The sequence below is a fragment of the Microbispora sp. H10885 genome, assembly GCF_014161415.1.
Lineage (GTDB): Bacteria > Actinomycetota > Actinomycetes > Streptosporangiales > Streptosporangiaceae > Microbispora > Microbispora triticiradicis.
The window spans coordinates 229,955-344,309 of the sequence record NZ_JABBWY010000004.1 but is presented as its reverse complement, the minus strand read 5'-3'; the positions used below and the strand labels follow the sequence as shown (position 1 = coordinate 344,309).

Sequence of the window (114,355 nt, the reverse complement as noted above, 5' to 3'; positions counted from 1 at the left end):
CCGCCGCCACCCCGCACAGGATCATCAGCCCGGTGACCTGGTTGGGGGTGATGGGGGTCTTCGCCAGCAGCCACGTGGCGTAGATGGACAGCCGCCGCATGTACAGCAGGCCTGCCCAGTGCTCGCCGCTGCGGCGGTCCATGGTGGTCTGCGGCTGGGCGACCGCGCGAAGCTCAGCTACCGACGGCGCGGACATAGTCCTCAACTCTCGCCCGGACCTCGGGCTCCGACAGCCGGAGGTGCTCAAGGATGGTGTAGCGGCCGGGCCGGGTGCTGGGGGCCAGCATCACCGCGGCCGTGAACTGGTCGGTCGTCAGGCCGACGTCGCCGGGCACGACCGGCAGGTCGTGCCGTCTGAGGCAGCCGGTCACCTGGCCGAGCCGGTGCGCGTCCTCCCGGAGGAAGTAGCAGAACGCCGCGCCGATGCCGGCCAGCTCACCGTGGTTGGAGGTGCCGGGGAAAAGCTGGTCCACGGCATGAAGGATCTCATGATCGCCGCCACTCGCCGGACGACTTGACCCGGCGATGACCATCGACATGCCCGAGAGGATCAGCGCCTCCGCGAGCACGGTCAGGAACGCGTCCGACTCGATCGAGTCCTGCCTGCCCAGGACCGCCTCGGCCGACGTGCGCGACATCGAGATCGCGAGGCCGTCGATGGGCTCGCCGCGTTCGACGTTGCCGAGCTGCCAGTCGTCGATGGCCGACAGGTTGCTGAGCACGTCGCCGATCCCGGACCGGACGAGCGAGGGCGGGGCGTCGTGGACGAACTCCAGGTCCACCATGATCGCCAGTGGCATGGGCACCCCGAACGAGCCCTTGCCGCCCTCGTGCACGAGCGAGGCGACCGGGGAGCAGATCCCGTCGTGGGAGAGGTTGGTGGCCACCGCGACCATCGGGATGCCCGCCAGGGACGCGGCGTACTTGGTGGCGTCGATGGTCCTGCCGCCGCCGACGCCGATCACCGCCTCGTAGTTGCCCTTGCGCAGGTCGGCGCCGAGCGACACGGCCGCGTCGACCGTGCCGTCCGCCACCCGCAGCACCTTGGCCTCACCGAGCGAGGGCGCGATGACCTCGGCGATCCGGTCGCCCTGCCCCACGCCGACCGCGACCGCGACCCGGCCGGAGGTGGCCACCCTGCTGTCGGCCAGCAGGGTGCCGAGCTGCGCGATCGCGCCCCGCCGCACCTCCATCGTGAGGGGGGCGGGGAGCATCCTTGCCAGAATCGGCATGCGAACTCCTCAGAAGGCCGCGCGTCTCAGTAACGGCACGCGATCTCGCGGGCCTTCGCCAGGTCGTCGTGGTTGTCCACCTCGACCCAGTCGACCTTCCCGATCGGCGCGACGGCGATGTTCTCGCCGCGCCGGACCATCTCCTGGTAACCGTCCTCGTAGTAGAGCTGGGGGTCCCGCTCGAAGGTGGCCTGCAACGCGTCGGCCAGCCGCTCGGCCGCGCCGGGCCGGATCAGCGTGGCGCCGATGTACTCGCCGTACGCCTCGGCGGGGTCCATCAGCTTGGTGATCCGCTTCAGCCGGCCGTCGTCCAGTGTGACCTTCATCTCCTCGTCGGCCAGGGACTTCACGTCGTCCACGGCGAGCAGGATGTCGGAGGTGTCCTCGGCGGCCAGCAGGGTCCGCTCCACCGACACCGGGTGGACGGTGTCGCCGTTGACCAGCAGCGCGCCCTGCGAGAAGTGGTCACGCGCGCACCACAGCGAGTACGCGTTGTTCCACTCCTCGGCCTTGTCGTTGTGCACCAGCGTCAGCGACACCCCGTGACGGCGCTCCAGGTCGGCCTGGCGCTCCCGTACGGCCTGGGCCTGGTAGCCGACGATGACCACGACCTCGCGCAGGTCCACGGCCGCCAGGTTGCGCAGGGCGATGTCGAGGATCGTGGTCTCACCGTCGACCGGCACCAGCGCCTTGGGCAGCGTGTCGGTGTACGGCCGCAGACGACGTCCGGCTCCGGCGGCCAGCACCATTCCGAGCAATTTCCCGCACTCCTTGAGGTCGAGCGTCAGACAGTAACCCCAAAGGTTAGTTGGCCCGGGGCCGCACTTGGGTAATCCGCCGTTGGTCTGACGTTAATCCTGGGGAGCCGGTTCCACCGCCTGGTCGGGCGTACGGGGGGCGGCCAGCCAGCAGGTCAGGCTCTCCCAGCCGAACAGTCCCCACAGGTAGAGCGCGAGCAGGACGAACGCGGGAGCCACCATGTCGAGCAGGCCGGCCAGGGCGACGACCAGCATCCGGCCGTCCCAGCCGAGCCCGGCCGTGGCCAGCCACGGTGGCGGATACACGTGCTGACGCACCCGGTAGACGATGTCGTAGTGGTGGAAGGCCATCGCGCCGAGCAGCGCGAAGGTGATCACGGGCGGCACGGAGCGGGCGAACCCGGCGGAGGCGACGAAGCCGTACTCCGTCAGGCGCAGGATCGGGGGCGCCAGCCAGTCGAGCCGCCCGTCGTGCCGGTGCGCGCTGCCCGCCCCGGCGAGCAGCAGGGCGACCGCGGGCGCGAAGACCGCGAAGTCGTCGGCCCCCGCGATGCCGAGGACCAGCAGCACGGCGGTCACGAACGCCCCCGCGAGCGCGGGCGGGAGGGGCGGCAGCTGCCCGGCGACGAGCAGCCCCATCGCCCGCGACAGCGGGCCGTCGTCACGCTGGGCGACCACGACGCTGCGCGGCACCGGGGTCATGTGTACGGAGATCACGTCGGAGCCCTCCCGAGCGGCGTCGTGGGTGGGGCCGCTCATGCCACCTCCTCGCCTTCGGCTCGGAGCGGCATGCGCCAGGCGCTGTGTTCACTGATTCGCTCGCTACGCTCGCTCATGCGAACGACCTGGCCATCCGCCCGGCGGCCGTGTAGGCGAGCGCCACCCCGCCCCAGCCGAGCAGCGCGAGGAACGTCACCCGCGCGTCGAACAGCGCCGCCGTGACGCAGATCAGGGCGGTCCGTTCCCCGATCGGCAGCACGATCATCTTCTTCAGCCAGTAGGCCACGCCCCGGTCGAGCCGCCGCGACAGTGCCAGCACCGACCCGGTGCCCGAGGCCGCGGCCGCCGCCGGGGCCTCGTCCCAGGGCACCGCCATCGAACGCGGGGCCGCCGCCCGCAGGCCCGCCGCCCGCGCCCGGTCGGCCAGCGCCCCGGCGTACGCGAAGTCGACCATGTGCCGGATCGTCTGCAGGACCAGCGCGGCCACGGCCAGGGCCCAGATCCGCCAGGACTCCCCGGGGCCGGACGTGTACCCGAGCACCAGCCCGACGTAGACCACGTACTCCTTGATCCGGTCGCAGATGGCGTCGAGCCAGCCGCCGAGCGGGGAGAACCGGCGCGTGTACCGCGCGACCTGGCCGTCCAGGCAGTCGAGCACGAACGACAGGTAGAGCGCGACCGCCCCCACGACGAGCCCTGCCCGGTGCCCGTCGGAGAACCAGACGGCGGCGATGAGCGCGAACGCGACCGAGATGCCGGTCACCGAGTTGGGCGTCAGGCCGAGCCGGACGGCCGGCCGGATCAGGTGGCGGGACCACGAGCTGACGCAGTAGGTCGTGAAGAAGCCGTCTCCGCTCTTCACGGCGGCCTCCAGCCGGGCCCGTGCCTCGTCGACGTCGGCGAGCTCGCGCACCGCCCGCTCGGCGGCCGGGCGGGTCGCGACCCGCCCGCAGTGCAGCGCGCCGGGCGCGACGGCGTGCACCGGGACGCCCGCCCGGGCGAGCCCGGTGAGCAGCAGCTCGGGCACCTCGGTGTCGCCCACCCGCCCGAGGTGGCGGCGCTGGGCGAGGTCGGCCAGCTCCTCGGCCAGGTCGGCGAGACCGGCCAGGTGCGCCTCCCCGACCTGCAGGACGCCGCGGAAGGTGCCGTTGGCCCACTCGACCTCGTGGAAGGAGGTGCCCGCCGACACGACGCGGCCCCACTCCGTACGCACGGGCGGCCGAAGCGGGGCGGGATCGCCGCCGGCGACGATGGCGCCGGTCGGGCGGGCGGGATGTTCGAGCAGCAGGGCCAGCGCGTCGGTGTGCGCCACGACGTCGGCGGCCAGCACGGCGACCGGGGAGGTCGAGGCGCGGGCGGTCTTGGCCACGATCCGCAGGTCCTCGGCGAGGCCGTCGCTCACGCAGATCTGGTGCCGCGGGCCGCTGTCGACCTCCCGCTCCCGCCCGCGCGCCGGATCGGGCGGCCGCCCGCCCGCCGTCTCCGGCCCGGGGCCGCGCGCCGCGATCTGTCTTCGCTCGCCGTCCCAGCCGTCCTGGCTCCGCACCACGATCAGCACCTCGCGGATCGGCAGGGTGAGAAGCTGGGCGACGAGCCGCTCCAGGAGGCTGCCCTCCGACCGGGCGCCGTCGGAGCAGGGCAGCCCGGCGGCCGGCGAGGTCGCGAGGACGACCGCCACCGTCTGTGTGTCCCGTACCGTACCGGGCTTGCTCGGATCCGCCCCCATATGGAAACCCGTCTCACGTCGGCCGCACGTGCTCACCTCGCAAAGTAACCGAGTGATCACTAGGTGGCAATCACCTTCTCCGGCTTCCGGCACGGGTATGGTCTGCTGTCGGGGAGGACATCATGATCGCGGAATCGCGTCTGCGCAGGGTGGGGGTCGTGCTGGCCGGCGGCGTCGGCCAGCGCGTGGGGCTGAACACCCCGAAACAGCTTCTGAAGATCGCCGGGAAGACGATCCTGGAGCACACCCTCGACGTGTTCGACGGCCATCCGGAGATCGACGAGGTGATCGTCCTGATGACCCCCGGCTTCGTCACGGACGCCGAGGAGCTCATCAGGCGGAACGGCTACACGAAGGTCTCCCGGGTGCTCGAAGGAGGCGCGAGCCGTACCGAGACGACCTGGCGGGCCCTGTCCGCGCTGGGCGAGCGGGAGTGCGACGTGCTGCTGCACGACGCGGTCCGGCCGCTGATCGAGCCGCGCGTCATCAGCGAGTGCGTGGCCGCCCTCGACCGCTACGAGGCGGTGGAGGTGGCGATCCCGTCCTCCGACACGATCGTCGTGGCCGCGCCCGGCCCGCGCGGCGAGATCATCCGCGACATCCCCGACCGCTCGCGGCTGCGCCGCGGGCAGACCCCGCAGTGCTTCCGGCTGTCGGTGATCCGGGCGGCGTACGAGCGCGCCCTGGCCGACCCCGAGTTCCCCTCCCTGCCCACGACCGACGACTGCGGCGTCGTGCTGCGCTACCTGCCCGACGTGCCGATCTACATCGTGCCCGGCAGCGAGCGCAACATGAAGGTCACCCACCCGGTCGACGTCTACCTGGCCGACAAGCTCTTCCAGCTCGCCGAGAACACCGCGCCCGCGCTCACCGACGAGCAGTACCGCGCCGGGCTGGAGGGCCGCACCGTCGTGGTCTTCGGCGGCAGCTACGGCATCGGCGCGGACGTCGTCGCGCTCGCCCGGGGCTACGGCGCGAGCGTCCACTCCTTCTCCCGCAGCGAGAACGGCGTGCGCGTCGAGGACGCCGCCGCCGTGGAGGACGCCCTCGCCCGCGTGTACGCCGCGACCGGCCGGATCGACCACGTCGTCAACACGGCGGGCGTGCTCCACATGGGCAGGCTCGGCGAGGCCGGCCAGCACACGATCGAGGAGACCATCGGCGTCAACTACCTCGGCCCGGTCAACATCGCCCGCGCGGCGGTGAAGTACCTGATGGAGACCAACGGCCACCTGCTGCTCTACACGTCCTCGTCCCACACCCGCGGCCGGGCCGACTACAGCCTGTACTCCTCCACCAAGGCCGCCGTCGTCAACCTCACCCAGGCGCTCGCCGACGAGTGGGCCTGCCAGGGTGTCCGCGTCAACTGCGTCAACCCCGAGCGCACCGCCACCCCCATGCGGCTGCGCGCGTTCGGCGACGAACCCGCCGGAACGCTTCTCTCCCCCGCCGCCGTCGCCCGCACCAGCCTCGACGTGCTGCTGTCCCGCCTCACGGGACAGGTCGTGGACGTGCGGCTCACCCGATGACCGCAACCACGTACGGAGGGACGGGCGCTCGCCCATGGGGGGAAACATCACGGGGCGCACGGCCCCCGAGGCGCTGCTCACGCTGCTCGCACGGCGCCTGACCCTGATCGCGGGGAACGGCCGGGGCCTGCGGAGGCTGGCCGGGGGACGCCGAGGGGCGCTCGCCGCGCTGACGCTCGCGTCGTACCCGGCCCTGCTCCTGGCGGCCGTCTGGCCGCTGCCCGCGACCTTCGCGGTGCTCGCGCCGCTGTCGTACGCCGCGGAGACGGCGCTGCCCGGCCGGGCGGCGGCGGCGCTGAGCCGGGCCCATCTGGGCGCGACGGTCCGCTTCCTCGCGCGGGAGACCGCCGCCGTGGTGCTGCTGGCACGGGTGGCGCCGGGGCGGCCGTGGTGGTACGCCGCGCTGGCGGCCGGGCTGTTCCTGTTCCACGGCGTGCGGGCCGCGCAGACCTGGCTCGCCTGCCGGCTCGACCGCGTCCACCACCAGACGCCGGTGGTGACCCGCAACATCCACCTGGCGGAGCCGCCGATCCCGCCCCCACCGCCCCGCGCGCTGCTCGCCTGGCGCGGCACCCGCCTGCTCTACCTCGACGCGCTGGCGATCGTGCCGGCGGCGGCCCTGACGCCGTCCGGTCTCGGCTGGACGGGGGCCGCGGGCGCCGCCGCCGCCGTGCTGCTGGAGGTCGCCGCGGCCGCCGCGCTGCTGGTCCACACCCGGCGGGCCGTCCACCTGGGCGACCGGCGGCGCGTCCTGTCGGCCGTGGACGAGTGGGTCGCCGCCTACCGGCCCGAGGTCGTCATGTACTTCTCCGGCCCGGCCACGGCCGCCTACCAGGCCACGATGTGGCTCGGCACGCTGGAGCGGATCACGCCGAGGACGCTGGTGGTGCTGCGCGAGCGGTCGCTCGCCACGGCCCTCGGCCCGACGACGCTGCCGGTGGTGTGCATCCCCTCGTCGGTGGACCTCATGAACTTCCGCGCGCTGGACGGCGCCCGGGTCGCGCTGTTCCCCGCCAACGTCGGCAACAACATCCACATGCTGCGGGTGCCGGGCGTCCGCAGCGTGTTCATCGGCCACGGCGACAGCGACAAGGAGGCGTCGTTCAATCCGTACACGAAGGTGTACGACGAGGTCTGGGTGGCCGGGCCCGCCGGGCGCGACCGCTACCAGCGCGCCCAGGTGGGCGTCCGGGACGAGGCCGTCGAGGAGGTGGGCCGCCCCCAGCTCGCCGGGATCCGGCGCACCAGCCCGTACGCCGAGGGCGTGGCGCCGTACCGGACCATCCTGTACGCGCCGACGTGGGAGGGGTGGAGCGACGACGTGTTCCACAGCTCGCTCGTCGCGATGGGGCCCGCGATCGTGCGCGCCCTGCTGGAGCAGCCGGTGCGGCTGATCTACAAGCCCCACCCACTGACCGGCCACCGATCCCCGGCCGCCCGGGCGGCCCACCGGCGGATCATGGCGCTCCTGGACGAGCGGACCGGCATCCCGCACCTGGCCGTGACCGACCGGGAGCCGTCCCTGTACGACTGCTTCAACGAGGCCGACGTGCTGATCTCCGACATCTCCAGCGTGGTGTCGGACTTCGTCGCCAGCGGCAAGCCGTACGTCGTGACGAACGTGACCGCCCTGCCAGGGGACCGCTTCCGCGAGCGCTACCCGGCCGCCGGGGCGGCCTACCTGCTCGGCCCGGACCTGGCGGAGCTGCCGGACGTCCTGCGCCGTCTGGACGCCCCGGGAGAGGACGAGATGGCCGGCGCCCGCCGCGCCCTGCGGGGCTACCTGCTCGGCCCCGACCACCGGGACCCGCTGGCCCGCTTCGAGGAGGCCGTACGGCGGGCCGCCGCCCGCGCCGAGGAACGCGCCCGCCTCCTCGGCCTCGAAGCCCTCGCCCCCTCCGTGCGCGACTGAACACCGCCCACGAAGTGCTTGCGGATCGCTACCTTCAGTCACATGGATGTAACCATCACCGACCCCTGTGCCCCCGCTTTGGCACCGGTACCCGACCGGCCTCTACCCAGGACACCTCGGGAGCTGTTCGACGCGCTGCCCCCGCTGCCCGGCCTGCTGGTCGAAGTCATCGACGGACGGCTGGTCGCGCGCCGGCGGGACGCTCTCGAACACGCGTCGGCCGCGATGCTGCTGTTCGAGGCGTTCCTGCCGCTGCTGGACGAACGCCGATGGCAAGCGTGCACCGGGAACGTCGGCGTGTGCCTAGACGGGACGCACGAACCGGTCGTACCCGACCTCGTGCTCGCGCCGCTGGGCTGCCCGCGGTGGGAAGAGCGTGAGCTGCTGTCCTCGGGGCTGGTGCTGGTGGCCGAGGTGGTGTCGAAGGGGAGCGCGGAGGACGACCGCCTCAAGAAGCCGGCGATCTATGCCGGGGGTGGTGTCCCGGTGTTCCTGCTCGTGGATCCGCTGACCCGGCCCGCGTCGGTCACGGTCCACAGCGACCCGAAGGAGGGGCGGTACCAGGTGACCTCGACGGTGCCGTTCGGGCGGGAGATCCTCATCCCCCACCCGATCGGCTGCACGCTGGACACCTCAGTCTTCGAAGAGGTCGTCTAGGCTCGCCCGCTCGGCACGCGGCTGGGGCTTGCTGAGCTTCGGGGGGCTGGTCAGGAAGCCCGTCCCCCAGGAGACGTGCATGGTGGCGTACACCACTGGAAGGCGTACGAGCGCGGCGCCGGGCAGCCCTCGGCCGGTGAGGACCGAGCCCGCGACGATCGCCGCGAGGTAGCCCCCGGGGATGAGCAGGCCGGGCCAGAACACGGGCGAGACCACCAGGCCCAGCGCCATCGCCGCGACGGCGGCGGGCGGGGCGAGGTAACGCAGGTTGATCGTGCCCTGGTGGGTGCGGGAGACGACCCGCCGCCAGCGGCCGTAGTGGAAGTACTGCTTGGCCAGGGCGCGCACGTTGGGCCGGGGACGGTAGGTGACACGCATCCTCGGCTGGAACCACACCAGCCCGCCGGTCTCCCGGATGCGGTGGTTCATCTCCCAGTCCTGCGCGCGCAGGAAGTGCTCGTCGTAGCCGCCGACCCGGTCGAGCGCGCTGCGGCGGAAGACGCCCAGGTAGACGGTGTCGGCCGGGCCGGCCTCCCCGCCCGTATGGAACCGGGCGTTGCCCACGCCGATCTTCGAGGTCATGGCGCAGGCCACCGCCTGCTCGAACGGCGTGATCCCCTCGGCGGCCATGATGCCGCCGACGTTGTCGGCGCCGGTCTGCTCCAGCGTCTCAACCGCCGTACGGAGGTAGTCGCGGGGCAGGATCGCGTGCCCGTCCACCCGCGCGATGATCGGGTTGCGGGACGCGGCGATCGCGGCGTTCAGCGCGTTGGGCGTGCGGCCGGTGGGGTTCGGCACGACGACGACGCGGCGGTCCTCGGCCGCGATGGCGTCGGCCACCTCCTGGGTGCGGTCGTGGGACGGGCCCACGCTGATGACGACCTCGAGAGGGCCCTCGTAGTCCTGTTCGAGGACCTGCCGGACGGCGTCGCGCAGGTGCCGCTCCTCGTTCAGCACCGGCATGATCACCGATACCGGCGGCCAGTTCCGCGCGGGATTCTGGCTCGACTGTCGCGAGTCGGGAAAGGGCTTCATGGCGGCGCTCACGCTACTGTACGGAGGGGTGGAGACGGCAACCGGAGGACGGGAATGCCCGGCGACGATCAGGAGGACTCCGGCGTCCGTATAGGCGGCGACGGGTACGGCGGAGTGCGGCTGACGGCACAGCGCGCCCGCCGCCGCGGGAGCAACCTCCGATCCCTGGTCATCTCGGGCGCGCTCTCCGGGATCGTGCTGGTCGGCTCGGGTGTGCTGTGGGCGGTGCCCAACTTCGCCTCCGACCGCATCCAGTCGGTGGACGCGGGCACGAGCGAGTCCTCGTCACGGGGCGCGATGAACATCCTGCTCGTCGGCGTGGACAGGCGCGACAACCTGAGCAGGCGCCAGCAGGTCCAACTCCACCTCGGCCGCGACGTCGGCGAGCGCACCGACACGATGATGGTGCTCCACCTGTCGGAGGACCACAGCAGAGTGACCGTCGTCAGCCTGCCGAGGGACACCTGGACGACGATCCCCGGCAAGGGCGACCACAAGATCAACTCCGCGTACCAGTTCGGCGGGCCGAAGCTGACCGTCAAGACGGTGGAGCAGGTGACCGGCCTGCGCATCAACCACTACGTCGAGGTGAACGTCCTCGGGTTCATCGGCGTGGTGGAGTCACTCGGCGGCGTCACCGTCTGCACGCCGGTGGCCATCGACGACTCCAAGACGAAGCTCAACCTGCGGCCGGGGACGTACACCCTGGACGGGGTCAACGCGCTCGCGTACGCCCGCACGAGGGCCACGGCCCGGTCCGACCTCGACCGCATCGACCGGCAGCAGCAGGTCGTCTCGGCGCTGCTCGACAAGGCGCTGAGCGGCGGCACGCTGGCCAACCCGGCCAAGCTCGCCGGGTTCCTCGACTCCACGTTCAAGACGCTCACGGTGGACCCGGCCCTGCAGAAGGACCTGCTCGGCATGGTCAGCCAGTTCAGGGACGTCTCGACCGACGACGTGTCGTTCGCGACCGTGCCGCTGGCCGACGTGAACTACCGCTCGCCCACGGGCGAGTCGGCGGTGCTGTGGGACAAGCCGGCCGCCCGTGAGCTGTTCCGGCGGATCGACGCCGACCAGCCCCTCGTGGAGCCGCCGGCGAAGGCGTCCGCGTCCGCGAAGCCGTCGGCCTCCCCCACGGCCCCGGCGAGTCCCGCGGCCTCGCCGGGGGCGCTCACCATCCCGCCCGCGCGGATCTCGGTCAAGGTGCTCAACGGCACGCTCGTCACCGGCCTCGGCGCGGCCACGAAGGCCAAGCTCGTCGAGGCGGGGTTCATGGTGCCGTCGCCCCCCGGCGACACGGCCCGGCGCGACTTCGCGAACACGGTCGTGCGCTACCCGCCCGGCCGCGAGGACTCGGCCCGTACGGTGGCCGCCGCCATCCCGGGAGCGGAACTGCGCGAGCAGCCGGACGTGACCGGCATCGAGGTGGTCGTGGGCCAGAAGAACCACGACGTGAAGAAGGTGACCGTGACGGCGGCCCCCACCGCGTCCTCCACCGGGGCCCCTGCCTCGACGCCCGTGGCGACCCCCTCGGCCCGCACCGCGACCCAGAACATCTGCAAAAAGTGACCCTCGCCGGCCCCGGTGAAAGGCACATCGGAATTCCGGTTCGTGGATAACTCGTACACCAGACGGCACTGAACGCACCTCCGGGAATTCTCGGAACCCGCATAACGCTCCGCACGTTGAACCAGGCGACCGAACCATGAAGACGACGGAATCGGGGCCGATCGTCCGCGTCGAAGGTGACGACCGACGAGTGCGCGGACAACAGATGTCGAACGGCGACGTGACCACGGAGCACTCCCATGTCAGACCCCCTGCGGCTGGCGGTGCGCGTCATCGCGGTACTGATGATCCTCGCGGCCCCCGCCGCCTGCACGGACGAGACCACTGAGATCACTTTTCAACCGACCGTCCTGCCCGTGAAACTGAAATGGTCGGACGGGGACGTCGGCGTGGAGGGCGACGTCGGCCTCGTCACACCGGTCGGCAAAATCGAACTGAACGCCGGCCTTCCCCTGCCCGACACCGGCGGCAGGTCCATCTATGTCATCTTCCGGGACAAGCGGGCCTCGGTCGACGACGTCTACCGGGTCAAGAGTGGCGCCGGAACGTTCCACGCAGTGGTCGACGGCACCACCGACTTCTCGGTCGACGACCAGCGCGTGGTCATCGAAGTCCTCCGGGGGACCGCCAAGACGATCGAATTCAAGAAAGCGGAACGGGTGCCCGTCCAGAAGGGCACCGGTGTCATCCACAAGTGGACCGAGTACTGGCAGACGACCTTCCACCGCCCGTTCTCGTGGTCACGATGGGCGTACGACGACTCCACCATGCACGACTGGCCTCCGCTGGGATTCGTGTGGTTCCTGGTCCGCCTCGTCGTCGCGATCGTCCTCGGCGTGATCGACCTGCTTCTGTTCGTCGTGCAGGTCCTGGCCGCGATCGCCTTCGCCCTCGCGGGGACCGTCGCGATGAACGTCGTGTACGGCGTGGCGGCCCTGGTCTTCCTCCTGGTCCTGCTCGGTTTCGTCTCACTGCTGTCCACATCCTTACCCTGAGATCACTGACAGCCGACGTGATCTCCACTGACCCGACGCCCTCAACGTCATGGAGAGCCCGACCTCGCGGAGGTGAGCCGTGCCCTGGGCGGCGCGGGCGCGGGGGTCCGGCGGGGCCGCGCGGGGCCGCGGAGCACGGACAGGGCGAACCGGACCAGCAGGGGCGCGAGCAGCGCCATGAGGAAGAGCCTGAAGCTCTGCACACCGGAGATCAGTGAGACGTCGGCGTCGGTGACGACGGCGGTGGTCAGCACGGCGTTGATCCCGCCGGGCGTGGTGGCCAGGTAGGCGTCGGAGAACGGGATGTCCAGGATCCGCGCCAGGCCGGCCGCCAGCACGGCGCATCCCCCACTCACCACCGCCGTCAGGGCGAGGAGCACCGGCAGCAGCGAGCGCACCCTGCGCAGCGTGTGCCGGGTGAAACGCAGGCCCACGTCGAGGCCGACCAGGGTGAACAGGGCCGTTCTCAGCGCGCCCGCCGGGGCGTACGCCGGCGGCGCGTCCATCGGGACGATCTCCGTCAGCGTGCCGGTCAACGTGACCAGCGCCGTGCCCACGGCGGTGAGGAGCATCGGGCCGAGCAGCGCCGGACACGGCAGCCGCGTCTTCCTGCCCAGGAACACGCCGAGGGCCGCGACGGCCGCCAGGAGCAGGAGCCCCACCCCCTGATGGTCGCCCGCGACGAACCGCCCCCACTCATGGGTGGCGACCGGCGCCTCGCGCGCGCTCTTTCCGCCGGCGACCCAGTCGATGATCACCGGAGCGGTGGCCGCGACCAGGCCGACCCGTAAGTACTGCATGAACGCGACGAGCCGGGTGTCCGCGCCGAGCTCCTCGGCGGAGGCGACCACGGCGGTGGAACCCCCCGCCACCATGCCCAGGGTCGCGCTCGCCCGGTCGACCCCGGCGCGGCGGGCGAGGATCGCCGCCGCGCCGACGCCCATGACGACTGCGGCTCCTGTGACGGTGGTGAGCGGGACGACCGCACCGGCGGTGTCACTCAGGGCTTGCGGGTTCAGGTGCGTGCCCAGCAGGACCCCGAGGAGCGCCTGGGCCACCCGGTTCGCCCACCGCGGCGCCTTGTCGGGCATCACGCCGGTGAGGGCCAGGCAGAGGCCCAGCGCCATCGGCACGAGCAGGTGCGGCGCGGGGATCCGCTGTCCCATCGCCTCGGCCGCGAGACCCCCCGCCGCGAGCGCGGCCGGCCAGCGGAGCGCCCGTACGAGACGCGGGCAGGGCCGGACCGTACGGCTCGCGCTCGGGGAGGTCCTGGAGGACGCCCCGGTGGCCGGACAGGCCTGATCACGAGAGCCGTCTGTCCGAATTGGCATGGATTGAGAACCGCTGAGCACTCTCAACGATGCGGCATCGCGGGTAAAGCCACCGCATGACCCGGCAATGCCACGGTGAGGATTGCCCGTTCTTATCGTCATCAGCGGGAGCGGAGAAACCCCGGGGACGCGTGGGACCACCGATGGCCCGGACCCGCGAGGACATGGTCCGGTGCCGGCCGTCAGGTGGGGAGGACGTAGCCTCCCACGGAGGACGGGATCACGAAGGAGTCGATCCGCGTCAACCGGTGCGTCGTGCGGTTCAACCGGTACCAGGTGTGGAGCCTGCGCTCCTCGCCGCCGACCCGGCGGTCGGAGCGGGTCAGGACGTCGATGTGACCGGCCTTGTCCCAGCGCGCCCGCAGAGCGTCCTCCCCCGTACGGAGCCGGATGGTGATCGTGCTCTTCTTGCCGGTGGCGAGGTTGCGGGTGACGACCATGTTCCGGACGGACTTGCCGGTCTTCGTCCACTTGGTGGCGGCCACGGTGACGCCGTCGGGGCCGAGGTCGCCCCGCATGTAGACGGAGCGCCGCAGCTTCACCGACCACGTGCCGGTCGAGTAGAGCACCGCCGTACGGTTGTTCCCCGCCATCATCCGTCTGCCGTCGGGGCCGAAGTCCCAGGTCTGGTATCCCCTGGGCAGGGTGAAGACCTTCCCGGTGGTCGTGTCGGCGACCCGGTCGACCTCCCATTCGGAGGCGTCGACGCCGCGCATGCTGACGTACCGCCCGCCCGGAGAGAGAGTCAGCGCGTTCATCTGGAGGTCGTCCGGCCAGGTCACCCGGGGGATCTCGCGCGCCCTGCCGGTGGCGGCCGTCCAGATCGTGAGCACGCCGTCCTTCCCGCCGAAGTACGCCGCCTGGGCGCCGTCCTGGGAGACCGCGACGACGGCGGCGGCGACGTACTCGTCGTCGCCCACCGTCCTGCGCGCGCCCGGGAGCGCGACGACGCGTCCGTTGCTCAGCCACAGCTTCAACGGCCCGCACGCGTGCCGGCCGCCGTCGCTCTGCAGGCAGGAACCGAGCCCGGCGTAGCGGATCACCGGCTTGGCCGCTGCGGCCTCGGCATGGGGAGTGATCGTGAGTGGGGCGGCGGTCACGACCGCGGCCAGGAGTACCCGGTACGGCATTCCGGCATCTTCGCACACCGTCACGGACGTTCGGATGCAGAAAGCAAGAGATGGTTCAGCCGGGGAGAACCCGCACCTCTGCGGCGGGCAGGTCGGCCCACCAGCGGTCGTAGGCGCGGTAGAGCCGGGTGTCCCGGCCGGTCAGCAGCGCCACCAGCGCCCGGGCCTCCTCGGCGAGCCCCTCCCACGCCTCGGCCGGCAACGGGTGGAAGGCGGTCGCCTCGATTCCGCCCTCGACCTGGCGCCACACCCCCGCGACGTACCCGTCGACCAGCAGCGTCGGCAGCACGTCACCGTTCGTCCGGATCACGAGCCTGCGGTACTCCGGCGGGAGGACGCGGCTCCGGTCGGCGTACGCCAGCAGGACGCTGTCCCACATGGCCATCAGCCGGGGAGGGGCGGGGGTGTCCGCGGCGGGCCGCGGCGCGCCCGGCACGTCGTACAACTCCGCGCCGCCGGGCCCCTCCACCCGCTCCAGTACGGCGGAGAGGGCACCCAGCGCGCCGCGCACCCTGGACCGCTGCACCAGGGCGAACTGCGCCACATCCGCCACCGACGCGGGACCGAAGCCCTCCAGGTAGCGGGTGACCAGCGTCTGCAGGTACTTGTCGGACAGGTCCCTGTCGTACGGCGCCGGCGGCGTCCCCGACGCGATGTACGACGGCCGTGGGCCGAACGACCACGGCCCGCCCATCGGAACGTGCAGCAGCGGCGCGAACGACCGCACCGCCCACCACACCCCTTGCGGCGGGACGGCGAGCCGTTCGGCGAGCCAGGCCTGGACCTCGGCGTTGGTGCGGGGGCGATCCGCGAACTCCAGCAGATCCGGGAGGAGCGCGTCGGCCTCGGCGGCCCCGAGACCGCTCTCCGTGAAGCGGCGGTCGCCGAGCCTCGCGCCGCGCAGCGTCGGCTGCATGGCCGTGTGCATGGTCGGGTGGTCGTCGGCGTGCACCACGTGCAGCGTGATCCGCATCAGCGTCGCCTTGACCAGCGCCCGCCCGGCGAACGCCACGTCGAGGTCGGCCGGGTCGAAGGCGGCGAGCCGGTTCCACAACGCGATGTACGGTGAGGCGGGCTGCTGCGCCTGTAGCGCGACCACGCGCCGGACCGCGTCGACGACGCCGACCGGCTCCCGCCGCAGCAGCAGTTGCCGGGCGAGCGTGGCGCGGTTGAGGTCCTGTGCCGTGATTGTCATGGTGCACAAGGACTGTAACGGACCCCGAACCCTTCATCCGCCCGGAGTGGGGCGGCCGGTCAGGCGATGGTGGCCTGCCACCGCCCGCGCTCCAGCCGGATCGCGCCGTCAGGGCTGATGGTGACCCATGCCCCGTACAGGGGCAGGCTGCCGTCGACGAGCCACTGATGGCGGATCTGGTCGAGAATGTCCCAAAGACGCCGCGGCCCGCCCTGGTGGACGAGCGGGGCCTCGTCGCGCACGCCCTCGGCACGCGCCCAGGAGCCGTCCGCGTGGACCATCCACGCCGTCCGCCGGCCGTCGTCACCCGCCTCGAACCAGTGCGAGACGCCCGGAGCGGTCACCTCCAGCATCGACCGGAGCTCCCACGCCTCGATCACCTCGACCATCGGGTACCGGCCGCGTCCGACGTCCTCGCCGTCCTGGTCGCGGATCTCCTCGAACCTGGCGCTGAGCCCGGGCGGATAGTCCTCGCCGTGCCGGGTCGTCATGAACCCCGCCCGATCCCACTGCACCCGCCCGAAGGCGCCGCCGTCGCCGGTCCTGTCCGCGACGATGATGATCATCGTGTTCGCGATCGTCGTGACGAGGCGCCCACCGGGACGCAGCGCCGCCAGCCAGCTCGCCGGGACCGGCCGTACGGACACCATGGCCGCGATGCGGTCGAACGTCCCCGGCAGGGGCCCGGTGGCGTCACAGGTGACGACCCGCGGGTGCAGGCCGATCCTGTCGAGCCGCTCGGTCGCGGCCTCGGTCAGGTAGGCGTCCAGGTCCACGCTCGTCACGTGCCGATCGCCGAGCCGCCGGGTGAGCAACGCGGCGCCGTACCCGGAGCCGACACCGACGTCGAGCACGTCGACGCCGTCCTGGATGTCGGCGTGCTGGTACATGCGCACGGCCAGGCCGGGCAGAGTCGAGGACGACGTCGGCAGTCCGGCCGGGTGATCCTCGCCCGTGGCATGGTCGGCGTGTGACGACCCGACCCGGGTCACGAGCGACACGTCGGAGAAGGCCGCCTTCAGCCATTCCCGCTCGTCGGCCGGCCCGTCCCGCAGCGTCCAGAGTCCGCCGCGGTGTTCCCACCATCTCGGGACGAACAACTGGCGCGGCGTGGTGGCCACCGGACCGCGCCAGCGCGAGGCGGGCCGGGTGACGTCGGCGGCGAGCCGTGCGGCGTGCTGTTCCCAGGTCATCGTTCCCTCGTCGTGTCCGGGTCGCGGAAGCGCGGGTCACAAGCGGGCCGGTCCGGCGTCGTCCCCGCCCTCCTTCACCGGTCCGGCGCCCTCATTGTCCCTGGCTTGGAGGAGAACCGTGCGTGAACCGCACGGTGATGGACAGGCCTCCTTCGGGGCGTGCGCGGGCGGCCAGGGTGGCGTGGTGAGCCTGGGTGACGGCGCTGACGATGGCGAGGCCGAGGCCGTACCCGTCGCGGCCGTGCCGTTCGGGCGCCAGTTTCTGGAAGGGTTGGAAAAGTCGCTGGATCTGGTCCTCGGGGACGACCGGCCCGCTGTTGACGACCGTGAGGGCCACCTGCGTGCCGGAGGTCCGCGTCGTGACCTTCACGTGCCCGCCTGCGTGGTTGTGGCGGATGGCGTTGTCGACGAGGTTGGCGACGAGGCTTTCGAGCAGTCCCGGGTCTCCGGCCGTCACCGCGGGCGTCAGGTGGCTGGTGAGGTCGACGCCTCTCCGCGTCGCCTGGTCACGACGGGAGGCGAGCACTCCTCCGGCGACGTCGGCGAGGTCGAGGGTGTCCCAACGGGTGACGCCGCGCTCGCTGGTGGCCAGGGCGAGCAGCGCTTCGACGAGCCGCTCCTGGTATCCGCCCAGAGCGAGGGCCTCCTGGCAGGCCGAGCGCAGGGTGCCGGCGTCGGCGTCGGGGTCGGCGAGGGCGACTTCGAGGAGGGTGCGCAGGCCGGCGAGAGGGGTGCGCAACTCGTGGGAGGCGTTGGCGACGAAGTGGCGCTGGGCGTCGAAGGAGGCTTCGAGCCGGGCGAACAGGTCGTCCAGGGTGTGACCGAGTTCGGTCAGCTCGTCCGTGGGCTCGCCGAGGTCCAGGCGCCGGTGGAGGTTCCCTGCGGAGATGACTTGAGCCGTGGCGGTGATGGCGCGCAGCGGGTCCAGGAACCGGCCGGCGACGTACCAGCCGAGGGCCAGGGCGACGGGAACCAGGACGACCAGGGCGACGGCGGACCCGGTGAGGAGTTGGGGCAGGCCGATCCCGGACTCCGTCTCGGTGACGGTGCTCGGTTCGGGCAGGCCCGCTGGCCTGGTCTCCTGGATGCCGGCGAGCGGGAGGTCGACGAAGACGAGCACCAGGACTCCCGCGGCGTAGACGCCCGCCGCGTAGACGAGTGCGAGCCTCTTCCGCAGGGACCTTCTGGCGAGTTTCCGGGAGGTCATGCCGGCCCGATGCGGTAGCCGCCTTCGCGGATGGTCTCGATCACAGGCGGGTCGCCGAGTTTGACCCTCAACCGGTGCATGGTGTGCTTGACGGCGCTGCTGAAGGGGTCGGCGGCCTCGTCCCACACGCGTTCGAGCAGTTCCTCGGCGGAGATGACCAGGCCGGGTACGGCGAGCAGGCATTCGAGCAGGGCGAACTCCCTGGGGCTCAGGTCGAGGCGCCGGCCCGCCCGGGACGCGACACGGCGGGCGGGATCGAGGGTGATGTCGCCGCACGCCAGGGTGGGCGGCAGCGGCGGGGTGGCGCGGCGGGCCAGGGCGCGGACGCGGGCGACCAGTTCCGCGAACGCGAACGGCTTGGGCAGGTAGTCGTCGGCGCCGAGGCCGAGCCCGTCGACGCGGTCCTCGATCGTGCCGGAGGCGGTGAGCATCAGTACGCGGGTCTCGCAGCGACTGTTGGCGAGTCGCCGGCAGATCTCGTCCCCGTGGACACCGGGCAGGTCGCGGTCGAGGATCACCACGTCGTAGCGGGTGACGGCCAGGCGGTCGATGGCGGCGGTTCCGTCCAGGACGACGTCGACGGCCATGCCCTCGCGGCGCAGTCCGGTTCCGATGGAGCGGGCGAGGACCTCGAAGTCTTCGACGACGAGGACCCTCACCGCCGCTCACCGCCGGCCGTCGGGCGGGCGGGGCGGCCGGGTCGAGGTGCCATGTCTCCACGATGCCAGTTCCCCGGTCGCAGCCGGGTCGCGGCGGCCGCGACCCGGCTGGAACCGGGTGCCCCGTACAACCGTCGCCATGAATCCACTGAAGCCTCGCCGGCTCGGCCGGCAGGACGGTTTTCCCGGGGCGCTGCACGCGGAGTGGAGCAGGTTCCGCACCAGGCGCGGCTGGGTGCTCGCCATGGCGGCCTCCGTGCTGGTCACCGTGTCGCTCGGACTGCTGATCGCCGGGGGCGTCCGCAGCACGTGCGTGACCGGGAAGGGCGAGGGCCCCTGCCCCGCGCCTCTGGTGGGCCCCGACGGCACGGCGGTCAGCGACAAGTACTACTTCGTGCACCAGCCGCTCAAGGGGAACGGCGCCCTCACCGCCCGGGTGTCGGACCTGACCGGGCAGATGCGGATGCCGGACGCCGTCCCCGGGGTGCGCAACGTCAAGGAGGGGGCCGTGCCGTGGGCGAAGGCCGGGCTCCTGGTCAGGCAGAGCCTCACGCAGGGCACACCATACGCCGCCGTGATGCTCACCGGAGAGCACGGCGTACGGATGCAGTACGACTACACCCACGACGTGGCCGGTGATCCTCACGACGGCCCGCGGTGGCTGCGACTGACCAGGTCGGGCGAGACCGTCACCGGCTACGAGTCGGACGACGGCAGGACGTGGACCGAGGTCGGCACGGTCACGCTGACCGGACTGCCCGAGACGGTCGAGATCGGGCTGTTCGCGACCTCGCCAGGGGTGCTGTGGAAGACGGCAGAGGCCTTCGCCCAGGCCACCGCCACCTTCGACCAGATCACATTGCAGGGCGCCGACGGTCCGTGGCGCCGCGACGACGTCGGCGCCATCATGGAGGCCGACGGCAGGACGCCGCACCACCCGGGCGGGGCCGTCGAGTCGGGCGGCACGTTCGTCGTGACCGGGGGCGGCGACATCGGGCCCGCCACGATGGAGGGCGGCGTACGCGCCGACCTCATGCTGACCGGCGGGGCCCTGGGACTGATCCCGGTGCTCGTGGCGGCGGTCACGTTCCTCACGGCGGAGCACCGGCGCGCTCAGGTCAGGACCCTGCCGCAGCCGGCGCGGCCGCTGGCGGCCAAAGCCGTCGTGGTCGGCGCGGTCGCGTTCGCGGCGGGGCTGGTGGCCTCGGGGGTCGTGGTCCCCGTCGGCCTGGCGATACTGCGTGCCCACCAGAACCCGGTCCAGCCGATCCCCCTGAGCACCGAACTCCGGGTGATCGTCGGCTACGCGGCGCTGACCGCGGCCGCCGCCGTACTGGCTCTGGGCCTCGCCGCGCTGGTCAGACGGACCGTCGTCGCCGTCGGGCTGGCCGTCGCGCTGATCGTCGTGCCCTACCTGCTGGCCACCGTGGGCCTGCCGTCATGGCTGCTGACGATCACCCCGGCCGCCGGGTTCGCGATCACGCAGAGCGTCCCCACCTTCGCCCACGTGGACGTGATCCCTTCACTGCTCGGAGGCTACTACCCGCTCCCGCCATGGGCGGGCTTGGCCGTCACCTGCGGATACGCCGCCCTCGCCCTCGTGGCGGCGACAGCCGTACGCCGCGGACAAGTGCCACCTCCGGGTCCGCTCACCTGAAGGCGCGAGAGCACCGGACCGGACGGCGGAGCCGGAGCGGTCAGCCCGGAGAAGTCAGCCCAGCGAGGCCGCCTTGCGCAGCAGCACCGAGCGTTCGCGCTGGTTGGCGCACAGCCGGGCGGCCAGCTCCAGTTCGGCGCGCGCTTCCGGTCGCCGTCCGAGCCGGGCCAGCAGCTCACCGCGTACGGTCGGGACCAGATGCGAACCGGGGAGCCGGTCCGAGGCGATCAGCTCGTCCACGATGGCCAGAGCCTGCGCCGGGCCCGAGGCCATGGCGACGGCGACAGCCCGGTTGAGCTCGACCACCGGCGAGGGTGCGACCCGGCCGAGTGCCTCGTAGAGCACCACGATCCGGTCCCAGTCGGTCGCCTCCACCGAGGGCGCCGACGCGTGGACGGCGGCGATCGCGGCCTGCAGTCCGTAGGGGCCGAGGCCGCGAGCCGACGCCTTGGCCAGCGCGGCCAGCCCACGGCGGATCGCCGAGAAGTCCCACCGCCGCCGGTCCTGCTCGTCGAGCAGGACCGGCGAACCGTCCGGGCCGGTCCGGGCCGGGAAACGCGCGGCCGTCAGCTCGCACAACGCCAGCAGTCCGTGCACCTCCGGCTCGTCCGGCTGCAGCGCGGCCAGGGTGCGGGCGAGCCGGATCGCCTCGTACGCGACGTCGGGGCGCAGCAGCCGGTCGCCCGACGTGGCCGTCGACCCCTCGGTGAAGATCACGTAGAGGACGCTGAGCACGCCGCCCAGCCGCTCCCGGCGCTCGGCGGCCGGCGGCAGCTCGAACGGCACCCCGGCCGCCGCGATCGTCTTCTTGCCCCGGGTGATGCGGGCCTGCACGGTTGGCACGGGTACGAGGAACGCGCGGGCGATCTCCTCGCTGGACAGGCCGCCGACCACGCGCAGGGTCAGCGCCACCCGGGCCTCCGGGGAGAGCACCGGGTGGCAGCTGACGAACATCAGCGCCAGCACGTCGTCATCGATCCTGTCGGGATCGATCTCCTCGTCAACCGCTGATTCAGCCGCCGAGTCGGCCGCCAGCAGGGCGTATCGGTCCTGGAGGGCGGTCCGGCGGCGGATCGCGTCGATCGCCCGCCGCCGGGCCGTGGCCATGAGCCAGCCGGCCGGATTCGCCGGAGCGGCGAGCGGCCACGACACCAGCGCCTCGGCCACCGCCTCCTGGGCCGCGTCCTCGGCCAGCCCGAAATCGCCGGTGAACCGGGTCAGCGCGGCGACGATCCGCGCCGACTCGATCCGCCAGACGGCCTCGACATCGGCCGTACCCATCAGATCCGGCCCCTGCTCTCGTTGATCACTCGTCGACCTGCGGGACCTCGTCGCTCCCGGGCACCCGCCGGACCTCGATCTTCGACCCGGGGGCCGCTGGGACCCGCTTGGCCCACTCGACCGCCTCCTCTTTCGAGGCGACGTCGAGCAGGAAGAAACCCCCGAACAGTTCCTTGGTCTCGCCGTACGGCCTGTCCGTGACCACCGGGGTCTCGCCGCTGAAGTCGACCACGACGCCCTGGGCCGGATCGTCCAGCCCTTCCGCCGCGAGGAGAACGCCGGCCTTGACCGTCTCCTCGATGAAGCGGTGGGTCCTGGCCATCAACTCCTCGATGTCGGCCATCATGGCCGCGTTCGACTCGTCGGTGCCCCGCATGATCAACAGGTACTTCGACATCGCGTTCTCCTCGTCCGGCGGGGCCGCCTCTCGGCCCTCGCACCCCTACGTCGAACGAGCGGCCCGCGGATCGACACGGCCCCGGAGAAATCTTCCACCACCGCCCGGAGGAGGAAGGCGGAGCCGTCACGAATCAGGGGTTACTTGAGGAGCTGGCGGGCCATGACCATGCGCTGGATCTGGTTGGTGCCCTCGTAGATCTGGGTGATCTTCGCGTCGCGCATCATGCGCTCGACGGGGAAGTCGCGGGTGTAGCCGTACCCGCCGAGGAGCTGGACGGCGTCGGTGGTGATCTCCATGGCGGCGTCGGAGGCGGCGCACTTGGCGGCGCTGGAGAAGAACGTGAGGTCCTTGACCGGCGTGCCGTTCATGGCCAGTTCCGACTTGGCCGCGGCGGCGTAGGTGAGCTGGCGGGCGGCCTCCAGCTTCATCGCCATGTCGGCGACCATGAACTGCAGGCCCTGGAAGTCGGCGATCCGCTTGCCGAACTGCTTGCGCTCCTTGACGTACCCGATCGCGTGGTCCAGCGCGCCCTGGGCGATGCCGAGCGCCTGCGCGGCGATGGTGATGCGGGTGTGGTCCAGGGTGGCGAGGGCGGTCTTGAAGCCGGTGCCCGGCTCGCCGATCATCCGGGACTCGGGGATCCGCACGTTCTCCAGGATGACCTGGCGCGTGGGCGAGCCCTTGATACCCAGCTTCTTCTCCTTCGGCCCGAACGAGACGCCCTCGTCGTCCTTCTCGACCACGAACGCGGAGATGCCGCGGGCGCCGGCCGACGGGTGGGTCACGGCCATGACCGTGTAGTACTCCGACACGCCCGCATTGGTGATCCACATCTTGGTGCCGTTGAGCACGTAGTGGTCGCCGTCGCGCTCGGCCCTGGTCTTCATCGCGGCGGCGTCGGAGCCGGCCTCCGGCTCCGACAGGGCGTAGGAGAACATCGCCTCCCCGGCCGCGACCGGCCGCAGGTAGCGCTGCTTGAGGTCCTCGGACGCAGACAGCAGCAGCGGCACGGTGCCCAGCTTGTTGACGGCAGGGATCAGGGAGGACGAGGCGCAGGCGCGGGCGACCTCCTCGATCACGATCACGGTGGCCAGGGCGTCGGCCCCCGCGCCGCCGTACGCCTCGGGGATGTGCACGGCCTGGAGGTCGGCCGCGACGAGGTCCTTGTAGACCTCCCAGGGGAACTCCTCGTTCTCGTCCGCCGCCGCGGCTCGCGGGGCGATCTTCTCGTCGGCGAGGGCCCGGACGGTCTCCCGGAGCATCTCGTGCTCCTCGGCGGGGGCATAGAGAGGGAAGCTCATGACGCCGATACTAGGACGTCCGACTGGAAAGTTACCAGTCGGTACAACAGCCTTCCTGACAGTGTGCCCTGACAGGGGCCGTAATGCCCGAAGCGCCCGGGACGCATCGACCACCTGGGCATTTGGCCGTACCGTTGGGGCCAAGGCCGCGGTTTGCCCAGGTGGCTGCTCGGGCAGATGACAGGGCCGGTACCATGCCAGATCACGAAGAGTCGGCAAGAGGGGAGCCTGCCGTGCCGTACCGCCTCACCGTGCTGGGGACCGGCTACCTGGGTGCCACGCACGCGGCCTGCATGGCGGAGCTGGGCTTCGAGGTGCTCGGTCTGGACGTGGACGAGAGCAAGATCGAACGACTGCGGCGCGGCGAGCTGCCGATCCACGAGCCCGGGCTCGAGGAGGTCCTGCGCCGCAACCTCGACTCGGGCAGGCTGCGCTTCACCACCTCCTATGAGGAGGTCGCGAAGTTCGGCGACGTCCACTTCGTCTGCGTGGGCACGCCGCAGAAGAAGGGCGAGCGCGCCGCCGACGTCTCCTATCTCGACGCGGTCGTCGAGTCGCTGGCCCCCCACCTGGACCGCGAGTGCCTGGTCGTGGGCAAGTCGACGGTCCCCGTCGGCACCGCCGAGCGCCTGGCCGAGAAGCTCGTACGGCTCGCGCCCGCCGGCACACAGGCCGAGCTGGCCTGGAACCCCGAGTTCCTGCGCGAGGGCTTCGCCGTGCAGGACACCCTCAAGCCGGACCGGATCGTGCTCGGAGTGACCTCCGAACGGGCCGAGAAGATCCTGCGGGACGTCTACGCCCCGCTCGGCGAGGTGCCGATCGTGGTGACCGACTTCCCCACGGCCGAACTGGTCAAGTCGGCCGCGAACGCGTTCCTGGCCACCAAGATCTCGTTCATCAACGCGATGGCGGAGGTCTGCGAGGCCGCCGGCGGCGACGTCACGCAGTTGTCGGCGGCCTTGTCGTACGACGACCGGATCGGCGGCAGGTACCTCAACCCCGGCCTCGGCTTCGGCGGCGGATGCCTGCCCAAGGACATCAGGGCGTTCACCGCCCGGGCGGACGAACTGGGCGCCGGCCACGCGCTCGCCTTCCTGCGGGAGGTCGACGAGATCAACCTGCGGCGCCGCGCCCGGATGGTCGGCCTCGCCGCTGAGGCCCTCGGCGGCTCGTTCGACGGCCGGAGGGTGGCGGTGCTGGGCGCGGCCTTCAAGCCCGACTCCGACGACATCCGCGACTCGCCCGCCCTGTACGTCGCGGTGAAGATCGCCGAGCAGGGCGGGCTGGTGACGCTCTACGACCCCGCGGCCCTGGCCAACGCGCGGGCCGCCCATCCCCACCTCGGGTACGCCGGGTCGGCCCTGGAGGCCGCGAGCGGAGCCGAGGCCGTGCTGCTGCTCACCGAGTGGCGGGAGTTCGTCGCGCTCGACCCCGAGGACCTGGGGGCGGTCGTCGCCGCCCGGGTCATCGTCGACGGCCGCAACGCCCTCGACGCGGAGACGTGGCGGGGCGCGGGCTGGGACTACCGGGCGCTCGGCCGCCCCTGATCACGCTCCCCGTACAGCGTCACGCTCCCCGTACAGCGTCAGGCTCCCCGCACAGGGTCAGACTCCCTGTGTGGGGTCAGGCTTTCCGTGTGAGGTCGGACTCTCCGTGAAGGGCGGCGGCCTCGGCGCGGAGGCGCTCGCCCTTGGCGTGCGCCTGGTCGCGCAGGGCGGCCTGGAACTCCTCCATCCGCCGCCGCAGTCCCTCGTCGGCCGCGGCCAGGATCCGTACGGCGAGCAGTCCCGCGTTCCGGGCGCCGCCGACGGCGACGGTCGCCACGGGCACCCCGGCCGGCATCTGGACGATCGACAGCAGCGAGTCCATCCCGTCGAGATACTTGAGCGGCACCGGGACGCCGATCACCGGCAGCGGGGTGACGGAGGCCAGCATCCCCGGCAGGTGGGCGGCGCCGCCCGCCCCGGCGATGATCACCTTCAGTCCGCGCCCGGCCGCGCGGGAGCCGTACTCGATCATCTCGGCCGGCATCCGGTGCGCGGAGACCACGTCGGCCTCGAAGGACACGCCGAACTCGGCGACCGCCTCGGCGGCCAGGCGCATCACCGGCCAGTCCGAGTCGCTCCCCATGACGATCCCGACGTCAGGCATCCACGGGTCCTCTCAGACAGGTGACGGCGTGGTGGGCACGGGCCCGCACCTCGTCGAGGTCGGTGCCGAGGGCCGTGACGTGCCCGATCTTGCGGCCGGGCCGCACGTCCTTGCCATAGAAATGGATCTTGATACCCGGGTCGTTGGCCAGCACGTGCTCGTACCGGGAGTACACGTCCGGGTCGGGCCCGCCGAGCAGGTTGGCCATGACGACGACCGGCGCGGTCATCGACGGCGACCCGAGCGGCAGGTTCAGCACGGCCCGCAGGTGCTGCTCGAACTGGGACGTACGCGCGCCCTCGATCGTCCAGTGGCCGCTGTTGTGCGGGCGCATGGCCAGCTCGTTGACCACGAGGCCGGTCTTCGTGACGAACATCTCGACCGCGAGGAGCCCGGTCACGCCGAGGTCGCGCGCGATGGTGAGCGCGACGCGCTGGGCGTACGCCGCCTCCTCCTCGCCGAGGCCCGGCGCGGGGGCGATGACCTCGACGCAGATCCCGTCCTGCTGGACCGTCTCCACGACGGGGTAGCTGACGCCCTGGCCGTGCGGCGACCGGGCGACCAGCACGGCGATCTCCCGCTCGAACGGGACGAACGCCTCGGCCATCAGGTCCACGCCGGTGCCGAGCGCCGCTCGCGCCTCTTCCGGAGACGAGCAGACCCACACGCCCCGGCCGTCGTACCCGCCGCGGACCGCCTTCAGCACCACCGGCCAGCCGTGCTCCGCGGCGAACGCCTCGACGCCGGCCAGGTCGTCGACGCGGGCCCAGGCGGGACAGGGCGCGCCGATCGCGGTGAGCCGCTCGCGCATCACCGCCTTGTCCTGCGCGTGGACGAGCGCGTCGGCGCCGGGGTGTACGGCGTGCCCGTCGGCGGCCAGGGCCCGGATGTGCCCGGTCGGCACGTGCTCGTGGTCGAAGGTGACGGCGTCGCACCCCTTGGCGAACTCCCGCAGGTCGGCGAGGTCGCGGTAGTCGCCCAGATGGGTGTCCACGATGACCTTGGCGGCGCTCTCGTCGCGGGCGTTCGCCAGCACGCGCAACTCGATGCCGAGCGCGATCGCGGCCTGCTGGGTCATCCGGGCGAGCTGACCCGCGCCGACCATGCCTACGACGGGGCTCGCAACAGGGTCTGCCACGGGCCGGGAAGGGGAATCCTTCGGGCTGTTCACGACAGGTCAGCCTACCTATTGCCCGCGCGTAAGCCCGCCACGGCCCAGGCGTCAGCCCGCCCGATCAGTCCGCGCCGCCGGCCCGCTCCGTCAGCCGGAGCCCTCGGTGATGTCGGCCAGGACCCGGCGCATGCCCACGGTCCTCATCCTGTTGTCCCCGGCCACCCTGGTGGCGAGCAGCACGATCTCCGCACCCGTCACGGTCTTCGGCGCGCCGCCGGTGAAGGCGCGCACGTCGGACGCGCCGTACCGCCGATGGGTGAGGGAGGAGCGCCCCGGGCCGGGCTTCTGGGTGAAGACGAGGCGCAGCGCGTGGAACACCAGGGCCCCGCCGTCCGGCAGGGCCAGCGCGCGGGCCGGCCCCTCGATGCGTACGTCGGTGGACAGGCGGTCGGGACGGACCCTGCCGGGAGCCCGGACCAGTTCGCCGAGCAGGTCGCGCATGGGGTCGCCGGAGACGAAGCGGACCCCGCTCACCCCCGCGGGATCGGTCAGGAAGGCGACGTGCCGGGTGGACACGAGCCGAGCCCCGACCCAGGCGGCGTCCACGATCTCGCCCGCCGCCTCGGGCGCGTCGCCCGCGAGCGGGATCGGCCCGGCGCCGAGCCGCCACGCGCCGTCCGTGCGTACGAAGACGAAGTAGGCCGGGGTGGGCTTGCGGGCCAGGACGGCGAACCAGGGGTCGTCCTCGCCGTCCTCATGCGCGGGGATCAGGAACTCCGGATCCCCGTACGTGCCGAGGCCGGGCGCGGAGCGATCCTTTCGGCCCGCCGCGCAGACACGGCTCCCGATCGTCTTCTCCGCCCACGTCGTGAACCGCTCGATCCCGGCGCAGTCGCCGTCCTTCCAGGCCGCGGCGAGGTCGCCGAGCCCGCCGAAGGCCGCCTCGGCGTCGGCCCGGGCGATCTCGACCGTCGCCGGGGAGGACTCCCCGGGATCGGCCGGGGTCTGCCGGGCGCCCTCGGTTCCGCACCCCGCGAGCAGGGCCGCGAGCAGGACCGCAGGCAGGAGGCGGCGGAGGACGCGGCTCGGCAGCCGAGCCCCGAAGGTACGACGAACCACGTTGAAGGCCCCCTCTCCACAACGGCACGCCCCGCGTGAAGTGATCCAGTGGGGCGAGAGCGTAGTGCGAAGAGTGCCGTCAAATACCAGATGACGGGATTTTCCATGAAATGTTCTTCGGCGACCTGCGGCGGAGCGGGGAGAGGTTGTGCTACTACCCTTGTTTGTGCCACCGGCGGGTAGCCTGAGAGGACCTCGCCGCCGACCAGGCCGCAGATCAGGAAGGACCGAGCGGGACGTGCAGTTTCTACGACGCGCCTACGAGCGGTTCGCCACGCTCATCCATGAGTTGATCAAGTTCGGAGCGGTGGGCGCGATCGCGTTCGTCATCGACTTCTTCGGCGCCAACCTGCTGACCTTCGGCCTCGACGTCGGCCCGATGAAATCCAAGGTCATCTCCACGGTCGTCGCCACCACCTTCGCCTACGCGGGCAACCGCTTCTGGACCTACCGGCATCGCCAGCAGAGCGGCCTGAGGCGGGAGTACATCCTCTTCTTCCTGCTCAACGGCATCGCGCTGATCCCCCCGATGATCACCATCGGATTCCGGACCTACACGCTCGGCATGCACGACCTGCTGAGCTACAACGTCGCCCAGATCATCGGCGTGGTCATCGGCACGTTGTTCCGCTTCTGGTCGTACAAGAAGTGGGTGTTCCTCGCGGTCCCGGAGCCGGTCGAGAGCGAAGGACCCGCCGTGGGCGTCGGGGCGGCACTGGTCGCATCCGGCACGAAGGCCGACTCTCAGAAGACCGGCCCCCAGAAGACCGCAGCCGAGAAGACCGGCCCGCAGAAGTCCGGAGCGAAGACCGGCAGGAAGGCCCGGGCGAAGGCGGGAGCGAGAGCGGCCGTCAAGGCGGACGTCCCGGCGCAGCCCGACCCGATCACCGCCCGCTGACCGGTCTCCCCTTCTCCAGCTCGACCCGCCGCACCTCGGCCTGCCGCAGGCCGGCCGGGTCCGCCGTCCTCGGCTTCACACCGCTCCGGCTCAGAGCGCGGCCCGGAGCCGCCCCGCGCTCCAGGCGTACGGACGCGGTCAGGCCGGGCCGGAGACCACGCGGCGACGGTCGTTGTCGCGGTCGTGACGCAGGAAGATGGCGAAGGTCGCCGGGCGGCGCTTGACGAGTTCGAGCCGGCCGCCGTCCGCGGCGACGAGAGCCCGGGCGAGGGTCAGCCCCAGGCCGGTGCCACCACTGCCGCTCACGTTCCGCTCGAAGACGCGCTGGCCGAGGGCCTCGGGGATACCCGGACCCTCGTCGCCCACCTCGATCACCACGGACTTGCCCGTACTCGACGTGTTGATCGTCAGCACGCCGCCGCCGTGCTTCAGGGAGTTCTCCAGCAGGGTGGCCAGCACCTGGCTGAGCCCGCCCGTCGTGCCGAGTGCGTGCAGGCCGCGGTCCCCCGCCAGCACCAGCGACCGATGTGCCCGGCGGAACGCGGGCTCCCACTCGACGATCTGCTGGCCCACCACGTCGTCCACGTCGAGCGGTCCGGCCTGGGCGTGGCGCTGCCTGCGGGCCGCGGCCAGCAACTCGTCGATGACCGCCGTCAGCCGCTCGACCTGCACAATGGCGGCCTCGCCCTCCTCGCGGACCACCTCGGGCTGCCCGGCCGCGGCGACGATCTCCTCCAGGCGCATGGTCAGCCCGGTCAGCGGCGTACGCAGCTGGTGGGAGGCGTCGGTGGCGAACTCGCGCTCGCGGGCGAGCAGGTCGGAGATCCGCAGCGCGCTGCGGTCCAGCACCTCCGCCACGAGGTCGAGCTCCGGAACACCGTAGCGGTGCCTGCTGGGCCTCGCGTCGCCCGAGCCGAGCCGCTCCGCGATCCTGGTGAGATCTTGGAGCGGCAGGCTCAGGCGGCGCGAGGTCACGGTGGCCAGGGCGATCGCGGCGCCGAGCGCCGCGATCGCGAGCGCGATGATCAGCACCAGCCGCGCCCGGGTCTCCCGCTGGACCTGGGCCGAGTCGCGGCTGACACGCACGTAACCGTTCTCGGAGCGAGCCTCCTCGGTCAGGTCACGGGCCTCCGGCGGAGGCGTGCCGACGATGATCGGCGGGTTCCCGCGGACGTACACCTGGAGGTATCTGTCCGGGTAGTTCCGTGCGAGTTGCTCCGGACTGATCGGCTGCTGCTGGCTGACGGAATACTCCACCCCGATCAGCAGCCGGTTCGCCTCCGCATGCAGCTCCTGGGCGGCCTCGTCGTTGATCAGCCGTACGACGACCACGCCCAGGGGCACGCCTAACAGCAGGACCGCGATCACCGCGACGAGCAGCATGGAGGCAAGCAGGCGCCGGCGCATGCGGCTAGCTCCTCCCCCGAAACCGCCCCACGGCCGCTACTCGCGCTCGAAGCGGAAGCCGACCCCACGAACGGTGGTGATGTAGCGCGGCTTGGCCGCGTCGTCGCCCAGCTTCCGGCGCAGCCAGGAGATGTGCATGTCCAGTGTCTTGGTCGAACCCCACCAGTTGGTGTCCCACACCTCGCGCATGATCTGCTCGCGGGTGACGACCTTGCCGGCGTCCCGTACGAGCACGCGCAGCAGGTCGAACTCCTTGGTGGTGAGATGCAGCTCCTTGTCCCCCATCCAGGCCCGGCGGGAATCGGCGTCGATGCGGACGCCCTGCACCACCGGGGTCTCGGACGTTCCGCGCCGGAGCAGCGCCCGCACGCGGGCGAGCAACTCCGCCAGCCGGAACGGCTTGGTCACGTAGTCGTCGGCCCCCGCGTCGAGGCCGACGACGGTGTCGACTTCGTCGACACGTGCGGTGAGGATCAGGACCGGAGTCCCGTGTCCCTCCGCGCGAATGCGGCGCGCGACCTCCAGCCCGTCCATTTCCGGCAGGCCGAGGTCGAGAACAATCAGGTCGACGCCCCCCGACAAGGCCCTCTCCAGGGCCTGCGGGCCATCCGGGCTCACCTCCACCTGATAGCCCTCCCGGCGCAGTGCGCGCGCCAGTGGCTCGGATATCGAGGTGTCATCCTCGGCGAGAAGTACGCAGGTCATGGTGCGATCGTAGGACCTTAAGCGATCGTTTCCCGGCTACAGCTCGCAGTTTGACTTGTCGTTGACTCATCAATTGACCTGGGCAAACACTGATAAATCCGGGATAGTCAGTACGGAAGGGCCGTGATCTTTCATGGCATTCTCCGCCAATTCGAACAGCCTCGGATCAAGGCGGATAACGACATGAAAAACGCCCGCCGAACCGATGTCGACGGGCGTTGTCCATCTGAATTCGCGAGTTTCGGCCGAGTCGCCGGCCGGGCTTCGGGCGGCCTCAGGCGGGCGACGGCGGCTCCGCGTACCGCTGGAGGTAGAGCTGCTCGCCCAGACTCTCCAGGAGGCCGAGCTCGGTCTCCAGGTAGTCGATGTGGTGCTCCTCGTCGGCGAGGATCCGCTCGAACAACGTGGCGGAGGTGATGTCCCCCCGCTCCCGCATGAGGGCGATCCCCGGCCGCAGCCGCTTGACCACCTCCACCTCAAGCTCCAGGTCGGCCTGGAGCTGCTCCCTCACGGTCTGGCCGATGTGGAGGGTGTTGAGCTTCTGGTAGTTCGGCAGGCCCTCTAAGAAGAGGATCCGGTCGGTGAGCTCCTCCGCGTGCCGCATCTCGTCTATCGACTCCGCCCTCGTCAGGGCGGCGAGCTTGGTGTATCCCCAGTTCTCCTGCAGCTTGGCGTGCAGGAAGTATTGGTTGATGGCGGTGAGCTCGGAGGTGAGCTGCTCGTTGAGCAGCGCGATGATCTCCTTGTCGCCCTGCATCGCGTACCTCGATCTATGCGCTGGTGACCAGGTCGTCTGACCGTTTCAGGATGGCACAGATCTTCCGGACGCATGACGCGCAGTCCCCCCCTGCGCCGGTGGCGTCCCGCACCTGACGCGCCGTCCGCGCCCCCGCGGCGATGCAGTCGTGCACCTCGTTCTCGGTGACCGCGCGGCAGATGCACACGTACATGGGTCGCCCTCTCCGGGATCATCAGCAAGGTAAGGCATACCTAACATAACCCACTTTGGTAAGGCTTGCCTACTTGGCTTCATCCCCGCCTAAGAACGGGGGACTCCCACCCTCACAGGCCGGGCTTCCTGCTTCACAGCCGACCGCATCCGGGAGGACCCGGAGTGGCTTACGTCAGCTCCACAGGCAGACACCGCTCGACCAGCGGCCAGAATGTTCTTGGCGGCGTTGACGTCCCGGTCGTGCCGGGTGCCGCAGCCCGGACACGTCCAGTGCCGGGTGGATAGGGACAGCGCGGTGAGCAGGTGCCCGCACACGCTGCACGTCTTCGAGCTCGGATACCAGCGGTCGATCACGATCAGCTGGCGGCCGTACCGGACGGACTTGTATTCAAGTTGACGGCGGAACTCGCCCCATCCGGCATCGGAGATCGCCCGCGCCAGGGATCGGTTCCGCACCATGCCCCTGACATTGAGATCCTCAATCACGATCAGTTCGTGCTCGCGAACCAGACGGGTGCTGGTCTTGTGCAGGAAGTCGGTGCGGGCGTCACGCACCTTGGCATGGGCGCGGGCGACCTTCGCCCTGGCCTTGGCCCGGTTGGCCGATCCGCGCTGTTTCCGGGCCATGCGCCTCTGGTAGCGGGCCAGGTTTTCAACTTTCCGTTCCAGGTGACGCGGGTTGGGAATCTTCTCGCCGGTGGACAGGACGGCGAAGTCTGTTACACCCAAGTCGATCCCGGCATGGCTACCGGTGGCGGGCAGCGGCCCTGCTCCGGTCTCTGCCGTGGTTTCCACGGCCAGCGAGGCGTACCAGCGTCCGTCGGGGTCGCGGGAGACGGTCACCGTGGCCGAGTCGATCGTGGCCGGGTCGATGCCGGGCCAGGACCACAAGAACTCCAGCGGGCCGTCCATCTTCGCCAGGTGGAGCCGCCCGTCACGCCAGCGGAAGGCCGAGCGGGTGTAAGTGGCGGACTGGCGGCCGTGGCGGGACTTGAATCGCGGGTGCTTGGCGTGTCCGGCGAAGTAGTTCACGAACGCCGTGTACTGGTGGCGCAGCACCTGCTGCAGCGGAACGCTGGACACCTCGTACAGGAAGTCGTGGACGCCGTCGCGCTTCAGCTCAGTCAGATACCGGTCGGTCTGCGCGTACGAGGTCTTCACGCCCTCGGCGTAGCGGGCCTTCCGCCAGGCCAGGACCGTGTTCCAAACCAGGCGTGCGCAGCCGAAAGTACGGTCCAGCACCGCTGCCTGTTCGGTGGTGGGGTAGACCCGCACCTTGTAAGCCGTACGCACGTTCGCATCGTGCCAGCTCCTTGCCCGACAGGTGGGCGAAAGGAGAAAGCGGTGAGCGCTTGGCGCTCTGGGGCACGCCGGCTTCGCCGGGCCGACCCTCGTGGCGTTTTCCGAGACTTCGGTGATCCAGCGCACAGAAAGGGGCGGCGACCGGCGAACCCGCGAACCCGGGGGCCGGAACGCCGCCCCTGTCGCCGAGGCGGGCGTCGTCCGAAGAGGTCAGAGCACCACGACGGAGCGCAGCACCTCCCCGCGGTGCATCTTGCCGAACGCCTCCTCGACCTGGTCGAGGGCGATGGTCTCGGAGACGAACCCGTCGAGGTCGAGCCGTCCCTGCAGGTAGAGGTCGATCAGCATCGGGAAGTCGCGGCTGGGCAGGCAGTCGCCGTACCAGGAGGACTTGAGCGCGCCGCCGCGGCCGAACACGTCGAGCAGGGGGAGTTCGAGGGTCATCTCGGGCGTCGGCACGCCGACGAGCACGACGGTCCCGGCCAGGTCGCGGGCGTAGAAGGCCTGCTTGTAGGTCTCCGGGCGGCCCACCGCCTCGATCACCACGTCGGCGCCGAAACCACCGGTCAGGTCGCGGATCGCCGCCACGGCGTCGGCCTCCCGCGAGTTCACCGTGTGGGTGGCGCCGAAGCGGCGGGCCCAGTCGAGCTTGCGGTCGTCGACGTCCACCGCGATGATCGTGCGCGCCCCGGCGAGGTTCGACCCGAGGATCGCCGCGTTGCCCACGCCGCCGCAGCCGATCACCGCCACCGAGTCGCCGCGCGTGACGCCCCCGGTGTTGATCGCGGCGCCGAGGCCCGCCATCACGCCGCAGCCGAGGAGACCGGCGACGGCCGGGGCGGCCGCCTGGTCGACCTTCGTGCACTGGCCCGCGGCCACCAGGGTCTTCTCCGCGAACGCCCCGATGCCGAGCGCCGGGCTGAGCACGGTGCCGTCGGCCAGGCTCATCTTCTGGACGGCGTTGTGGGTGTTGAAGCAGTACCACGGCCGGCCCCGCAGGCACGCCCGGCACTGCCCGCAGACCGCCCGCCAGTTGAGGATGACGTAGTCGCCGGGCGCGACCTCGGTCACGCCCTCGCCGACCGCCTCGACGACGCCCGCGGCCTCGTGGCCCAGCAGGAACGGGAACTCGTCGTTGATGCCGCCCTCGCGGTAGTGGAGATCGGTGTGGCAGACGCCGCAGGCCTGCACGTTCACGACCGCCTCGCCGGGCCCCGGGTCCGGGACGACGACCGTCTCCAGTGTCACCGCCTCTCCCTTGCCCCGTGCCACCACGCCCTGGACTTCGTACGGCATGCCCCGCACCTCAACTCTCTCTGCTGGATCTCCTCAGAACATACGGCTCCACGACGCCGAGCCCGCGTGCGGGGCGGCGGCGCAGTTTCACGAGATCGACACCGGCCGCGCCGGTGAGCGCGGCCGCCATCTCGCTGTCGGCGAGGATCGTGCCCGGCCGGGCGATGGCGGTGAGCCGCGCCGCCAGGTTCACCGTCGTGCCGAAGACGTCGCCCATCGCGGGCAGCACCGGACCGTACGCCACCCCGACCCGCACGTCCGGCCCCTCGGCGTCCCGCTTGAGCTCGTCGAGCAGGTCGAGCGCGATCAGGGCCGCGGTGCGCGGGCCCGGGGCCGTGAAGAGCACCTCGTCGCCGAGCGTCTTCACCAGCCGCCCGTCGTGGGCGGCGATCACGTCGGAGGCCCGCGACTCGAACCCCTCGACCAGGTCGGCCAGCGCCAGCTCGTCCAGCTCCCGGGACACCCGGGTGAAGGCGACGAGGTCGGCGAACCCGACCGCGAGCCTCGGGCGGGTCGGGGAGGCGTCCCCGCCCGGCTCGCCGGGCTCGGCGAGACTGACCAGCCGGCTCGCGGTCGCGGCCAGCTGCGAGCGCCAGACGTGCACCAGCGTCCGCTCGAAGTCGGGCAGCAGGCGGCTGACCGTGTCCATCACCTGCCGGAGCCGCTCCTCGCCCGCCCGCGCACCGGGCTCGATCAGTGCGTCCACCATGATCTCGGCCTGCCACTGCGCGAGCCGCGCGGTGTTGCGGCCGAGCGCGCGGGCCATCCGGATCACGGACCGCTCGTCGAGCATCTCCGCGTCCAGCAGGTCGCGGATGCGGTACAGGGCCTCCAGGTCGGCGTCCGTGAACGCCACCGCGTCGTCGGCGAACGTCGCGAAGCCCAGAGCCCGCCAGATCCGGGCGGCGAGGTCCTGCGGGATCCCCGCCGCTTCGGCGACCTGCCGCCGCGTGTACACCGGCGGCGGCCCCAGGAACAGCCGCCGCATGTCGTCGGCGCCGGGCCGCCCGCTTGTCTCCACGTCTCCCTCCCCCGTACGGCACGTGGTCCGCACCGTGCTAGTCCCCGTCGATGTTCCCGTCGGCGGCGTCCTCCACCAGCCGGAACAGCTCGTGCCGTACGCGCTGGATCTGGGGGATGTCGCGGTAGTCGATGTCGCCCTTCTCCGAGGCCGACTCGACCCGGAGCGTGCCACAGCCCAGGATGCGCTCCACGAACCGCTGGTCGGAGCTCACGCTGCTGACCTTGGCCAGCGGGATGTCGTCCTCCGACTTGTTCAGCACTCCGGTGCTGATGGCGAAGCGGTGCGAGGTCAGCGTGTAGGAGGTCGTCACCCAGCGCAGGTAGGGGACGAGCGTCCACAGGACCAGCGCCACGAAGGCGACCACGGCCACCGCGCCGCGGGCGAGCCCCGCGTACTCGTAGTCGCCGGGAATGAAGATGAAGGCCGCGACGGCGGCGGCGAGGACGACGACGAAGGCGAGAACCGGCAGGATGAGCCGCTTCCAGTGCGGATGGAACGATAGAACGACCCGCTCGCCTTCGGCCAGATAGTGATCCGGGAGACCCATGGCGCAAATCGTGACACGATCCCGGGTCGTTCGCATGCGTTCGCATGGCTAGTGCCGCGACTCCCGAGAATTGCCCGGGCGGCGGGGGCGAAGATCGGCGGGAGGGGCACTAGGAGGATCCGGGCCTGACGTGGACGACGTCGCCGGCGCTGAGGGAGTGCTCCCCGTCCTCGCCGCGGACGAGCAGGTGGCCCGCGGGGTCGATGCCGGCGGCCCGGCCCGTGATCACCCGCTCGCCCGGCAGTTCGACCCGCACGTCCTGGCCCACCGTCGCCGACCAGGCGAGATAGGCCGCGCGCAGGCCCGAGGCGTCCGGGTCGCCGTCCGCCGCCACCCAGTCGCGGTAGTGCGACTCGACCTCCCGCAGGATCGCGCGCAGCAGCGGATCGCGGTCGGTGCAGGCGGCGTTCTCCACCGCGAGGGACGTGGCCCGTTCGACGGGCAGCTCCTCCCGGCGCAGCGAGACGTTGAGGCCCATGCCGATGACGATCACCTGGTCCACCCGCTCGGCCAGGATGCCGGCCAGCTTGCGCTCCCCGATCATGAGGTCGTTGGGCCACTTCAGCCGTACGTCGACCTCCGCGATCCGCCGTACGGCCGAGGCGGCGGCGAGGCCCACCAGCAGGGCCAGCCAGCCCTGCCGGGCGAGCGGCACCTCCGGCCGCAGCAGCATCGAGAACGTCAGCCCCGAACGCGGCGGCGCGCTCCAGGGGCGGCCGAGCCGTCCACGGCCCGCGAACTGCGCCTCCGCGACCAGCACGGCGCCCTCGCCGGGGGTGTCCCGCACGGTCTTGGCGAGGTCGGCGTTGGTGGAACCGGTCCGCTCGACCACGCGTACGGACGACCAGAGCGAGCCGGGGCGCACCAGCGCCCTGGTCAGCGCGGCCTCGGACAGCGGGGGCCGATCGAGGTCGGCGTACGGCGAGTCGGGCACGCGTCCAGGCTATCGGCCGGGGGGCCGCCTCCGCCCCCGGGAAGCCACATCGGCGGTCCACGGCCCCGATCGGCCTCACCGCGGGGCGCCGGGCGGCTTCACAACACCCCCAGGCGGCCTTGGAGCGGGTTCGGGCGAGACTTTCCCCGCGGGTCCCCAATCCACTCCAGCGGGGCCATGGGTGGCTGCGGGGGATGCCGCCGCACCCGTACGGCGGATCCGGCACCCGGCCGTGACCTGCGTGGATGGGGGTTTGCCGGGGAGAGGCGCCGGGCACCGTGACGGCACGCGCCGCCCGGGGAGGTGAGCATGGCGAGGGGGATCCGCGTGGCCGTGGTCCACGGTCCCGGGCCCGCGCACCGCGACGGCGTCGGCGACTACGTCGAGCGCCTCGTCGGCGCGCTGGGCGGGGCCGGAGTCGACGCGGTGGGGGTGCCGGTGGGCACGCCGGACGCCCGCTCCCCCCGGCAGTGGCTGCCGGCGACGCTGGCGGCGGCCCGGCGGGTGCGGCGGCTGCGCCCCGACGTGGTCCACGTGCAGTTCGCCCCCTCGGCCTACCGGTTCTCCGGGCTGCCGGGACTGCTCCCGCCCCTGCTGCCGGCCGGGACGCCGCTGGTGACGACCCTGCACGAGTACGGCTGGTGGGCGACCCCCGCATGGGTGCCGGACGCCGTCTGGTGGCCGCTGGAGCGGGCCCGCCTGTGGGACCGGGAGACCGGGCGGCTCGTGCCCGCCAGCGCTCTCGTGGTCGTGACGAACGCCGCCCACGCCCGGCAGGTCCACGGCCGCCTCGGGACACCGGCGGTGGAGGTGCCGCTGGCGCCCAACGTGGTCGACCACGGCGGCGGCGCGCGGGCCCGCGCGCGGGTGCGGGGCGAACTCGGCGTGCGGCCCGGCGACCCGCTGCTCGCGTTCTTCGGGTTCGTCCACCCGGTGAAGGGCGTGCGTCAGCTGGTCGAGGCCCTGCCCGCGCTCCGCACCGGCCGTCCCGGGCTCCGCCTGCTGGTCGTGGGCGGCTTCACGTCCCAGGCGCTGCCCGAGGCGGAGGCGCGGGCCTTCCGCGCGGAACTGGAGGCGCTGGCCGCGCGGCACGGGGTGGCGGACACGGTGACGTTCACCGGGCACCTGCCCGCCTCCCGGGTGTCGGAGCTCCTGCACGCGGCCGACGCGGGCGTGCTGCCCTTCACCGCCGGGGTCACGACCAAGAGCGGCGCGCTGCTGACGATGCTGGCGCACGGCCTGCCGGTCGCGGTCACCGTGCCGGACGAACTCGACCCGGCGCTTCCCCTCGGGGAGGCCGTCGCCGTGATCCGGGCCCGCCGCGACGCCGCCGCCGTCGCGCGTGCCGTCGGCGCGCTGCTGGACGATCCGGACCTGCGGCGGCGGATGGGCGGGGCCGCCCGGCGGCTCGCCGCCCGCCACTCCTGGCCGGAGGTCGCCACCGCTCACCGCGCCCTCTACGAGACCCTGACGGGCCCGCGTCCAGACCTCCCCCACCGCCTCCGGACCCTGTGCGAAGCCCTGATCGGCCCGCGCGGAGATCTCTCCCACCGCCTCCGGTCCTCGTACGCCGGCCCGCGCCGACATCTCCCCGGCCGCGATGGGTGAGCCGTACCGGGAGATCCTGGTCGTCGACCTCCTCGGCGGCATCGGCGACCTGATCATGGTGCTGCCCGCCGTGCACGCCCTGGCCCGCCGCAACCCCGGGGCGTCGCTGCGGGTGCTCACCCACGAGCCCGGCGCCGCCCTGCTGCGCGAGGACCCCGCCGTCACCCGGGTGCTCACCCCGCGCCACAGCGAAGCGGGCGCCGAGCGGGAGGCCGTGGCCGAGGCCCTCGCGGATCGCCACCCGGACCTGGCCGTCACGACCACCCGCTACGACGGCATACCCGATCTCCTCGCCGCCTCGGGCGCCCGGTGCGTCACCGACCTGTGGCGTCGCCCGCCCGCCGATGAGCCGGTCGGCGAGCGGTACCTGCGGATCCTGCTCGCCGAAGGGCTGGTGCGGCCGGACGACCTCCGTACGCGGCCGGTCGTGCGGCTGACGGCGGACGAGATCGCGGACGGCGAGAGCACGGTCGGGCGGTGTCTCCCGCCCGCCGCGGCCCGCCCGCCGGTCGTGCTGGTCACCGACGCGGGCATGGACGTGAAGCGCTGGCCCGCCGCGCACTGGCGGGCACTCGCCGCGCTGCTGGCCCGCCGGGGCCATCCCCTGCTCGCGCTCCACGCGCCGCGTGAGCACCCGCCCACGGCCCGCGGTCCGGCGCTCGATCCTCCGCGCCGGGAGGTGGCGGTGCTGCCGCCATGCGACCTGCGGGGCCTCGCCGCGTGCTTCGCCGCGGCGGCGCGAAGGGGCGCCGTGGTCGTGGGCGGCGACACCGGCCCGCTGCGCCTCGCCGCCGCGTCCGGCGCCGCCACGGTCGGACTGTTCGGCCCGACCTGGGCCGAGAGGTACGGCATCGCCGGAACCCGCGCGGCGGACCTTCAGGGGCTGCCGGGGTGCCCGCACCGGAGGCCGGTCGTGATCACGGAACAGCCGTGCTGGTGGACCGCCGCGTGCCCGTTGTCCCCGGCGGGCCCCGCCTGCATGGCCGACGTCTCCGTGGCGTCCGTCGCCCGCGCCGTGACCCGCCTGTGCGGCGGCCCGCCCGCGCGCCACCCGGCGGGCGACGCCTGAGACGAGGCGTGGCAGGCTGCGTACGGGAAAGAGCGGCAGCCATGCCGGCAAGGAGGAAGCAGATGCGACGGGACGGCGGGGAGGGGCTGTCTGCCCGTCCGGGGCCGGTCACGCGGTTCCGCGTCCGGAGGGTGTCGGGATCGGCCGTACGCGACCGGCGGGACGATCTCGCCACCGAGGAACCGCTGGAGATCCGGCTGCTGGCCGCGGGCGGCGACGCCCGTACGGTGGCGATCACGATGCGGACGCCGGGCGCGGACTTCGAACTCTCGGCGGGGTTCCTGCACGGCGAGGGGATCGTCGGCCCCGGCGGCATCGCCGCCATCGGCTACTGCACGGACGAGGACCTGGACCCCGAGGCGCGCTACAACACCGTGACCGTGCGGCTCACCGCGCCCGAACTGCCCGACATGACCGCTGTCCAGCGGAACTTCCTGACGTCGAGCGCGTGCGGCGTCTGCGGCACGGCCAGCCTGGACGCCCTGCGCGACCGCTGCCCGGCGCCGGCCGTCCGCCCGCCGGTCGGCGTGTCCGCCGCGACCCTGTACGCCCTGCCGGACCGGCTGCGCGAGGCCCAGGGGGTGTTCGGCAGGACGGGCGGGCTGCACGCCGCCGGGCTGTTCACGCCTGAGGGCGCCCCCGTGGCCGTACGGGAGGACGTGGGGCGGCACAACGCGGTCGACAAGCTGGTCGGCTGGGCTCTGATGGGCGGCACGCTGCCCCTCGACCGGCACGTCCTGCTGGTCAGCGGCCGCGTCAGCTACGAGATCATGCAGAAGGCCGCGAGCGCCGGGATCCAGATCGTCTGCGCCGTCTCCGCGCCCTCCTCGCTCGCCGTCGACCTCGCCCGCGAGTTCGGCGTCACGCTCGTGGGGTTCCTGCGCGACGAGCGCTTCAACGTCTACGCCTGCCCGGAGCGGATCGACGTCGAGCGGGAGCCGGCGGTTCCGGTCCCTCCCCCGCCCTGACACGCCGTGACACCCCGCGGCCGCGGCCGAAGCCGCGGCAGGCCGACCGGCGCGCGGGCGTCCGTTCCACCCACGCCCGCACGCCGGACCGGCCGGTCAGCCGGTGTTCTGGAGGCCGGCGGCGACGCCGTTCACGCTCAGCAACAGCAGCGTGGACAGGCGCTCGCGCTCCTCCTCCGACAGGTCGCCGGACGCCCGCAGCGCCGACAGCGCGCGCAGTTGCAGGTGGCTGAGCGCGTCCACGTACGGATCGCGGAGCTGCACGGCCCGCGAGAGGACCCGCCGGTTCTCCAGCAGGCGGTCGTGGCCGGTCACCTCCAGCACCAGCCGCCTCGTCAGGTCGTACTCCTCCAGGACCTGCTCGGCGAAGTCGCTCCGCCCGCCCAGCCCCAGGTAGCGCGACGCGATGGCCCGGTCGGTCTTGGCCAGCGACATCTCCGCGTTGTCCAGCATCGCGGCGAACAGCGGCCACTCCTGGTACGCCGCGCGCAGTTCGGCCATCCCGCCGTCGGTGACCACGGCGGCCAGGCCGCTGCCCAGGCCGTACCAGCCGGGGAGGTTGACCCGGGTCTGGGCCCACGAGAAGACCCAGGGGATGGCCCGCAGGTCGTCCAGCGAGCGGGGGGCGCCGAGACCGCGCCGTGCGGGCCGGGAGCCGAGCCGCAGCGAGCCCAGCTCCTCCAGCGGACTGACCAGCGCGAACCATTCGGGGAAGCCCGGGGCCTCGGTCAGCGCGCGGTACGCGCGTTCGGAGGCCGAGGCGACGAGGTCGGCGAGCCGGCGGAACTTGGCCGCCGCCTCGGCCGTGCTCGACTCCACCGCCGAGGTGGACGCCAGCAGCACGGCGTTGGTGACCTGCTCGATGTGGCGCTTGGCGATGGCCGAGTGGCCGTACCGGGCGAAGATGACCTCGCCCTGCTCGGTGACCTTGAACCGTCCGGCCACCGACCCCGGGGCCTGGGCGAGCACGGCGCGGTTGGCCGGGCCGCCGCCGCGGCCGAGCGCGCCGCCGCGGCCGTGGAAGAGCGTGAGCCGGACGTCGTTGGCCGCCGCCCACGCGGTCAGCGCCGCCTGCGCGTCGTAGAGGCGCAGGGTGGCCGCCGCCGGGCCGAGTTCCTTGGCCGAGTCGGAGTAGCCGAGCATGACCTCCATGCGCCGCCCGTTGGCGGCGAGCCGCTTACGCACCGGCTCCAGCGCGGCCATGCCCTCCAGGACCCTGGTGGAGTTGTCGAGGTCCTCGCCCGACTCGAACAGCGGAACCACGTCGAGCACCGGGGCGCGGTCGCCCAGGGCGTGCCGGGCGAGCTCGTACACGGCGGCGATGTCGTCGGCCGAGCGGGTGAACGAGACGACGTACCGGGAGCAGGCGGTCACGCCGAAGCGCTCCTGGATCCAGCCGATCACCCGGATCGTGGCCAGGACCTCCTCGGTGCGCTCGGACAGCGTGCCGGAGGCGATCTCCTGCAGCGCCGCCGCGTGGACCGCCGAGTGCTGGCGCACCTCCAGCTCCGCCAGGTGGAACCCGAACGTCTCCACCTGCCAGACGAGGTGCTGCAACTCGCCGTACGCCTGCCGTACGGCGCCCGCGCCGCGCAGGGAGTCCTGCGCGAGCCGCAGGTCGGCGAGCAGCTCCGCCGGCGCGCGGTAGGCGAGATCGAGGTCGCGGCGGCGGGTCGCGGCGATCCTGGCCGCCACGAACATCAGCCACTGGCGGTGCGGCTCCATCGGCGAGCGGGTGGCCATCTCCGACACCAGGTCGGGGTGGTCGTCCTCGGCCTGGGCGAGCGCGGCGCGCAGGTCGGCGGACGGCGGCGTGTAGGCGGCGGCCAGGGTCAGCGACCTGCCGATCCTGGTGGTTGCGTTCTCCAGCGCGATGAGCACGTGCTCGGCCTGGATCTGCATGGCCTCCCTGGTCACCTTGGCGGTGACGTTGGGGTTGCCGTCGCGGTCGCCGCCGATCCAGCTGCCGTAGCGGATGTACGCCTTGGCCTGCGGCTCCCGCGTCCCGGTGCCCGGGCCGAGCGCCGCGTCGAGCGACCGGTAGATCAGCGGCACCGTGCGGAAGAGCGTCTCGTCGAACGCCGCCATCGCGGTGCGGACCTCGTCCAGAGGGTCGAGCTTGGTGTGCCGGAGCTGGGCGGTCCGCCAGAGGAGGTCGATCTCCTCCAGCAGCCGCCGGTGGGCCTCCTCGCGCTCGGCGGCGCCCCGCCCCGGCAGGTTGTACGCGTCGAGCTGCGCGCTGATCCGCTGGATGGCGGTGACGATCGCGCGCCGCCGCGCCTCGGTCGGGTGCGCGGTCAGCACCGGCCGGAACTCCAGCCCGTCGATCAGTCCCTGGAGGCGGTCGTCCCCGCGCAGCCGCTGGACGGCCTCGGCGAGCGACTCGCGCAGCGGCACGTCGTCCTTGTCGCGCTGCCGGAGCGTACGGACCCGGTAGTGCTCCTCGGCGAGGTTGGCGAGGTGGAAGTAGCAGGTGAAGGCGCGGGCGATCTGCACGGCGCGGTCGACGGGCCATTCGGCGACCAGGGCCGCGACCTCGTCGGCCGTCGTCTCCTGACGGCGCGCCGCGATCACCGCCTTCCGGAGCCGTTCCACGTCGGCGAGGAGGTCGGGGCCGCCGTGTTCGGCGATCACCTGACCCAGCAGTCCACCCAGGAGGCGCACGTCGGCGCGGAGTTCATCCGGCATCTCCGCTACGGCGTTGTGTCGTTCGGCAGGAGCGATGGCGGCCATGGTTGGAAGGCTAGCGAATGACTTATCGCGCCCCGAGGGCGGTCTCACTTATTGGACTAGACCACTGAAAAGGGACAGATCAGATTGTCCCGAGCGCCTCGGCGGGGGTGCTGTCGCCCGCCGGGAGCCGCCTGAAGCGGAGCGTGAGGTGCTGGGCGAGCAGGCCGTGCGCCACCACGGCGGCGGCGAAGGCGACGATCAGGACGGCGATCGTCGTCAACCGGCTCTCGTCGGCCAGAAGGATCGTCTTCGCATCGCTGAGCCCCGTCCCCGCGGCCATCATCCCGGTGACCACGGTGGTCACCCACCGGCCGGCGTGCCTGACCACCGGGCGCGCGGTCGCGGTCACCGCCGCGGGCACGGCCAGCACGACGAAGACGACGATGATCGCCAAAGTGCTCACCAGGGAGAAACCGGTCAGTCCGCCGATGGCCAGCGTGATACCCCGCATCAGGAGGCGCGCCACCGCCCCGATGACCAGTCCGCTCAGCGCCGCCGCGGCCAGCGGCGCCCAGATCACGCGGCCCAGCCGCCTGCGGTCGTGCATCATTCATCCCCTTAGAACGGTCCAGACCGTTATAGGGACAGCCCATAACGCCCGCAACACCGCAAGGACTTCGCGACCGCTCTGTTACGTGACAGACAGGGCAGAAGACGCAGTCAGGTGGGGCGGGAGACGGCGGCGAGGAGTTCGGGGAGCCGGGCGAAGCCGATGCCGGACGCGAGCCGGCGGCCCGCCCAGGCGACCGCCACGCCGTACGGCACCGCGAGCACGGCGACCCAGGTCGTGCCGAGCAGGACCGGCAGCGCGACGGGCAGCGCGAGCGCGGCGACGGCGAGCATCGTGGCGAAGGACGAGACGAACGCCTGCCCGCCCTGCCCGGGTGCGGCGCCGCTGAAGGCGTTGAGCCGGTCGGGATAGGTGTACGGGACGGTCACGCTGGTGAGCGCGCCGACTCCCATGCCGACGCCGAGCACGCCCCACGCGGTGAGCGCGGCGGCGGGGGCCCAGGTGGCGTCGCCCGCCACCAGGGCGGCGGCCAGCGACGCCAGCGCCAGCAGCGGCACCGCGATGACCGCCATGGCGAGGTGCCGCCCGGCCAGGTCGGTGCGCAGGTCGCGCGGGGTGCCGAAGGCCACCGCGTTCATCCACAGCGACCTGCCGTCGATGCCGAAGGAGTTGGCCGACTGCAGCCCGATCACCAGGGCGGCCAGGCAGGCGGGGCCGATCGCGGACGTGGGGCCCGCCGAGAGGCCGGGCCCGTGCAGGGAGAACATGACGACCGCGCTCACGAAGATCGCGATGATCCAGTTCACCCGGCCGCGCGGCTCCCTCCGGGCGTACTTCAGCTCCTTGGCGACGACGGCGCCGATCATGCCGCCCGGCAGGAGTCCGCCCGCCCAGGACCGGCGCACCGACCCGCCGCCCTGGTTGGAGGAGTCGGGCCGCACCAGCGCGTGCCGCAGCGCGGTGATCCACAGCCATCCCAGCACGACCACCGTCACCGCGACGACGACCAGGCCGGCCACGCCGGCGAGCCCGCCGTCGGCGATCGCGTGCGCGGCCAGGCCGGGCGGCGTCCAGCGCAGGACGTCCGCCGCCGACGCCAGCATCCCCGCGGGGTCGGCCGCGAGCCTCTGGTTGAGCAGCAGGTCAGGCAACTGGGCGAGCAGCACGCCGAAGACGGCGGCGACCGCGAGCACGTCGCGTCCCCGCCGGGTGCGCAGCGCGCCGGACAACGCGGTGGTCACCAGGCGGGAGACCACGATGCAGAAGGCGAACTGGAGGACCACCGCGGGCACCCCGAGCAGCACGCCGCCCGGCCCATGGGCGAGCGCGACCACGCCGCCGGAGAGCGCGACCAGCGAGGCGATCGGCCACGGCCCGGCGACGGACGCGGCGAACAGTCCGGTCGCGAGCTGCCGGGTGGTCAGCGGGAACAGGGCCAGCCGGGCCGGGTCGAGCGTCTCGTCCAGGCCGAAGGCCATCAGCGGCACGACGATCCACCCGGCGGCGAACATCGCGAACGCCACCGGCACGACGTCGAGGGCGACGTCGTGCGGCGCGAGCCGTACGAGTGCGAACAACCCGAACCCCGCGACCGCCATGACGACGGCGGCGAGCAGCGAGAAGACGAACCCGAGCTGCCTGGCCAGCTCGCCGCGCAGGCCCCCGCGGACGAGGCTGAGCTTCATCCGGACGAACAGCCACGTCATGACGCGCTCCCCCGTCCGACGGGCCGCGCGGTCAGGAGGCCCGCGTGCTGGGCGGTCAGGACGCCGGTGGGCCGCGCGGTCAGGATGCCGGTGGGCCGCTTGGTCAGGAGGCCGAGGTGCCCAGCCACGACAGGCCCTCCTCCCCGTTTCCGCGTGCGCCGACGAGGTCGAGGAACGCCTCGTTGAGGGTGCGGCCCCGCCGTACGTCGTCGAGCGGGCCCTGCGCGACGACGAGCCCACCGTTCATCACCGACACCCAGTCGCACAGCCGCTCGACCAGGTCCATCACGTGGCTGGAGAAGACGACGGTGGAGCCCGAGGCGGTGTATCTGCGCAGCACCTCGGCCAGGGTGTTGGCCGAGACCGGGTCGACGCCCTCGAACGGCTCGTCGAGGAACAGCACGCGCGGGTTGTGCAGCAGCGCCGCGGCGAGGCCGATCTTCTTGCGCATGCCGGTCGAGTAGTCGACCACCAGCTTGTCCTGGGCCTCGACCAGGTCCATGACCCTGAGCAGCTCGTCGGCGCGCCTGCCGGCCTCGTCCAGGGGGATGCCGCGCAGCTGGCCGCCGTACAGCAGCAACTCGCGGCCGGACAGCCGTTCGAACAGCCGCAGGCCCTCGGGCAGCACGCCGATCCGCGCCTTGGCGGCGACCGGATCGGCCCACACGTCGTGGCCGTCGATCTCGATCCGCCCGCCGTCGGGGCGCAGCAACCCGGTGATCATGCTCAGCGTCGTCGTCTTGCCCGCGCCGTTCGGGCCGACCAGGCCGGCGAAACCGCCTTCCGGCACCACCAGGTCGACCCCGCCGACCGCCACCTGCCGCCCGAAGCGCTTGTACAGGCCCTGCGTGCGTACGGCGTCACCCATTGCGCCCCCTCCTCCGCCGATGGTCGTGCGGCCTTGTCGTGAAGGCCCGGTTCCGAAGGCCCGGTCGTATGGCCGAACGAACGACACGCGGCCTCCGTTCCTCCTGGGACTCCGCCCAGGACTCTCCCAGGACTCCTCCCCGGCTCTTTCCGGCCGCGCCCCGGCGCGACCTCGCGGTGCGAGTCTCGTTAACCTGTCGGCCATGGATTCGACGCGGCCCGGACCGGATCGCGGGACCCGCTGAGCATGCGAGGAACGGCGAGGTGACGATGAGCGCGGAACGCGCCCACGAGATCGATATCCACACCACCGCGGGCAAGATCGCCGACCTGGAGCGGCGCCTCGGCGAGGCGGCCCACGCAGGCTCCGCGCGGGCGGTGGAGAAACAGCACGCCAAGGGAAAGATGACGGCCCGCGAGCGGGTCGCGGCCTTCCTCGACGAGGGCTCGTTCGTGGAGTTCGACGAACTGGCCAGGCACCGGGCGACCGCCTTCGGCCTGGACCGCGAACGCCCGTACGGCGACGGGGTCGTGACCGGGTACGGCACGGTGGACGGCCGCCCGGTCGCGGTGTTCGCGCAGGACTTCACCGTGTTCGGCGGCTCGCTGGGCGAGGTCTTCGGCGAGAAGATCGTCAAGGTGATGGACCACGCGCTCAAGACCGGCTGCCCGGTGATCGGGATCAACGACTCGGGCGGCGCGCGCATCCAGGAGGGCGTGGTCTCCCTCGGCCTGTACGCGGAGATCTTCAAGCGCAACGTGCACTCCTCCGGGGTGATCCCGCAGATCTCGCTGATCATGGGCCCGTGCGCCGGTGGCGCGGTCTACTCCCCCGCGCTGACCGACTTCGTGCTGATGGTCCGGGAGAAGTCGCACATGTTCATCACCGGCCCGGACGTGATCAAGACCGTCACCGGCGAGGAGGTGACGTTCGAGGAGCTGGGCGGGGCCCACACGCACAACTCCCGGAGCGGCGTCGCCCACTACGAGGCGTCCGACGAGCAGGACTGCCTCGACTTCGCCAGGGCGCTGCTGTCGTTCCTGCCGTCCAACAACATGGACGACCCGCCGGCCTTCGAGGCGGAGGCGGTCCTGGAGACGACCGAGGACGACCGCGTGCTCGACACGCTGATCCCCGACTCGGCCAACCAGCCGTACGACATGCACGCGGTGATCGAGCACGTCCTCGACGACGGGGAGTTCCTGGAGATCCACGCGGGCTTCGCGCCGAACATCCTGGTCGGCTTCGGCCGGGTCGAGGGGCGTTCGGTGGGCGTCGTCGCCAACCAGCCGATGAGCTACGCCGGGACGCTCGACATCGCCGCCTCCGAGAAGGCCGCCCGGTTCGTCCGCACCTGCGATGCCTTCAACATCCCGGTGCTGACCTTCGTCGACGTGCCGGGCTTCCTCCCGGGCACCGACCAGGAGTGGAACGGCATCATCCGGCGCGGCGCCAAGCTCCTCTACGCCTACGCCGAGGCGACCGTGCCGCTGGTCACCGTCATCACCCGCAAGGCGTACGGCGGGGCGTACGACGTCATGGGTTCCAAGCACCTCGGCGCGGACGTCAACCTGGCCTGGCCCACCGCCCAGATCGCGGTGATGGGGGCGCAGGGCGCCGTCAACATCCTCTACCGGCGTGAACTGGCCGCCGCCGACGACCCGGACACGGCGCGGGCGAACTTCGTCGCCGAGTACGAGGACGCGCTGGCGAACCCGTACCTGGCCGCCGAGCGCGGCTACGTGGACGCGGTGATCCGGCCCTCGGACACCCGGGTCCAGATCGTCCGCGCGCTGCGGGCACTGCGCAACAAGCGGGCCGCCCTGCCGCCGAAGAAGCATGGGAACATCCCGCTGTGAGCACTCGCGAGCCGTACCTGGAGATCATCCGGGGGGACGCCACCCCCGAGGAGACCGCCGCCCTGCTCGCCGCGCTGCTGGCCCGCGCGTCGGCGCACGCCCCACGGGAGGCCCCGCCCGCCACCAGCGGAAACTGGAGGTACGCGGGGCGCGGCATGCGCCCGGCGCTGCGGCACGGCCTGGGGGCGTGGCGCTCCGCCTTCCTCCCCGGCGCCCGGTGACCGGCAGCCGGGATCAGCCGAGGATCTGCCGGGGACCACAGCCTGATTACATCGACGGAACCGGGTGTCAACTGGCCCAAGAGTTGGGACTATCTAGAAAGCGGGGGAATATAGTCGCCTGATCATCTAGTGACGAGTCCTGGAGGACACCATGGCCATCCCGGACTTCAGCGCACATGGGATCGCCGCAAAGTATGCCGTTCTGGTGGACGTCGGTTACCTTTACGCCGCTGCCGGTGAAGTTCTCTTAGGCGCCAAGGAGCGTAAGGAGTACCGTGTCGCCGCGGACGAGTTGATCCAGTCGCTGCAGAAGCATGCTGTGGACCGCATCTCGGGTGAACTGCTGCGGGTGTACTGGTACGACGCCGCACGCGACCGGGTGCCCACCGTGGACCAGCGGGTGATCGCCCAGCTGCCCTGGGTCAAGGTGCGGCTCGGCAACCTGAACGCCCGTGGCCAGCAGAAGGGTGTGGACGCGCAGATCCGCAGCGACCTGGAGGCGCTCGCCCGGCACCACGCCGTGAACGACACCGTGCTGATCGCCGGTGACGAGGACATGGTGCCCGCCGTGGAGGCCGCCCAGGCGTACGGCGTTCGCGTCCACCTGTGGGGCGTCGAGCCGCCGTTCGGGACGAACCAGGCCGAACGGCTCGTCTGGGAGTCGGACACCGTCGAGATCCTGAGCGCCGACTTCCTGCGTCCGTTCTTCACCCGCGCTCCCGTGCCGGTGCCCGTCACGCCCGCGCCGTCGCCCGCCCAGGTCTTCGCGGGCCGCGCCAAGCCGATGCCGCCGAAGACGCCGGTCGGCCAGACCTCCAAGCTGGGCCCGGGCCGGCCCCACGTGGAGGAGGTCGGCGAGCACGTCGCGCAGAAATGGATACTGACCCGCGGCCGGGACAACATCCGCGACCTGCTGCCCGGCCCGATCCTGCCCACGGTGATCGACACCGAACTGCTCATCGAGGCCGAGAAGGAACTCGGCCATTCCCTGCGGCCCTATCCCGAGGCGCGCGTGTGGCTGCGCGACGGCTTCTGGGCCCGGGTGTACCGCGAGTTCGACCTCGGGGTCGGCATCTCCAGCAAGTGACGCCGACCTCCCGTCCCGCGCGAGAGCATGGCCCGGCGCCGCACCGCCCGGCCTCGCGCGAGCGCGACCACTCCTGGGCGTTCGGCCTTGATGATTCGGTGTGACGTCCACGTCCGATTTCCGCGAGCCCGCATCGGTGGCCTGGGCATAACGTCGTGTGCGTGACCACCACACGACAGCTCGACTTCGACGCGTGCTACCTGGCCGTGTCCGCCCGGGACTCCCGTTTTGACGGGCGTTTCTACACGGCTGTCACGACCACCGGCATCTACTGCCGCCCGATCTGCCCGGCGCGCACGCCCGGACGGGGAAACGTCCGCTTCTACCGGCACGCCGCCGCGGCCGAGGCCGCCGGATTCCGGCCCTGCCGCCGCTGCCGCCCGGAGCTCAGCCCGGGTGACCCCGGCTGGGACGTACGCGCCGACCTGGTGGGACGCGCGCTGCGGCTGATCGACGACGGCGTCGCCGACGACTCCGGCGTCGCCGGGCTGGCCCGGCGCCTGCACGTGACCGAGCGCCATCTCCATCGCCTGTTCGCCGCCGAACTCGGCGCCGGACCCCTCGCCGTCGCCCGCACCCGGCGGCTGCTGCTCGCCAAGCAACTGCTCACCGAGACCACTCTGCCGATCACTGACGTCGCGTTCGCCGCCGGGTTCGGGAGCGTACGGCAGTTCAACGCGGCCATGAAGGAGTCGTACGGCTTCGCGCCGGGCGAGCTGCGCAAAGGCAACGGGCCGGTCGGCGGCGGGGGCGTCTGCTCCCCCGCGAGCGGCCTGACCCTGCGGCTCGGCCACCGGCAGCCGTACGACGCGCAGTCGGTGCTGCGCTTCCTCGCCGCCCGGGCGATCCCGGGGGTGGAGGCGGTCCGCTGGTCCGGCACGGACGTCGCGGCGTACACCCGAGCCGTCCCGGGCGGCTCGATCACCCTGCGGCCCGCCGCGGACCACGTCAGGCTCACGGTGCGGACCACCGAGGCCCACCGCCTGTCGCCGCTGGTGGCGCGGTGCCGCCGGCTGCTCGACCTGGACGCCGACCCGGGGGCGGTGCGGGAGATCCTCGGCCGCACGTCGCTCGCGCCACTGGTCGAGGCCCGGCCGGGCCTGCGGGTGCCGGGGGCGTACGACGGGTTCGAGGCGGCCGTCCGCGCCGTCGTGGGGCAGCAGATCTCGGTGGCCGGAGCCCGCACGCTGCTCGGCCGCATCGCCACCCGCGCCGGAACCCCCGCCGTCACGGACCCGAACTCCGCCGGCCCGGGCGGAGAGGCCCCCGGCCCGGAGCAGAACCCTCCCCCCGCCACCCGGAACACCACCACCGCGGACCGGGACTCCGCCGTCGGGGAGCAGGACCTTCGCACCGCGGACCGGGAGCCCACCCCGGAGGCGGTGAACGAGATCCCGCTGCTGTTTCCCACCGCCGACCGGCTGGCGGACGCCGATCTGGACGGCCTCGGGCTTACCACCCGCAGGACCGCCACGATCAGGGCGCTGGCCGAGGGGGTCGCCTCCGGCGAGATCGACCTCGACGGCGCCGGGGACCCGGCCGACACCACGGCCCGGCTGCTGGCGATCCCCGGCATCGGCCCGTGGACGGCGAGCTACATCGCGCTGCGCGCGCTGCGCGACCCGGACGCCTGGCCCGAGGGCGACCTCGTGTTGCGCAGGACCATGGACCGGCTCGGCATCACGACCGGCGAGACCGAGGGGTGGCGGCCCTGGCGCGCGTACGCGGCGGTCCACCTGTGGAGCCACGCCGCGCAGCCTCAGCCCACGATTCGTACTCACGAGATGGACGTGACGAACCGATGATCCTCACGCAGATCGTGCCCACCCCGGTGGGCCCTCTCGCCCTGCTGGCCCACGACGGCGCGCTCGTCGCCGCGGGCTTCACCGCCGATCCCCGCGAGATGTACGCGCGGCTCTCGCCGTCGCTGCGGGCCCTCCCCCTGCGGGAGGACGACCTCGGCGACGCGGCGCTGGCCGTCCGCGAATACCTCGACGGGAAGATCGACGCCCTCGACCGGGTCCCGGCCCGGCAGCCGGGCACGCCCACCAGGCAGCGCCTGTACGAGGCGCTGCGCGCCGTGCCCGCCGGCACCACCGTGTCGTACGCCGTGCTGGCCGAGCGGGCGGGACTGCCGAGGACCGCCGCGCGGGCCGCCGGGTCGGCCTGCGCGCAGAACCTCGTCGCGCCGTTCGTGCCGTGCCACCGTGTGCTGCCGTCGACCGGCGGCTACGGCGGCTACTACTACGGCACGCCGGTCAAGGAATGGCTGCTCGCCCACGAGTCCGGCGTGGCCTGACCGGCCGAGTGGCCTGACGAGCCGCCCGGTGAGCCGGGCGGCCGGTCACTTCTGGACGACGCTCTGGACCTCCCCCACGGGCACGTCGCGCTGGGCGTTCACCTGGACCGGCGCGTAGTTGAGCGGCGCGTAGATGAACGGGTCGACCGCACCGCCGCCGAGGTTCTGGCCGTTGCCGACGACGTTCCAGGTGGTCGTCACGGTGAGGGTGTAGACCTTGCGCGGCTGGTCGATCGACGCGCGCTTGTAGCGGACCCCGCAGGTGAAATCGCCACCCTTGACGTACGGATGGCCGGTCTGGCCGCAGCCGGTGGTGATGACGTCGGCCCGGTCGGGCGACGTCCCCGGCTTGATCGTCATGCCGTTCTTGTCCGGCGTCGCCGTGACGGTGGCGGACATGACCCCGGGCAGCGTGGCGGTGACGGATCTGGGGGCCTGGTTGGCTTGGTCCAGCCAGACCCATGTCTCCAGGTTCACGTAGCTCTTGGCGTCCGGGCTCAGCTTGATCGTCGGCTGGGGGACGGTCAGCGCGGCCCGGGCGAGCTGCGCGAGCTGCTCGAACGTGATGCCTCCGGCGGGTGTGTCCCCCTCCGGCACCCACACGAGCGGGTCACGCCCGGACGCGCACGCCTCTCCCTTGGGGTCGCCCGCGTTGTAGCCGACTCCCCACCACGAGCCCTTCTCGTCGAGTTTGCTCGAGAACTCGCCGAGGTCCGGCCGGTAGTCGCCGCCCGTCTCCACCGACTCCTTCTTCTCCCGCACCTTGAGGTCACGCGCCTCCTGCGCCGACATGCTCGGCTCGTACCAGCACGGATTGGGCATCTTGTAGCCGTCGCTCTTGCCCCTGAGTCCGCTGCCGGACAGCGTGATCTTCGAGTTGGTGAGCTTGACGCCGGCCTTCCTGCCGTGCTGGAAGGCCTCGCCGTGCGGCCCGGCGCCCGGGTCCGCCGAGGCGGGCGGCGTGGCAAGCGGCGTGAGCACCGCGAGCATGCCGCCCGCCAGCAGGGACGTCACCGCGATTGTCGGTCTTGTAGTCAACGGAGGCACTCCTTAGCGCGCTCGTCCGGATAGTCCGCGTGGTGATACATGGCGATTCGCCAGGCGCCGTCGTCCCCGCGGCGCAGTCCGGCGGTCTGCAGGAAGACCGCACGCGGGCGTTTCAGCCAGGCGGGCTGACCTGCCAGCGGGGTGCCCTCCTGGTCGGTCAGCCGTACGCCGGTCAGATCGACGCAGGCGTCCGCCTCGGCCCCTCGCCCCATGATCGCGGGCACGGTCAGGGAGTAGACCTTGGCGACGCCCCGGGCCGACTGCCTGTCCTTGAGGAATCCGTGAACCCATTTGTCGGCGTCACGGAAGGCCGACGACCCCGGGTCGATCCCCTTGGTGTACGACCGGTCCTCTCCGAGGGTGCCGACGGCCCGCCACTGGGCGGTGAAGTCGTCGGCGAACGCCTTGACCACGGCCGACCGCACCGGGTCGAGCCCCTGCGGCCAATCGATCTCGATCCGCAGGCCGGGCGCCGCCGTGATCACGTCGTCGCCCGTCCCGTCACCCGTCTCGTCGCCTGTCACACCGGTCGCCGCACCGGCCGCGGCGGGCGCGGCCGCGCCGCCACCGGGGGTGAAGCCGTGGTCCGCGTCCGGCGCCGCGCAGGCCGACGTGAGCAGCGCGCAGGCCGACACGAGCAGTGTGGCCGCCGCCGTGGCGAGTCCCGGACGCGTCAAGGGGGTCCTCCGCAGTACGCGATCCCCCGCCGGTCCCACCCTAGAAAGGGTCGCCGGTGATGATCCAGCGTCATGCTCGAATCGGCATGGGTCGGGCATCAGACGCTCCGCTCAGGCGAGACGTTGGGTTCGGAGATCGGGTGAGAGGGTGCGGCGCCAGTCGGGCAGCAACTCGTCGATGAGCGCCTCGGTCTCCGGGGCCATCCCACCGCCGTAGGGGTGGGAGGCCGCGCGGCGCACCAGGCCGTCGACGACCGCCCGCAGCCGGACCGGCTCCCCGGTCGCGTGCGAGGCGCGGAGCAGGTCACGCCACAACCCCTCGTCGTCGGCCGCGAGCAGCAACCCGGCGCGGGCCGCCGCGACCGCGCCGTACGGGTCGTTGCGCCGCAGCCTGATCTCGCACAGTTGGTGCGCCGCGTCCGCCACCCAGGCCGTCACGTCGTACTCCAGCGGGTCGGCCGCCAGCCAGGCGTACCGGTCCGGCGGCCTGCCGCTCAGCAGCGGCCCGCGCACCAGCCGCAACGCCCGGTTCAGCAGGTCCTCCTCGACCTCGCCCGAGGAGGACGTCCCGGCCCACTCGCTCGCCTGCCGTACGAGGTCCTGGAACAACCGCCAGTCCGTACGGATCTCCGGCCCGAGCCGCAACCGCCCGGACCGGTCGGCGAAGAGATGGGGACGCCCCTCGGAGTCGCGGCCGAGCCATTCGGCGACCCGGGCGATGGTGGCGTCGCGGACCGCGGTCTGCACGCCGCGCGGCCACAGCACCCCGGCCAGGACGACCGGATGCACGCCGTCGGGATGCGTGGCGAGGTAGACGACGAGTTCGTGGGCGAGGGCGGCCCGGCCCTCTTCGAGCGGATTCACCGGGCTGATCTCGATCGGGCCGAGGACGCGCACCTCGATGGCCGGCGGCTCCTCGCTGAGCCGCTCCGTCACGGGGGTGAGCGGCTCGCTCTCCTGCCGCAGCGCCGTCCGGAACAGGCCGACCACCGCGTCGTAGTGCCTGCGCGGCAGCAGGTGTGCCTCGATGTCCAGGCCCAGGGCGTCGACGCGGGTCCGCCCGCCGTCGGTGATGTCCCACTTCCAGGTGGCGTGCGGCACCGCGCCCGCGATCACGAAGCCGGTCGCCGTACGGGTGCCCTTGCCGAGCAGGGCCAGCCGGCGCGCCTCGTCCTCGTCGGGCCGGATGGCCGACAGCAGGTAGTGCGGGGTGTAGGCGGGATCGGCCACCCAGCTGTGCACACGGCCGGTGAGCACGTCGCCGTCGTGCCGGCCGCGCTCCTCGAACTCGGGCAGCACCTCGGCCAGGCTGCCCGCCGTCCTGATCCGCTCGGGCGCGAGCAGGGCGAGTTCCTCGCCGAAGCCGACGAGCGTGAGGCGCATGTCGTCGGACCAGCGGTTGGTGGCGAGTTCCACGGCGAGCGCGGACAGGGCGGCGACGGTGTGCGCGCCGGTAATCGCGATGATGCCGTGGGCGGCTTCCAGGTCGACCAGGACCCGGCCGCCCTGACCGGTGCCGAGCGAGACCAGTCCGGGGTAGGGCGCGGGCACCCCGGCGAGCGCGTGCTCGTCGATGCGGCGCCCCTCGTGGGCCGGGAGCCGCCAGACCTGCCCGCCGTCGCAGGCCTCCCACGGCTCGGGCGCGTCCTGCTCGGCCGGGTGGATCCACAGGTCGAGGCCCCGGCTGGACAGGTGGACGGCGTAGATGGTGGGCGGCCGCCTGCCGGAGTCGGCCAGCAGGCGGCCGAGCAGCCGCAGGCCGATGTCGAGCATCCGGCTGCCGGGGGCGTCGGCGCCGAGGCGGATGGCGACCTCGGCCTCGGCGGCGTCTCCGCGTGGCCGTGCGATCCGCCGCCCGAACGCCCTGCGCCACAGTTGCTCCCGCCGCCTGCGGCCGAGCAGGGCCAGCAGCCCGGCCGCCGCCAGTGACGACGCCGCGAGGTAGTCGGCGAGCACCGGCCCGCCCCGCTGCCCGTCCTCACCGGGCCCGTCCTTTTCGGGCCCGCTTCCGTCGTGGTCGCCGGCCGCAGCGGCGGGTGCGCCGTGGGCGTCGGCCGTCGGACCGGGCGAGGGGGCGGACGACGAGGCGGACGGGGACGCGGTTGCGTGGTGCCCGGGCGCCGTGGCCTCGGCGACGGGCCGGACATGCGTCCGAGGCTGCCCCTCCTCCCGCGCGGACCCCGCGCCGGGCTGGTCGGCCGCTCGCCCGGATGCCTGCTCGCTCGGGTGCTCGGTGGGTCGTGCCTCTCCCACAGCGGCCGGCTGGGCGGTGGTGGTCGTGATCGGCCGTGGCGTCCGTGACCCCTCGGCCGTCGCGTGCGCGTCCGGCGTCGAGGCCTTGCCGGTGGCGTGCGCGTCCGGCGTGGTGGCCTTGCCGGTGGCGTGCGCGTCCGGCGTCGAGGCCTTGCCGCTGTGTCCCGGCGAGTGCACGGCGGTGGGATCCTGCGGCATCGCGGGCGGTGGCAGCACGACCCCCGGCTTGCCCGGCTGAGGGGTCACCCTGCCGGGCTCGTGCCGTGCGTCGCCCTGATGCTGAGTGCCCTCCGGCCTCGGGGTGGCGGGCCCGGCCGTCGGCGGAGTGTGCCGCACGTTCCCGCCCGGCCCGGCCGGGGTGTCTCCCGAGCCCTGGTCGGGCAGCGTCGTGTCCCTTTCGCCACCGGCCGAGCCGCCGTGGGAACCGGTTCCGCCGGCCGAGGCGCGCGGGTCGGGCGTGGCGTGCGAGCGCTCCTGGGCGCCGCCGGCCGTGTTGTGGGGAGTGGGGCGGGGATGCGCGCGGACGTCGCCCTTGGTGTCCGCCTCCCCGGCACCGCCGCCGTAACGGGTGGTGCCGTCGAGTTCGGCGGGGGCGTTCCGGTGCTCCCCGAGGATCTCCGGCCGATCCTCGTCGACGGGCACGACGTGGACGTTCCTCGCGTCGTCCGGCATGTCGAGCACCCAGCCGGGGCGGATGAGGTCGGCCATGTGGAGGCGACTGCCGTCGGGCTGCTCCTTGTGCTGGTTCAGCTGGTAGATCTCCGGATAGCGGCGCCCGTCACCCAGGCACTTGTCCGCGATCTCCCAGAGGCTCTCGTGGTGACGCCCGTGCGGGGGCTGCACCACGTAGACCTTCTTGACCTCCCTGGCGTGCAGGGCCGGCCGGTCCGCTTCGGTCTGGGGCACCGGCGCGGACAACACGGTGGCGGCGGCGACCGTCTGCGGCTTGATCACGACGGGCGCGCCCGCGCGGGCGATGGGCACCACCGCGGCGGTCGCCGTGAACAGCAGCAGGACGGCGCCGACGAGGCGGTTCGCGAGCGCCTGGGTGCCGCCCGACAACGGCACGCGGGCCGGCATGCCGACCCGGCGCAGTCCCGCGTACACCTCGACGACCACGCACAGGAACAACTGCAACCAGGCCAGCCACACCAGCAGGACCAGGATCGCGATGACCGTTTCCGGGCCGACGTGGTCGGTGAACAGATCGAGGTTCAGCAGGTCGCCGCTGATCGGCGGCCCGGCCAGCCTCAGCAGCGCGTACGGCACGCCGCCCACCAGGCCCACGAGCGCGATGAACGCCCCGATGCCGGCGAACACGTCCTTCGCCCCGCGCCTGGGCCGCGGCCGCGCCGTCCGGTCGTCGCGCCAGTGCTCAGGGGCCCGCTGTGGTGCCAGCACGGACGGCATGCCCTCGGGACGCGGTCGCGGTCCCCGGCCGGGGTCCTGACGGACGGCCTGGTAGTAGTCCTGGCCGGGAGCGTAGCCGGACGACGGGCCGGACGACTGGCCGGGAGCCTGGCCGGACGACTGGCCGGGAGCCTGGCCGGACGACTGGCCGGGAGCGTGGCCGGACGACTGGCTGGACGACGGGCCGGGAGCGTAGCCCGCACGGCCGGGCACGCCGCGCGACGGCGCGGCGGCGCGGTCCGGCCACTGCGTCTGCGCCTGCACCTGCGCCTGGGTCTGCCCCTGTGTCTGCCCTGTGGCTTCGCGGGCGGAGTGCCGGCCCTGCGGTGTGGACCTGTCCGTCATTCCTCCCCCGGATCCGGTGCGGCCGTGGCCTCGGCCTCCATGTCGGAGCCGGCGAAGCCGAGCGCGGACAGGAAGAAGGCGTCCCAGTGGACCGCCACCCCCACCGTCACCTCCGCCTGGCCACCACCCACCGTGCATTCGGTCATGCGTACGCCCTCCGCGTCGCGGTCCGTGGTGATCTCCTCGGCCCGGCCGCACACCGCGCCGTCGTCGGCGAGCAGGCGCACCTGACCGGAGGCCCGCAGGATCTCCTCGTCGATCTGGTCGGCGGCGGCGCGGGCGGCCTGCTCGGCGATGTCGGCCGCCTTCAGCCGGGCGTTGATGGCCGCCCCGCCGTCGACGAGCAACCCGGCCAGCAGGAACACCGCCCCCGAGAACAGGACCACGAACACCGACATGGAGCCCCGCTCCGCCGCTCTCCGCCGTACGGCCCGGCGTGCCCGGCGTGCACGACGCGCGCCTCCACCCGGTGATCCCGGCCGCAGGGCGGCGCCCGGCGCCGGGCCGGAAGCCGGTGCCGAAGTGGAGCACGATGCCGGGGCACGGCCGGATGCCGAGGCGACAGCCGATGCGGTGACGGCCGGTGCCGAGGCGGCATTCGGCGCCGGAACAACGCCTGACGCGGGGGCGGCGGCCGGCGGGGCGGCGGGGCGGGAAAGAGGGATCATTCCTGCACCCTCCGGAACCGCTCCAGCGGCACGACCGAGGTGCCCGACATCCGCTTGGCCGCGCCGAAGCCGAGGACGGCCAGATCGAGCTCGCAGGTAACGGTGGCGCGGACGACCGCGAGATGGTCGTCGGTGCTCATCTCCCACTCGGTGCCCGACATGTCGACCTCCGGGGAGCACTCGCCGGAGAGGGCCGATTCGGCGGCCTCCTTGGCGGCCGACTCGGCCTCCGACCGCGTCCGCTGCACCGAGGCGGCCCGCGCGGCGTCACGCGCCGCCCCGTTGACCTCTCCCTGCGCCTCCACGATCCGGCCCGCCGCGACCAGGAACAGCAGGAACAGCAGGAAGAGCGGGGCGAGCATGACCGTCTCGGCCGTCATCGAGCCCCTCTCTCCTTTCCTGGCGAGACGTGGAGCCCGGGCGAGTCCTGGGGCCGGGGTGGAGCGGAGCGTCATTCGCACCCCTCCGAGCCGTCGTCCGGGCGGAAGCACTCGACGGGCCCGCCGAAGCGCGAGGTGATGTGGATGGCCATCTCGGGCAGCAGCGGCACCACCAGTACGGCGTCGCCGGTGACCTCGATGCCCCGCTGGTCGCCCTGCTCCCAGGCCTTCGCCTCGGCGTCGCGCAGCAGTTGCGGGCCGATCGCCTGCACGATCTGCCGGGCCTTGCCCTCCGCGGCGTCCTGCCAGCCGTCGGAGGAGCCCGCCGTCCTGGCGACGCGCGCGCCCTCCCGCGCGGCGGCGTCGGCGACCTGACGGCCGTGGAACCAGAGCGCGACCTGGACGATCAGGAAGACGACCACCAGCACGATCGGCATCAGGATGGCGAGCTCGATCACCGTCGCGCCCCGCTCACCACGCCGCTCGCCGCGCCGCTCACCACGCCCGCCACTCCGTCCGGGATCGGAGCGGCACGACACGTCATGCAGCCGTCCGGGACCGAGCCCGCACGGCTCAGTGGCACGCCGGGGACAGGGGCCGCGTGGCACGCGGCCGCGTCCGCCCTGCACCCTGGTCACCCGCCGCCGCCGGCACCACCACCGCCGCCACCGCCACCGCCGCCGCCGAAGCTGTTCTGGATGTCGGCCTGCCGTCCCTCGACCACCGACTTGATCAGCGTGGCCAGGCCCAGCGCGACCCCGGCGATGATGGCGGTGATGATCACCCATTCGACCGCCGAGGCTCCCCTGGACGGAGCGGTCCTGGCGCGGTCGAGCCGTACGTGGAGCACGGCGACCAGATAGTGAAACCAGAGCATCAGGCCCCCAACATCTTCATGGCTGCCGGAAAGGTAAGGAAGATCACAAAACCTGCGCACAGCAGGAGCTGGGCGACGAGCATGGACTGGGACCGCTCGCCCGCCTTGCCCTCGACCTCCGCGAGTTCGCGGCGGCGCAGGGTGGCGGCCCGTGCGGTGAGTGACGAGCGCACCTTGGCGCCGTCGTCGGCGACCAGCCCGAGGGCGGCCGAGAGGTCGCGCAGCTCGTCGACATTGATCTCGTCGCCGAGCTGGCCGAGCGCCTGCCACGGGGTGATGCCGACGATCCGGGCGTTCGCCAGTGCCTCGCGGATACGCTCCATGGCCCAGTTCGCGCCGGGGGCGGGCCCGGCCGCGTTCCCGGCGCCGCTCGCCCCACCGCTCACACCGCCGCTCACGATGCCGGTCGAAGCGCCGGCGACCGCGCCGCTCGAAGCGCCGTTCAGCGTCCCGTTGAGCGCGCCGGGCGCGGCGGCGGGGCTGCCGACGGAGACCGCCATCATCAGCGCCTCCGGGACGCCCCGGCCACCCGCGAGGTTCATCGCCACGAGGTCGAGGAAGGCCCCGACCGCGTGCCGGAAGTCCCGGCGCCGTACGGCGGCGTCCCGCTTGAGCTGCACGTCGGGCAGCAGGAAGAAGATCACGCAGACGATCAGGGCCGACCACAGCGGCACCTGCAGCGAGACCCCCCACTCCATCAGCGCCAGCCAGCCGACGAGCAGTGGGAACGCCAGCAGGCCGGAGACGCCCAGCAGCAGCTTCGTCGCCAGGAAGCCCTCGAACGACCTGCCGAGCAGCGCGAGGTCGGCCTTGACCGAGCGCGCCTCCCAGCCGCGGCTCTCGTAGAACCGGGCGAGCCGGACGCCGAGCGTACGGCGGAACTCGCTGACGTCCTCCTCCGGCGCGATCAGGGGAGCCCGCGGCACGCCCGTGCCGTCGCGGGCCTGGTCGAGCGCGGCGAGCCGGGCGAGCAGGCCGGGCCGGGGCGGGAACAGCGCCCGCAGCAACAGGAAGATCCCGAGCCCGAGCACCACCCCGGCGAGCACGGTGTTGATCACGGCGTCCTCCCTTCGGCCGCGAGACCACCGACGGTTCCTCCGGTGGGGACCGGCCGCGTCTGGGAGCGGGTCTGCGGCGGAGAGATCTCGGCCCGGGTGTGCGGGGCGAGGATCCGGGCGGGCTTGTCGAAGCGGGCGAGCCGCCGCATCCACGCGAAGCCCGCGCCGAACAGGCCGGCCACGATGACCAGCACGGCCTGGCCGAGCACGGAGTTGTACTCCTCCACGTAGGACCGGTTGAACACGACGAGCGCGCCGGCGAAGACGAGAGCGGTGCCGACGACGATCTGCACGCTCTTGCGGGTGGACCTGCGCTCGGCCTCGACCCGGCGGCGCATGTCCAGCTCCTCGCGGGCGGAGACCGCCAGGGCCGACAGCACGTCGCGCAGGCCCGGCCCGCGCAGCCGGGAGTTGAGGATCAGCGCCGCCACGACGAGGTCGGCCGAGGTGTCGTCCAGCTCGTCGGCGAAGATCCGCAGCGCGTCGGAGAGCGGCATCCTCATGTGCAGGCGGTCGACCATCGACCGCAGATGGGGTTGCAGCGTCGGCGACGCGGCCCGGATCGACGAGGGGATGGCCTGCTCCAGGCCGGCCGCGCCGGCGATCGTGTCCCGCAGCGACTCGGTCCAGGCCGCCAGGCCCTCCAGCCGCTTCATCGCGGCCCGCTCCTCCGCCGCGCCGCCGGTGAGTCCGCGCCAGGCGATGACCAGCAGTACGGCGCCTGCCGCGATGACCGGCCACCCCGTCACCACCAGGACCAGCACCCCCGTGATCAGGGCGACCGCCAGCCTGGTGGACAGCGTGCGCAGCAGCGCCGTCCGCTTCGCCCTGCCGTCGGGGGCGGCGGGCCGGGGACGCACGCCGTACAGGGCCAGGGCGAGCAGGAAGATCCCGCCGCCGGCCATGGCGCCGGGCAGCAGCACCAGCGGGTCGAGCAGGTCCGGGGGCACGGGCAGCAGGCCGCTCATCGCCACGCTCCCATCGCCGGGTCGTAGCCGTGGGCGGCCAGTTCGTCCGCGCAGGAGATCGGGGCGTGCGGCACCACGTAGCCGCCCGCCATCGCGAACACCTCTGAGGACAGCACCCGGCCGTCGCAGCCGGTGACCTCGCGCACGCTGGACACATAGCGGCGCAGCGTGCCGCCCCGGTGGTAGTCGTTGCGCTTCTCGATGAACACCACGAAGTCGATGGCCCCGGCGATGAGCATGTGGGTGGCCTCGATGGGCAGCCGCTCCACGGCCTGCAGCGCGTAGGTCGCGATGCGGTTGAACACCTCCATGCTGGAGTTGGCGTGGATCGTCGACAGCGACCCGTCGTTGCCCTGGGTCATCGCGTTCAGCATCGTGACGATCTCGTCGCCGAGCACCTCGCCCACGATCACCCGGGAGGGGTTCATGCGCAGCGAGCGGCGCACCAGCTCGGCCATCGTGATCTCCCCCTGCCCCTCGGAGTTGGGCAGGCGGTGCTCGAAGGCCACCACGTTCGGGTGCAGCTCGGGGAACTGGTCCAGCCCCAGCTCAAGGGCGCGTTCCACCGTGATGAGCCGCTCGGTCGGCGGGATCTCGTTGGCCAGCGCCCGCAGCAGCGTCGTCTTCCCGGCGTTCGTCGACCCGGCGAGCATGATGTTCTTGCGCGCCGCGACCGCGGCCGTGAGGAACCTGCCCACCTCGGGGGTGAGCGTGCCGTTCCCGACGAGGTCGGAGAGGAAGACCTTGCCGAGGCGGGACCGGCGGATCGACAGCGCGGGCCGCACGGTGACGTCCATGACCGCCGAGAGCCGCGAGCCGTCCGGCAGGCGCAGGTCGAGCTGCGGGTTCGCGGTGTCGAAGGGCCGCGACGAGAGGCCCGAGTAGGCCGCGAGGATCTGGATCAGCTCGACCAGCTCCTCGTCGGACTCCGCGACGGGATCGTGCATGATCTCCTGGCCGTCGGCGTAGCTGACGAACACCCGGTCGCACCCGTTGATGTCGATGTTCTCGACCTCGGGGTCGTCCAGCAGCGGCTGGAGGCGGCCGACGCCGAAGAGCGCGGCGTGGATGCCCGCCGCGAGCGCCTCCTCCTCCTCGGCGGTCGGCGGCGTGCGCCCCACGCCGATCTCGCCGCGCGCGAACTCCTCCAGCACCTGGGCGATCAGCGCCCGGGCGAACTGCCGTTCGTCCTCCCCCGACATGGGCGGCAGGCCGCTCGCCTGGTCCAGCCGCCGCTGGTGCGCCAGACGGTCGCCGACCTCCTGCCGGAACCGCTTCACCAGGCCGTGGTCCACGGTCCGCCGCTGGGCGTTCATGCCGCCCCCTCGCCGGGCCGCCCGCGGGAGCGTCCGGTGCGCCCTGCGGTCCGCGCGATCATGACCGCACCTCCGGGGCCCGTCGCGTGAACCGGCCGCCCGGCTGCCGCCGCGCCGCCTGCGAGTCGTCCTCGCCGCCCGCGAGGTGCGTGGCGAGGCGGGTGGCCAGCTCCCGCGCCGTACGGATCAGCATGCTGCGGTCGAGTTTGCCGCCCCACTGGCCGCGCAACAGTTCGGCGCCCTTCGGGTCGTGCGCCAGGCCGCCGACGAAGGCGACGTCCCAGCCGGACACGATGCGCCGGATCTCCTCCAGCGACGTGCGGTACGACCGGGGGTCGGCGATGACGACGACGCCGGCCTTGCGGCCGAGCAGCGACAGCCGCTCGCGCAGGTGGGCGACGTGGTCGAGGCTGGCCCGCGTGAACAGCACCACCAGGTCGGCCTCGGCCATGAGGTCGTTGATGGGGGCGTGCAGCCCGAGGCGGCCGCAGTCGGCGAGCACGTCGGCCTGCGGCAGGGCGGCGAACGCCCGGCCGAGCGGCCCCCACAGCCAGGTGAGGCCCGCCGCCTGCTCGCCGCTGGTCAGCCCGGCCAGCACGTCGAGACCGCCGACGAGCTTCTGCGTGTGCTCGTACACGAGATCGGTGTGGAGCCCGCGCCGCGCGACCGCGCCGAGGCTGAGCAGGCCGCGGCCGGGGTTGAGCACGCTCCCGTCGGCCCCGGGCAGGCGGTAGGCGAGGTCGCCGCCGGACGGGTCGCACTCGGCCAGCAGCACCGGGCGGGGCCACACCGCGCCGAGGGCCGTCGCCGCGGTGGTCACACCGGGCGCCCCCTTGTCGGCCGCGAGCACGATCAGCGCCACGTCACTTGACCCCCGGAAGCGAGATGAGGGCGATTTCCCCGCTGGAGGCGTACTGGGCGATGGTCGGCGCGATCGTGGTGTCGACGACGATCGTGACCAGCCCGCCGCCGGACCGTCCGGAGGAGATGCTCTCCACGCGGGCGGCGGTGGTCAGCACCTTCTGCTGGGCGGTGACGGAGCCGCGACCGGCCGTGGGCACGTAGACCACCTGGACGATCTCGCTCCACCTGAGGTCGCCGGGCATCTGTCCCGCCTTGAGCGAGAGGCCGACCTTGGCCTTGCCCGGCCCGACCTGGTCGCTCGAATTCGAAGTCATCTGCTGGGTGAGCAGCGTGCCCGGCAACAGCGTCACCGCGGCGTACGTCTTGGCCACCTCGTCCTTGTAGCGATAGGCGACGTAGTCGATGCCGGTGTCGGCGATCTGCACCTCTCTGAGGGCCGATGCCGGGATGCGCTGCCCGGCGCCCACCTGCTGGGTGATCTGCACGGCGGAGACGCGGTCGCCGCTGCGCATGACCAGAAGGGTGGTGGCCAGCGCGCCGCCCAGGATGAGGAGGACGGCGAGCGCGGCGAGGGCGGGCTTGCGCTCCCTCGGCGGGACGGGCAGTTTGCGGGAGGCCGGTCCGGACAGGCCGGGCCGGGCCGCCGCGCGAGCGTCCTGCGGCGTCTTCTCGCTGATCCTCATGGGTGGGGGACCCCCAGGATGACGGCGCCCCTTCTGTTTTCGGGCCGCTTGATTGTAATTACGGTCTTACCGTTGCTCCGAATTCACTCCATTATGGCCAGCTCCCGCCGCCATAAGTGGCGCGAAGTGGCGACCCATGCTTATCCGTTAGGAATACGCCTGTCAACGGGAGTCGATCTATCGCCATATCGACACAAGGCTTTACTATCCCGACATTTCGTGATAGTAACTGACCACTTCTTCCCCACTTGTCGCATGGTTCACAGCCGCATCTCGGGAAGCGCGGCCGGGTCCGCGCCGGGCATGTCTCCCGGTCCGTCACACGTACGCCGGATGACAGACGCTTTTACCTATTCCGGGAAACGCCCAGATGAGCGGCGGGCGCGCGGCTACGGTGTCCCGCGGGAGAGCGCCCGGACCCGAGGCGGCACCGGAGCGGACCTCGGGAAAGATCTTCACGGGACCGCCCCGGGATGAAACGCTTTCCGGAGTTCTCCGCCGCACCACCGCCGTCTGGGAGTCTGCGCATGCGGGTTACGCTCACCGTGGTCACCGAGCACGGCCGCCGGGACGTGCTGGTCGAGGGAGAGGGGACCGCCACGGTCGCCGCCCTCACCGGCGCGCTCACCGCCATGCTGGAGGGCGCGTCCGCCCGGCCCGCCAACGTCGTACGGCTGCCGCGCGCCCGCGCGCCGTACGACATGGACCGGGACCGGCCCGCCAGGCCCGCCGTCGGCCAGGAGACGAGGCTCTGGGTGGACGGCCGGCCGCTCGACCCCGACGCGGTCGTGTTCGGCCTGCTGCGCGACGGCGACCTGGTGGCCCTGGACGGTCACGCCGCGGCCGCCACGGTCACCGAGGAGCCCGGCGGCCCGGCGGAGTTGCGCGTGGTGGGCGGGCCCGGCGCGGGGGTGGTCCACCGGATCGGGCTCGGCGCGCACACGGTCGGCGCCGATCCCGCCTGCGCCATCTCCGTGCCCGACCCCGGGATGCCGCCGGTCGCGCTGGTCGTCAGGCTCGCCCTCGGAACGGCCACCGTGGAGCCCGCCGGACCGGCGTCCGCCCCCGGCGGCGAACCGGTCGCCAGGCTGGAGGGCGAACCGGTCACCGGGGCGGTCGAGTGGCCCGCGGGCGGCATGCTCTCCTGCGGCGGCTCCGTGCTGTCCCTGGGCCCCGTGCGGCCCCCGGACGCCCACCTCGACGCGCTGCAGGACGGCGGGCTCGCCTACAACCGGCCGCCGCGCCTGCAGCGGCCCGAGCGGCAGCGGCGGTTCACGGTCCCGGCCGAGCCGAAGCGGGGCGAGGGCATGCGGCTGCAGCTGCTGGCCGCGATGCTGCCGGCCGTCCTCGGGGTGGTCATGGCCCTCGTCACGCACACGTGGTACTACCTGCTGATCGCGTTCATGACGCCGCTCATCATGATCGGCCAGTGGGTGAGCGACCGCAGGCACGGCAGGAAGAAGCACCGCCAGGCGATCAAGGCGTACCGCGAGCGGATGGCCGCCTTCGAGGCGGAGGTGGCCCGCGCGGTGCGGCAGGACGAGGAGGCCCGCCGCCAGGGCGCTCCCGACCCCGCCGAGGTGCTGCTCACCGCGACCGGGCCGCGCCGCCGCCTCTGGGAGCGCCGCGTGCACGACCAGGACGCGCTGCGGCTGCGGATAGGGCTGGCCGACCTGCCCGCCGACCTGGAGTTCGAGCCGGAGACCGGCACTCCCCCCGACGCGGCCCGGCGGGAGCCGCCCGTCTGCCACGACGTGCCGGTCGCGCTCGTCATGCGCCGCCTCGGCGTCGCGGGCCTGACCGGGCCGCGGGAGGTGGCCCTCGGCTGCGCCCGGTGGCTCGTCGGCCAGGCCGCCGCCCTGCACAGCCCGCGCGACCTGGCCGTCGTGGTGCTGTCCGCCAACGCCGACGGCGCCGAGCAGTGGAGCTGGGTCCGCTGGCTGCCGCACTGCGCCCCGGACGCCGCCCGCGGGGGCGCCCTGTCGTCCGACTGCGCCGCGCTCGTCGGCGCCGACCCCGAGGCCGCCGCGCGCCGTGTCGCCGAACTCACCGCCCTGGTCGCCGAACGCCTCGACAGCGAGAACGGCTCCGGCCCCTACCCGGGGGCGCCACGCGGCGCCCGCCTGTCGGGCGGCCCGGCCGGCTGGGACGACCTGGGGCGCGGAGGCGGGAACCGGTCCGCCGAGCCGGCCTTCACGACCTACGACGAGCGGCCGTTCGACGTGCTCGTCGTGCTCGACGGCGCGCAGGTGCTGCGCGGCCTGCCCGGCATGCCGCAGGTGCTGCGGCAGGGACCCCGGGCGGGGGTCTACACGATCGCGATCGACGACGACGAGCGGCTGCTGCCCGAGGAGTGCGCGACGGTCGTGTCCTGCGACCCCGCCGGTGGCGTACGGCTCCACGGCGGCGGCCTCGACCCGATCACGGGCATCCGCGCCGACCGGGTCTCGCCGTCCTGGGCCGAGCGCCTGGCCCGCGCGCTCGCCCCGCTGCGTGACGTCAGCCGCGAGGACCCCTCGGCCGCCCTGCCCGACGCGGTCCGCCTGCTCGACCTGCTGGACGTCTCGCCCGACCCCGCCGCCCTCGCGGAGCGGCAGGGCCGTACGACCCGGGCCCTGATCGGCGTGGGGCCGGAGGGGCCGTTCGAGGTGGACCTGAGCAGGGACGGCCCGCACGCCCTGGTCGCGGGCACGACCGGCGCGGGCAAGTCGGAACTGCTGCAGACCCTGATCTGCTCGCTCGCCGTGGTCAACCGGCCCGACGAGATGACGTTCGTGCTGATCGACTACAAGGGCGGCGCCGCCTTCAAGGAGTGCGTACGGCTCCCGCACACGGTCGGCATGGTGAGCGACCTCGACGGCCACCTGACCCAGCGGGCCCTGTCGTCGCTGGCCGCCGAGATCCGGCGCAGGGAGCGCCTGCTGCTCGACGCGGGGGCCAAGGACATCGAGGACTACCAGCGGTCGCGCGGGGCCACCTGGGTCCTCGGCAGCGGCGGCGTCCGGCGGACGCGCGGCGGCGGGATCTTCGCCGCGCCGGTGCCGGAGAGCGCCGGCAGCAAGAGGGACCTGCCGCCGCTGCCCCGGCTCGTCCTGATCATCGACGAGTTCGCCGCGCTGGTGGCGGAGCTGCCCGACTTCGTGGACGGCCTGGTCGACATCGCCCGCCGGGGCCGTTCCCTCGGCATCCACCTGATCCTCGCCACCCAGCGGCCGGGCGGCGTGGTCACCGCCGACATCCAGGCCAACACCTCGCTCAGGATCGCGCTGCGGGTGACCGACGCCCGCGAGTCCGGGGACGTCATCGACGTGCCGGACGCCGCGCACATCTCCCGGGCGACGCCGGGCCGCTGCTACGTGCGGGCGGGCTCGGCCACGCCGGTCGCCGTGCAGACGGCCAGGATCGGCGGGCGGACCCCCCATGCCCGGGTCCGCGGCAACGGCGCGGCCGACGGCGGCGCCGAGGACGTGCGGGTGCTCGACCTGCCCTGGCCCGCCCTCGGCCATCCCCTGCCCGCCCCGCCCGCCCAGGCGGGGAGCGGCACCGACCTGGCCCTGCTCGTGGACGCGCTGCTGGAGGCCGGGAACGGGCTGCCCCGCCAGCCCAGTCCCTGGCTGCCGCCCCTTCCGGACCGGGTCGTGCTCGACGTCGAGGCCGCGGCGGCGGGACGGTCGGGGTCGTCGGTGAGGTCGTCCGTGAGGTACGAGGGGGGCGCCGGGGAGACCGGCTCCGGGAGCGACCCGCTCGACGGCGGGGCGCTGGCATCGGCGCCGCCGTACCGGCCGGGGATCGAGGAGGTGCCGCCGCTGCCGTTCGGCGTGACGGACCTGCCCTGGCGGCAGGGCCGGCGGGCGCTCGCGCTCGACCCGCGCCACGGCGGCCACCTGCTGATCGCGGGCGGCGCGCGCAGCGGCAGGTCCAGCGCGCTGCGGACGATCGCGGGGTCGATCGCGGCCGGCGCCTCCCCCGAGGACGTGCACGTCCACGCCGTCGACTGCGGGTCGGGCGCGCTGCTGCCGCTCGTCGCGCTGCCGCACTGCGGCGCCGTGGTGACGCGCGACCAGATGGACCGGGTGGAGCGCCTGCTGACCCGGCTACGCGCGGAGGTCGGGCGCCGTCAGCACCTGCTGGCCGAGGCGGGATACGCCTCGCTCGCCGAGGCGCGGGCCGCCGCCAGGTCCCGGACCGACACCAGGCCGCTGACGGCCCGGGACCGTTCGGGTGTGGGGGCGCTGCCCTGGATGGTGCTGCTGCTGGACCGCTGGGAGGGGTACGTCGCGGCGTTCGAGAACTACGACTACGGGCGGCTGGTCGACGCGTTGCTGCAACTGCTGCGGGAGGGACCGGCCGTGGGGCTGCGCGCCGTGGTCACCGCCGACCGGTCGGGCCTGATCGGGCAGATCTCCACCGTCTTCGACGACCGGCTGGTGCTCCGGCTCGCCGATCCCGCCGACTACGGACTCGCCGGGCTGCCCGTACGCAACCTGCCGACCTCCATGCCGCCGGGCCGGGCCCTGTCGGTCGGCGACCACGGCCTGGTGGAGAGCCAGGTCGCGCTGCTGGGCGACGACCCCTCCGGCCCCGCGCAGGTGGCGGTCCTGCAGGATCTCGCCCGTACGACCGCGGCCAGGTTCGGGGGCACGACCGGGGGCACGACGAGCGGCGGGACCGGCGGCGGGACGGACGACGGGGAGGCGGGCCGCGCCTGGGTCTGGCCGTCGGAGCCCCCGCTGCGGGTGGACGCCCTGCCGATGCGCATCACGGCGGAGCAGGCGATGGACCTCGCTCCGGCGTTCGAGCCGCCGTCGGCGCTGTGGGCGCTGCTCGGCGCGGGAGGCGACGCGCTCACGCCACTGGGCGTGGACCTGCAGGGCCAGGGCCCGGCGGCGGTGATCGCCGGACCGCCCCGCTCGGGCAGGTCGTCCACACTGGTCACGGCGGCACGCTCACTGCTTGCCCGGGGCACGCCGGTGCTCGTCGTGACCCCGCGCCGCAGCCCGCTGCGCGACCTCGCCGGGGCATCCGGAGTGCTCGCCGTGCTGGACGGCAACGCCAGAAGCGTGACCGGGGGCGGCGCCGACGAGTTCGGCGGCCTGCCCGGCGCGCTCGATCCGCTGGCCCTGGTCGCCGGGCACGAGCGTTATGTGGTGGTCGTGGACGACGCGGAACTGATCTCGCCCGACTCGCCGCTCGGGCTGGCCCTGGACGAGATCCTGCGCACCGGCCGGGACGGCGAGCACGGCCTGCTCGTCGCGGGGGCCACCGGCGACCTGGCGACGGCCTACCGGGGCTTCGCGGCCGAGGCGCGCAAGGGCAGGACCGGGCTGCTGCTCAACGTGCAGAGCCCGGCCGACGGGGACCTGTTCACCGTGCGGCTGCCGCGTGGCGCCGTGGGCGGGCCTCCCGGGCGGGGCCTGCTGGTCATCTCGGGCACCGCGACCCCTATCCAGTGCGCCGTCCCCCAGTGACCCCGTGCCGTGCGTGACCCTGTGCCCGACCCTGTGCCGGACGTCGTGCCGGACGCCGCGTGGGCGGCGTCCGGCGGTGTGACGAGGATGGCATTTCAGGTCTTTCCTGGCCCGAAGGCCGTCCTTTTTCGCGAATCGCCGGACGCCTCGTCAGCCGAGGCGCCCGGCGAGAGATCGTGCGGATTTCGTCAGCGGGTGGCGGACTCGATGTTGCCGCGGTAGGTGGTGATGACCCGGGAGGCCTCGTTGAGCTCTTCCGCCATTCGCTGGAACGCCGTGCGGTAGCTCTGCCAGGCGTCGTGGAAGCGCTGCGCGCCGGGGCCGGTCCAGGCGGTGCCGACCTTGGCCGCCTCACGGTCGAGGGCGGCCATCGTGGTGCGAACCTGGTCCGCCTGCTGGCTGAACTGCGCGGCCATGCCCTGCATCTCCGCGGGGTCGCCGCCGAGCAAGCTGTTACTCATTCAGTCACTCCTCCATCGACAAAGGGGCCGCCCTCACCGTAAAACGCATGTCAATCCTGTGAAGACCTTATGCCGAGCGGCTATATCGGAAGGCCAGGAGAATGTGGCTTTTCTGGTAGTTATTCCTCTTGGGCCGGGCCTTGCCAGGAGGCCCGCCGGGAGCCTGTGCGGCCGCGCGCCCTCCGAAGGGGGACGACTCCGGCGCCCCCTGAAAATTCCTGCCCGGCGTAGGTCAGGGGTGCCCCTGGGGCCCCCGGCGACGAGGCGGCACCTCTACACTCCCAGGCAGGGTTCGCGAGCGCTGAAGGGAAGGGACATCCCGGTGCAAAAGGTCCTGATCGCCAATCGTGGCGAAATCGCCGTACGGATCGCCCGGGCGTGCCGGGACGCCGGCCTGGCCAGCGTGGCGGTGTACGCCGACCAGGATCTGGACGCGTTGCACGTGCGGGTGGCCGACGAGGCGCACGCGCTCGGCGGGCAGAGCCCTGCGGAGACGTACCTCGACATCGCCAAGATCCTGGCGGTGGCGGCGAAGACCGGCGCGGACGCCGTCCATCCCGGCTACGGCTTCCTCGCCGAGAACGCGGCCTTCGCCCAGGCCGTGCTCGACGCCGGTCTGATCTGGATCGGCCCGCCGCCCTCGGCGATCGACGCGCTCGGCGACAAGGTCCAGGCCCGGCACATCGCGCAGCGCGTCGGCGCCCCGCTCGTGGCGGGCACCCCCGACCCGGTGTCCGGTGTGGACGAGGTGGTCGAGTTCGCCGGGCGGCACGGCCTGCCGATCGCCATCAAGGCCGCCTTCGGCGGCGGCGGCCGCGGGCTCAAGGTCGCCCGGACGATGGAGGAGATCCCCGACCTCTACGAGTCGGCCGTACGTGAGGCGGTGACCGCCTTCGGGCGCGGCGAGTGCTTCGTCGAGCGCTACCTCGACCGGCCGCGCCACGTCGAGACCCAGTGCCTGGCCGACCGGCACGGCAACGTGGTCGTCGTCAGCACCCGCGACTGCTCGCTCCAGCGCCGTCACCAGAAGCTCGTGGAGGAGGCCCCGGCGCCGTTCCTCACCGACGAGCAGCTCGACCTCCTCTACTCGTCGTCGAAGGCCATCCTGCGCGAGGCGGGGTACGTCGGCGCCGGCACCTGCGAGTTCCTCGTCGGCCAGGACGGCACGATCTCCTTCCTGGAGGTCAACACCCGGCTCCAGGTCGAGCACCCGGTGACCGAGGAGGTCTCCGGCATCGACCTCGTCCGCGAGATGTTCCGCATCGCCGACGGCGAGCCGCTGGGGTACGACGACCCGGTGCTGCGCGGCCACTCGATCGAGTTCCGGATCAACGCGGAGGACGCGGGCCGCAACTTCCTGCCCGCGCCCGGCACGCTGACCTCGATGCGCGTCCCGTCCGGGCCGGGCGTACGCCTGGACGGCGGCTACGAGACCGGGATGAGCGTCCCGCAGGCGTTCGACTCGCTCGTGGCCAAGCTGATCGTGACCGGGGCCACCCGCCGGCAGGCGCTGGAGCGGGCGCGGCGGGCGCTGGCCGAGTACGAGATCGGCGGCATGCCGACCGTGCTGCCGTTCCACCGGGCCGTGGTGGAGGACCCCGCCTTCGCCGGCGAGCCCTTCTCCGTCCACACCCGGTGGATCGAGACCGAGTTCGTCAACGACATCCCGCCGTACGAGGCGACGGCGGAGGCCTCCGGCGAGCCGGCGGGACGCGAGCGGATCACGGTCGAGGTCGGCGGCAAGCGACTGGAGGTCGTGCTGCCCGCGGGGCTGGGTTCGTCCGGCCTCGGGGCGGACCGCCCCGAGCCCAGGAAGGCGGCGCCCAGGCGGTCCGGCGGGAGCGGCGCGAAGAAGGCCGCGGCGAGCGGCGACGCGCTCGTCAGCCCGATGCAGGGCACGATCGTGAAGGTCGTCGTCGCCGACGGGGACACCGTCGAGCCCGGCGACACGGTCATCGTCCTGGAGGCGATGAAGATGGAGCAGCCGCTGACCGCGCACAAGGGCGGCACGGTCACCGGCCTGGCGGCCGCCGTCGGCCAGACGGTCACCGCCGGGACCGCGCTCTGCGAGATCAAGGACGCCTGACCCGGCCCGCGATCACGGCGCGGAGCCGGGTGACGACCGCACGGTGACCGTGCGGTGTGGTGCGGCGATGGGGAACGATAGTTTCCTGTGGAGGAACCATCGCGCCCTGCCGTTCGTCCAGTAGGGCGAAGGAGGCATAAGCCGTGACCATGAAATCACCGCTCGGACGGGCAGGGGCCGCCCTGGCGGCTCTGTTCGCCGGGCTCTTCATCTCGCTCGCGCTCGCTCCGGCCGCGAACGCGGCGGCTCCGCCGGACCCGGCCACGGTCGTGGCGTCATGGAAGAACAGCAGTAATCCGCTCTTCGTCCAGCCCGGGTCGCCGCTCTCGTCCGACCAGCAGAGCAAGATCCGCAAGGAGCTGGAGGACTCGAAGGCCAAGATCTACATGGTCGCGCTCCCGGACGGCACCGTGACCACGGCCCAGGTGAGCACGTACATCCCGCAGCTGATGACCGAGCTCGACAAGGCCGGGCGGTCGCGGGCGACCGTGGTCCTGCTGGACGGCATGAGCCTGTTCGCCGGCTCCAACGACCTGCCGAAGAACGCCGCGGGAGCGCTGGCCCGGCTGTCCACCAACGCCAACAGCGACGTGGTCAGCGGCATGCAGGACTTCGTCAACCGGGTGAACCTGGTGCACGAGGGTGATGTGAAGGGCGCCCGGGGCACTGGTTCCACCGTCGGTGGTGGAGGCGGCTCGGGCGTGCTCGTCGGCATCCTGGGCGTGGCCGTAGTGGGAGGTGCCGGTTTGTGGATCATCGGACGCCGCAACAAGCGCAAGCGCGAGGAGCGCGAGGCCGCCGAGCTGGCCGCCGTCAAGCAGACGGTCGAGGAGGACGTCACCAAGTTCGGTGAGGAGATCACCGCGCTCGACGTCGACGTCAAGATGCTCCCGCAGGCGGAGACGACGGGCGACTGGCAGCGCGCGCTCGACTCCTACGAGCGGGCCAAGACCGAGCTGGACGGGATCAAGCGGCCCGAGGACCTGCGTACGGTGACCTCGACGCTGGAGGACGGCCGCTACGCGCTGGCGTGCGTCAAGGCGCGGGTGAACAACCAGCCGCTGCCCGAGCGGCTCCCGCCGTGCTTCTTCAACCCCCAGCACGGCCCGTCGGTGCGCAACGTCCGCTGGGCGCCCCCCGGCGGCGCGGTGCGCGACGTCCCCGCCTGCGCGGCCGACGCCGAGGCGGTGGAGCGCGGCTTCGACCCGCAGATGCGCGAGGTCGTGGTGAACGGCCACCGCAGGCCCTACTGGGACGCCGGGCCCGCCTACCAGCCCTACGCGTACGGCTACTACGGCGGCTTCGGCGGCGACCTGCTGACCGGCATGCTCGTCGGCACCATGCTCGGCAACGCCTTCGGCGGCTGGGGCTACGGCGGCTACGGCGCCGGCTACGACTCCGGATACGCGGCGGGCGTCGAGTCCGGCGGCGGCAACGACTGGGGCGGCGGCGACTGGGGCGGCGGCGGTGGCGGCGACTTCGGTGGCGGTGGCGACTGGGGCGGCGGCAGCGACTTCGGCGGAGGAGACTTCGGCGGCGGCGGCGACTGGTAACGCCTGACGCGACATCGGACACGACCTCGGAAGGGGGCGGACCACGACGGTCCGCCCCCTTCGTCGTCGGAGACGTCCGGGAAGCCGTGCCATATGGATGTGCAACTGGTCGAAATTCCTGATCGCCTTCGAGTTGATCCCCAGCCCCCCCCGGGGTGGGAACCACGGTGGGAGTCTGGGTGGCGTAGTAGTCGGCGGCGCTCCAATAGTTCGGCGCGCTGCTACCGCAGATCCAGGAACACTCGATACCGCTGATCCGCTCGGTGGGGACGAGAATGTAGTCGACGTATCCCTTCTTGCTCTTGGCACCGCCCATCACCACGTAGTCGGCGTGGTTCTGCAGACAGGTGTTGTTGCTGTGGCACTTCTGACTGCGCTGCCAGAGAGAGTCCGAGTCGGAGGTCCTGCCGCACTCCTTGGGATCAGGCCCCTTCACCAGGCTCGGCGGAGGCACCGCCAGGGCCTTCCCGGCGTCGGCGAGAAGGCCCGCACCCGCCAGCACGCCGGCGCCCGCCAGGCCGGAGAACTGGATGAACCGGCGTCGAGTCAGCTCGCTCGCCTCGTCGCCCGCCCGGCGATTATCGTGGCATGAACCCGCGTCCCGCCCGAGTCGAAGCGGCCGTCGTCGCCCGTGAGACACCGTCAGCGACTTGCAAGCGGACGTAAAGAGCGCGTGGGAGACTCGGGGCGTTCCCCCAGGAGGCCCCCCTTGCGCCGTTTCGTCCCCCTCTTCGTCGCCGTCCAGGTCCTGTCGCTCGCCTTCCTGCTCGCGGCCCTCTTCCCGTCCCCGGCGGACGCCGCACCCGTTCCGTACGCGGCTGGCGCGACGACGGCGGGTGCGCCGTGCACGCCGGGCAGCGGCGTCAAGCTCCGGGGCAGGGACCTCACCGAGGGCGGCACCCTCCCCGCCAACCTGCGGTGCGCCGACCTCACCGGCGCCAAGCTCGACGGGGTGGATCTCACCGCCAAGGACCTGACCGGAGCCGTCCTCCGCAAGGCGTCGCTGAAGGAGGCCGACCTCGGCCAGGTCCATCTCGACTACGCCGACCTGCGCGGGGCCGACCTGTCGGACGCGGACCTCGGTCAGTTGCGGGCGAGGAAGGCGGACCTGCGCGGAGCGATCCTCACCGACGCGGACGCCGTCCAGGCCGAGTTCCCGCACGCCGACCTGACGGGCGCCGTCCTCACCCGGGCCGTGCTCACGCAGGCCGACCTCACCGACGCCACGCTCGTGGACGCGGACCTCAGAGACGTGACGCTCGGCCAGGCCAAGGCCCGCAAGGCCGACCTCACCCGGGCCAAGGCCGGCGGGGCCAAGCTCGGCCAGGCCCACCTGGAGCACGCCGTGCTCAGGAACGCGGACCTGTCGGAGGCGGAGTTCACCCAGGCCGAGCTGGACGGCGCCGACTTCCGGGGAGCCGACGTCGGCAAGGCGTCCTTCATCCAGGCGAGCGACGTGAACCTCACCGGCGCCCGCGGCACGCCCGTGAACCTGCCGGACGACGCCGTGGCGCCCGGCCGGACCGGCGATGCGGAAGAGGACGCCCAAGTCGGCGTGGACGACGTCGTAGGCGACGACACCGGCGACGATCCCACCCTACGCCCGGGCGGCACGCGGGGCCCGTCACCGGCGGTGATCCTGGTCGTCGTGAGCGGGCTCGGGCTGATCCTGACGCTGGGCATGTGGGGCGTCGCGCACCGGCGCAGGCAGCGCTTCGCGGCGGAGATGGCGGTGGTCAGGCACGCGGCCGAGGAGGACGTGACCCGCTTCGGCGAGGAGATCGACGCCCTCGACTTCGAGATGAAGATCAACCAGATCAGCGGCCCGTCGCAGGAGTGGCGGGCGGCACTCGACGCCTACGAGGCGGCCAAGCAGGCACTCGGCCTCGCCCGCACGCCGTACGAACTGCGGGCGGCGGGCGTGACCGTGGCGCGGGGACGGGAGGCCCTGCGGCAGGTGCGGTCCCGGCTGCCCCACACGGGCGGAAGCCACTGAGCCTCGACGCGCTCAGACGCCGGGCCGCTCAGACCCCAGGCCGCTCAGACCCCAGGCCGGTCAGGTGCCGGACCGGTCAGATGCCGGCGGTCAGGGGCGACATGAGGCGGCGGGCCGCCTCGGTGATCGAGCCGGACAGCGACGGATAGACGGCGAACGTGTGGGCGAGCTGGTCCACGGTCAGGCGGTGCTGCACGGCCACCGACACCGCGAGGATCAGCTCCGAGGCGCGCGGGGCGACCACGACGCCGCCGAGCACGATGCCGGTGTTGGGCCGGCAGAACAGCTTGACGAAACCGTCGTTGAAGCCCTGCATCTTGGCCCGGGCGTTGGTGGCTAGCGGCAGCTTGACCACGTTCGCCTCGATCTCGCCTGACTCGATCTGCCGCTGCGAGATACCCACCGCGGCGATCTCGGGGTCGGTGAAGATGTTCGAGGCGACCGTGGCCAGCCGGATCGGCTGCACGGCCTCGCCGAGCGCGTGCCAGACCGCGATCCTGCCCTGCATGGCGGCGACCGAGGCGAGCATCAGGACGCCCGTGCAGTCGCCCGCGGCGTACACGCCCGGGGCGGAGGTCCTGGAGACCTTGTCGACCTCGATGAAGCCGCCCCGGTCGAGCCGCACGCCGTTGTCCTCCAGCCCGAGCCCGGAGGTGTTGGGCACCATGCCGACGGTCATCAGACAGTGGGTGCCCTCGGCCGTGCGGCCGTCCTCCAGCGTGACGACGACCCCGTGCTCGGTGCGCTTGACGGAGGCGGCCCGCGAACGGCCCATGACGTTCATGCCGCGCCGCCGGTAGACCTCTTCGAGCACCTCGGCCGCGTCGGCGTCCTCGTTGGGCATCATCCGGTCGCGGGAGGAGACCAGCGTGACCTCCGACCCCAGCGACTGGTAGGCGCCGGCGAACTCCGCGCCGGTGACGCCGGAACCGACCACGATCAGGTGCCCCGGCAGCTCCTCCAGGTCGTAGAGCTGCCGCCAGCTGAGGATGCGCTCGCCGTCCGGCTCTGCCCCGGGCAGCACCCGGGGGTGGGCGCCGGTGGCCACGATGACCACGTCGGCCCGGATCGTACGGTCGCCCGCGCGGACCACCTGGGGATCGACCAGCCGGCCGCGGGCGCGGATGACCTCGACGCCCTCGGCGGCCAGCCGGGCGGCGATGTCGCCGGACTGCGCCAGCGCCAGTTCCTTGACGCGCTTGTTCACGTCGATCATGTCCACGGCGACGCCGCCCGCGTCACCGTCGAGGCCGCCGTCGAAGCGGACCCCCACGGAGGCCGCGTCGAGGAGCGCCTGCTTGCGGGCGGAGGTGGCGATCAGGGTCTTGGACGGCACGCAGTCGGTGAGAACGCACGCCCCGCCGGGCCCTTCCTCCTCCACCACGGTGACCCGCGCCCCCAGTTGCGCGGCGACCAGGGCCGCCTCGTATCCGCCGGGGCCGCCACCGATGATCACGATCCTTGTCACATGCTCCATTGTCCCGCATCCTGGCTACGTATTCCCGGCGAGGGCCGCGTAACGGGTCAACTACTCGTATTTCTCTCGCCACATCCCATGCGCGCGCTACCCGTCCAACTTCGGCGATCTTGGATTAGGCTTGGGTGCCGTGCCTGTTTACGCGGCCTACGGCAGCAACATGGACCCCAAGCAGATGGCGGAGTGGGCGCCCCACTCGCCCATGCGAGGAACGGGGTGGCTCCCGGGCTGGCGGCTCACCTTCGGCGGCGAGGACGTCAGCTGGGAGGGCGCTCTCGCCACGATAGTCGAGGATGCCGACGAGCAGGTATTCGTGGTCCTGTACGACGTGCCGGAGTGGGACGAGCCGTCCCTCGACCGGTGGACGGGCACCGACCTCGGCCTCTACCGCAAGGTGCGGCTCCGCGTCGCGACCCTGGAGGGCGACGTGCTCGCCTGGTCGCACGTGCTCGACTCCTACGAGGGCGGCCTGCCCTCGGCGCGCTACATCGGCATCCTCGCCGACGCCGCGGAGAAGGCGGGGGCTCCCGACGACTACGTCACGGGGCTGCGCAACCGCCCCTGCAAGTCCCTCGGCGACTGACTCCGTCCGCGGCGGCGACCCGAGCGACAGAACGGCAGGTGGAGCCGCCGGACTCCGTCATGCCCTTCTGTACGCTCAGCAAAGTGACCCCTTATGACCTGGCGGCCGAGGCCGCGACCACGTTGAGGAACCTCACCGGCATCCCCTCCTTCGACGCCGCCCTCGTCATGGGCTCGGGATGGGTGCCGGCCGCGGACGCGATCGGCGAGACGGTCGCCGAACTCCCGGTGACGAAGCTGCCCGGGTTCACCCCGCCCGCGGTCGCCGGGCACGCCGGCACGGTACGCGCGGTGCGGACGGCGGCCGGGCTCAACGGGCTGATCTTCCTGGGGCGCACGCACCTGTACGAGGGGCGCGGCGTGGACCCGGTGGTGCACGGCGTCCGTACGGCCGTCGCGGCCGGGGTGCGCACGGTCGTGCTGACCAACGCGGCGGGCGGGCTGCGCCCGGAGACCCAGAAGGTCGGCGACCCCGTGCTCATCGCCGACCACATCAACCTGACCGGGAGCAACCCGCTCGTCGGCGCGACGTTCGTGGACCTGACCGAGGTGTACTCCAGGCGGCTGCGGGACCTCGCCCGCGAGGTGGACCCCTCACTGGCCGAGGGCGTGTACGTGGCCTTCCGCGGCCCGACGTACGAGACGCCCGCGGAGATCCGCATGCTGCGCACGCTCGGCGGCGACCTGGTGGGCATGTCGACCGTGCTGGAGGCGATCGCCGCCCGGGAGGCCGGGGCCGAGGTGCTCGGGATCTCCCTGGTCACCAATCCCGGCGCGGGCCTGGCGGACGAGCCGCTCAACCACGAGGAGGTCCTGGAGGTCGGCCGCGCCACCGCCGCCCGGATGGGCGTCCTGCTCGCCCAGGTCGTCGACAAGCTGTAGGGAGCACCCGTGACCGATCTCGTACGGCTCGCCCGCGAATGGCGTGACCAGGACCCCGACCCCGACACGCGGGCGGAACTCGACGCGATCCTGGACCGGCAGGATCTCGACGCACTGGAGGACCGCTTCGGCGCCAAGCTGGAGTTCGGCACGGCGGGCCTGCGCGGCGCGCTGGGAGCCGGGCCGAACCGGATGAACCGGGTGACCGTGATGCGGGCCGCCGCCGGCCTGGCCCGCGTGCTCGGACCGGGACGCCACGTCGTGATCGGCTACGACGGGCGGCACAAGTCCGACGTGTTCGCCGCCGACACGGCCCGCGTGCTGACGGGGGCCGGGCTGCGCGCGTCGGTCATGGCCGGGAGGTGGCCGACGCCGGTGCTGGCGTTCGCCGTCCGCCACCTCGGCGCGGACGCGGGCGTGATGGTCACCGCCTCGCACAACCCTCCCCAGGACAACGGTTACAAGGTCTACTGGGGCGACGGCGCGCAGATCGTCCCGCCGATCGACCAGGACATCTCGGCCGCCATCGACGCGACCGGCCCGGTGGACGCCCTCCCGCTGGGCGACGCCTGGACGACCCTCGGCCACGACGACATCGTCACGCCGTACCTGCGGGCGCTGACGGCGCTGCCGCTGGGCGACGCCCGCGCGATCTCGGTCGCGTACACCCCGCTGCACGGCGTCGGCGGCGCGACCGTGTCCGAGGCGTTCCGCGCGGCGGGCTTCGAGGTGCCGGTCATGGTCGGCCGGCAGGCCATGCCCGACCCGAACTTCCCCACCGTGGCGTTCCCGAACCCGGAGGAGCCGGGCGCGATGGACCTCGCGCTCGAACTCGCCGCCGCCACCCGCGCCGACCTCGTCCTGGCGAACGACCCGGACGCCGACCGGTGCGCGGTCGGCACGCCGCTGCCCGGCGGCGGCTACCGGATGCTGACCGGCGACGAGGTGGGCGGGCTGCTCGCCGAGCACGTGCTGCGGCACACCTCGGGCGGCGACCGGCTGGTCGCCACGTCGATCGTGTCGTCCTCGCTGCTCGCGAAGATCGCCGCCGATCACGGCGTGCGGCACGCCGAGACGCTGACGGGCTTCAAGTGGATCATGAAGACTGGGCCGGGGCTCGTCTTCGGGTACGAGGAGGCGCTGGGCTACAGCGTCGGGTCGGATGCGGGCCTGCCGGTCCACGACAAGGACGGCGTCGGGGCCGCGCTCGCCGTCGCCGGGATGGCCGCCGCGGCCAGGCGGGAGGGCCGCTCGCTGCTCGACCTGCTGGACGACCAGGCCCGCCGGTACGGCCTGCACGCGACCACCCAGCTGTCGGTCCGGGTCGAGGACCTGTCGCTGATCGCGAAGGCGATGGAGCGCCTGCGGGCCAATCCTCCGGCGCGGCTGGCGGGCCGGGCGGTGGAGTCGGCCGAGGACCTGTCGCTAGGGGTGGCCGGGCTGCCGCCGACCGACGGCCTGCGCTACCGCCTCTCCGGCGACGCCCGGGTCATCGTCCGGCCCAGCGGCACCGAGCCCAAGCTCAAGTGCTACCTGGAGGTCGTCGTGCCGGTCGGGGACGAGGACGTCGCGGAGGCGAGGGCACGGGCCGCCGCGGACCTGGAGGCCCTGAAACAGGACCTCGCCACCGCCCTGGCCCTCTGAAAGGCTCCGCGCCACTCGTGTCCCGGGCCGGCCGCGCACCGGTGACCGGGCTGCGCGGGTTCCGCACGAGCACGTCGGACGGCCCCTGCGGCGTGACCCCCACCGGCGTCTCCGCCGGTGGGGCCGGTGGGCGCAGGGGCCGGGGTTGACGGCGACCCGGCTACTGGCGGGCGCCGATGGTCTCGGCCGGGCGGGCGCGCAGGGCGAGACGCGCGGGGAGGCTCGTGGCGACCAGGGCGAGCGCGGCCACGGCGGCGATCACCAGCGCGTAGCCGGCCGGAGGGACGTACGGCACGGCCGACCCGGTCATCCCCCTGCCGAAGGCCGACAGCGTGACCAGCGCGATGCCGGTCCCGGCGAGCACCGAGACGACCAGCGCGGTCAGGGTCTCCAGGCGGAGCATGCGCAGCACCTGCCGCCGGGTCGCGCCGACCAGGCGGAGCAGGGCCAGCTCCCGCGACCGGTCCATGGTGGACATGGCCAGCGTGTTGACCACGGCGATCGCGCCGAACGCGATGATCAGGCCCATGGCCACGTAGTCGACCTCGGCGTTCGGCGCCCGCGTCCCGGTCCCCTCCGTCGGCGACACCACCGGCGCCACGGCCGCCAGGGCCTCACGCCGGACCGAGGGCGCCTCGACGAGCAGGGTGCCCGAGGAATCGTCGACATGGCCGGCCACCAGCGCGTACGGGAGGGTCAGGTCGCCGAACCCGAGGCCGCGCGAGTAGATCGCCACGACCTTCAGCTCCGCCGGGGTGCCGTCGCCCAGGGTGAGCCTGACCGTCTCGCCGGTCGACAGCCCGAGCCTGGACGCCGCCGACTCGCTCAGCGCGGCCGACCGGGCACCGAATCCGTCGAGCGAGCCGGACACGACTCCCAGGTCCACGGCCTGACCGATCGGCCGCTCGCCGCCGTCGACGCCCTGCGCGCCGTACTTGTCCAGCCCGACGCGCACGGAGGTGCGCACCACCGAAGTGACAGCGGTCACGCCCGGCACGCGGCGCACCGCGTCCGCCGTCGCGCCGCTCACCATGTAGTGGGCGTGGGAACCGGCGGCGGCCTGCGCGGCCGACGCGTGTCCCATCGTGGTCTGGGTGAACAGGATGGTGCAGGTCAAGGCCACCAGAAGGGTGAGCGGCGCCATCACGGAGGCCATCCGTCCCGGGTCCGTCCGCAGGTTGCGCGCGGCCAGGTGCCCGGCGCGGGAGGCGCGCAGCGCGACGCCGAGCAGGGTGGTCGCGGCGCGGGCGAGCACCGGCCCGAGCAGGGTGACGGCCGTCGTCCAGACGAGCGCGGTCAGCATCGTCACGGGGCTCGACGCCGCCTCGGTCTCGAGTCCCGACAGCACCAGCGTCAGCGCGATCCCGCCGACGACGCACAGGACGCCCGCGACCGACCGGCCGAGGGGCAGGCCGCCCCCGCCCATGGCGGCCTCGCCGAGCGCCTCGACGGGACGGATCCGCGCGATCCGGCGGACCGACAGGCGGGTCGCGGCCCAGGCCGCCACCACGGCGGCGAGCAGGGCGGCCGCCGCCGGGAACGGGCCGACCACCAGGCGCAGGTTCTCCGGCATGGCGCCCAGCTCGACGAACCGGCCGCGCAGCCAGAACCCGAGACCGGCACCGGCCGCCGATCCGACGACGCCGGCGACCAGGCCGACCAGCAGCGCCTCGCCGCCCAGCAGCCTGCGTACCTGCCCGGGCGTGGCGGCGACCGCGCGGAGGAGGGCGATCTCGCGCCGTCGCTGCTGGACCGCGAGGGCGGAGGTGCCGGTCACGACGAGGATCGCCACCAGCAGGGACGTGCCGCCGAGGGCGCCGCCCAGGCTGATCAGCCGCACCCGCGCCTGCTCCGCGTCGAGGAACTCCACGGTGCCGCGCCCGTCCCCGGTGTAGGCCACGAGACGGTCGGTCAGCACCGGCGAGACATCCACGCGGGGGAACACGCCGATCGCGGTCACCAGCCCCGGGCGCCCGGCCAGCCGGCGCGCCTCGGCCGTCGAGAAGAACACCGTGTCCTGGCTCGGCAGGGCCTGCGCCGTGACCCCCACGACCCGGTACGCCTCGCCTCGGACATCGAGAGCAGCGCCGACGGACAGGCCGGAGCGGGCGTCCACGACCACCTCGCGGTTCTCACGCGGCGGGCGTCCCCGCGCGACGGTGAACGGCGTGAGCCCCGCAGACTCCCACCCGTGCCCGAGAGCGTGCCCGTTCACGGGGAACGTCACCTCGGTCAGCACCTCGGAGACGCCCGGCAGGCCGCGCAGCCGCGCGGCCGTCGCCTCGGCGATCCAGACCCGCTCCGACAGCGGCTTGGCCTTCGTCTTGACCTTCCCGGAGGACGCGGCCACGGTCTCGTGGACGTTCTGGTCGCCCGCGACGATCAGCGGCGCGCCCGCGTAGCGCTCCGGCGCTACTCCGCCCCGCAGGCCGGTCTCCAGCAGCATCAGGCACGCGCAGACCAGCGCGGCGGCGCACACCAGCGCCACGAACGCCCCCGCGAACGCCGCCCCGCGGTGCCGCAGGGTCTTCAGTGCGAGTCCGGTGATCATGCCGCGTACGCCCCCAGCCTCGTCATGCGCTCGGCGACCCTCTCGGAGCTCGGCCCGGTCATCGCGTCCACGATCCGGCCGTCGGCGAGGAACAGGACGGTGTCGGCGTAGGAGGCCGCCACCGGGTCGTGGGTGACCATCACCACGGTCTGGCCGAGGCCGTCCACCACCTCCCGCAGCAGCCGGAGCACGTCACGGGCCGTCATCGTGTCGAGCGCGCCCGTCGGCTCGTCGCCGAAGACCACCTGCGGCCGGGTCACCAGCGCCCTGGCGATGGCCACCCGCTGCTGCTGCCCGCCGGACAGCTGGGCGGGGCGGTGCCCGGTCCGGCCCGCCAGCCCCACCCGCCCGACGATCTCCTCAAGCCAGGCCCGGTCGGCCCGCACCCCGGCCAGCCGCATCGGGAGCGTGATGTTCTCCAGCACGGTCAGGGACGAGACCAGGTTGAACGCCTGGAACACGAAGCCGATCCGCTGCCTGCGCAGCTCCGTCAACCGGGTCTCGTCCATGCCGGACAGCTCCGTGCCGCCCAGCCGCACGGAGCCGGAGGAGGGCGTGTCCAGCCCCGCCGCGCAGTGCAGGAACGTGCTCTTGCCCGAACCCGACGGCCCCATCACGGCGGTGAAGCTCCCGCCGGGGATGGTCACCGAGACCTCACGCAGGGCGGCGACCGCGCCCTGTCCCTTCCCGTACACCTTGCTGACCGCGTCAAGGCGGAGCACCTCTGTCATGTGCTCAAGCCTGCTGATCAGCGGTCACGCGTCCCAGAGACGGCCTCACCTCCTGCCCATGACCTCATCATGATCCGGACACTGGTAGACATATCCGCGTGATTCGCGTACTCCTTGCCGAGGACCAGCACGTCATCAGGAGCGCCCTCGCCGCCCTGCTCGGGCTGGAGGAGGACCTGGAGATCGTCGCGACCGTGGAGTCCGGAGAGGCCGCCCTGGCCGCCGCGCTGGTCCACCGACCCGACGTCGCCGTCCTCGACATCGACATGCCCGGCAGGCTGGACGGCCTGGCGGCCGCGGCCGAGCTCCGCACGCGCCTGCCCGCCTGCCGCGCTCTGATGCTGACGGCGTACGGCAAGCCGGGACACCTGCGCCGTGCCCTCGGCTCGGGTGTCGCCGGATTCGTGCTGAAGACGGCGCCGCCGGACGAGCTGGTGACCGCCATCCGCAAGGTCGCGGCCGGGGAACGGGTGCTCGACCCCTCGCTCGCGGTCACCGCCTGGGACCTGGCGGACAACCCGCTCACCCCACGCGAGGCCGACGTGCTGCGCCTGGCCGCCGCCGGCGCGGACGCCACGGACATCGCCGCGCGGCTCCACCTGGCCGCGGGCACGGTGCGCAACTACCTCACCGTGATCGTGACCAAGCTCAACGCCCGCAACCGGACCGACGCCGTGCGCATCGCCACCGAGGCCGGCTGGATCTAGCGGCCGGCTCGATCCAGGGGCGCGGCTCGATCTAAGGGGTCGGCTCGATCCGGATTCGCGCGGGCAGCGGCGCCCGGTGGGGCACGCAGGCGTCCAGCGTGAACCGGTCGCCGTCGGCGTGCGAGGTCAGCCGGCCGTCCAGGGCCGCGAGGCGGGTGGTCAGGTTGCCGATGCCCGACGACCCCCGCCGTGTCTCCCCCGGCCGCGCGCCGTCGTTGCGCACCCGCAGCCGCAGCCCGGTCTCGTCGGCGCGCATCGTGATCGCGCAGTGGCGGGCCTCGCTGTGCCTGAGCACGTTCGTCACGGCCTCCCTGAGCACGGTGCCCAGCACGGTCTCGACCTCGGCGGGCAGGTCCGGCTCGACCGGCTCCACGGTCACCCGGATCCCGGCGGCCGACAGCACCGTGCGCGCCGACTCCACCTCGGCGGCCAGGGACAGCTCCCGCTGCTCGCCCGACACCGAACGCAGGTCCGCCCGCGCGCCCTCCGCCATGGCGACAATCTCCTCGATCCGCTCCCGCGGGCTCTCCAGGCGGCGGGCCAGCTCACAGGTCAGCAGGATCGCGGCCAGGGAGTGCCCGAGCAGGTCGTGCAGGTCGCGGGCGGCGCGCAGACGCTCCTCGACGATCGCGGAGCGGGCCAGGCTCTCCCTCGCGGCTTGGAGCTCCTTCACGATCTGGGCCAGGCGGAGCAGGGCGTAGACCACCAGCCCGGTGACGAGCGCGCTGATCGTGCTGTTGGCGAGGACGGGGGCGGGCAGGCCGAACAGCATCCCGGCCCCGGCGACGCTCGCCACGATCGCCGCCGCCGCCGGCCACGCGGCCCGCCGGGGGAACGCGAGCAGGACCGGCCCGGCGAGGAAGCCCGCCGCTCCGAGCCAGACGGGCCCGAAGACCGGAACAGGCGCGTACGTGAGGACCGCCATCACCCCGAGCGCCACCATGTGACGCCCGTTCACGGAGCGGAGCTGCATGACGACGATCACGGCGAGGCACGCCGCGGCCGGGACCACGAGGGCGCCGGAGAGCTGGAGCAGCGCCTTGACGCTGAAGCCCACGAGGACGGCCGCGAGCACCGTGACCGACACGGCGTACGACGCGTCGCCGGCGAACCTCGGCAGGAACCGGCGCCGTTCTCCCTCCGCCGACGATTCCGGAGCACGGGCGTCGCCGGCGCCCGTCGCGCCCGGCGGCGCCTCGATGGAAGGACTGCGGGGAAGCGTCGCCTCCACCACGAATCGTCCCGTGGGGGACAGACCGGTGGCGAGGGTGCCGCCCGCCTCCTCCAGCCGGAGCCCGTCGAAGTCGGGGCCCTCGGCGGTGCGGTGGCCGTCGTCGACGACACGCAGCCGCACCTTGTCTCCCTGCTCGCTCGTCTCAATGACGCACAGCCGGGCGGTGCCCCGCCTCAGCACGTCGGTGACGGCCTCGCGCAGCACACTCGCCAACAGCGCCCCACCGGGGCCGAGAGGCTCGGTGTGGCCGCCGCGCACCTCGACGGCGACTCCCGCGGCGTCGAGCATCGCCCTCGCCGTGACCAGCTCGGGAGCGAGGGACGTGGCACGGTAGTTCGCGGAGGCGGCGCGGGCGTCGGCCAGTGCCGCACGCGCGGTAGCGGTCACCGAAGCCAGCACCTCGGCCGCGCCGTCGGGTTCCGCCAGCGCGCGGCGGCCGCCGTCGACGATCACCTCCAGGCTCCGCCCGAGGCCGTCGTTGAGCTCGGCCGCCAGGCGCAGCCGCTCGGCGCCCACGGCCGCGGCGGCCAGCGAGAGCCGGGCGGCGTACATCTCGCCCGCGCGCTCCACGAGCCGGGTGAGACCGAAGACGACCAGCGCGACCAGCACCACGGTGATCGTCGCGTCGGCCGTCGCCCCGCCGCGGGCGGCGTCGATCAGCGCCGCGCTCGCCACCACCAGCGGCGCGAGCACGCGTGCGGTATCACGATGGGCACTGGTCAGCAGCAGCGCACCGGCCAGGAAGCCCAGGATCCCGGTGGAGACGCCGCCGATGACGCTCGCCGTGTAGACGAGGGCGGCCTGCGCGGCGAGCAGCCACCACTTCCTGAACTTCAGCAGGTAGAGGACCTGCACGCCGAACACCGCCAGCGCGATCGGCGCGCCCGCGACCACGTAGACGCTCGCGAGCGCGGCCAGCACAACGACGACGATCATCCGCGCCAGACGCACTCGGACCCCTTCGGCAAACGACGACCACCCCGGCGTCGCACGGGCAGGACGCGCGGCGCGCGCCAGGCCGCGGTGCGTGCTCCGCCCCCGCTCCCCGCCTCCTGATCAGGAGAGGACGACGGCGGCCACGACCAGCACGAGCGCGGCGGCCAGGACGGCCAGGGCGGAGGGCGACCAGGTGACCCGGGTCTCGCCGGTGGACGTCTGCCGGCGCGACCTGCTCATCTCCTCAAGCTGCTGGGCCACCCAGTCGGCGTGGGTGCGTCCGCCCACGGCCGCCGTGGCCCGCTCGACGCGGTCCTTCGACGAGGCCGCCTTGACGGCCTGCCCGGCGGCCCTGGCCCGCTCCCGCGCCGTGGCCTGCGGTGTCCAGCAGCGTACGGCCGTCCCGCCCGACTCGATCACGATGGCGCTGGTGACCGAGAGGTCGTCGACGGCGTTCCAAGGGATGTAGGCGTTCCTGAGCACGTTGCGGACGCGGACCCCGCCCTCCTCGGCGAGGATGGCGGGCCGCAGCGCCATGACGAAGACCAGGGCCGTGATGACGCCGAGCACCGCCCCCGCGATCAGCGCGCTGGGCATCCGGCCGTGGGCGATCAGGTCCCAGGTGTTCCAGGCGGCGAACACCAGCCAGGCCCACCCGAAGATCCAGGCCAGCTTGGACCGGTAGACCTGCGGCTTCACGCGCCCTGCCGCATCCGTGCGAAGGCGGGCTTGATCACGTCGTTGATCAGCGCGAGCCGCTCGTCGAACGGGATGAACGCCGACTTCATCGCGTTGACGGTGAACCACTGCAGGTCGTCCCAGCCGTAGCCGAAGGCGTCCACCAGCTCCGCGAACTCCCGCGACACGCTGGTGCCGCTCATCAGCCGGTTGTCGGTGTTGACCGTCACGCGGAAGTACAGGCGGCGCAGCAGGCCGATCGGGTGTTCGGCGATCGACGGGGCGGCCCCGGTCTGCAGGTTGGAGGTCGGGCACATCTCCAGCGGGATGCGCTTGTCGCGGACGTAGGCCGCGAGCCTGCCGAGCTTGGCCTCGCCGTCCGCCGGCACCGTGATGTCGTCGATGATCCGCACCCCGTGGCCCAGCCGGTCGGCGCCGCACCACTGGATGGCCTGCCAGATCGACGGCAGTCCGAAGGCCTCCCCCGCGTGGATCGTGAAGTGGGCGTTCTCCCGCTGGAGGTACTCGAAGGTGTCCAGGTGCCGTGTGGGCGGATATCCGGCCTCCGCGCCCGCGATGTCGAACCCGACCACGCCGAGGTCCCGGTAGCGTACGGCGAGCTCGGCGATCTCCATCGAGCGCGCCTGGTGGCGCATCGCGGTGAGCAGCGTGCCGACCCTGATGCGCGTGCCGCCGTCCGGTGCGGCCGAGCCGAGCCGGAACCCCTCCAGCACTGCCTCCACGACCTCGTCCAGCGACAGGCCCTGTGAGGTGTGCTGTTCCGGCGCGAAACGGACCTCGGCGTAGATCACGCCGTCGTCCGCCAGGTCCTCGGCGCACTCGGCGGCCACCCTGACCAGCCCGTCACGGGTCTGCATGACCCCGACCGTGTGGGCGAACGTCTCCAGGTAACGCTCCAGCGACCCCGAGTCCGCCGCCTCCCTGAACCAGGCCCCCAGCTTGTCCGGGTCGTACGTGGGCAGTTCGTGTCCGCACTCCCGGGCGAGCTCCACGATCGTCCCGGCCCGCAGCCCGCCGTCGAGATGGTCGTGCAGGAGCACCTTGGGCACCCTGCGGATCTCCTCCAGAGTGGGCAACTCGTTCATCAAAGCCTCCGAGAAACCCCCGCCTTCGGGCGGAGGAGGAATCGGACTGCCTGCGGGGGCAGGGCAGGGATAGGCGTTTCGCCGCAAAGCGAACCGCTGTACGAATTCACGCGATCGTCAACTGATCGGGTGGCATGATGTGCGGCGTGGCGCAGACGGTGAAGCGGGCCTACAAGTACCGCTTCTACCCGACCTCCGCGCAGGCCGCCGAGCTTGCCCGGACGTTCGGGTGCGTGCGCCTGGTCTACAACAAGGCCCTTGAAGAACGTACCCGCGCCTACACCAGGGAAAGCGCCCGCGTCTCCTACGCCGAGTCCTCGGCCGCGCTGACGGCGTGGAAGCGCACCGAAGAGCTGGCGTTCCTGGCCGAGGTGTCCAGTGTGCCGCTGCAGCAGGCACTGCGGCACCTGCAGGCCGCCTTCGCGAACTTCTTCGCCAAGCGGGCCAGGTATCCGGTGTTCAAGTCGCGGAAGAAGTCGCGGGCGTCGGCCGAGTACACCCGCTCGGCGTTCCGCTGGCGGGACGGCCGGCTCACGCTGGCGAAGATGGACGGGCCGCTGGACATCGTGTGGTCGCGTCCGCTCCCGCAGGGGGCGCAGCCGTCCACGGTGACGGTGAGCAAGGACGCGGCGGGGCGCTGGTTCGTGTCCATCCTGGTGGAGCAGGCCATTGATCCGCTCGCCCCCACCGGGGGCGCGGTTGGTGTGGATGCGGGGATCACCGCCCTGGTCACCCTGTCGACCGGTGAGAAGATCACCAACCCCCGGCATGAGCGGGCCGACCGGCGGGCGCTGACCAGGGCTCAGCGTGCGCTCGCCCGCAAAACCGCAGGCAGCGGCAATCGGGCCAAGGCCAGGGTGAGGGTCGCCCGCCTGTACGCGCGGGAACTCGTGGTGATCGACCGGTGGTTTCCCAGCTCGAAGCTGTGCTCGGCCTGCGGGACCCTGCACGAGGCGATGCCGTTGCACGTCCGGGAATGGGAGTGCGCCTGCGGCACGGTCCATGTCCGGGACGTCAACGCCGCCAACAACATCCTCGCCGCCGGGCTGGCGGAGAGGTGAAACGCCTGTGGAGCTGGTGTAAGACCTCAACGAGAGCCCTCTCGGACGAGGCGACCGGCGGCGAAACAGGAAGACCAACCTGTGAGGGTTGGAATCCTCTCTCTTCAGGGAGGGGAGGATGTCAATCGCCCTCCTCACCGCGGTCGTACATCCGGCAATCCTATCCACGGACCCGGATCGGGCGGCCTGGCGAGATCCGCCGACGCTCAGTCCTCGCGGTTGGCGGTGTCCGGGGAGAACGCGGGCAGGCAGACCGCCACGTACTCGGCGCCGGACGGCCCGGCGCTGTAGCGGATCTTCTCTCCCGGCTCGCTGGCGAACGCCTGGCCCGCCTCCACGACGGTCGCCCCGCCCTCGTGCTCCACGACGACCGATCCCTTGAGGACGAGCGTGTACTCGGCGAACGCGGGGGCCTGCGCGGGCTCGCTCCAGCCCGCGGGCACCACCATGTGGGCGATGGAGACCTGTTCGTCGCCGCTGTTGACGCGGCCGACGTACTCGTCGATGACCTTCCCGCCCGGCACCGGCACCCGGGTGGGTCCCTCGATCTTCCTGACCATGCCGACCAGTGTCGCAGTGGGCGGCGCCCGCCACGAGCCCGGGGGCCCACGCTCCCCCGGGCTCGCAGCGGCGAGGTGGTCAGACGAGTTCCGGCACCGGTTCCTCCCTGGCCTCGACCGGCCGCCGGAACCGGAGCCCCGAGACGGCGACCGCCAGGCCGGCGAGGGCGAACCCGGCCGAGACCAGGATCGCGGCGCGGAACCGGGTGATCGGGTCACCGCCGTCCGCCCCCGCGGTGAGGACGGCCGTGACGATCGCCAGCACCACCGCGCCGCCGACCTGCCCGGAGGTGTTCAGCAGCCCGGAGGCGAGCCCCTGCTCCTCGTCGTCGACCCCGGCGGTCGCCTGGATGTTGAGCGAGGGGAAGGACAGCGCGAACGCGACGCCCAGCAGGAGCATGCCGGGCAGCACCATCGTGAACAGGCCGGGGTGCAGGTCCACCCGCAGGAACACCGCGTAGCCCGCGAGCAGCGCGACCGACCCCACCACGATGAGGCGCGCGGTGCCGAAGCGGTCGGCGAGCCTGCCCATCGTGGTCGAGCCGACCGCGACCAGCAGTCCGGCCGGAAGGAACGCCAGCGCGGTCGTCAGGGCGCTCCAGCCCAGCAGGTTCTGGAAGTACTGCATCGCCACGAACTGGAAGCCGACGTACGAGCCGAACAGGATGACCAGCCCGACGTTGGCCCGGACGAGCGGTGCGGAGCGCAGGATGCCGAGCCGGACCAGCGGGTGCCGCACCCTCCGCTCCAGCCGGACGAACAGGCCGACCAGGGCGGCGGACGCCGCCAGCGACACCACGGTGCGCACCACGCTCACCTTGGGCGCCTCGACCACGGCGAAGACCATGAGCAGCATCGCGGCCGTGATGGTCACGGCGCCGAGGAGGTCGTGGCCGCCCTCCCCGCGCTCATCGCTCCGCTCCAGCAGGCGCGCCCCGGCCACCAGCGCGATGATGGCCACCGGTACGGGCATGAGGAACGTCCAGCGCCAGCCGATCTCGGTGAGCACGCCGGACAGCACCAGCCCGAGTGAGAAGCCGCTGGCGCCGGAGGCGGTGAAGATGCTCAGCGCCCGGTTGCGGGCGGGTCCTTCGGCGAAGGTCGTGGTGATGATGGACAACGCGGCCGGCGCGGTGAACGCGGCGCTGACGCCCTTCGCGAAACGGGCCGCGATCAACAGCGTCCCGTCGCTCATCAGCCCGCCGAGCAGCGAGGCGACGGCGAAGAGGACCAGGGCCGACAGGAACACCCGGCGACGGCCGAGCAGGTCGGCGGTCCGGCCCCCGAGCAGCAGCAGACCGCCGTACCCCAGCACGTAACCGCTCACCACCCACTGCAGCGAGGTGGTGGTCATCCCGAGATCGGCCTGGATGGACGGAAGCGCCACCCCGACCATCGACACGTCGAGGGCGTCGAGGAACACGACGGCGCAGAGCACCGTGAGGGCACCCCACAGGCGGGCCCCCCAGCGCTCGTCCTTGGTGGAGGAAATCATGGGCCAGAACTTACATGCACGCGCATTCAATGCACAAGCATTTAATGTTGTTGCATGTAGTTTGCGTGGGTGGTATGGTCGCGCGCAGAAAGGCGGTCTCGCATGAACGACACCGACACCGATTTCGTGGTCATGGCCTGGCGCGCGCTGCTCGCCCGTCACGCCGAGGTGTCATGCGTCCTGGAGCGCGAGCTCAGCGACAAGCACGGGCTCGGAGTGAGCGAGTTCGAGGTGCTGGAGCGCCTCGCGGAGGGCCGGTCGTCCTGCCAGGAGCCGGGCGAGGTCAAGTTCCGCGTGCAGGGGCTCGCCGACCAGGTCCACCTGAGCCAGAGCGCGCTCTCCCGCCTCATCGCACGGCTGGAACGCGAAGGACTGGTCGCCCGCGCCCTGTGCGAGGCGGACCGGCGCGGAGTGTTCGTGCATATCACCGAGGAGGGCCGCCGCCGGCACGCCGAGGCGACCCCCACCCACAGAGCGGTTCTGTCCGCGCACCTGTTCCCGCACCTCGTCGACGCCGGCTGCGCGAAACCGGCCGAGGACGCCGCTCCGGAGGACGCGACCTCCCGCCAGGCCTGACCGCCACGGGCGGGTCGGTCAGGCGGTGCCCGCGAGGGCCAACGGGACGCCGTCCGGGTCGACGAGCAGTCCGTCCCCCGCGACCCGGGCGCCGGACGCGACCAGCCTCCCGGCCTCCCTCCCGGGGTCGTCCACGGCGAGGGCGACGTGCCGGAAGCCGCGCCGGCCGGGGTCGGCCGTCCAGGGACTCGGCGTCGTCGCCGCGGTGAACGTGAACACCTCCAGTACGGCAGGCCCCGCCAGCAGGTAGGTGATCAGGAAGCCCCGAGGATCCTGGTCCTGGGTGATCTGGCCGATCACCTCGTACCCGAGGGTGTCGCGGTAGAAGGCCAGCGCGGCGTCGAGCCCTCCCGACGTGACCGCCACATGGTCGAAAACCGGCGGCGCCGTACGCGGCCTGCTCAGGGTGGCCAGCCGTTCGCGTTCGGCGAGTTCGGGCGAGGCGACGCGGTGATACCGCAGGTAGTTGTCGGTGATCTCCAGGTGCGTGCCGTCCGGGTCCTGGAAGAACGCGATGCGCACGCCGCCGACCGCGTCGAGCGGCGGGAGCGTGAAGGGCACCCCGGCGTCGCGTACGCGCTCGGCCCGCAGGTCGACGTCCCCGACCTTGAAGCCGATGTGCCGGATGCCGCGCTGGAGGTCGTCGTTCACCCAGCCGCCGAGGTCGCCGTCGCCCGTCTCGACGAGCTTGAGCAGCACGGGACCCGCCGTCAGCCAGGCCACCCCCGCCTCTCCGGCGGGGCCCTCCACCTCGGCGAGGTCCAGCAGGCTCCGGTAGAAGTCGAGCGAACGGGCCAGATCGGCGACGCCGATCTCGACATGCCGGATGTCCCTGGACACGTGCCTCCCTCCGTCACGGCCCGCCCCGGCACCGCCGGTCACGAAGCCCTGATCTCTACGCACATGAGACTTTCCCATATCTCTCCGGACGCAGGCCGGGCGCCAGGGCCAGCGTGACCGCGACGGAGACCGCGGCCATCGCGGCCATGGCGGCCGAGGCCGAGGTGAGCTGGGCGACGGAACCGGCGATCGCGGCGCCGACCCCCTGCATGGTCATCGTGCCGGACGACTGCAGCCCCAGCGCCTGGCCGCTCATCTCCTCGGGCGTGACGGCCATGAGGCGTTCCTGGAGAAGCAGGCCGGCCGAGTATCCGGCCGAGGCGAGCCCCACGGCCGCGACCGCGAGCGGCAGGGCCGGGCGCAGGAGGAAGACCAGGTACGGCACGGCCAGCAGCAGCCGTAGCGGAGCGCTCAGCCGCTCGCGCCACCACTTCGGGACGAACCGCCCCAGCAGGGTGTCTCCCGCGAGCATCCCCGCGGCGGCGGAGGCGAACAGCGTCCCGGCATGCCGCGGATCATAGGCGACGTACAGCGACTCGCAGCCGACGATCAGTCCGTTGGGCACCCACAGGGCCAGGTAGAGACGACGGCGCGCCGGCGACGACCACAGCCTTCGGTTGGTCCGCCACGTCTCGGCGGGCGAGGGCCGTCCCTGTGCCCGGGGCGGACGGGCGGCGAGCCCCCATCGGGCGACGAGGGCGGCGGCGAGGTCCAGCCCCGCCCCCACGAGCAGGGTGCCGCGCGGGGAGAGGGCGGTCACGAGCACGCCACCGGCGGCGAAACCCACGATCTGCTGGACGCCGGCTGACATGTTGAGCACCGAACGGCCCAGCAGGTATCCGTCCCTCGGCAGGATCTCGTTGAGCAGCCCGAACCTGACCCCGCTGCCGAGGGACGCGGCGAGCCCCATGCCGAGGACGACGGCGAACAGCGCCCACAGCGGCAGGCCGGGTACGGCGAGCACGACCGTGCCGCCGCAGAACACCAGCGCCAGGCCGCTCATGGTCGAGGCCGCCACCTGCGCGGAGGAGAAGGCGAACAGGGGCGTGAACTCGGGCGTGCGGAAGAGGTCCCGATAAGTACGCATGGCAGGACCTTCCATCGGCACCCCATGTCGCCGTTACTGTTTCGCGGGGAGGCGAAACGTGGGCTGGTGGCTGGTGAACGCCGACACTCTCGCGGAGAGCCGGTTCGTCGTGTCCCCGCTCGCCGAGGCCACCGCCTGCCTGCTCAGCCTGGAGAAGGCGTCGGCCCGGAACCCGGCGGAGCGCGCCTGGCTCGACACGCACCTGCCCGCGTACCGCGCTCACCTGGCCGATGATCCGGTCACCGCGCTGCTGCTGAAGGCCGCGCGGGGACGCGGCTGGATCGCCGACTTCCTCACGCCCGCACCGCCGGGCGAGGGCGACGCGGTCTTCGAGGAGGAGGTGGCCCGCGTCCGCGCGACCCCGCCCGAGACCGCGCTCGACGACATGCGGCCGGGGATGCGATGGCTCGGCGCCCGGCGGCCCGGCGGCGTCCGAGGCGCTGGGCAGGCTGCTCGGACCGGCGAGGGCACGGGTGCTCGTGCTGCTCGCCGCGCCGAAGAGCACCACCCACCTCGTGGCGCTCACCGGCCGGCCGCTCGGGTCCGTCGGCCGCCACCTCAGGGTGCTGCTCGACGCCGGTCTCGTACGGCGCCGCCGCGCCGGGCGGTCCGTCCTGTACTACCGCACGCCCCTCGGCGACGCGCTCGCCGAGACCGACACGAATTATCGTTCGTTATAATGAACGTATGGTTCATTTCAGAATGACATCGTGAGCGGGGCGGCGGCGGCGATCGGTGCGCAGATCCGGCTGCGCCGGCAGCAGCGCGGGATGAGCGCGGCCGAGCTCGCCCGCCGGGCCGGTCTCGGCAAGGCGACGCTGTCCAGCCTGGAGGCGGGCACCGGCAATCCGACGATCGAGACGCTGGAAGCCGTCGCCCTGGCCCTGCACATTCCCCTGACCGACCTGCTGACCAGGGACACCGACGCCGGTCCCGTCCACCTGCCCTCGACGCTCGCGGCCGCCGACGGTCCGACACGCGAACTGCTGCGCCGCATCGGCAGCGGGCACAGCCTGGAGCTGTGGCGGCTGCGCATGCCCCCGCGCACCGACCTCGACGGCATCCCGCACGCCCCCGGCACCGTCGAACACCTGCTGGTCGCCGCGGGCGAGGTCACGGCCGGGCCGGCCGACGACCCCCGCCTCCTCGCGCCGGGCGACCTGCTGGCCTTCGCCGGCGACCGCCCGCACCGTTACAGCACCGGCGACGGCCCGGCGGACGTCACGGTCGTCATCGCCTCGCCCGTGACCGGCTGAGCCGATCGAATCCCCCCACGGCCGGCCAGACCGGCCAGGAAGGACCAGCCCATGTCGTGGTTGCCGATACTCCCCCTGCTCGGCGTCTGGATCCTGGTCGTGATGAGCCCGGGCCCCGACTTCCTCATCGTGCTCAGACACTCGGCCGGCGGGTCACGGCGCAGCGGCGTACGCGTGGCCGCGGGCGTCGTCACCGGCATCGGGGTGTGGGCGGTCGCCGGTCTGTTCGGCGTCACCATGCTCGTCCAGCGGTTCGAGTGGCTCTACACCGCCGCCCGCGTCGCCGGCGCGCTGTTCCTCGTCGCGTTCGGCGTCGCGACCATCCGCGCCGCCCGCAAGCGGTCGCCCCAGGCCGACGACGAGCCGCCGGCCATCGCCGCGCGCCGTCCGGGCAGACTGCGCGAGTGGCGCGCCGGGCTGCTGACCAACCTCGCCAACCCGAAGGCTCTGGTCTTCTTCGGCGCCCTGTTCGCCAGCCTGCTCCCGCACCACGCGAACCTCGTCATGCGAACGGTCACGCTCGGCGCGATGCTGGCCGTCGCGTTCGCCTGGTTCTCCGCCGTGGCCTTCCTGGCCGGCAGCCCGTGGATCACCAGGGGCTACGGGCGGCTGAGGAAGAGGCTCGACCTGCTCACCGGCGGCCTGTTCGTCGGCATGGGCGCGCTGCTCATCCCCCGCTGAGCCCGGCCGGAACGCGCGGGAGGTCAGGCGGTGACGCGGTCGATGACCAGGGGCAGCAGGTCCGCGCCGCCGTCCACGCCGATCTCGTACGCGCCGTCGAGCGCCTGGAGGGCCCGGTCGAACCGGCCGGCCTCGTCGGCGTACAGGGTCATCAGCGGGGCGCCGGCCCGGACCTCGTCGCCGGGCTTGGCGTGCAGGACGACGCCCGCGCCCGCCGACACCGGGTCCTCCTTGCGGGCCCGTCCGGCGCCGAGCCGCCAGGCCGCCACGCCAACCTTGAGCGCGTCGAGCGTGACCAGCGTGCCCGAGGCGGGAGCGGTCACCACGGCCGACTCGGCGGCCTTCGGCAGCGGCGCGTCCGGGTCGCCGCCCTGGGCGCCGATCATGCGCCGCCAGGCGTCCATCGCCGAGCCGTCCTTGAGCGCCTGCTCGGGATCCCGGGCGCCCGGCACGGCGGCCGCCTCCAGCATCTCCTCGGCCAGCCGCACGGTGAGCTCGACCACGTCGGCCGGGCCGCCGCCGGCGAGCACCTCGACGGCCTCCTCCACCTCCAGCGCGTTGCCGACCTTCAGGCCGAGCGGCCGGTCCATCGCGGTCAGCAGGGCGACCGTGCGCACCCCGGCGTCGGTGCCGAGCTCGACCATCGTCCGGGCGAGCTCCCGGGCGTCGTCCACGGTCTTCATGAACGCGCCCGAGCCGGCCTTCACGTCGAGCACCAGCGAGCCCGTGCCCTCGGCGATCTTCTTCGACATGATCGAGGAGGCGATCAGCGGGATCGACTCGACCGTGCCGGTGACGTCGCGCAGCGCGTAGAGCTTGCGGTCGGCGGGCGCGAGGCCCGCGCCCGCCGCGCACACGACCGCGCCGGCCGAGTGGATCACGCCGAGCATCTCCTCGTTGGACAGGGACGCCCGCCAGCCGGGGATCGACTCCAGCTTGTCCAGCGTGCCGCCGCTGTGCCCGAGGCCGCGCCCGGACAGCTGCGGCACGTACGCGCCGCACGCGGCGACCAGCGGGGCCAGCGGCAGAGTGATCTTGTCCCCGACCCCGCCGGTGGAGTGCTTGTCGGCGGTGGGCCGGTCGAGGGCGGACCAGTCCATCCGCTCCCCCGACCTGATCATGGCCTGGGTCCAGTCCGCGATCTCCCTGCGGTTCATGCCGTTCAGCAGGATCGCCATCAGCAGCGCCGACATCTGCTCGTCGGCCACCTCGCCGCGCGTGTACGCGTCGATCACCCAGTCGATCTGGGCGGCCGACAGCTCGCCGCGGTCCCGCTTGGCGACGATGACCTCGATCGCGTCGAACCCCACGTTTCCCCCTTTATCGCGAAAGGTCGTCTGGCCCGAAGGCGAACGGCAGGAAGTCCGCCATCCGCATCGGCCCGTCGGGCGTCTCCACCAGCAGATCGGCGCCGCCGTGCTCGAACAGCAGCTGGCGGCAGCGCCCGCACGGCATCAGCAGCTCGCCGTGGCCGTCCACGCAGGTGAAGGCCACCAGCCGGCCGCCGCCGCTCGCGTGCAGCGCCGAGACGAGCCCGCACTCGGCGCACAGCCCGATGCCGTACGACGCGTTCTCCACGTTGCAGCCGGTGACGGTGCGGCCGTCGTCGGCCAGCGCCGCCGCGCCCACCGGGAACTTCGAGTACGGCGCGTACGCGTGGGTCATGGCCTCGCGGGCCGCCTCGCGCAGCGCCTCCCAGTCGATGGTCATTTCGCCTGCCCCCTTCGGTACGGGACGCCGTCGGCCGCCGGCATCCGCAGCCGCTGCGATGCCAGCGACAACACCAGCAGCGTGGTCAGGTGGGGGGTGAACGAGGTGAACTGCTCCGGAACGGTGTCCGTCAGGGCGAAGACCGCGAACACCGCGATCGCCACGACGCCGGTGACGAGCGCCGCGACTGCCCGCCGCTGCCGTACGAGCTGGTAGACCGCCACGGCGGCGAGCAGCAGGGCGACGACCAGCAGCAGCGCGTGCACCGAGATGCCGCCCTGGCGGAGCTGGAGCGCGTCGGTGTAGCCGAACAGCGCGGCGCCCCCGGCGAGCCCGCCCGGCCGCCAGTTGCCGAAGATCATGGCGGCGAGGCCGATGTAGCCGCGCCCGCCCGTCTGGCCGTCCCGGTAGATGCCGGCGGCCACCAGCGACAGGAACGCGCCGCCGAGCCCGGCGAGCAGGCCGGAGACGAGCACCGCGGCCCACTTGTAGAGGTAGACGTTCACGCCAAGCGACTCGGCCGCGACCGGCCGCTCACCGCACGCCCGCAGGCGCAGCCCGAAGGGCGTGCGCCACAGGATGTAGAGCGACAGCGGGACCAGCAGGATCGCCAGGATCGTGAACCAGGACACGCCCTGGGTGATGCCCCGCAGCATGCCCGCGAAGTCGGACAGCACGAACCAGTGGTTCGCCTCGACGGTACGCAGCGGGTCGTCGAGGAAGCCCAGGCTCACCGTGCCCATCTTCGGCAGCGGCGGGGAGTTCTTGGTGCCGCCGCCCGGCATGCCGTTGAAGACGAGCTGGGACAGGTACTGCGTGACGCCGACGCCGACGATGTTGATCGCGACGCCGGAGATGATGTGGTCGACGCCGAAGGTCACGGTCGCGACCGCGTGGATCGCCGCGCCCAGCGCGCCGCCGATCGCGCCGGCGAGCACGCCCGCCCACGGGCTGTGGAACTGGAGCGCGCCCCAGGCGCCGAACCACGTGCCGAGCACCATCATGCCTTCGAGGCCGATGTTGACCACGCCGGCCCGCTCCGACCACAGGCCGCCGAGCCCGGCGAGGCCGATCGGCACGGCGAGGCCGAGCGCGGCGCTGACCGTGCCCGCCGACGTGATGTCGTTCGCCCCGGTCACCAGGCGCGCGACCGACAGCAGCACCACCAGCCCGGCCAGCCCGAGCAGGAGCACCGGCGCCGACAGCCGGAACCGCCGCGCCGGAGGCGTCTCGACCGGGCGCTCGACCGGAAGGTCCGTCGCCGTCATGCCGTCTCCTCAGTTCCGTCCGCCGCGCCGCGTTCACCGATTCGCCCGCTCATACCGCCGCCTCCGCCTTGGGCGGCTCCGCCGGGGCGGCGAGCTGGCGGCTCACCCGGCGCTGCTCCGCCACGAGCCGGTACCGGTGGACCAGCTCGTACGCGATGATCACGGAGAGCACGACGACGCCCTGCATGATCTGGACGATCTCCTTGGAGATGTCGAGCAGCTGGAGCTGGTTCGACGAGTTGTCCAGAAAGCTCCACAGCAGCGCGCCGACCGCCATGCCGACCGGGCTGTTGCGGCCGAGCAGGGCGATCGCGATGCCGGTGAAGCCGAGGCCGGCGGGGAAGTTGTTGCTGTACTTGTAGGAGGCGCCGAGCAGCTCCGGCATGCCGATCAGGCCCGCGATCGCCCCCGACATGACCATCGTGACGACGATCATCTTCTTCACGCCGACCCCGCTGGCCACCGCGGCCGACTCGGACTTGCCGGTCGCCCGCAGCTCGAAGCCGAACCGGGTGCGGTTGAGCACGACCCAGTACGCGGCGCCGAGCAGGATCGCGACCACGATGAACCCGTTGACCAGCACCGGCGTGCCCGCGACGAGCGGGATGCCGGGCACGTGCGCGTCGTCGGGGATCGGCCGGGTGCCGAGGTCGTTGCCGGTCAGCACGCCGAAGTGCTCGCTGACCAGCCAGGACCCGAGGCCCGTGGCGATCGCGTTCAGCATGATGGTCGAGATGACCTCGCTCACGCCCCGGTAGACCCGGAGCAGGCCGGCGATGGCGGCCCACAGCGCCCCGACGACCACCGCGGCGACGACCACGAGGACGATGTTCAGCACGCCGGGGACGACGGCGGCGCCGCCGAGCCCGGCCGCGATCACGGCCGCGAGGCGGTACTGGCCGTCCACGCCGATGTTGAAGAGGTTCATCCGGAAGCCGACGGCCACCGCGAGCGCGGAGATGTAGTACATGACCCCGGTGTTGAGGATCATGACCATCGACCGCGGCTGGGTGCCGTAGTCCGCGAGCGTGGTGAACGCCTCCACCGGCTCCTTGCCGGCGACGAGCAGGACCACCGAGGTGATCAGCACCGCGAAGACGACCGCGACGACCGGCGCGGCCACGGCGAGCCAGCCGCCCAGGCGGACCCGGCCGAGCACCCGGTCGAGGAAGCCGTTCATACGCCCTCCCCGGCGCCGGTCATCGCCGAGCCCAGTTGCTCGGGCGTCACGTTCGCGGGATCGACGTCGGCGACGATCCTGCCGCGCAGGATCACCTTGAGCGTGTCGGACAGCCCGATCAGCTCGTCCAGGTCCGCGGAGATCAGCAGCACGGCCAGCCCGGCGGCACGCGCGGTGCGCAGGTGGTCCCAGATCGCCGCCTGCGCGCCGATGTCGACGCCGCGGGTGGGATGGCTGGCGATGAGCAGCACGGGGTCACCGCTCATCTCGCGGCCGACGATCAGCTTCTGCTGGTTGCCGCCGGACAGCGCGGCGGCGTCCACGTCGATCCCGGGGGTGCGGACGTCGTAGTCCTCGACGATCCGCCGGGTGTCGGCCCGCGCGCCCGCGCGGTCGATCCACGGCCCCCTGACGTTCGGCCTGCGCGTCTGGTGACCGAGGATGCGGTTCTCCCACAGCGGGGACTCCAGCAGCAGGCCGTGCCGGTGGCGGTCCTCGGGGATGTAGCCGATCCCGCCCGCGCGCCGTCTGAGCGTCGGCCACTGGGAGATGTCGGCGCCGCCGAGGGTGAGCGCGGCCACCTCGCAGGGGCGCATGCCCATGATCGCCTCGACCAGTTCCGCCTGGCCGTTGCCCTCGACGCCCGCGATGCCGAGCACCTCGCCCTTGCGGATGTCGAAGCTCACGTTCCCGACCACCGGGCGCCCGTCGCCGGTGCGCACGGTCAGGTCGCGTACGGACAGGGCGACGACGTCGGTGACGGTCGACTCGCGGGTCTCGGGGCTGGGCAGCGCGCTGCCGACCATGAGCTCGGCGAGCTTGCGGGAGGTGACGTCCTTCGGGTCCACGGTCGCGACCGTGGTGCCGCGCCGGATGACGGTGATGGCGTCGGCGACCCGCAGCACCTCGTCCAGCTTGTGGGAGATGAACAGGATCGTCAGTCCCTCGCGGACCAGGCCGCGCAGGTTGTCGAACAGCTCGTCCACCTCGTGCGGCACGAGCACGGCGGTCGGCTCGTCCAGGATCAGGATGCGGGCGCCCCGGTAGAGCACCTTCAGGATCTCCACCCGCTGGCGGTCGCCGACCCCCAGCTCCTCCACCGGCACGTCGGGGCGCACGCCCAGGCCGTACGCGTCGGAGATGTCCTTGATCTTCCTGCGCGCGGCGGCGAAGTCGAGGGCGACCCCGCCTCGGCGGGGCTCGCTGCCGAGCACCACGTTCTCCAGGACGGTCAGGTTGTCGGCCAGCATGAAGTGCTGGTGGACCATTCCGATGCCGGCGGAGATGGCGTCGGCGGGAGTGTGGAACCCCACGGGTAACCCGTCGACGCGGATCTCGCCCTCGTCGGGCCGCTGCATCCCGTAGAGGATCTTCATGAGCGTGGACTTGCCCGCGCCGTTCTCGCCGACGATGGCGTGGATGTGCCCTCGGGCGACGCGGAGGTGGATGTCGCTGTTGGCGACGACTCCCGGGAACCTCTTGGTGATCCCGGAGAGCTCTACTGCGGGTGCCGTAGCGGTGGCGACGGTAATGGCGGCCTCCTCCTCGCGGAGTGCCCGATGACGGTCAAGTGGTAGTCAGAGTAGAACAAAAGGGCCCGGGGCGGGTGCCACCGGGCCCCTTGATTGCGCAGGTCAGGAGCTCGGGACCGAGATCTCGCCGCTGATGATCTTCTGCTTGTACTCGTCGATCTTCGGCTTGATGTCGTCGATCTTGCCGCCGGTCGTGGAGTAGTCGACGCCGCCGGCCTTGAGGTCGTAGATGGCCGGACCGGCCTTGACCGTGCCGGAGGTGAAGTTCTTCAGGAAGTCGAAGACGGCCACGTCGACCTTCTTGATCATGGACGTCATGATCACGTCCTTGAAGTCGGCGTACGCCGGGAGGGCCGCCTGGTCGGAGTCGACCCCGATCGCCATCGCCTTGGCGGCCTTGGCCGCCTCGAACACGCCCCCGCCGGAGCCGCCGGCCGCCTGGTAGACCACGTCCGCGCCGGCGTCGTACATGCCCGTCGCGGCGGTCTTGCCCTTGGCCGGGTCGCCGAAGCCGCCGAAGTCCGGGGGCTGGGTGAGGTACTTGGTCTGGATCTTGATGTCCGGCTTGACGGCCTTCGCGCCGGCCTCGAAGCCCGCCTCGAACTTGTGGATCAGCGGCACGTCGACGCCGCCCACGAAGCCGATGTTGCCCTTCTCGGACTTCAGCGCCGCCGCGGCGCCGACGAGGAACGACCCCTGCTCCTCGGCGAACATCAGGTTGGTGATGTTGTCGGCCTTGGCGGCGTCGTCGTCGACGATGGCGAACTTGACGTCGGGGAACTCCTTGGCGACCTTCACCAAGGGGCCCGAGTAGACGAAGCCCACCGCGATGACCGGGTTGTACCCGCCGTTGGCGAGCAGGCGCAGCCGCTCCTCCTTCTGGGCGTCGGTCTCCCCCGCCGTCGCCTCCAGTTCCTTCTTCTCGATCTTCAGCTCCGACTCGGCCTGGTCGAGGCCCCTGGCGGCGGCGTCGTTGAACGAACCGTCGCCGCGGCCGCCGATGTCGTACGCCATGCCCACCTTCGCGCCGGCGGCGGCGGGCGCGGAGGACGCGCCGGCCGTGGCCCCGGTGGTGGTGTCGTCGCCGCCCCCACACGCGGCGGCGGCCATGAGCAAGGCGCCACCCATGGTGGCGGCGGCCAGTCTGCTAACTCGATTGCGGAGCAAGATGTTGACTCCCCTTCCGTTCCCCGCCGTCCCTCGTCGCACGCACGCAGGAACGCACGGCAACCCTGCACGGAAGATAGTTGTTTGACCTGCATAGACCAAACCCGCATACCACTCCGCAACATGTCCGTTATTGAGCCCAGTCCGGGCTGTGACCAGCGACTTAGCCGGGGGAACCGTTACCTCCCCATGAACGATCTCGCACCCGGGCCGCCCGGATGCCCACGCCCGTGCCGACCTTGGCGGAGCGCCGGGGCCATGGTCCTGCGGCCCGGACCGGTGCGCGGAGAATCATCGCTGTAGGCCCTCCGGCCACCGATGAACAAGGTCCCGCGCGCGCTTCGCCCACCATGATTGAAGCAGCCGCGACGGCCATGGCAGAGGCGACCAAGCCGGCATCGGATGCTTTTCTGTCTCCCTTTTCTCGCTCATCATGGAGGGTGCAGCCCCGACTTGCGGTCCGGAACCACGGAGGTTTCATTGGATCCCATCACCGTGGCGATCGCCGGCGCCGTGGCGACCGGCCTCGCGACACGTACCGGCGAATCAGCGGGTGACGCTCTCGCCACCCTCGTCGGCCGGATCCGCAGGCGTTTCCGCGACAGACCGGCGGTCCTCGACGACGAGGAACAGGCAGCCGAGGTGATCGACGCCGAGTTCGCCCGCGACCCCGCGTTCAAGCGGGACTGCCACGCTCTGTGGGTTCAGGCACAGAACAACGCGGTCGTGAACTCCTTCACGGGCCAGGCGAAGAACGTCGTCCAGGCCCGCGAAATCCATGGCGGAATAACCTTCGACTGAACGAGAACGGGGAAAGATACCGGACGATATCAATCAGGTGTCCGAGCCGCCGCAGATCAGGAACGAGATTTCCGGCGTCATTGTCGGTAATGTCGTTCAGGTCGGCCAGTTGATCGGTCCCGCAGCGCCCGCCACTCGGCCATGGATGGCGCCTCCGCTCGACCACGTGATCGAACGGCCCGAGGTGGGAGATGTGCTGCTGGAGACCCTGCTCGCGGCCGACGCACAGGAGATCGGGCTGTCCACCGCGCTGCACGGAGCGGGCGGCTTCGGCAAGACCACCCTCGCGGCCTGGGCGTGTCACCGCCCGGAGGTGTACGACTTCTACCGCGGCGGCCTGCTGTGGCTGACGATCGGCCAGGAGACCCGCGACGCCGCGCTCGCCGAGCGGATCAACGATCTGGCGTTCGTGGTGTCGGGACGGCGGCCCTCGATCGCCGATCCACTGATCGCAGGCGCGGAACTGGGACGACTGCTGGATGAGCGGGATCCCCTGTTGCTGGTCCTGGACGACGTCTGGCACGAATCGCAACTGCGGCCGTTCCGGGTAGGTGGCGGAAGGTGCACGAGGCTGGTCACGACCCGCGTCCCGGATCTGCTGCCCCCCGCCGCGGCACGCTTCCTGGTGGACGTCATGTCCCCGGAGCAGGCGAGGCTGGTGATCACCCAGGGAATCACCGACTTCCCGGCAGGGCGGGCCGACGCGCTGGCGGCCGCGTGCGGCCGGTGGCCGGTGCTCCTGGGGCTGGTCAACAGGGTGCTGCGGCGCCGGACGGCTCGCGGTGAGGCGAGCGCCGAAGCCGTCGACTGGGTGCTGGGACGCCTGACCGCGCAGGGTCCCGCCGCGCTGGACCCGTCCCGGCCGGCTGACCGCGCCCAGGCGGTCGCCGCCACCGTGGAGGCGAGCCTGGGGCTGTTGTCGCCTGCCGGACGGGCACGCTGTCTGGATCTCGCGATCTTCCCGGAGGACGTGCCGATTCCGTTGACCGTCCTCTCCTTGCTGTGGCCAGGTGACGTGGAGGCGGCCTGTGAGGAGCTCACGAGCGTCGGGCTGATCGCGGACTACCGGCTCGATGCGCCCGGCCCACGCCTACTGCTCCACGACGTGATCCGGAGCTACCTGAGAACCTGCCTCACAGACGAGGCGTCGGTGCACGTCCGGCTGGTACGGGGTGTCGAACGGCTGGTCGGCGACAAGTGGTGGGACCTCCCCGCCGAGGCCGAGTACCTGTGGCGGTTCCTGCCCTACCACGTGCACAAGGCGGGCCTGCCGATCGAACCCGTGAGCGATCTACGGTGGGTGGCGGCGAAGACGCTGCACCAGGGGTCGCTCGTCGGCGCGCTGACCGATCTCGAACTCGGTGCCACACCCGCCGCGAGAGCTCTCCGGTCGGTGCTGGCACCGGTCGCACGGTTGTTCGGCCCCATCGACCCCGCCACTGCGATCGGCGCCACTCTGGCCAGCCGCGTGCGGGGCGTCGAAGGGCTCGAAGAGGTGTATTCGGCCTACCGCCGCACCCTGCCGCGCCCACGCCTGGAGCCGGCGTGGCCGTTACCCGACCGGGAGGCGTCCGTCGGCCACACCGGCGGAGTCACCGACTGTGCCTTCTCACCGGACGGCACGCTGCTGGCCACCTCCAGTGACGATCAGACGGTCCGGCTCTGGCACACACCGGACGGGACGGCGCGAGGAGTGCTGGAAGGACACAGCGGCGGCATCTGGACATGCGCGTTCTCCCCCGACGGCACGCTGCTGGCCACGGGAGGCGACGACCACACCGTACGGCTCTGGCGAGTGAGCGACGCCACGCCCCAAGAAATCCTGGTGGGCCACCGCGGGCTGGTCGGCGACTGCGCTTTCTCTCCGGACGCCACGCTACTTGCGACCGTGAGCACGGACGGCTCCGCGCGGCTGTGGTCGGTCCCGGACGGCGCCTGCGTGGCGGTGCTGATGAGCCACGCGGGGCCCGTCACCTGTTGTGCCTTCTCTCCCGACGGCATGCTGCTCGCGACCGCGGGACACGATCGGATCGTGCGGCTCTGGTCCGTTCGCGACCGACGCCTGCTCGTGAGGCTGCACGGCCACACCGACCGGGTGCAGGGATGTTCGTTCTCCGCCGACGGACTGCTGGCGACTGTCGGTGCGGACTCGATGGTGCGACTGTGGGACACCCGCGACGGTTCCTCGGCCGGAGTGCTGACCGGACATCGGGGCTTCGTCACGGACTGCCAGTTCGCGCCGGACGGAAGGCTCGCGACGACCGGTCACGACGAAACGGTGCGGCTGTGGCGCGACGGTGTGCAGTTCCAGGTCTGGTCTGGGCACACCGCCTGGATCCGGCGATGCGCGTTCTCGCGTGACGGCGGGCTGATGGCCACCGCGGCCTATGACGGGACGGCGCGGATCTGGCGCACCGCCGACGGCACCTCGTCGGTCCTGTCGGCACAACGGGCCTGGGTCCGCGGGTGCGCGTTCTCCCCCGACGGCCGCTTGCTGGCCACCGCGAGCGATGACCTCACCGCACGCGTGCTGCGCATCGAGGACGGCGTAGAGGTGGCGTCCCTCTCCGGCCATGGGGGCCGGGTCAACGGGTGCGCCTTCTCCCCTGACAGCGCAGTGCTGGCGACGTCCAGTTCGGACGGCATCGCGCGGCTGTGGCGCTCCGGCTCGCCGGAGGTCGAACTCACGGGCCATACCGAAGGCGTCAACGGCTGCCGGTTCTCTCCCGATGGAAGACTGCTCGCGACGCCGAGCGACGATCGAACGGTCCGGCTGTGGCGGGCACGGGACGGCGAGGTGCTCACGGTGCTGCGGGGCCACGCCGACCGTGTGAACGACTGCGCGTTCTCCCCCGACGGCGCACGTGTGATCAGTGGCGGCAACGACGGCACTGTGCGCGTGTGGCGTGACGGCCGACCGGAGATGGTTCTCGAAGGCCATACGGACGTCGTGAACGGGTGTGCGTTCGCGCCGGCCGGATCGATGATCGCCAGTTCCAGCGACGACGGGACGATCATCCTGTGGGACCTGGCGGCCGCCGCTCCCCGCGCCGTCCTTCGCGGGCACACGAGTTGGGTCGACCGGTGCGCGTTCTCTCCGGACGGCGCCGTCCTGGCCAGCGCGAGCAACGACGGCACCGTACGTGTGTGGGACGTGACCACCGCGGCGTGCCTCGCCGCGTTACGCGTCGCCGGGCCGGTAACGGGAATCGCGTGGCATCCCGGGGGTGGCCTCCTTGCCACCGGCGGCGGTGCGGGCGCCTACTTGCTGCGCTATACGTGACCACCGACGCCGAGGGCGCGAAGGCCCCGGCGGCGCGGAGGCGTCAAGCGAGAACCCGGGCGGTGCGGCAGGTCGGGACCCGGCACGCACCGCCTCGACGTGTCAGCGGTTGCCGCCCCACAGGGCGGTGAGCGCCGTGGCGGCGAGCACCTTGACGCCGACGCCGATGGCGCGCTCGTCCACGTCGAACTGCGGCCGGTGGAGGTCGACCTCGTCCACGACACCCGGCGGCCGGGTGCCGAGCCGGGCGAGCGCGCCGGGCACCGATTCGAGGTACCAGGAGAAGTCCTCGCCGCCGAGGCTCTGCGGGGTGGGCACGGCCCTGCCCTCGCCGATGATCTGGGTGACCGCGTCGTGCAGCATCTGGATGCTGGTGGCCTCGTTCACCGTGGGCGGCGTGCCGCGCCGGTAGTCGATCTCGGCGTCCACGCCGTACGCGCAGGCGACCGAGTCGAGCAGCGCCTTGACGAGGTCGGGGGCCTGGTGCCAGGCCTCCTCGTCCAGGGACCTGACCGTGCCCTGGGCCATGCCGACGTCCGGGATCGCGTTGGCCACGGACCCGGCCGAGATCTGGCCCCACACGAGGCTGAGGCTGGACCGGGGGTCCACGCGCCGCGACAGCGCGGCCGGCAGCTCGGTGACGATCTTGCTGAGCGCGTAGACGAGGTCCACGGTCAGGTGGGGCCGGGCGGTGTGCCCGCCGGGGCCGGCCACCCGGATGCGCAGGCTGTCGCAGGACCCGGTGATCGGGCCGGTGCGCAGGCCGACGTGACCGGCGTCGAGGCGCGGGTCGCAGTGCAGCGCGAAGATGCGGTCGACGTCGTTCAGGCCGCCGTCGCGCATGACCTCCAGGGCGCCGCTCGCCACCTCCTCGGCGGGCTGGAAGATCAGCCGTACCCGGCCGGGCAGCGCGCCCGCGTCGGCCTGCGACGCCAGGAACAGCCCCGCGCCGACGACCATGGTGGTGTGCACGTCGTGGCCGCAGGCGTGGCAGGCGTTCGGGTTCGTGGAGCGATAGGGGACGTCCTTCTCGTCCTCCATCGGCAGCGCGTCGATGTCGGCGCGCAGGGCGATCGTCGGCCCTTCGCCCCGGCCGAGGTCCACCCACAGGCCGGTCCCGCGGGACAGCGGGTGCGGCGTGAGACCGGCGTCGGTCATGCGCTCGGCGATCTTCTCCGTCGTGCGATGCTCGCTGAAGGCGATCTCCGGATGCGCGTGCAGATCGCGCCGGAACTCGATCAGCTCATCGTTGTGCTCGCGAAGGAAGTCCGCCAGTTGCCCGGCCAGGTCGGCACTTCCCGGCACGGCCGCGTCCGGCGTAGCGAGCTTCGATGAGGTGGCCACGGGTCTTCCCTTCTCCGGTGAGCCGTCCCGGCCACGGGTCATCGGATCGTCCATATGATCACTAAAAGTCATGAAAAAGCCCAGAAGGGTCGAGCGGGCGTGTCTCGCCTCCACCGACCCTTCATTCACAATCCTTCCATGCCGCGGCCCCTTGATACGGCGGATTGCCCAGTATTTACACCGGTCACCGCCTGTTGTCAGAACTGCGGCGAAGTTTCCCGGTACATCTCAGGCGTACCCCTTCAGGAGCCCGAATGCCCGGCGTCGCGGTTGGGGTTCGACGTCACGAACCTGTCCTCGGCGAGCTCGATGATCGTGGCATCGACCACGTCCTGGAGGCTCCCTCCGTCGGCGAGGATCGCCCGCTGGCGCTCGGAGGAGCTTCCCTGCTCCAGCACGTCGGTCACGACCGCCAGTTCCTCGGCACAGCCGAGCCGCTCGGCGACCGGTTCGAGTTCGCGCTGAAGTTCATACAATACGTCGCGCATCGGCGCCGTGGAGCCATGGTCGTCGGTGATCACGTCCGCGTCGAGACCATACCGCGTCGCGCGCCACTTGTTGTCACGCACCACCCACGCCGCCGGATGCGGCAGCGTGTAGCCCCGGTCGATCTGCTGGTCGAACTGCTGCACGAGGCACTGGGACAGCGCGGCGACCATGCCGACCTCGCGCGGCGTGGGGATGCCGTCGAACATCCGGATCTCGATCGTGCCGAAGTCGGGGTGCGGCCGGATGTCCCACCACACCTCCTTGATGCTGCGGATCGTGCCCGCCTTGATCAGCGTGTCCATGTACTCCTCGAACTCGGCCCAGTCGGCCAGCAGGTGCGGCGGCCCGGCGGTGGGCAGCGAGCCGAAGACGATGGCCCGGCTCGACGCCAGCCCGGTGTCCTGCCCGCCCCAGTAGGGGCTGGAGGAGGTGAGCGCCAGGAAGTGCGGGAGGTACGCCGCGAGGGCGTTGACGATCGGGATGACCTTGTCCCGGTCCCGGACGCCCACGTGGACGTGCACGCCGAAGGTCTGGATGCGCCAGGCGAGCCACTGCATCTCCTCGACCAGTTCGACGTACCGCTGGTTGGGCGCGTAGACGGCGTCCCGCCAGTCGCTGATCGCGTGGGTCCCGGTGCAGGCGAGCGCGATGCCGCGCGGCTCGACCGCCTCGGTCAGCCGGCCGATGCTCTTGCGCAGATCCTGTACGGCCTCCGCGACCGTGTGGCAGACGTCGGTGATGATCTCGACCTGCGACTGCATCAGCTCGTGCATCGCCTTGGGCCGCTGGCCCTCACTGAGGTCGGGGACCGCGGCGAGCACGTCCCTCGCGTCCTGGCGCAGATGCCGCGTGTGCGTGTCGACGAGCTGAAGCTCCCACTCCACCCCGAGCGTCGCACCCCGCGAGGGATTGAACTCGATCGTCACCGCTTGCCTCCATCACTTGGTCGTGCCGGACAACGTCGTCAGAGGTCAGCCCTACCCCTCATCCATCCCCGCACGCCCACGGCCGCGAGCGTCAGCGCCAGGAGGATGTTCACCGCGATCAGCACCCCGTGGACGACGTAGAAGGACGTCTTGTGCCCGTCGGCGAGGTTGAAGCCCAGGTTGATCCACTCGAAGATCATGAACGCGGCGAGCGCCACGAGAAAGGCGGAGACACGTCTCGTCATGCTCACAGTATCGACGGCTCTCCGCGTGGCCCCGAGGTCTATGGGGCATATGTCGCTTCATGCGAAAACAGTCGAGGCTAGGCTGAGCCACCTATGGGGACGAACCTACGGGCCCTCACCGCGGCCGGGGCGACGGCGGGGCTGCTGACGACGGCGCTGCTCGGCGCCTCTCCCGCCGCCGGAACGCGTGCCGTGCCGAGTCCGCCGGCCCCGCGGGCGAGCGGGACCGCGGCCGCCGGGACCACCGGAACGGCGGGGGCCGCCACCGTCGGCGGGGAACGGCTGGCCGGTCACGGCGTCATCGCGCCGGACGGTTTCAAGGCGCCGCCCAAGACCGAGTCCTCCGCCTACCTCGTCGCCGACGCGGACACCGGCGCGGTGCTCGCGGCGAAGGACCCGCACGGGCGCTATCTGCCGGCGAGCACCCTGAAGACGCTCACGGCCGTGACGCTGATCCCCAGGCTGGACAAGAATCGCAAGATCAAGCCGAGCGAGAAGGCCTGCAACGTCGAGGGCAGCGCCGTCGGGATCGTTCCCGAACCGATCTACAAGATCGACGACCTCATGCGGGCCCTCCTCATGGTCTCCGCCAACGACGCCGCGGTCGCGCTCGCCGAGGCCAACGGCGGCCTGCCCAGGACGCTCGCCGACATGAACAGACAGGCGCGCAAACTCCAGGCGTACGACACGGTGGCCAAGACGCCGAACGGCCTGGACGCCCCCGGCCAGCGCAGCTCGGCGTACGACCTCGCCCTCATCGCCAGGGCCGGGCTGGCGATGCCGGCCTTCCGCGAGTACATCAGCACGAAGGTCGCCAAGTTCCCGGCGCCCAAGGACTACGGCAAGAAAAAGAAGAAGAAGCACCACGACGACTCCGACCCCAGCGAGTCCCCGGCGCCCGCCTACTACGAGATGGCCAACCACAACCGGCTGCTCGGGCGTTACAAGGGCATGCTCGGCGTGAAGAACGGCTGGACGTCGAAGGCTCTCGGCAGCTTCGTGGGCGCGGCCCGCCGCGACGGCCACACGATCATCGTCGTGATCATGCATCACCCCGGCGGCTTCTGGGAGGAGGTCTCCAAGCTGCTCGACTGGGGCTTCGCCGCGCGCAGCCGGGTCGCCCCCATCGGCGAACTGGTCAAACCGGTGCCCGACCCCGCGCCCTCGTCGTCCGCCCTGGCCGTACGGCCCACGCGGACGCCCGGCGCGGCGGACGGCTCGGGCGGTGACGCGCGCCGGGTGGCGGGCAAGGAGCCCGCCGCGGGCGGCTCGGGGATGGCCGTCCCCCTGCTCGCCGGCGGCGGAGCGCTGGCGGCGCTCGCCCTCGGCGGCGCGTACGCCCTGCGCCGCCGCCGGAGGACCCCCGGCGACACCGCCGGCTAGACGGCCCCTGCCGGACGGCGCCCGTCGAACAGCGCCCGTCAGACAGCGGGAGGGGCGGGGATGGCGTGCTCGGCGGCGCGGCTGACCTCCTCCCACTGGGCCCAGGTCTCCATCCGCCGGCGGGAGACGTCGAAGGCCAGGTCGTAGGCCGTGCCGCCCAGCAGCAGCCGCAGCGGCGGCTCGTCGCTGCCGACGAGCCTCAGCACGGCCTCGGCGGCCAGCCGGGGGTCGCTGTCCACCGATCCCTCGGCCCACTGCTTCTCCAGCTCCGCCCGCAGGGGTGCGTAGTCAGGGATCGGCGTGGTCGCGGTCATGCCGCTGTAGAGGTTGGTCCAGTAGCCGCCGGGCTCGACGATGGTGACCCTGACCCCGAACCGCGCGGCCTCCATCGCCAGAGCCTCGCTCATCCCCTCCAGAGCGAACTTGCTCGCGCTGTACAACCCCGTGGTGGGGAAACCGCCGAGCGCTCCGATGCTGGAGATCTGCACGATGTGCCCGGACCGCTGGGCCCGCAGGCGGGGCATTACGGCCTGACCGACCCACAACGCGCCGAAGAAGTTGGTCTCCATCTGAGCCCGGGCCTCAGCCTCGGTGAACTCCTCGATCATCCCCATGCACATGATCCCGGCGTTGTTCACCACGACGTCGAGCCGGCCGAAGCGTTCGGCCGCCCGGGCGACCGCGGCGAAGACCGCCGCGCGGTCGGTGACGTCCAGAGGGTGCACGAACAGCCTGTCCTCGTGTTCGGCGGCCAGGTCCTCCAGCGGCGCGACGGTCCGGGTCGCGGCCACCACCCGGTCGCCGTTGTCGAGCGCGGCCCGGGCGAACGCCCGGCCGAGGCCCCGTCCCGCACCGGTGATGAACCAGACCCGGCCCGAATCGTCGGTCGTCGTACGCATGCGGCTCCAATCGGATTGTCAATACTGGACGAGACGTCTCGTCTCGTTTGACCAATAGTGACGTCGCATCGGAAACATGTCAAGACGGACCGTCTCGTCTCATTTTTGGTAGGTTCGGCGGCATGACGGCACAGCACGGCACGACTCCCGGCACGAGACGCCGCAGCGAGGCCTCACGGCGGGCCATCCTCACCGCGGCGTTCGAACTCGTCGGCGAGGTCGGCTACGCGAAGCTGAGCATCGAGGGGATCGCCGCCCGGGCCGGGGTCGGCAAGCAGACCATCTACCGCTGGTGGCCCTCCAAGGGAGCGGTGCTCTTCGACGCGTTCCTGATGCTCAGCGAGGGCGAGGGCGATTCGCCGGCGCTGCCTGACACCGGCGACCTGGAGGCCGACCTGAAGACGGTCCTGCGCGCCACGGTCGCCGAGCTGAACGACCCGCGGTACGACGAGCCCATGCGCGCGCTCAACACGGAGATCCCGCACGACCCCGCGCTCGCCGCGGCCTACGCCGAACGGCTCGACCGGCCGATGAAGGAGCTGAAGAAGCAGCGGCTGCGCAGCGCGCAGCGGGCCGGGCAGCTCTCCGGCGATCTGGACCTGGACGTCGCGATCGAGATGCTGTGGGGACCGCTGCTCAACCGGTGGCTCCAGCGCAGCGGCCCTCTCACTCCCGAGTACGCCGACACGATCGTGGAGACCGCGCTCAAGGGGTTGCGCCCGCGTTAGAGGCGCGCGGTCACGCGGGACCGGTGGTGGGGGTGGTCGCGGGCGAGGGAAGCGGAGTGGGCTCGGGAGGCGGGCCGAGGGTGGCCGTCGCCGTCCACGCGGCGGCGTAGAGGATCACCCGGGCCGACAGGTTGATCCACAGCAGCAACCCCACGACCACCGCGAACGTGCCGTACACGGGGTTGTGCAGGGTGCTGGAGAGGATCAGCGCGGCGAGCTGCTTGAGCACCCCGAATCCGACCGCGCCCAGCAGCGCGCCCTTGAGCACGACGAGGAACGGCTGCCCCGGTTTGGCCAGCCAGCCGAGGATGACCAGGAAGAGCAGCAGGTCGGCGACGAGGCTCGCGGCCACCCCGGCGAGCCAGACGCCGAGACCGGCGAGCGGTGAGGAGCCGAGGCCGAGCCAGCCGGCGACCGTGTTCGTGGCCCCGGTGGCGAAGCCGCTCGCGATCACCGAGGCGAGCAGGACGACACCCATGAGCACGAGCGCGACGAGGTCGCGCAGCTTGCCGACGAAGTAGTTGAGCGGCGGCTCGCAGGTCATCCAGACGGTGCGCAGGGCCCCGCGCAGCGCGTCCATCGCGCCCAGGCCGGCGTAGAGCAGGCCGAGCAGGCCGATGAGCCCGGCTCGCGCCCGCGCCCCGGCGAGCTGGTCGATGTGCAGCTGCCCGGCGAGCCCGGGAAGCTGGCTGTTGATCGCCTCCGTGAGCGTGGCGAGCGCGTCCGGGCGGATCGTCACGACGTACCCGAACAGCGCGAAGGCCAGTGCGATCAGCGGGAAGAACGACAGGAACGCGAAGTAGGTGATGGCGCCGGCCAGCCGGTCACCCGTCTGCACCTGGTAGCGCTGCACGGTCCGGATGAGGTGGTCGAGCGCGCGGAAGCGGATCCGGTTGCGCTCGATCCACACTCGGCCCGTCGCCTTGACCGCGTCCACCCGCCGGGTGACCTGCTCGACGATCCCCAACCTCATCGCGGTTGTCTACCCCGCGGAGCGGGCTCGATGCCTGCTCACGCGGGCCTGCCGGTCAGTCGAGGGGCGGGGACGGCAGCAGGCCGAGGCGCTCGCGCACCTGAGCCATCGTCTCGCGGGCCACCGCCCGGGCCCGGGCCGCGCCCGCGACCAGCAGCCGGTCGAGCTCGGCCTCGTCGGCCAGCAGCTTCTCCGTACGCTCGCGGATCGGGGCGAACGTCTCGATGACCGCCTCGGCGACCTCCTTCTTGAAGGTGCCGTAGCCCTGCCCGGCGAACCGGGCCTCCAGCTCGGGGATCGGCGTGCCGGTCAGCGCGGACTGGATCCGCAGCAGGTTGGTGACGCCCGGCTTGTTCTCCTCGTCGGCG

Annotated in this window: 100 protein-coding genes and 2 pseudogenes (2 of these 102 cut by a window edge); 33 read left to right on the top strand and 69 right to left on the bottom strand. The window is 72.5% G+C overall.

Annotated elements, in window-relative coordinates; translation table 11 throughout:
- From HHX37_RS12815 to HHX37_RS12795, 5 genes are all read right to left on the bottom strand, one after another.
- Positions 1 to 196: the 5' end (the start) of a CDP-alcohol phosphatidyltransferase family protein gene (locus HHX37_RS12815; RefSeq protein ID WP_138460390.1), read on the bottom strand. It extends 563 nt beyond the left edge of the window; only the first 196 of its 759 coding nucleotides appear in the window; its start codon is at positions 194 to 196; its stop codon lies off the left edge, out of view.
- The gene (locus HHX37_RS12810) at positions 174 to 1,214 is read right to left on the bottom strand and encodes an iron-containing alcohol dehydrogenase family protein (protein ID WP_165900762.1); all 1,041 of its coding nucleotides are present in this window, start codon (positions 1,212 to 1,214) and stop codon (positions 174 to 176) included. Before HHX37_RS12810 ends, HHX37_RS12815 begins: the two co-directional genes overlap by 23 nt.
- 44 nt (positions 1,215 to 1,258) lie before the next feature.
- Positions 1,259 to 1,990, bottom strand: coding sequence for a sugar phosphate nucleotidyltransferase (locus HHX37_RS12805; protein WP_182885516.1), 732 nt, complete (start codon positions 1,988 to 1,990; stop codon positions 1,259 to 1,261).
- Between the two features lie 93 nt (positions 1,991 to 2,083).
- Positions 2,084 to 2,749, bottom strand: coding sequence for a DUF5941 domain-containing protein (locus tag HHX37_RS12800; RefSeq protein WP_220502826.1), 666 nt, complete (start codon positions 2,747 to 2,749; stop codon positions 2,084 to 2,086).
- Between the two features lie 73 nt (positions 2,750 to 2,822).
- Positions 2,823 to 4,388 carry a CDP-alcohol phosphatidyltransferase family protein gene (locus HHX37_RS12795; RefSeq protein ID WP_310740346.1) on the bottom strand — a complete coding sequence of 522 codons (1,566 nt, stop codon included), beginning with the start codon at positions 4,386 to 4,388 and terminating at the stop codon, positions 2,823 to 2,825.
- Positions 4,389 to 4,558: 170 nt separating this feature from the next.
- On the opposite strand from HHX37_RS12795, the gene HHX37_RS12790 reads away from it, so the two are divergent.
- The 3 genes from HHX37_RS12790 to HHX37_RS12780 are packed head-to-tail and all read left to right on the top strand — an operon-like array spanning position 4,559 to position 8,534.
- Complete coding sequence (locus HHX37_RS12790; RefSeq protein WP_182885514.1) at positions 4,559 to 5,965, top strand: bifunctional cytidylyltransferase/SDR family oxidoreductase; 1,407 nt, start codon at positions 4,559 to 4,561, stop codon at positions 5,963 to 5,965.
- Between the two features lie 34 nt (positions 5,966 to 5,999).
- On the top strand, positions 6,000 to 7,877 hold the full coding sequence (locus tag HHX37_RS12785; RefSeq protein ID WP_182885513.1) for a CDP-glycerol glycerophosphotransferase family protein: 1,878 nt from the start codon (positions 6,000 to 6,002) through the stop codon (positions 7,875 to 7,877).
- A gap of 42 nt (positions 7,878 to 7,919) precedes the next feature.
- A complete protein-coding gene (locus HHX37_RS12780) occupies positions 7,920 to 8,534 on the top strand; it encodes a Uma2 family endonuclease (RefSeq protein WP_182885512.1) in 615 nt (204 codons plus the stop codon).
- On the opposite strand, the gene HHX37_RS12775 is transcribed toward HHX37_RS12780, so the two are convergent.
- Positions 8,511 to 9,569, bottom strand: a complete 1,059-nt coding sequence (locus tag HHX37_RS12775) for a glycosyltransferase family 2 protein (protein WP_182885511.1) — start codon at positions 9,567 to 9,569, stop codon at positions 8,511 to 8,513. The two genes, HHX37_RS12780 and HHX37_RS12775, sit on opposite strands and share 24 nt — an antisense overlap.
- Before the next feature lie 54 nt (positions 9,570 to 9,623).
- Between HHX37_RS12775 and HHX37_RS12770 the strand changes: the two genes are divergently transcribed.
- The gene (locus tag HHX37_RS12770; RefSeq protein ID WP_182885510.1) at positions 9,624 to 11,138 is read left to right on the top strand and encodes an LCP family protein; all 1,515 of its coding nucleotides are present in this window, start codon (positions 9,624 to 9,626) and stop codon (positions 11,136 to 11,138) included.
- Positions 11,139 to 11,377: 239 nt separating this feature from the next.
- Positions 11,378 to 12,133 (top strand): hypothetical protein, encoded by a 756-nt coding sequence (locus HHX37_RS12765; protein WP_182879752.1) that lies wholly within the window; start codon positions 11,378 to 11,380, stop codon positions 12,131 to 12,133.
- Between the two features lie 47 nt (positions 12,134 to 12,180).
- Here HHX37_RS12765 and HHX37_RS12760 read toward each other — a convergent pair whose 3' ends face one another.
- The 6 genes from HHX37_RS12760 to HHX37_RS12735 all read right to left on the bottom strand — a co-directional run bounded on the left by HHX37_RS12760 (position 12,181) and on the right by HHX37_RS12735 (position 18,848).
- A complete protein-coding gene (locus HHX37_RS12760; protein ID WP_182885509.1) occupies positions 12,181 to 13,464 on the bottom strand; it encodes an AbrB family transcriptional regulator in 1,284 nt (427 codons plus the stop codon).
- A 182-nt stretch (positions 13,465 to 13,646) separates the two neighbouring features.
- The gene (locus HHX37_RS12755) at positions 13,647 to 14,594 is read right to left on the bottom strand and encodes a hypothetical protein (RefSeq protein ID WP_182879750.1); all 948 of its coding nucleotides are present in this window, start codon (positions 14,592 to 14,594) and stop codon (positions 13,647 to 13,649) included.
- A 55-nt stretch (positions 14,595 to 14,649) separates the two neighbouring features.
- On the bottom strand, positions 14,650 to 15,789 hold the full coding sequence (locus tag HHX37_RS12750) for a winged helix DNA-binding domain-containing protein (RefSeq protein ID WP_182885508.1): 1,140 nt from the start codon (positions 15,787 to 15,789) through the stop codon (positions 14,650 to 14,652).
- 59 nt (positions 15,790 to 15,848) lie between these two features.
- Positions 15,849 to 16,982, bottom strand: coding sequence for a methyltransferase domain-containing protein (locus HHX37_RS12745; protein ID WP_182885507.1), 1,134 nt, complete (start codon positions 16,980 to 16,982; stop codon positions 15,849 to 15,851).
- A gap of 91 nt (positions 16,983 to 17,073) precedes the next feature.
- Positions 17,074 to 18,189, bottom strand: a complete 1,116-nt coding sequence (locus HHX37_RS12740; protein ID WP_182885506.1) for a sensor histidine kinase — start codon at positions 18,187 to 18,189, stop codon at positions 17,074 to 17,076.
- Positions 18,186 to 18,848 carry a response regulator transcription factor gene (locus tag HHX37_RS12735; protein WP_182885505.1) on the bottom strand — a complete coding sequence of 221 codons (663 nt, stop codon included), beginning with the start codon at positions 18,846 to 18,848 and terminating at the stop codon, positions 18,186 to 18,188. Before HHX37_RS12735 ends, HHX37_RS12740 begins: the two co-directional genes overlap by 4 nt.
- 139 nt (positions 18,849 to 18,987) lie before the next feature.
- On the opposite strand from HHX37_RS12735, the gene HHX37_RS12730 reads away from it, so the two are divergent.
- Complete coding sequence (locus HHX37_RS12730) at positions 18,988 to 20,505, top strand: hypothetical protein (RefSeq protein ID WP_182885504.1); 1,518 nt, start codon at positions 18,988 to 18,990, stop codon at positions 20,503 to 20,505.
- Between the two features lie 54 nt (positions 20,506 to 20,559).
- On the opposite strand, the gene HHX37_RS12725 is transcribed toward HHX37_RS12730, so the two are convergent.
- The 3 genes from HHX37_RS12725 to HHX37_RS12715 all read right to left on the bottom strand — a co-directional run bounded on the left by HHX37_RS12725 (position 20,560) and on the right by HHX37_RS12715 (position 23,487).
- Positions 20,560 to 21,786, bottom strand: coding sequence for an RNA polymerase sigma factor (locus HHX37_RS12725; protein ID WP_182885503.1), 1,227 nt, complete (start codon positions 21,784 to 21,786; stop codon positions 20,560 to 20,562).
- Between the two features lie 25 nt (positions 21,787 to 21,811).
- The gene (locus tag HHX37_RS12720; protein WP_182885502.1) at positions 21,812 to 22,183 is read right to left on the bottom strand and encodes a YciI family protein; all 372 of its coding nucleotides are present in this window, start codon (positions 22,181 to 22,183) and stop codon (positions 21,812 to 21,814) included.
- A 140-nt stretch (positions 22,184 to 22,323) separates the two neighbouring features.
- Positions 22,324 to 23,487, bottom strand: a complete 1,164-nt coding sequence (locus tag HHX37_RS12715; RefSeq protein WP_111698244.1) for an acyl-CoA dehydrogenase family protein — start codon at positions 23,485 to 23,487, stop codon at positions 22,324 to 22,326.
- A gap of 233 nt (positions 23,488 to 23,720) precedes the next feature.
- Here HHX37_RS12715 and HHX37_RS12710 point away from each other — a divergent pair, with 233 nt between their 5' ends.
- A complete protein-coding gene (locus tag HHX37_RS12710) occupies positions 23,721 to 25,034 on the top strand; it encodes a UDP-glucose dehydrogenase family protein (RefSeq protein ID WP_182885501.1) in 1,314 nt (437 codons plus the stop codon).
- A gap of 76 nt (positions 25,035 to 25,110) precedes the next feature.
- Here HHX37_RS12710 and purE read toward each other — a convergent pair whose 3' ends face one another.
- The 3 genes from purE to HHX37_RS12695 form a co-directional block, all read right to left on the bottom strand.
- Positions 25,111 to 25,638: a 5-(carboxyamino)imidazole ribonucleotide mutase gene (purE, locus tag HHX37_RS12705; RefSeq protein ID WP_182885500.1), complete on the bottom strand. Its 528-nt coding sequence runs from the start codon at positions 25,636 to 25,638 to the stop codon at positions 25,111 to 25,113.
- Positions 25,631 to 26,776, bottom strand: a complete 1,146-nt coding sequence (locus tag HHX37_RS12700) for a 5-(carboxyamino)imidazole ribonucleotide synthase (RefSeq protein WP_182885499.1) — start codon at positions 26,774 to 26,776, stop codon at positions 25,631 to 25,633. Before HHX37_RS12700 ends, purE begins: the two co-directional genes overlap by 8 nt.
- Positions 26,777 to 26,899: 123 nt before the next feature.
- Entirely contained in the window at positions 26,900 to 27,871 is a 972-nt protein-coding gene (locus HHX37_RS12695; protein WP_182885498.1) for a hypothetical protein, read from the bottom strand.
- A 238-nt stretch (positions 27,872 to 28,109) separates the two neighbouring features.
- On the opposite strand from HHX37_RS12695, the gene HHX37_RS12690 reads away from it, so the two are divergent.
- Positions 28,110 to 28,769 (top strand): GtrA family protein, encoded by a 660-nt coding sequence (locus HHX37_RS12690; protein ID WP_182885497.1) that lies wholly within the window; start codon positions 28,110 to 28,112, stop codon positions 28,767 to 28,769.
- Positions 28,770 to 28,907: 138 nt separating this feature from the next.
- Here the strand turns inward: HHX37_RS12690 and HHX37_RS12685 are convergent, their stop codons facing one another.
- The 9 genes from HHX37_RS12685 to HHX37_RS12645 all read right to left on the bottom strand — a co-directional run bounded on the left by HHX37_RS12685 (position 28,908) and on the right by HHX37_RS12645 (position 36,936).
- Positions 28,908 to 30,176, bottom strand: a complete 1,269-nt coding sequence (locus tag HHX37_RS12685) for a HAMP domain-containing histidine kinase (RefSeq protein ID WP_182879737.1) — start codon at positions 30,174 to 30,176, stop codon at positions 28,908 to 28,910.
- Between the two features lie 36 nt (positions 30,177 to 30,212).
- Positions 30,213 to 30,881: a response regulator transcription factor gene (locus tag HHX37_RS12680; RefSeq protein WP_030451323.1), complete on the bottom strand. Its 669-nt coding sequence runs from the start codon at positions 30,879 to 30,881 to the stop codon at positions 30,213 to 30,215.
- 274 nt (positions 30,882 to 31,155) lie between these two features.
- The gene (bfr, locus tag HHX37_RS12675; protein WP_111698256.1) at positions 31,156 to 31,638 is read right to left on the bottom strand and encodes a bacterioferritin; all 483 of its coding nucleotides are present in this window, start codon (positions 31,636 to 31,638) and stop codon (positions 31,156 to 31,158) included.
- A 13-nt stretch (positions 31,639 to 31,651) separates the two neighbouring features.
- Positions 31,652 to 31,831 carry a (2Fe-2S)-binding protein gene (locus HHX37_RS12670; protein WP_111698258.1) on the bottom strand — a complete coding sequence of 60 codons (180 nt, stop codon included), beginning with the start codon at positions 31,829 to 31,831 and terminating at the stop codon, positions 31,652 to 31,654.
- A gap of 89 nt (positions 31,832 to 31,920) precedes the next feature.
- Positions 31,921 to 33,126: an RNA-guided endonuclease InsQ/TnpB family protein gene (locus HHX37_RS12665; protein ID WP_182885671.1), complete on the bottom strand. Its 1,206-nt coding sequence runs from the start codon at positions 33,124 to 33,126 to the stop codon at positions 31,921 to 31,923.
- A 219-nt stretch (positions 33,127 to 33,345) separates the two neighbouring features.
- On the bottom strand, positions 33,346 to 34,431 hold the full coding sequence (locus HHX37_RS12660) for an S-(hydroxymethyl)mycothiol dehydrogenase (RefSeq protein WP_111698454.1): 1,086 nt from the start codon (positions 34,429 to 34,431) through the stop codon (positions 33,346 to 33,348).
- A gap of 10 nt (positions 34,432 to 34,441) precedes the next feature.
- Complete coding sequence (locus tag HHX37_RS12655; protein WP_310737960.1) at positions 34,442 to 35,452, bottom strand: adenylate/guanylate cyclase domain-containing protein; 1,011 nt, start codon at positions 35,450 to 35,452, stop codon at positions 34,442 to 34,444.
- Positions 35,453 to 35,489: 37 nt separating this feature from the next.
- Positions 35,490 to 36,002: a PH domain-containing protein gene (locus tag HHX37_RS12650; protein ID WP_111698262.1), complete on the bottom strand. Its 513-nt coding sequence runs from the start codon at positions 36,000 to 36,002 to the stop codon at positions 35,490 to 35,492.
- Positions 36,003 to 36,111: 109 nt separating this feature from the next.
- Positions 36,112 to 36,936: a biotin--[acetyl-CoA-carboxylase] ligase gene (locus tag HHX37_RS12645; protein ID WP_182885496.1), complete on the bottom strand. Its 825-nt coding sequence runs from the start codon at positions 36,934 to 36,936 to the stop codon at positions 36,112 to 36,114.
- 309 nt (positions 36,937 to 37,245) lie between these two features.
- Between HHX37_RS12645 and HHX37_RS12640 the strand changes: the two genes are divergently transcribed.
- From HHX37_RS12640 to fdhD, 3 genes are all read left to right on the top strand, one after another.
- Positions 37,246 to 38,544, top strand: a complete 1,299-nt coding sequence (locus tag HHX37_RS12640; RefSeq protein WP_182885495.1) for a glycosyltransferase family 4 protein — start codon at positions 37,246 to 37,248, stop codon at positions 38,542 to 38,544.
- The gene (locus HHX37_RS12635; protein WP_182885494.1) at positions 38,537 to 39,613 is read left to right on the top strand and encodes a glycosyltransferase family 9 protein; all 1,077 of its coding nucleotides are present in this window, start codon (positions 38,537 to 38,539) and stop codon (positions 39,611 to 39,613) included. The genes HHX37_RS12640 and HHX37_RS12635 overlap by 8 nt, the downstream gene beginning before the upstream one ends.
- A gap of 62 nt (positions 39,614 to 39,675) precedes the next feature.
- A complete protein-coding gene (gene fdhD, locus HHX37_RS12630; RefSeq protein ID WP_182885493.1) occupies positions 39,676 to 40,581 on the top strand; it encodes a formate dehydrogenase accessory sulfurtransferase FdhD in 906 nt (301 codons plus the stop codon).
- Positions 40,582 to 40,677: 96 nt separating this feature from the next.
- Here the strand turns inward: fdhD and HHX37_RS12625 are convergent, their stop codons facing one another.
- From HHX37_RS12625 to HHX37_RS12610, 5 genes are all read right to left on the bottom strand, one after another.
- Positions 40,678 to 43,314 carry a phosphoenolpyruvate carboxylase gene (locus HHX37_RS12625; protein ID WP_111698272.1) on the bottom strand — a complete coding sequence of 879 codons (2,637 nt, stop codon included), beginning with the start codon at positions 43,312 to 43,314 and terminating at the stop codon, positions 40,678 to 40,680.
- A 79-nt stretch (positions 43,315 to 43,393) separates the two neighbouring features.
- Positions 43,394 to 43,864 carry a hypothetical protein gene (locus tag HHX37_RS12620; protein WP_182873971.1) on the bottom strand — a complete coding sequence of 157 codons (471 nt, stop codon included), beginning with the start codon at positions 43,862 to 43,864 and terminating at the stop codon, positions 43,394 to 43,396.
- A 110-nt stretch (positions 43,865 to 43,974) separates the two neighbouring features.
- On the bottom strand, positions 43,975 to 45,531 hold the full coding sequence (locus HHX37_RS12615; protein WP_182885492.1) for a hypothetical protein: 1,557 nt from the start codon (positions 45,529 to 45,531) through the stop codon (positions 43,975 to 43,977).
- Positions 45,528 to 45,659, bottom strand: a complete 132-nt coding sequence (locus HHX37_RS36590) for a hypothetical protein (protein ID WP_259406399.1) — start codon at positions 45,657 to 45,659, stop codon at positions 45,528 to 45,530. The genes HHX37_RS12615 and HHX37_RS36590 overlap by 4 nt, the downstream gene beginning before the upstream one ends.
- A complete protein-coding gene (locus tag HHX37_RS12610) occupies positions 45,635 to 46,399 on the bottom strand; it encodes an ABC transporter ATP-binding protein (RefSeq protein WP_111698278.1) in 765 nt (254 codons plus the stop codon). Before HHX37_RS12610 ends, HHX37_RS36590 begins: the two co-directional genes overlap by 25 nt.
- A 269-nt stretch (positions 46,400 to 46,668) precedes the next feature.
- On the opposite strand from HHX37_RS12610, the gene HHX37_RS12605 reads away from it, so the two are divergent.
- From HHX37_RS12605 to HHX37_RS12585, 5 genes are all read left to right on the top strand, one after another.
- A complete protein-coding gene (locus HHX37_RS12605; protein ID WP_182885670.1) occupies positions 46,669 to 48,258 on the top strand; it encodes an acyl-CoA carboxylase subunit beta in 1,590 nt (529 codons plus the stop codon).
- Positions 48,255 to 48,479: an acyl-CoA carboxylase epsilon subunit gene (locus HHX37_RS12600; protein WP_182885491.1), complete on the top strand. Its 225-nt coding sequence runs from the start codon at positions 48,255 to 48,257 to the stop codon at positions 48,477 to 48,479. Before HHX37_RS12605 ends, HHX37_RS12600 begins: the two co-directional genes overlap by 4 nt.
- A 151-nt stretch (positions 48,480 to 48,630) precedes the next feature.
- Positions 48,631 to 49,566 (top strand): NYN domain-containing protein, encoded by a 936-nt coding sequence (locus HHX37_RS12595; RefSeq protein WP_111698282.1) that lies wholly within the window; start codon positions 48,631 to 48,633, stop codon positions 49,564 to 49,566.
- 161 nt (positions 49,567 to 49,727) lie between these two features.
- Positions 49,728 to 51,371 carry a DNA-3-methyladenine glycosylase 2 family protein gene (locus HHX37_RS12590; protein WP_182885490.1) on the top strand — a complete coding sequence of 548 codons (1,644 nt, stop codon included), beginning with the start codon at positions 49,728 to 49,730 and terminating at the stop codon, positions 51,369 to 51,371.
- Complete coding sequence (locus HHX37_RS12585) at positions 51,368 to 51,865, top strand: methylated-DNA--[protein]-cysteine S-methyltransferase (RefSeq protein WP_138460610.1); 498 nt, start codon at positions 51,368 to 51,370, stop codon at positions 51,863 to 51,865. Before HHX37_RS12590 ends, HHX37_RS12585 begins: the two co-directional genes overlap by 4 nt.
- A 45-nt stretch (positions 51,866 to 51,910) precedes the next feature.
- Here HHX37_RS12585 and HHX37_RS12580 read toward each other — a convergent pair whose 3' ends face one another.
- The 12 genes from HHX37_RS12580 to HHX37_RS12525 form a co-directional block, all read right to left on the bottom strand.
- Entirely contained in the window at positions 51,911 to 52,912 is a 1,002-nt protein-coding gene (locus tag HHX37_RS12580) for a hypothetical protein (protein ID WP_396775483.1), read from the bottom strand.
- Positions 52,900 to 53,589: a hypothetical protein gene (locus HHX37_RS12575; RefSeq protein WP_182885489.1), complete on the bottom strand. Its 690-nt coding sequence runs from the start codon at positions 53,587 to 53,589 to the stop codon at positions 52,900 to 52,902. Before HHX37_RS12575 ends, HHX37_RS12580 begins: the two co-directional genes overlap by 13 nt.
- A gap of 111 nt (positions 53,590 to 53,700) precedes the next feature.
- The gene (locus HHX37_RS12570) at positions 53,701 to 57,597 is read right to left on the bottom strand and encodes a bacterial transcriptional activator domain-containing protein (protein WP_182885488.1); all 3,897 of its coding nucleotides are present in this window, start codon (positions 57,595 to 57,597) and stop codon (positions 53,701 to 53,703) included.
- Positions 57,594 to 57,995 (bottom strand): pilus assembly protein TadG-related protein, encoded by a 402-nt coding sequence (locus HHX37_RS12565; protein WP_182885487.1) that lies wholly within the window; start codon positions 57,993 to 57,995, stop codon positions 57,594 to 57,596. The genes HHX37_RS12570 and HHX37_RS12565 overlap by 4 nt, the downstream gene beginning before the upstream one ends.
- A gap of 266 nt (positions 57,996 to 58,261) precedes the next feature.
- Entirely contained in the window at positions 58,262 to 58,645 is a 384-nt protein-coding gene (locus HHX37_RS12560; RefSeq protein WP_165900496.1) for a TadE/TadG family type IV pilus assembly protein, read from the bottom strand.
- Positions 58,646 to 58,716: 71 nt separating this feature from the next.
- Positions 58,717 to 59,103 (bottom strand): TadE/TadG family type IV pilus assembly protein, encoded by a 387-nt coding sequence (locus tag HHX37_RS12555; RefSeq protein ID WP_310737959.1) that lies wholly within the window; start codon positions 59,101 to 59,103, stop codon positions 58,717 to 58,719.
- 176 nt (positions 59,104 to 59,279) lie between these two features.
- The gene (locus tag HHX37_RS12550) at positions 59,280 to 59,522 is read right to left on the bottom strand and encodes a hypothetical protein (RefSeq protein WP_182885486.1); all 243 of its coding nucleotides are present in this window, start codon (positions 59,520 to 59,522) and stop codon (positions 59,280 to 59,282) included.
- Positions 59,522 to 60,580 (bottom strand): type II secretion system protein, encoded by a 1,059-nt coding sequence (locus HHX37_RS36585; RefSeq protein WP_310740344.1) that lies wholly within the window; start codon positions 60,578 to 60,580, stop codon positions 59,522 to 59,524. Before HHX37_RS36585 ends, HHX37_RS12550 begins: the two co-directional genes overlap by 1 nt.
- Entirely contained in the window at positions 60,577 to 61,548 is a 972-nt protein-coding gene (locus HHX37_RS12540; protein WP_182885485.1) for a type II secretion system F family protein, read from the bottom strand. Before HHX37_RS12540 ends, HHX37_RS36585 begins: the two co-directional genes overlap by 4 nt.
- Entirely contained in the window at positions 61,545 to 62,864 is a 1,320-nt protein-coding gene (locus HHX37_RS12535) for a CpaF family protein (RefSeq protein ID WP_111698300.1), read from the bottom strand. The genes HHX37_RS12540 and HHX37_RS12535 overlap by 4 nt, the downstream gene beginning before the upstream one ends.
- A gap of 58 nt (positions 62,865 to 62,922) precedes the next feature.
- Positions 62,923 to 63,726, bottom strand: coding sequence for a MinD/ParA family ATP-binding protein (locus HHX37_RS12530; protein ID WP_307801657.1), 804 nt, complete (start codon positions 63,724 to 63,726; stop codon positions 62,923 to 62,925).
- Position 63,727: 1 nt separating this feature from the next.
- A complete protein-coding gene (locus HHX37_RS12525) occupies positions 63,728 to 64,411 on the bottom strand; it encodes a hypothetical protein (protein WP_182879721.1) in 684 nt (227 codons plus the stop codon).
- A 527-nt stretch (positions 64,412 to 64,938) separates the two neighbouring features.
- On the opposite strand from HHX37_RS12525, the gene HHX37_RS12520 reads away from it, so the two are divergent.
- On the top strand, positions 64,939 to 69,879 hold the full coding sequence (locus HHX37_RS12520; RefSeq protein WP_182885484.1) for an FtsK/SpoIIIE domain-containing protein: 4,941 nt from the start codon (positions 64,939 to 64,941) through the stop codon (positions 69,877 to 69,879).
- Positions 69,880 to 70,067: 188 nt separating this feature from the next.
- Here the strand turns inward: HHX37_RS12520 and HHX37_RS12515 are convergent, their stop codons facing one another.
- Positions 70,068 to 70,340, bottom strand: coding sequence for a WXG100 family type VII secretion target (locus HHX37_RS12515; RefSeq protein ID WP_111698308.1), 273 nt, complete (start codon positions 70,338 to 70,340; stop codon positions 70,068 to 70,070).
- Between the two features lie 322 nt (positions 70,341 to 70,662).
- On the opposite strand from HHX37_RS12515, the gene HHX37_RS12510 reads away from it, so the two are divergent.
- On the top strand, positions 70,663 to 72,426 hold the full coding sequence (locus HHX37_RS12510; protein ID WP_182885483.1) for a biotin carboxylase N-terminal domain-containing protein: 1,764 nt from the start codon (positions 70,663 to 70,665) through the stop codon (positions 72,424 to 72,426).
- Positions 72,427 to 72,575: 149 nt separating this feature from the next.
- Positions 72,576 to 73,979: a hypothetical protein gene (locus tag HHX37_RS12505; RefSeq protein WP_182885669.1), complete on the top strand. Its 1,404-nt coding sequence runs from the start codon at positions 72,576 to 72,578 to the stop codon at positions 73,977 to 73,979.
- Between the two features lie 205 nt (positions 73,980 to 74,184).
- On the opposite strand, the pseudogene HHX37_RS38170 reads toward HHX37_RS12505, so the two are convergent.
- Positions 74,185 to 74,415 (bottom strand): annotated as a pseudogene (locus HHX37_RS38170) (CDP-diacylglycerol diphosphatase); the annotation flags it as partial.
- Between the two features lie 273 nt (positions 74,416 to 74,688).
- Here HHX37_RS38170 and HHX37_RS12500 point away from each other — a divergent pair.
- On the top strand, positions 74,689 to 75,975 hold the full coding sequence (locus tag HHX37_RS12500; RefSeq protein WP_182885482.1) for a pentapeptide repeat-containing protein: 1,287 nt from the start codon (positions 74,689 to 74,691) through the stop codon (positions 75,973 to 75,975).
- A 76-nt stretch (positions 75,976 to 76,051) separates the two neighbouring features.
- On the opposite strand, the gene HHX37_RS12495 is transcribed toward HHX37_RS12500, so the two are convergent.
- Positions 76,052 to 77,443 (bottom strand): NAD(P)H-quinone dehydrogenase, encoded by a 1,392-nt coding sequence (locus tag HHX37_RS12495; RefSeq protein ID WP_182879717.1) that lies wholly within the window; start codon positions 77,441 to 77,443, stop codon positions 76,052 to 76,054.
- 139 nt (positions 77,444 to 77,582) lie between these two features.
- Here HHX37_RS12495 and HHX37_RS12490 point away from each other — a divergent pair, with 139 nt between their 5' ends.
- From HHX37_RS12490 to HHX37_RS12480, 3 genes are all read left to right on the top strand, one after another.
- On the top strand, positions 77,583 to 78,035 hold the full coding sequence (locus HHX37_RS12490) for a gamma-glutamylcyclotransferase (RefSeq protein WP_138460432.1): 453 nt from the start codon (positions 77,583 to 77,585) through the stop codon (positions 78,033 to 78,035).
- An 83-nt stretch (positions 78,036 to 78,118) separates the two neighbouring features.
- Complete coding sequence (locus HHX37_RS12485) at positions 78,119 to 78,916, top strand: purine-nucleoside phosphorylase (protein ID WP_396775474.1); 798 nt, start codon at positions 78,119 to 78,121, stop codon at positions 78,914 to 78,916.
- A 9-nt stretch (positions 78,917 to 78,925) separates the two neighbouring features.
- Entirely contained in the window at positions 78,926 to 80,560 is a 1,635-nt protein-coding gene (locus tag HHX37_RS12480; RefSeq protein WP_182885481.1) for a phospho-sugar mutase, read from the top strand.
- A gap of 160 nt (positions 80,561 to 80,720) precedes the next feature.
- On the opposite strand, the gene HHX37_RS12475 is transcribed toward HHX37_RS12480, so the two are convergent.
- Both HHX37_RS12475 and HHX37_RS12470 read right to left on the bottom strand, forming a co-directional pair.
- Positions 80,721 to 83,111 (bottom strand): ABC transporter permease, encoded by a 2,391-nt coding sequence (locus tag HHX37_RS12475; protein ID WP_182885480.1) that lies wholly within the window; start codon positions 83,109 to 83,111, stop codon positions 80,721 to 80,723.
- Positions 83,108 to 83,842 carry an ABC transporter ATP-binding protein gene (locus tag HHX37_RS12470; RefSeq protein WP_182885479.1) on the bottom strand — a complete coding sequence of 245 codons (735 nt, stop codon included), beginning with the start codon at positions 83,840 to 83,842 and terminating at the stop codon, positions 83,108 to 83,110. Before HHX37_RS12470 ends, HHX37_RS12475 begins: the two co-directional genes overlap by 4 nt.
- A gap of 98 nt (positions 83,843 to 83,940) precedes the next feature.
- On the opposite strand from HHX37_RS12470, the gene HHX37_RS12465 reads away from it, so the two are divergent.
- A complete protein-coding gene (locus HHX37_RS12465; RefSeq protein WP_182879714.1) occupies positions 83,941 to 84,549 on the top strand; it encodes a response regulator transcription factor in 609 nt (202 codons plus the stop codon).
- Between the two features lie 31 nt (positions 84,550 to 84,580).
- Here HHX37_RS12465 and HHX37_RS12460 read toward each other — a convergent pair whose 3' ends face one another.
- The 3 genes from HHX37_RS12460 to HHX37_RS12450 all read right to left on the bottom strand — a co-directional run bounded on the left by HHX37_RS12460 (position 84,581) and on the right by HHX37_RS12450 (position 88,503).
- Positions 84,581 to 86,719 carry a histidine kinase gene (locus HHX37_RS12460; protein ID WP_220502824.1) on the bottom strand — a complete coding sequence of 713 codons (2,139 nt, stop codon included), beginning with the start codon at positions 86,717 to 86,719 and terminating at the stop codon, positions 84,581 to 84,583.
- A gap of 120 nt (positions 86,720 to 86,839) precedes the next feature.
- On the bottom strand, positions 86,840 to 87,418 hold the full coding sequence (locus HHX37_RS12455; RefSeq protein WP_182885478.1) for a PH domain-containing protein: 579 nt from the start codon (positions 87,416 to 87,418) through the stop codon (positions 86,840 to 86,842).
- Complete coding sequence (locus tag HHX37_RS12450; RefSeq protein ID WP_182885477.1) at positions 87,415 to 88,503, bottom strand: adenosine deaminase; 1,089 nt, start codon at positions 88,501 to 88,503, stop codon at positions 87,415 to 87,417. The genes HHX37_RS12455 and HHX37_RS12450 overlap by 4 nt, the downstream gene beginning before the upstream one ends.
- A gap of 137 nt (positions 88,504 to 88,640) precedes the next feature.
- Here HHX37_RS12450 and HHX37_RS12445 point away from each other — a divergent pair.
- Positions 88,641 to 89,648, top strand: a pseudogene (locus HHX37_RS12445) (RNA-guided endonuclease InsQ/TnpB family protein); the annotation flags it as partial.
- Between the two features lie 122 nt (positions 89,649 to 89,770).
- On the opposite strand, the gene HHX37_RS12440 reads toward HHX37_RS12445, so the two are convergent.
- Entirely contained in the window at positions 89,771 to 90,124 is a 354-nt protein-coding gene (locus HHX37_RS12440; RefSeq protein WP_182885475.1) for a cupin domain-containing protein, read from the bottom strand.
- A gap of 79 nt (positions 90,125 to 90,203) precedes the next feature.
- Positions 90,204 to 91,619 carry an MFS transporter gene (locus tag HHX37_RS12435; RefSeq protein WP_182885474.1) on the bottom strand — a complete coding sequence of 472 codons (1,416 nt, stop codon included), beginning with the start codon at positions 91,617 to 91,619 and terminating at the stop codon, positions 90,204 to 90,206.
- A 102-nt stretch (positions 91,620 to 91,721) separates the two neighbouring features.
- On the opposite strand from HHX37_RS12435, the gene HHX37_RS12430 reads away from it, so the two are divergent.
- Positions 91,722 to 92,195, top strand: a complete 474-nt coding sequence (locus tag HHX37_RS12430; protein WP_182873997.1) for a MarR family winged helix-turn-helix transcriptional regulator — start codon at positions 91,722 to 91,724, stop codon at positions 92,193 to 92,195.
- An 18-nt stretch (positions 92,196 to 92,213) separates the two neighbouring features.
- On the opposite strand, the gene HHX37_RS12425 is transcribed toward HHX37_RS12430, so the two are convergent.
- From HHX37_RS12425 to HHX37_RS35730, 3 genes are all read right to left on the bottom strand, one after another.
- Positions 92,214 to 93,035: a VOC family protein gene (locus HHX37_RS12425; RefSeq protein ID WP_182879709.1), complete on the bottom strand. Its 822-nt coding sequence runs from the start codon at positions 93,033 to 93,035 to the stop codon at positions 92,214 to 92,216.
- 55 nt (positions 93,036 to 93,090) lie between these two features.
- On the bottom strand, positions 93,091 to 94,122 hold the full coding sequence (locus HHX37_RS12420) for an MFS transporter (RefSeq protein ID WP_182885473.1): 1,032 nt from the start codon (positions 94,120 to 94,122) through the stop codon (positions 93,091 to 93,093).
- 219 nt (positions 94,123 to 94,341) lie between these two features.
- Positions 94,342 to 94,509 (bottom strand): hypothetical protein, encoded by a 168-nt coding sequence (locus HHX37_RS35730; RefSeq protein ID WP_220502823.1) that lies wholly within the window; start codon positions 94,507 to 94,509, stop codon positions 94,342 to 94,344.
- Positions 94,510 to 94,595: 86 nt separating this feature from the next.
- Here HHX37_RS35730 and HHX37_RS35725 point away from each other — a divergent pair, with 86 nt between their 5' ends.
- From HHX37_RS35725 to HHX37_RS12405, 3 genes are read left to right on the top strand one after another with little or no spacing between them, the layout of a single operon-like run.
- A complete protein-coding gene (locus tag HHX37_RS35725) occupies positions 94,596 to 94,802 on the top strand; it encodes an ArsR/SmtB family transcription factor (protein WP_220502822.1) in 207 nt (68 codons plus the stop codon).
- Between the two features lie 30 nt (positions 94,803 to 94,832).
- The gene (locus HHX37_RS12410) at positions 94,833 to 95,378 is read left to right on the top strand and encodes a helix-turn-helix domain-containing protein (protein WP_220498737.1); all 546 of its coding nucleotides are present in this window, start codon (positions 94,833 to 94,835) and stop codon (positions 95,376 to 95,378) included.
- A gap of 51 nt (positions 95,379 to 95,429) precedes the next feature.
- Positions 95,430 to 96,059, top strand: coding sequence for a LysE family translocator (locus HHX37_RS12405; protein WP_182879708.1), 630 nt, complete (start codon positions 95,430 to 95,432; stop codon positions 96,057 to 96,059).
- A gap of 23 nt (positions 96,060 to 96,082) precedes the next feature.
- Here the strand turns inward: HHX37_RS12405 and HHX37_RS12400 are convergent, their stop codons facing one another.
- From HHX37_RS12400 to HHX37_RS12375, 6 genes are all read right to left on the bottom strand, one after another.
- Complete coding sequence (locus HHX37_RS12400) at positions 96,083 to 97,369, bottom strand: thymidine phosphorylase (RefSeq protein ID WP_182885472.1); 1,287 nt, start codon at positions 97,367 to 97,369, stop codon at positions 96,083 to 96,085.
- 10 nt (positions 97,370 to 97,379) lie between these two features.
- Entirely contained in the window at positions 97,380 to 97,769 is a 390-nt protein-coding gene (locus HHX37_RS12395; protein ID WP_111698348.1) for a cytidine deaminase, read from the bottom strand.
- On the bottom strand, positions 97,766 to 99,037 hold the full coding sequence (locus tag HHX37_RS12390; RefSeq protein ID WP_182885471.1) for an ABC transporter permease: 1,272 nt from the start codon (positions 99,035 to 99,037) through the stop codon (positions 97,766 to 97,768). The genes HHX37_RS12395 and HHX37_RS12390 overlap by 4 nt, the downstream gene beginning before the upstream one ends.
- A 49-nt stretch (positions 99,038 to 99,086) precedes the next feature.
- On the bottom strand, positions 99,087 to 100,217 hold the full coding sequence (locus HHX37_RS12385; RefSeq protein WP_182885470.1) for an ABC transporter permease: 1,131 nt from the start codon (positions 100,215 to 100,217) through the stop codon (positions 99,087 to 99,089).
- On the bottom strand, positions 100,214 to 101,749 hold the full coding sequence (locus HHX37_RS12380; RefSeq protein WP_182885667.1) for an ABC transporter ATP-binding protein: 1,536 nt from the start codon (positions 101,747 to 101,749) through the stop codon (positions 100,214 to 100,216). The genes HHX37_RS12385 and HHX37_RS12380 overlap by 4 nt, the downstream gene beginning before the upstream one ends.
- Positions 101,750 to 101,851: 102 nt before the next feature.
- Positions 101,852 to 102,877, bottom strand: coding sequence for a BMP family lipoprotein (locus HHX37_RS12375; RefSeq protein ID WP_165900500.1), 1,026 nt, complete (start codon positions 102,875 to 102,877; stop codon positions 101,852 to 101,854).
- Positions 102,878 to 103,396: 519 nt separating this feature from the next.
- Between HHX37_RS12375 and HHX37_RS12370 the strand changes: the two genes are divergently transcribed.
- Together HHX37_RS12370 and HHX37_RS12365 are read left to right on the top strand one after the other, a co-directional pair.
- The gene (locus HHX37_RS12370; protein WP_182885469.1) at positions 103,397 to 103,717 is read left to right on the top strand and encodes a hypothetical protein; all 321 of its coding nucleotides are present in this window, start codon (positions 103,397 to 103,399) and stop codon (positions 103,715 to 103,717) included.
- 166 nt (positions 103,718 to 103,883) lie between these two features.
- Positions 103,884 to 107,000: an NB-ARC domain-containing protein gene (locus HHX37_RS12365; protein ID WP_182885468.1), complete on the top strand. Its 3,117-nt coding sequence runs from the start codon at positions 103,884 to 103,886 to the stop codon at positions 106,998 to 107,000.
- Positions 107,001 to 107,102: 102 nt separating this feature from the next.
- Here the strand turns inward: HHX37_RS12365 and HHX37_RS12360 are convergent, their stop codons facing one another.
- The 3 genes from HHX37_RS12360 to HHX37_RS12350 all read right to left on the bottom strand — a co-directional run bounded on the left by HHX37_RS12360 (position 107,103) and on the right by HHX37_RS12350 (position 110,004).
- Positions 107,103 to 108,344: an amidohydrolase gene (locus HHX37_RS12360; protein ID WP_396775460.1), complete on the bottom strand. Its 1,242-nt coding sequence runs from the start codon at positions 108,342 to 108,344 to the stop codon at positions 107,103 to 107,105.
- Between the two features lie 242 nt (positions 108,345 to 108,586).
- Complete coding sequence (locus HHX37_RS12355) at positions 108,587 to 109,759, bottom strand: glutamate--cysteine ligase (protein ID WP_182879702.1); 1,173 nt, start codon at positions 109,757 to 109,759, stop codon at positions 108,587 to 108,589.
- Between the two features lie 38 nt (positions 109,760 to 109,797).
- Positions 109,798 to 110,004: an SCO4848 family membrane protein gene (locus HHX37_RS12350; protein ID WP_220498736.1), complete on the bottom strand. Its 207-nt coding sequence runs from the start codon at positions 110,002 to 110,004 to the stop codon at positions 109,798 to 109,800.
- Between the two features lie 93 nt (positions 110,005 to 110,097).
- Between HHX37_RS12350 and HHX37_RS12345 the strand changes: the two genes are divergently transcribed.
- The gene (locus HHX37_RS12345) at positions 110,098 to 111,387 is read left to right on the top strand and encodes a D-alanyl-D-alanine carboxypeptidase family protein (RefSeq protein WP_182874006.1); all 1,290 of its coding nucleotides are present in this window, start codon (positions 110,098 to 110,100) and stop codon (positions 111,385 to 111,387) included.
- A gap of 38 nt (positions 111,388 to 111,425) precedes the next feature.
- On the opposite strand, the gene HHX37_RS12340 is transcribed toward HHX37_RS12345, so the two are convergent.
- Positions 111,426 to 112,286: an SDR family NAD(P)-dependent oxidoreductase gene (locus tag HHX37_RS12340; RefSeq protein ID WP_182885467.1), complete on the bottom strand. Its 861-nt coding sequence runs from the start codon at positions 112,284 to 112,286 to the stop codon at positions 111,426 to 111,428.
- 122 nt (positions 112,287 to 112,408) lie between these two features.
- Between HHX37_RS12340 and HHX37_RS12335 the strand changes: the two genes are divergently transcribed.
- Complete coding sequence (locus HHX37_RS12335) at positions 112,409 to 113,014, top strand: TetR/AcrR family transcriptional regulator (RefSeq protein WP_182885466.1); 606 nt, start codon at positions 112,409 to 112,411, stop codon at positions 113,012 to 113,014.
- Positions 113,015 to 113,024: 10 nt separating this feature from the next.
- On the opposite strand, the gene HHX37_RS12330 is transcribed toward HHX37_RS12335, so the two are convergent.
- Together HHX37_RS12330 and trpS are read right to left on the bottom strand one after the other, a co-directional pair.
- Complete coding sequence (locus HHX37_RS12330) at positions 113,025 to 113,987, bottom strand: YihY/virulence factor BrkB family protein (RefSeq protein WP_182879698.1); 963 nt, start codon at positions 113,985 to 113,987, stop codon at positions 113,025 to 113,027.
- A 55-nt stretch (positions 113,988 to 114,042) separates the two neighbouring features.
- Positions 114,043 to 114,355, bottom strand: partial view of a tryptophan--tRNA ligase gene (gene trpS / locus HHX37_RS12325; RefSeq protein WP_182885465.1) — the final stretch only. Its footprint extends 701 nt past the window's final position; only the last 313 of its 1,014 coding nucleotides appear in the window; its start codon lies beyond the right edge, outside the window; it ends in the stop codon at positions 114,043 to 114,045.

Coding starts and splice junctions, on each gene's coding strand:
- HHX37_RS12810 (WP_165900762.1), bottom strand. CDS start 1,214: ATGCTCCCCGCCCCCCTCACGATGGAGGTGCGGCGGGGCGCGATCGCG.
- HHX37_RS12800 (WP_220502826.1), bottom strand. CDS start 2,749: ATGAGCGGCCCCACCCACGACGCCGCTCGGGAGGGCTCCGACGTGATC.
- HHX37_RS12790 (WP_182885514.1), top strand. CDS start 4,559: ATGATCGCGGAATCGCGTCTGCGCAGGGTGGGGGTCGTGCTGGCCGGC.
- HHX37_RS12785 (WP_182885513.1), top strand. CDS start 6,000: ATGGGGGGAAACATCACGGGGCGCACGGCCCCCGAGGCGCTGCTCACG.
- HHX37_RS12780 (WP_182885512.1), top strand. CDS start 7,920: ATGGATGTAACCATCACCGACCCCTGTGCCCCCGCTTTGGCACCGGTA.
- HHX37_RS12775 (WP_182885511.1), bottom strand. CDS start 9,569: ATGAAGCCCTTTCCCGACTCGCGACAGTCGAGCCAGAATCCCGCGCGG.
- HHX37_RS12770 (WP_182885510.1), top strand. CDS start 9,624: ATGCCCGGCGACGATCAGGAGGACTCCGGCGTCCGTATAGGCGGCGAC.
- HHX37_RS12765 (WP_182879752.1), top strand. CDS start 11,378: ATGTCAGACCCCCTGCGGCTGGCGGTGCGCGTCATCGCGGTACTGATG.
- HHX37_RS12760 (WP_182885509.1), bottom strand. CDS start 13,464: ATGCCAATTCGGACAGACGGCTCTCGTGATCAGGCCTGTCCGGCCACC.
- HHX37_RS12755 (WP_182879750.1), bottom strand. CDS start 14,594: ATGCCGTACCGGGTACTCCTGGCCGCGGTCGTGACCGCCGCCCCACTC.
- HHX37_RS12750 (WP_182885508.1), bottom strand. CDS start 15,789: ATGACAATCACGGCACAGGACCTCAACCGCGCCACGCTCGCCCGGCAA.
- HHX37_RS12745 (WP_182885507.1), bottom strand. CDS start 16,982: ATGACCTGGGAACAGCACGCCGCACGGCTCGCCGCCGACGTCACCCGG.
- HHX37_RS12740 (WP_182885506.1), bottom strand. CDS start 18,189: ATGACCTCCCGGAAACTCGCCAGAAGGTCCCTGCGGAAGAGGCTCGCA.
- HHX37_RS12730 (WP_182885504.1), top strand. CDS start 18,988: ATGAATCCACTGAAGCCTCGCCGGCTCGGCCGGCAGGACGGTTTTCCC.
- HHX37_RS12725 (WP_182885503.1), bottom strand. CDS start 21,786: ATGGGTACGGCCGATGTCGAGGCCGTCTGGCGGATCGAGTCGGCGCGG.
- HHX37_RS12720 (WP_182885502.1), bottom strand. CDS start 22,183: ATGTCGAAGTACCTGTTGATCATGCGGGGCACCGACGAGTCGAACGCG.
- HHX37_RS12715 (WP_111698244.1), bottom strand. CDS start 23,487: ATGAGCTTCCCTCTCTATGCCCCCGCCGAGGAGCACGAGATGCTCCGG.
- purE (WP_182885500.1), bottom strand. CDS start 25,638: ATGCCTGACGTCGGGATCGTCATGGGGAGCGACTCGGACTGGCCGGTG.
- HHX37_RS12685 (WP_182879737.1), bottom strand. CDS start 30,176: ATGCGCCGGCGCCTGCTTGCCTCCATGCTGCTCGTCGCGGTGATCGCG.
- HHX37_RS12680 (WP_030451323.1), bottom strand. CDS start 30,881: ATGACCTGCGTACTTCTCGCCGAGGATGACACCTCGATATCCGAGCCA.
- bfr (WP_111698256.1), bottom strand. CDS start 31,638: ATGCAGGGCGACAAGGAGATCATCGCGCTGCTCAACGAGCAGCTCACC.
- HHX37_RS12670 (WP_111698258.1), bottom strand. CDS start 31,831: ATGTACGTGTGCATCTGCCGCGCGGTCACCGAGAACGAGGTGCACGAC.
- HHX37_RS12660 (WP_111698454.1), bottom strand. CDS start 34,431: ATGCCGTACGAAGTCCAGGGCGTGGTGGCACGGGGCAAGGGAGAGGCG.
- HHX37_RS12650 (WP_111698262.1), bottom strand. CDS start 36,002: ATGGGTCTCCCGGATCACTATCTGGCCGAAGGCGAGCGGGTCGTTCTA.
- HHX37_RS12640 (WP_182885495.1), top strand. CDS start 37,246: ATGGCGAGGGGGATCCGCGTGGCCGTGGTCCACGGTCCCGGGCCCGCG.
- HHX37_RS12635 (WP_182885494.1), top strand. CDS start 38,537: ATGGGTGAGCCGTACCGGGAGATCCTGGTCGTCGACCTCCTCGGCGGC.
- fdhD (WP_182885493.1), top strand. CDS start 39,676: ATGCGACGGGACGGCGGGGAGGGGCTGTCTGCCCGTCCGGGGCCGGTC.
- HHX37_RS12625 (WP_111698272.1), bottom strand. CDS start 43,314: ATGGCCGCCATCGCTCCTGCCGAACGACACAACGCCGTAGCGGAGATG.
- HHX37_RS12620 (WP_182873971.1), bottom strand. CDS start 43,864: ATGATGCACGACCGCAGGCGGCTGGGCCGCGTGATCTGGGCGCCGCTG.
- HHX37_RS12615 (WP_182885492.1), bottom strand. CDS start 45,531: ATGACGTGGCTGTTCGTCCGGATGAAGCTCAGCCTCGTCCGCGGGGGC.
- HHX37_RS12610 (WP_111698278.1), bottom strand. CDS start 46,399: ATGGGTGACGCCGTACGCACGCAGGGCCTGTACAAGCGCTTCGGGCGG.
- HHX37_RS12605 (WP_182885670.1), top strand. CDS start 46,669: ATGAGCGCGGAACGCGCCCACGAGATCGATATCCACACCACCGCGGGC.
- HHX37_RS12595 (WP_111698282.1), top strand. CDS start 48,631: ATGGCCATCCCGGACTTCAGCGCACATGGGATCGCCGCAAAGTATGCC.
- HHX37_RS12585 (WP_138460610.1), top strand. CDS start 51,368: ATGATCCTCACGCAGATCGTGCCCACCCCGGTGGGCCCTCTCGCCCTG.
- HHX37_RS12570 (WP_182885488.1), bottom strand. CDS start 57,597: ATGACGGACAGGTCCACACCGCAGGGCCGGCACTCCGCCCGCGAAGCC.
- HHX37_RS12565 (WP_182885487.1), bottom strand. CDS start 57,995: ATGTCGGTGTTCGTGGTCCTGTTCTCGGGGGCGGTGTTCCTGCTGGCC.
- HHX37_RS12560 (WP_165900496.1), bottom strand. CDS start 58,645: ATGACGGCCGAGACGGTCATGCTCGCCCCGCTCTTCCTGCTGTTCCTG.
- HHX37_RS12550 (WP_182885486.1), bottom strand. CDS start 59,522: ATGCTCTGGTTTCACTATCTGGTCGCCGTGCTCCACGTACGGCTCGAC.
- HHX37_RS12540 (WP_182885485.1), bottom strand. CDS start 61,548: ATGAGCGGCCTGCTGCCCGTGCCCCCGGACCTGCTCGACCCGCTGGTG.
- HHX37_RS12535 (WP_111698300.1), bottom strand. CDS start 62,864: ATGAACGCCCAGCGGCGGACCGTGGACCACGGCCTGGTGAAGCGGTTC.
- HHX37_RS12525 (WP_182879721.1), bottom strand. CDS start 64,411: ATGAGGATCAGCGAGAAGACGCCGCAGGACGCTCGCGCGGCGGCCCGG.
- HHX37_RS12520 (WP_182885484.1), top strand. CDS start 64,939: ATGCGGGTTACGCTCACCGTGGTCACCGAGCACGGCCGCCGGGACGTG.
- HHX37_RS12515 (WP_111698308.1), bottom strand. CDS start 70,340: ATGAGTAACAGCTTGCTCGGCGGCGACCCCGCGGAGATGCAGGGCATG.
- HHX37_RS12505 (WP_182885669.1), top strand. CDS start 72,576: ATGAAATCACCGCTCGGACGGGCAGGGGCCGCCCTGGCGGCTCTGTTC.
- HHX37_RS12475 (WP_182885480.1), bottom strand. CDS start 83,111: ATGATCACCGGACTCGCACTGAAGACCCTGCGGCACCGCGGGGCGGCG.
- HHX37_RS12470 (WP_182885479.1), bottom strand. CDS start 83,842: ATGACAGAGGTGCTCCGCCTTGACGCGGTCAGCAAGGTGTACGGGAAG.
- HHX37_RS12460 (WP_220502824.1), bottom strand. CDS start 86,719: ATGATCGTCGTCGTTGTGCTGGCCGCGCTCGCGAGCGTCTACGTGGTC.
- HHX37_RS12450 (WP_182885477.1), bottom strand. CDS start 88,503: ATGAACGAGTTGCCCACTCTGGAGGAGATCCGCAGGGTGCCCAAGGTG.
- HHX37_RS12440 (WP_182885475.1), bottom strand. CDS start 90,124: ATGGTCAGGAAGATCGAGGGACCCACCCGGGTGCCGGTGCCGGGCGGG.
- HHX37_RS12435 (WP_182885474.1), bottom strand. CDS start 91,619: ATGATTTCCTCCACCAAGGACGAGCGCTGGGGGGCCCGCCTGTGGGGT.
- HHX37_RS12430 (WP_182873997.1), top strand. CDS start 91,722: ATGAACGACACCGACACCGATTTCGTGGTCATGGCCTGGCGCGCGCTG.
- HHX37_RS12420 (WP_182885473.1), bottom strand. CDS start 94,122: ATGCGTACTTATCGGGACCTCTTCCGCACGCCCGAGTTCACGCCCCTG.
- HHX37_RS35730 (WP_220502823.1), bottom strand. CDS start 94,509: ATGTCGTCGAGCGCGGTCTCGGGCGGGGTCGCGCGGACGCGGGCCACC.
- HHX37_RS12405 (WP_182879708.1), top strand. CDS start 95,430: ATGTCGTGGTTGCCGATACTCCCCCTGCTCGGCGTCTGGATCCTGGTC.
- HHX37_RS12395 (WP_111698348.1), bottom strand. CDS start 97,769: ATGACCATCGACTGGGAGGCGCTGCGCGAGGCGGCCCGCGAGGCCATG.
- HHX37_RS12390 (WP_182885471.1), bottom strand. CDS start 99,037: ATGACGGCGACGGACCTTCCGGTCGAGCGCCCGGTCGAGACGCCTCCG.
- HHX37_RS12385 (WP_182885470.1), bottom strand. CDS start 100,217: ATGAACGGCTTCCTCGACCGGGTGCTCGGCCGGGTCCGCCTGGGCGGC.
- HHX37_RS12375 (WP_165900500.1), bottom strand. CDS start 102,877: ATGGGTGGCGCCTTGCTCATGGCCGCCGCCGCGTGTGGGGGCGGCGAC.
- HHX37_RS12350 (WP_220498736.1), bottom strand. CDS start 110,004: ATGACGAGACGTGTCTCCGCCTTTCTCGTGGCGCTCGCCGCGTTCATG.
- HHX37_RS12345 (WP_182874006.1), top strand. CDS start 110,098: ATGGGGACGAACCTACGGGCCCTCACCGCGGCCGGGGCGACGGCGGGG.
- HHX37_RS12340 (WP_182885467.1), bottom strand. CDS start 112,286: ATGCGTACGACGACCGACGATTCGGGCCGGGTCTGGTTCATCACCGGT.
- HHX37_RS12335 (WP_182885466.1), top strand. CDS start 112,409: ATGACGGCACAGCACGGCACGACTCCCGGCACGAGACGCCGCAGCGAG.
- HHX37_RS12330 (WP_182879698.1), bottom strand. CDS start 113,987: ATGAGGTTGGGGATCGTCGAGCAGGTCACCCGGCGGGTGGACGCGGTC.